94 protein-coding genes and 1 pseudogene (1 of these 95 only partly in view) are annotated in these 115,343 nt (G+C 66.3%); 50 read left to right on the top strand and 45 right to left on the bottom strand.

Annotation, left to right across the window (positions count from 1 at the left end):
• The 3 genes in view from LZC94_00230 to LZC94_00240 are tightly spaced (each overlapping or abutting the next) and all read right to left on the bottom strand, a layout consistent with a single transcriptional unit that may run on beyond the window.
• Positions 1-599, bottom strand: partial view of an SIS domain-containing protein gene (locus LZC94_00230; GenBank protein WXB15704.1) — the 5' portion only. 424 nt of this gene lie to the left of the window's left edge; 599 of the gene's 1,023 nt are visible here — the first part of the coding sequence; the start codon lies at positions 597-599; its stop codon lies beyond the left edge, outside the window.
• Positions 587-1,720, bottom strand: coding sequence for an N-acetylglucosamine-6-phosphate deacetylase (gene nagA, locus LZC94_00235; GenBank protein WXB15705.1), 1,134 nt, complete (start codon positions 1,718-1,720; stop codon positions 587-589). The genes LZC94_00230 and nagA overlap by 13 nt, the downstream gene beginning before the upstream one ends.
• Positions 1,717-2,487 carry a GntR family transcriptional regulator gene (locus tag LZC94_00240; GenBank protein ID WXB15706.1) on the bottom strand — a complete coding sequence of 257 codons (771 nt, stop codon included), beginning with the start codon at positions 2,485-2,487 and terminating at the stop codon, positions 1,717-1,719. The genes nagA and LZC94_00240 overlap by 4 nt, the downstream gene beginning before the upstream one ends.
• A gap of 528 nt (positions 2,488-3,015) precedes the next feature.
• On the opposite strand from LZC94_00240, the gene LZC94_00245 reads away from it, so the two are divergent.
• Complete coding sequence (locus LZC94_00245; protein ID WXB15707.1) at positions 3,016-4,422, top strand: carbohydrate porin; 1,407 nt, start codon at positions 3,016-3,018, stop codon at positions 4,420-4,422.
• 125 nt (positions 4,423-4,547) lie between these two features.
• Here the strand turns inward: LZC94_00245 and LZC94_00250 are convergent, their stop codons facing one another.
• On the bottom strand, positions 4,548-5,126 hold the full coding sequence (locus LZC94_00250) for a hypothetical protein (GenBank protein ID WXB15708.1): 579 nt from the start codon (positions 5,124-5,126) through the stop codon (positions 4,548-4,550).
• A gap of 356 nt (positions 5,127-5,482) precedes the next feature.
• Between LZC94_00250 and LZC94_00255 the strand changes: the two genes are divergently transcribed.
• The 3 genes from LZC94_00255 to LZC94_00265 all read left to right on the top strand — a co-directional run bounded on the left by LZC94_00255 (position 5,483) and on the right by LZC94_00265 (position 8,161).
• The gene (locus LZC94_00255; GenBank protein WXB15709.1) at positions 5,483-6,487 is read left to right on the top strand and encodes a chitinase; all 1,005 of its coding nucleotides are present in this window, start codon (positions 5,483-5,485) and stop codon (positions 6,485-6,487) included.
• Positions 6,488-6,842: 355 nt separating this feature from the next.
• Positions 6,843-7,472: a hypothetical protein gene (locus LZC94_00260; GenBank protein ID WXB15710.1), complete on the top strand. Its 630-nt coding sequence runs from the start codon at positions 6,843-6,845 to the stop codon at positions 7,470-7,472.
• A 5-nt stretch (positions 7,473-7,477) separates the two neighbouring features.
• Positions 7,478-8,161 carry a haloacid dehalogenase type II gene (locus tag LZC94_00265; protein WXB15711.1) on the top strand — a complete coding sequence of 228 codons (684 nt, stop codon included), beginning with the start codon at positions 7,478-7,480 and terminating at the stop codon, positions 8,159-8,161.
• Here the strand turns inward: LZC94_00265 and LZC94_00270 are convergent.
• The 6 genes from LZC94_00270 to LZC94_00295 all read right to left on the bottom strand — a co-directional run bounded on the left by LZC94_00270 (position 8,148) and on the right by LZC94_00295 (position 13,454).
• On the bottom strand, positions 8,148-9,095 hold the full coding sequence (locus tag LZC94_00270) for an MBL fold metallo-hydrolase (protein WXB15712.1): 948 nt from the start codon (positions 9,093-9,095) through the stop codon (positions 8,148-8,150). The genes LZC94_00265 and LZC94_00270 overlap by 14 nt on opposite strands.
• Positions 9,095-9,670, bottom strand: a complete 576-nt coding sequence (locus LZC94_00275) for a hypothetical protein (GenBank protein ID WXB15713.1) — start codon at positions 9,668-9,670, stop codon at positions 9,095-9,097. Before LZC94_00275 ends, LZC94_00270 begins: the two co-directional genes overlap by 1 nt.
• A gap of 74 nt (positions 9,671-9,744) precedes the next feature.
• Positions 9,745-9,909: a hypothetical protein gene (locus tag LZC94_00280; protein ID WXB15714.1), complete on the bottom strand. Its 165-nt coding sequence runs from the start codon at positions 9,907-9,909 to the stop codon at positions 9,745-9,747.
• Positions 9,910-10,136: 227 nt separating this feature from the next.
• The gene (locus tag LZC94_00285; GenBank protein WXB15715.1) at positions 10,137-10,289 is read right to left on the bottom strand and encodes a hypothetical protein; all 153 of its coding nucleotides are present in this window, start codon (positions 10,287-10,289) and stop codon (positions 10,137-10,139) included.
• A 1,085-nt stretch (positions 10,290-11,374) separates the two neighbouring features.
• Positions 11,375-12,436, bottom strand: coding sequence for a hypothetical protein (locus tag LZC94_00290; protein ID WXB15716.1), 1,062 nt, complete (start codon positions 12,434-12,436; stop codon positions 11,375-11,377).
• 25 nt (positions 12,437-12,461) lie between these two features.
• Complete coding sequence (locus LZC94_00295) at positions 12,462-13,454, bottom strand: hypothetical protein (GenBank protein ID WXB15717.1); 993 nt, start codon at positions 13,452-13,454, stop codon at positions 12,462-12,464.
• 333 nt (positions 13,455-13,787) lie between these two features.
• Here LZC94_00295 and LZC94_00300 point away from each other — a divergent pair, with 333 nt between their 5' ends.
• Complete coding sequence (locus LZC94_00300; GenBank protein ID WXB15718.1) at positions 13,788-15,593, top strand: protein kinase; 1,806 nt, start codon at positions 13,788-13,790, stop codon at positions 15,591-15,593.
• A 457-nt stretch (positions 15,594-16,050) separates the two neighbouring features.
• The gene (locus LZC94_00305) at positions 16,051-16,569 is read left to right on the top strand and encodes a hypothetical protein (protein WXB15719.1); all 519 of its coding nucleotides are present in this window, start codon (positions 16,051-16,053) and stop codon (positions 16,567-16,569) included.
• A 713-nt stretch (positions 16,570-17,282) separates the two neighbouring features.
• On the opposite strand, the gene LZC94_00310 is transcribed toward LZC94_00305, so the two are convergent.
• From LZC94_00310 to LZC94_00320, 3 genes are all read right to left on the bottom strand, one after another.
• Complete coding sequence (locus tag LZC94_00310; GenBank protein WXB15720.1) at positions 17,283-17,750, bottom strand: ferritin-like domain-containing protein; 468 nt, start codon at positions 17,748-17,750, stop codon at positions 17,283-17,285.
• A 124-nt stretch (positions 17,751-17,874) separates the two neighbouring features.
• A complete protein-coding gene (locus LZC94_00315; protein WXB15721.1) occupies positions 17,875-18,411 on the bottom strand; it encodes a hypothetical protein in 537 nt (178 codons plus the stop codon).
• A 254-nt stretch (positions 18,412-18,665) separates the two neighbouring features.
• Positions 18,666-20,768 (bottom strand): peptidylprolyl isomerase, encoded by a 2,103-nt coding sequence (locus LZC94_00320; GenBank protein ID WXB15722.1) that lies wholly within the window; start codon positions 20,766-20,768, stop codon positions 18,666-18,668.
• 161 nt (positions 20,769-20,929) lie between these two features.
• Between LZC94_00320 and LZC94_00325 the strand changes: the two genes are divergently transcribed.
• Positions 20,930-22,867, top strand: coding sequence for an ATP-binding protein (locus LZC94_00325; GenBank protein WXB15723.1), 1,938 nt, complete (start codon positions 20,930-20,932; stop codon positions 22,865-22,867).
• Here the strand turns inward: LZC94_00325 and LZC94_00330 are convergent.
• The 5 genes from LZC94_00330 to LZC94_00350 all read right to left on the bottom strand — a co-directional run bounded on the left by LZC94_00330 (position 22,857) and on the right by LZC94_00350 (position 29,455).
• Positions 22,857-24,086 (bottom strand): MFS transporter, encoded by a 1,230-nt coding sequence (locus tag LZC94_00330; protein ID WXB15724.1) that lies wholly within the window; start codon positions 24,084-24,086, stop codon positions 22,857-22,859. The two genes, LZC94_00325 and LZC94_00330, sit on opposite strands and share 11 nt — an antisense overlap.
• 101 nt (positions 24,087-24,187) lie before the next feature.
• Entirely contained in the window at positions 24,188-25,024 is an 837-nt protein-coding gene (locus LZC94_00335) for a siderophore-interacting protein (protein ID WXB15725.1), read from the bottom strand.
• Positions 25,025-25,165: 141 nt separating this feature from the next.
• Positions 25,166-26,326, bottom strand: coding sequence for a lytic transglycosylase domain-containing protein (locus tag LZC94_00340; protein ID WXB15726.1), 1,161 nt, complete (start codon positions 26,324-26,326; stop codon positions 25,166-25,168).
• Positions 26,327-26,588: 262 nt separating this feature from the next.
• Positions 26,589-29,003: a DUF6351 family protein gene (locus LZC94_00345; protein WXB15727.1), complete on the bottom strand. Its 2,415-nt coding sequence runs from the start codon at positions 29,001-29,003 to the stop codon at positions 26,589-26,591.
• Positions 29,004-29,152: 149 nt separating this feature from the next.
• Positions 29,153-29,455: a helix-turn-helix domain-containing protein gene (locus tag LZC94_00350; GenBank protein ID WXB15728.1), complete on the bottom strand. Its 303-nt coding sequence runs from the start codon at positions 29,453-29,455 to the stop codon at positions 29,153-29,155.
• Positions 29,456-29,498: 43 nt separating this feature from the next.
• On the opposite strand from LZC94_00350, the gene LZC94_00355 reads away from it, so the two are divergent.
• The 3 genes from LZC94_00355 (at position 29,499) to LZC94_00365 (ending at position 31,902) form a co-directional block, all read left to right on the top strand.
• Positions 29,499-30,440 carry a threonine/serine dehydratase gene (locus LZC94_00355; GenBank protein WXB15729.1) on the top strand — a complete coding sequence of 314 codons (942 nt, stop codon included), beginning with the start codon at positions 29,499-29,501 and terminating at the stop codon, positions 30,438-30,440.
• Positions 30,441-30,544: 104 nt separating this feature from the next.
• Positions 30,545-31,009 (top strand): RidA family protein, encoded by a 465-nt coding sequence (locus LZC94_00360; GenBank protein WXB15730.1) that lies wholly within the window; start codon positions 30,545-30,547, stop codon positions 31,007-31,009.
• 209 nt (positions 31,010-31,218) lie between these two features.
• Entirely contained in the window at positions 31,219-31,902 is a 684-nt protein-coding gene (locus LZC94_00365) for a GNAT family N-acetyltransferase (GenBank protein WXB15731.1), read from the top strand.
• On the opposite strand, the gene LZC94_00370 is transcribed toward LZC94_00365, so the two are convergent.
• Positions 31,899-32,834: a trypsin-like peptidase domain-containing protein gene (locus tag LZC94_00370; GenBank protein WXB15732.1), complete on the bottom strand. Its 936-nt coding sequence runs from the start codon at positions 32,832-32,834 to the stop codon at positions 31,899-31,901. The genes LZC94_00365 and LZC94_00370 overlap by 4 nt on opposite strands.
• A 311-nt stretch (positions 32,835-33,145) precedes the next feature.
• Here LZC94_00370 and LZC94_00375 point away from each other — a divergent pair, with 311 nt between their 5' ends.
• The 3 genes from LZC94_00375 to LZC94_00385 all read left to right on the top strand — a co-directional run bounded on the left by LZC94_00375 (position 33,146) and on the right by LZC94_00385 (position 39,899).
• The gene (locus tag LZC94_00375; GenBank protein ID WXB15733.1) at positions 33,146-34,918 is read left to right on the top strand and encodes a glycoside hydrolase family 3 protein; all 1,773 of its coding nucleotides are present in this window, start codon (positions 33,146-33,148) and stop codon (positions 34,916-34,918) included.
• Between the two features lie 75 nt (positions 34,919-34,993).
• Positions 34,994-35,683, top strand: a complete 690-nt coding sequence (locus LZC94_00380) for a Uma2 family endonuclease (GenBank protein WXB15734.1) — start codon at positions 34,994-34,996, stop codon at positions 35,681-35,683.
• Positions 35,684-36,047: 364 nt separating this feature from the next.
• On the top strand, positions 36,048-39,899 hold the full coding sequence (locus tag LZC94_00385) for a GH92 family glycosyl hydrolase (GenBank protein WXB15735.1): 3,852 nt from the start codon (positions 36,048-36,050) through the stop codon (positions 39,897-39,899).
• 34 nt (positions 39,900-39,933) lie between these two features.
• Here LZC94_00385 and LZC94_00390 read toward each other — a convergent pair whose 3' ends face one another.
• On the bottom strand, positions 39,934-40,590 hold the full coding sequence (locus tag LZC94_00390) for a carbonic anhydrase (GenBank protein ID WXB15736.1): 657 nt from the start codon (positions 40,588-40,590) through the stop codon (positions 39,934-39,936).
• 71 nt (positions 40,591-40,661) lie between these two features.
• On the bottom strand, positions 40,662-41,333 hold the full coding sequence (locus tag LZC94_00395) for a glutathione S-transferase N-terminal domain-containing protein (protein WXB15737.1): 672 nt from the start codon (positions 41,331-41,333) through the stop codon (positions 40,662-40,664).
• A gap of 36 nt (positions 41,334-41,369) precedes the next feature.
• Between LZC94_00395 and LZC94_00400 the strand changes: the two genes are divergently transcribed.
• From LZC94_00400 to LZC94_00415, 4 genes are all read left to right on the top strand, one after another.
• On the top strand, positions 41,370-42,353 hold the full coding sequence (locus LZC94_00400; GenBank protein WXB15738.1) for a LysR family transcriptional regulator: 984 nt from the start codon (positions 41,370-41,372) through the stop codon (positions 42,351-42,353).
• A 177-nt stretch (positions 42,354-42,530) separates the two neighbouring features.
• Positions 42,531-42,818, top strand: a complete 288-nt coding sequence (locus tag LZC94_00405) for a phosphopantetheine-binding protein (protein ID WXB15739.1) — start codon at positions 42,531-42,533, stop codon at positions 42,816-42,818.
• A 51-nt stretch (positions 42,819-42,869) separates the two neighbouring features.
• Positions 42,870-43,694: a thioesterase domain-containing protein gene (locus LZC94_00410; protein ID WXB15740.1), complete on the top strand. Its 825-nt coding sequence runs from the start codon at positions 42,870-42,872 to the stop codon at positions 43,692-43,694.
• 64 nt (positions 43,695-43,758) lie between these two features.
• Positions 43,759-44,148 (top strand): cupin domain-containing protein, encoded by a 390-nt coding sequence (locus LZC94_00415; protein WXB15741.1) that lies wholly within the window; start codon positions 43,759-43,761, stop codon positions 44,146-44,148.
• Here the strand turns inward: LZC94_00415 and LZC94_00420 are convergent.
• Both LZC94_00420 and LZC94_00425 read right to left on the bottom strand, forming a co-directional pair.
• Positions 44,145-44,597 (bottom strand): acyl-CoA thioesterase, encoded by a 453-nt coding sequence (locus LZC94_00420; GenBank protein ID WXB15742.1) that lies wholly within the window; start codon positions 44,595-44,597, stop codon positions 44,145-44,147. The two genes, LZC94_00415 and LZC94_00420, sit on opposite strands and share 4 nt — an antisense overlap.
• A gap of 808 nt (positions 44,598-45,405) precedes the next feature.
• Entirely contained in the window at positions 45,406-48,504 is a 3,099-nt protein-coding gene (locus LZC94_00425) for a GH92 family glycosyl hydrolase (protein WXB15743.1), read from the bottom strand.
• A 431-nt stretch (positions 48,505-48,935) separates the two neighbouring features.
• On the opposite strand from LZC94_00425, the gene LZC94_00430 reads away from it, so the two are divergent.
• The gene (locus LZC94_00430; GenBank protein ID WXB15744.1) at positions 48,936-49,400 is read left to right on the top strand and encodes an SRPBCC domain-containing protein; all 465 of its coding nucleotides are present in this window, start codon (positions 48,936-48,938) and stop codon (positions 49,398-49,400) included.
• Positions 49,401-49,402: 2 nt separating this feature from the next.
• Here the strand turns inward: LZC94_00430 and LZC94_00435 are convergent, their stop codons facing one another.
• Complete coding sequence (locus tag LZC94_00435) at positions 49,403-50,302, bottom strand: phosphatase PAP2 family protein (protein ID WXB15745.1); 900 nt, start codon at positions 50,300-50,302, stop codon at positions 49,403-49,405.
• Between the two features lie 225 nt (positions 50,303-50,527).
• Between LZC94_00435 and LZC94_00440 the strand changes: the two genes are divergently transcribed.
• Positions 50,528-51,427 (top strand): EamA family transporter, encoded by a 900-nt coding sequence (locus tag LZC94_00440; GenBank protein ID WXB15746.1) that lies wholly within the window; start codon positions 50,528-50,530, stop codon positions 51,425-51,427.
• A gap of 21 nt (positions 51,428-51,448) precedes the next feature.
• On the opposite strand, the gene LZC94_00445 is transcribed toward LZC94_00440, so the two are convergent.
• Both LZC94_00445 and pcaC read right to left on the bottom strand, forming a co-directional pair.
• The gene (locus LZC94_00445) at positions 51,449-52,834 is read right to left on the bottom strand and encodes an adenylosuccinate lyase family protein (GenBank protein ID WXB15747.1); all 1,386 of its coding nucleotides are present in this window, start codon (positions 52,832-52,834) and stop codon (positions 51,449-51,451) included.
• The gene (pcaC, locus tag LZC94_00450; GenBank protein ID WXB15748.1) at positions 52,831-53,976 is read right to left on the bottom strand and encodes a 4-carboxymuconolactone decarboxylase; all 1,146 of its coding nucleotides are present in this window, start codon (positions 53,974-53,976) and stop codon (positions 52,831-52,833) included. Before pcaC ends, LZC94_00445 begins: the two co-directional genes overlap by 4 nt.
• A 142-nt stretch (positions 53,977-54,118) precedes the next feature.
• Between pcaC and LZC94_00455 the strand changes: the two genes are divergently transcribed.
• On the top strand, positions 54,119-54,502 hold the full coding sequence (locus tag LZC94_00455; protein WXB15749.1) for a RidA family protein: 384 nt from the start codon (positions 54,119-54,121) through the stop codon (positions 54,500-54,502).
• Here the strand turns inward: LZC94_00455 and LZC94_00460 are convergent.
• The gene (locus LZC94_00460; protein ID WXB15750.1) at positions 54,496-55,098 is read right to left on the bottom strand and encodes a hypothetical protein; all 603 of its coding nucleotides are present in this window, start codon (positions 55,096-55,098) and stop codon (positions 54,496-54,498) included. The two genes, LZC94_00455 and LZC94_00460, sit on opposite strands and share 7 nt — an antisense overlap.
• Positions 55,099-56,232: 1,134 nt before the next feature.
• On the opposite strand from LZC94_00460, the gene LZC94_00465 reads away from it, so the two are divergent.
• A complete protein-coding gene (locus LZC94_00465) occupies positions 56,233-57,114 on the top strand; it encodes a hypothetical protein (protein WXB15751.1) in 882 nt (293 codons plus the stop codon).
• A 24-nt stretch (positions 57,115-57,138) separates the two neighbouring features.
• Entirely contained in the window at positions 57,139-58,611 is a 1,473-nt protein-coding gene (locus LZC94_00470) for a class I SAM-dependent methyltransferase (protein ID WXB15752.1), read from the top strand.
• A gap of 35 nt (positions 58,612-58,646) precedes the next feature.
• Here LZC94_00470 and LZC94_00475 read toward each other — a convergent pair whose 3' ends face one another.
• From LZC94_00475 to LZC94_00485, 3 genes are all read right to left on the bottom strand, one after another.
• The gene (locus tag LZC94_00475) at positions 58,647-59,084 is read right to left on the bottom strand and encodes an A24 family peptidase (protein WXB15753.1); all 438 of its coding nucleotides are present in this window, start codon (positions 59,082-59,084) and stop codon (positions 58,647-58,649) included.
• 927 nt (positions 59,085-60,011) lie between these two features.
• Positions 60,012-61,502: a M20/M25/M40 family metallo-hydrolase gene (locus LZC94_00480; protein WXB15754.1), complete on the bottom strand. Its 1,491-nt coding sequence runs from the start codon at positions 61,500-61,502 to the stop codon at positions 60,012-60,014.
• Positions 61,503-61,521: 19 nt separating this feature from the next.
• Positions 61,522-62,343, bottom strand: coding sequence for an NAD(P)-dependent oxidoreductase (locus tag LZC94_00485; protein WXB15755.1), 822 nt, complete (start codon positions 62,341-62,343; stop codon positions 61,522-61,524).
• A 92-nt stretch (positions 62,344-62,435) separates the two neighbouring features.
• Here LZC94_00485 and LZC94_00490 point away from each other — a divergent pair, with 92 nt between their 5' ends.
• The 7 genes from LZC94_00490 to LZC94_00520 all read left to right on the top strand — a co-directional run bounded on the left by LZC94_00490 (position 62,436) and on the right by LZC94_00520 (position 71,935).
• On the top strand, positions 62,436-63,137 hold the full coding sequence (locus tag LZC94_00490) for an SDR family NAD(P)-dependent oxidoreductase (GenBank protein WXB15756.1): 702 nt from the start codon (positions 62,436-62,438) through the stop codon (positions 63,135-63,137).
• 1,050 nt (positions 63,138-64,187) lie between these two features.
• Positions 64,188-66,488: a zinc-dependent metalloprotease gene (locus LZC94_00495; protein ID WXB15757.1), complete on the top strand. Its 2,301-nt coding sequence runs from the start codon at positions 64,188-64,190 to the stop codon at positions 66,486-66,488.
• Between the two features lie 634 nt (positions 66,489-67,122).
• Positions 67,123-67,503, top strand: a complete 381-nt coding sequence (locus LZC94_00500) for a DUF2335 domain-containing protein (GenBank protein ID WXB15758.1) — start codon at positions 67,123-67,125, stop codon at positions 67,501-67,503.
• A 113-nt stretch (positions 67,504-67,616) separates the two neighbouring features.
• Positions 67,617-69,212, top strand: a complete 1,596-nt coding sequence (locus LZC94_00505; GenBank protein ID WXB15759.1) for a TolC family protein — start codon at positions 67,617-67,619, stop codon at positions 69,210-69,212.
• Positions 69,209-70,339, top strand: coding sequence for an ABC transporter permease (locus LZC94_00510; GenBank protein ID WXB15760.1), 1,131 nt, complete (start codon positions 69,209-69,211; stop codon positions 70,337-70,339). The genes LZC94_00505 and LZC94_00510 overlap by 4 nt, the downstream gene beginning before the upstream one ends.
• A 4-nt stretch (positions 70,340-70,343) precedes the next feature.
• Positions 70,344-71,042 carry an ABC transporter ATP-binding protein gene (locus tag LZC94_00515; protein ID WXB15761.1) on the top strand — a complete coding sequence of 233 codons (699 nt, stop codon included), beginning with the start codon at positions 70,344-70,346 and terminating at the stop codon, positions 71,040-71,042.
• On the top strand, positions 71,039-71,935 hold the full coding sequence (locus tag LZC94_00520) for an HlyD family efflux transporter periplasmic adaptor subunit (protein WXB15762.1): 897 nt from the start codon (positions 71,039-71,041) through the stop codon (positions 71,933-71,935). The genes LZC94_00515 and LZC94_00520 overlap by 4 nt, the downstream gene beginning before the upstream one ends.
• 185 nt (positions 71,936-72,120) lie before the next feature.
• Here LZC94_00520 and LZC94_00525 read toward each other — a convergent pair whose 3' ends face one another.
• Together LZC94_00525 and LZC94_00530 are read right to left on the bottom strand one after the other, a co-directional pair.
• Positions 72,121-72,885, bottom strand: a complete 765-nt coding sequence (locus LZC94_00525; protein WXB15763.1) for a LytTR family DNA-binding domain-containing protein — start codon at positions 72,883-72,885, stop codon at positions 72,121-72,123.
• A gap of 45 nt (positions 72,886-72,930) precedes the next feature.
• On the bottom strand, positions 72,931-73,965 hold the full coding sequence (locus LZC94_00530; protein ID WXB15764.1) for a histidine kinase: 1,035 nt from the start codon (positions 73,963-73,965) through the stop codon (positions 72,931-72,933).
• A gap of 23 nt (positions 73,966-73,988) precedes the next feature.
• Here LZC94_00530 and LZC94_00535 point away from each other — a divergent pair, with 23 nt between their 5' ends.
• Positions 73,989-75,029 (top strand): MYXO-CTERM sorting domain-containing protein, encoded by a 1,041-nt coding sequence (locus tag LZC94_00535; GenBank protein WXB15765.1) that lies wholly within the window; start codon positions 73,989-73,991, stop codon positions 75,027-75,029.
• On the opposite strand, the gene LZC94_00540 is transcribed toward LZC94_00535, so the two are convergent.
• Positions 75,004-75,873: an alpha/beta hydrolase gene (locus LZC94_00540; protein ID WXB15766.1), complete on the bottom strand. Its 870-nt coding sequence runs from the start codon at positions 75,871-75,873 to the stop codon at positions 75,004-75,006. The genes LZC94_00535 and LZC94_00540 overlap by 26 nt on opposite strands.
• Positions 75,874-75,985: 112 nt before the next feature.
• Between LZC94_00540 and LZC94_00545 the strand changes: the two genes are divergently transcribed.
• Complete coding sequence (locus tag LZC94_00545) at positions 75,986-76,555, top strand: ABATE domain-containing protein (protein ID WXB15767.1); 570 nt, start codon at positions 75,986-75,988, stop codon at positions 76,553-76,555.
• Between the two features lie 4 nt (positions 76,556-76,559).
• On the opposite strand, the gene LZC94_00550 is transcribed toward LZC94_00545, so the two are convergent.
• The 3 genes from LZC94_00550 to LZC94_00560 all read right to left on the bottom strand — a co-directional run bounded on the left by LZC94_00550 (position 76,560) and on the right by LZC94_00560 (position 78,987).
• On the bottom strand, positions 76,560-76,928 hold the full coding sequence (locus LZC94_00550; protein WXB15768.1) for a nuclear transport factor 2 family protein: 369 nt from the start codon (positions 76,926-76,928) through the stop codon (positions 76,560-76,562).
• A 40-nt stretch (positions 76,929-76,968) separates the two neighbouring features.
• Complete coding sequence (locus tag LZC94_00555) at positions 76,969-77,784, bottom strand: SDR family oxidoreductase (protein WXB15769.1); 816 nt, start codon at positions 77,782-77,784, stop codon at positions 76,969-76,971.
• Between the two features lie 90 nt (positions 77,785-77,874).
• On the bottom strand, positions 77,875-78,987 hold the full coding sequence (locus LZC94_00560; protein ID WXB15770.1) for an alpha/beta hydrolase family protein: 1,113 nt from the start codon (positions 78,985-78,987) through the stop codon (positions 77,875-77,877).
• Between the two features lie 44 nt (positions 78,988-79,031).
• Between LZC94_00560 and LZC94_00565 the strand changes: the two genes are divergently transcribed.
• From LZC94_00565 to LZC94_00585, 5 genes are all read left to right on the top strand, one after another.
• The gene (locus tag LZC94_00565; protein ID WXB15771.1) at positions 79,032-79,733 is read left to right on the top strand and encodes a TetR/AcrR family transcriptional regulator; all 702 of its coding nucleotides are present in this window, start codon (positions 79,032-79,034) and stop codon (positions 79,731-79,733) included.
• A 95-nt stretch (positions 79,734-79,828) separates the two neighbouring features.
• Positions 79,829-80,845: a hypothetical protein gene (locus LZC94_00570; protein ID WXB15772.1), complete on the top strand. Its 1,017-nt coding sequence runs from the start codon at positions 79,829-79,831 to the stop codon at positions 80,843-80,845.
• Positions 80,846-80,910: 65 nt separating this feature from the next.
• On the top strand, positions 80,911-81,711 hold the full coding sequence (locus tag LZC94_00575; protein WXB15773.1) for a hypothetical protein: 801 nt from the start codon (positions 80,911-80,913) through the stop codon (positions 81,709-81,711).
• Between the two features lie 59 nt (positions 81,712-81,770).
• Positions 81,771-83,276 carry a M20/M25/M40 family metallo-hydrolase gene (locus LZC94_00580; GenBank protein ID WXB15774.1) on the top strand — a complete coding sequence of 502 codons (1,506 nt, stop codon included), beginning with the start codon at positions 81,771-81,773 and terminating at the stop codon, positions 83,274-83,276.
• Between the two features lie 65 nt (positions 83,277-83,341).
• The gene (locus tag LZC94_00585; protein WXB15775.1) at positions 83,342-84,811 is read left to right on the top strand and encodes a M20/M25/M40 family metallo-hydrolase; all 1,470 of its coding nucleotides are present in this window, start codon (positions 83,342-83,344) and stop codon (positions 84,809-84,811) included.
• 148 nt (positions 84,812-84,959) lie between these two features.
• Here LZC94_00585 and LZC94_00590 read toward each other — a convergent pair whose 3' ends face one another.
• A complete protein-coding gene (locus tag LZC94_00590) occupies positions 84,960-85,508 on the bottom strand; it encodes a hypothetical protein (GenBank protein WXB15776.1) in 549 nt (182 codons plus the stop codon).
• Between the two features lie 417 nt (positions 85,509-85,925).
• On the opposite strand from LZC94_00590, the gene LZC94_00595 reads away from it, so the two are divergent.
• Positions 85,926-87,989 (top strand): PQQ-dependent sugar dehydrogenase, encoded by a 2,064-nt coding sequence (locus tag LZC94_00595; GenBank protein ID WXB15777.1) that lies wholly within the window; start codon positions 85,926-85,928, stop codon positions 87,987-87,989.
• A 180-nt stretch (positions 87,990-88,169) separates the two neighbouring features.
• Here the strand turns inward: LZC94_00595 and LZC94_00600 are convergent, their stop codons facing one another.
• Positions 88,170-88,745: a carboxymuconolactone decarboxylase family protein gene (locus LZC94_00600; GenBank protein ID WXB15778.1), complete on the bottom strand. Its 576-nt coding sequence runs from the start codon at positions 88,743-88,745 to the stop codon at positions 88,170-88,172.
• A gap of 73 nt (positions 88,746-88,818) precedes the next feature.
• Between LZC94_00600 and LZC94_00605 the strand changes: the two genes are divergently transcribed.
• Entirely contained in the window at positions 88,819-89,172 is a 354-nt protein-coding gene (locus LZC94_00605) for a helix-turn-helix transcriptional regulator (GenBank protein ID WXB15779.1), read from the top strand.
• 31 nt (positions 89,173-89,203) lie between these two features.
• On the opposite strand, the gene LZC94_00610 is transcribed toward LZC94_00605, so the two are convergent.
• Positions 89,204-90,163: a glutathione S-transferase family protein gene (locus LZC94_00610; protein ID WXB15780.1), complete on the bottom strand. Its 960-nt coding sequence runs from the start codon at positions 90,161-90,163 to the stop codon at positions 89,204-89,206.
• A 212-nt stretch (positions 90,164-90,375) separates the two neighbouring features.
• Here LZC94_00610 and LZC94_00615 point away from each other — a divergent pair, with 212 nt between their 5' ends.
• The gene (locus LZC94_00615; GenBank protein ID WXB15781.1) at positions 90,376-91,146 is read left to right on the top strand and encodes a glutathione S-transferase N-terminal domain-containing protein; all 771 of its coding nucleotides are present in this window, start codon (positions 90,376-90,378) and stop codon (positions 91,144-91,146) included.
• 86 nt (positions 91,147-91,232) lie between these two features.
• Positions 91,233-94,283: a choice-of-anchor D domain-containing protein gene (locus LZC94_00620; protein WXB15782.1), complete on the top strand. Its 3,051-nt coding sequence runs from the start codon at positions 91,233-91,235 to the stop codon at positions 94,281-94,283.
• Here LZC94_00620 and LZC94_00625 read toward each other — a convergent pair.
• Positions 94,192-97,503 carry a DEAD/DEAH box helicase gene (locus tag LZC94_00625; protein WXB15783.1) on the bottom strand — a complete coding sequence of 1,104 codons (3,312 nt, stop codon included), beginning with the start codon at positions 97,501-97,503 and terminating at the stop codon, positions 94,192-94,194. The genes LZC94_00620 and LZC94_00625 overlap by 92 nt on opposite strands.
• 313 nt (positions 97,504-97,816) lie before the next feature.
• Here LZC94_00625 and LZC94_00630 point away from each other — a divergent pair, with 313 nt between their 5' ends.
• From LZC94_00630 to LZC94_00655, 6 genes are all read left to right on the top strand, one after another.
• Positions 97,817-100,024: an alpha/beta hydrolase gene (locus tag LZC94_00630; protein ID WXB15784.1), complete on the top strand. Its 2,208-nt coding sequence runs from the start codon at positions 97,817-97,819 to the stop codon at positions 100,022-100,024.
• Positions 100,025-100,324: 300 nt separating this feature from the next.
• Positions 100,325-100,666, top strand: coding sequence for a ribosome-binding factor A (locus LZC94_00635; protein WXB15785.1), 342 nt, complete (start codon positions 100,325-100,327; stop codon positions 100,664-100,666).
• Positions 100,663-101,850, top strand: a complete 1,188-nt coding sequence (locus LZC94_00640; GenBank protein ID WXB15786.1) for an RtcB family protein — start codon at positions 100,663-100,665, stop codon at positions 101,848-101,850. Before LZC94_00635 ends, LZC94_00640 begins: the two co-directional genes overlap by 4 nt.
• A 108-nt stretch (positions 101,851-101,958) precedes the next feature.
• Entirely contained in the window at positions 101,959-102,360 is a 402-nt protein-coding gene (locus LZC94_00645; GenBank protein ID WXB15787.1) for a hypothetical protein, read from the top strand.
• A gap of 267 nt (positions 102,361-102,627) precedes the next feature.
• Positions 102,628-105,615, top strand: a complete 2,988-nt coding sequence (locus LZC94_00650) for a carboxypeptidase regulatory-like domain-containing protein (GenBank protein WXB15788.1) — start codon at positions 102,628-102,630, stop codon at positions 105,613-105,615.
• Positions 105,616-105,728: 113 nt separating this feature from the next.
• Entirely contained in the window at positions 105,729-106,556 is an 828-nt protein-coding gene (locus tag LZC94_00655; protein WXB15789.1) for an aldo/keto reductase, read from the top strand.
• Between the two features lie 21 nt (positions 106,557-106,577).
• On the opposite strand, the gene LZC94_00660 is transcribed toward LZC94_00655, so the two are convergent.
• Both LZC94_00660 and LZC94_00665 read right to left on the bottom strand, forming a co-directional pair.
• On the bottom strand, positions 106,578-107,687 hold the full coding sequence (locus tag LZC94_00660) for a hypothetical protein (GenBank protein ID WXB15790.1): 1,110 nt from the start codon (positions 107,685-107,687) through the stop codon (positions 106,578-106,580).
• Positions 107,688-107,935: 248 nt separating this feature from the next.
• The gene (locus LZC94_00665; protein WXB15791.1) at positions 107,936-109,192 is read right to left on the bottom strand and encodes a hypothetical protein; all 1,257 of its coding nucleotides are present in this window, start codon (positions 109,190-109,192) and stop codon (positions 107,936-107,938) included.
• Positions 109,193-109,721: 529 nt separating this feature from the next.
• Here LZC94_00665 and LZC94_00670 point away from each other — a divergent pair.
• The 4 genes and pseudogenes from LZC94_00670 to LZC94_00685 all read left to right on the top strand — a co-directional run bounded on the left by LZC94_00670 (position 109,722) and on the right by LZC94_00685 (position 113,684).
• Positions 109,722-109,826: pseudogene (locus tag LZC94_00670) on the top strand (energy transducer TonB).
• A 746-nt stretch (positions 109,827-110,572) separates the two neighbouring features.
• On the top strand, positions 110,573-111,010 hold the full coding sequence (locus LZC94_00675) for an RNA polymerase sigma factor (protein ID WXB15792.1): 438 nt from the start codon (positions 110,573-110,575) through the stop codon (positions 111,008-111,010).
• The gene (locus LZC94_00680; GenBank protein ID WXB15793.1) at positions 111,007-111,999 is read left to right on the top strand and encodes a hypothetical protein; all 993 of its coding nucleotides are present in this window, start codon (positions 111,007-111,009) and stop codon (positions 111,997-111,999) included. Before LZC94_00675 ends, LZC94_00680 begins: the two co-directional genes overlap by 4 nt.
• Positions 112,000-112,829: 830 nt before the next feature.
• Entirely contained in the window at positions 112,830-113,684 is an 855-nt protein-coding gene (locus LZC94_00685; protein WXB15794.1) for a M57 family metalloprotease, read from the top strand.
• 116 nt (positions 113,685-113,800) lie between these two features.
• Here the strand turns inward: LZC94_00685 and LZC94_00690 are convergent, their stop codons facing one another.
• From LZC94_00690 to LZC94_00700, 3 genes are all read right to left on the bottom strand, one after another.
• The gene (locus LZC94_00690; GenBank protein ID WXB15795.1) at positions 113,801-114,184 is read right to left on the bottom strand and encodes a hypothetical protein; all 384 of its coding nucleotides are present in this window, start codon (positions 114,182-114,184) and stop codon (positions 113,801-113,803) included.
• 13 nt (positions 114,185-114,197) lie between these two features.
• Entirely contained in the window at positions 114,198-114,458 is a 261-nt protein-coding gene (locus tag LZC94_00695; GenBank protein ID WXB15796.1) for a hypothetical protein, read from the bottom strand.
• A 71-nt stretch (positions 114,459-114,529) separates the two neighbouring features.
• Positions 114,530-115,324, bottom strand: a complete 795-nt coding sequence (locus LZC94_00700; GenBank protein WXB15797.1) for a DUF4142 domain-containing protein — start codon at positions 115,322-115,324, stop codon at positions 114,530-114,532.
• Positions 115,325-115,343: the final 19 nt, after the last annotated feature.

The raw sequence follows: 115,343 nt of genomic DNA on the forward strand, positions 1-115,343 counted from the left end.
ACGGCCAATGCGTCGACCGCCGTGCCCCCATCGGATTGCGTCGCCTCCTCGAGCCGCGCGGGGAGGGTGCCGAGGGCCGCGAGCAGCTTGGGATCCTCGCGCCAATGGGCCACGAGCCGCGCGAGCGCGGAGAGCGCGCCGATGTAGCTCTTGGTCGCCGCCACGCTGCGCTCCGGTCCCGCGCTGAGCGGCACCGTCCACTGACAGGCCTCGGCCAGCGGTGATTCGGTGCGGTTCACGAAGGCGACGGTCGTCGCGCCCCGGGCCCGCAAGGTCGACATGGTCTCGACCAAATCGGGGCTCTGACCCGATTGCGATACGGAGATCGCGAGCTGCCCGTCCACGACCAAAGGCGCGTGGTTCAAGGTGACCAGCGACATGGGGAGCGACACCACCGGGACGCCGAGCTCGGACATCGTCAGATAGGCGAAATAGTTCGCCGCGTGATCGGAGCTCCCGCGCGCCACCGTGAGCGCCACGGACGGCGGCCGTTCGCGCAACGTGCGCGCGAGCGCCTGGATGCCTTGGTCGACCTCGCGACTTTGAGCACTCACGACCGAGGCCGACGCCAGGGCCTCTTGCAGCATCAACGAGCCCACAGGCACTCTCCTTCGCCGAAGACGGACAACACTTTGAGTTCGCGATCCACCACCACGATGTCGGACCACGCGCCGGTCTGCAGGCGCCCGCGATCCTTCAAGCTCAAATACTCCGCCGGATAGAACGACAGCCGGTTCGACGCGTCCTCCACCGACAATCCCACGGACTGCACCAGGTTGCGCAGCGCTTGATCCATGGTGAGCGCGCTGCCGGCGATGGTCCCGTCCGAGAGCCGCACGGCGCCGAGACACTTGGTGACGATGTTCGATCCCAAGCGGTATTCGCCGTCGGGCATCCCCGCGGCCGCCGTGGAGTCGGTGACCGCGAACAAGCGCGGGATGGTCCGAAATGCCGCGCGCATGGCCCCGGGGTGCACGTGCCGCAAATCCGGAATCAGCTCCGCGTACTCGGCGTGCGCCAGGGCGGCGCCCACGGCACCCGGCTCGCGGTGGTGCATGCCCGTCATGGCGTTGAACAAATGCGTGAAGCCGCTGGCGCCGCTCTCGAGCGCCGCCACGCTGTCCTCGTAGCTGCCCGCCGTGTGCCCCACCTGGACGCGGATGCCCCGGGCGGCGATGGCGCGGATGGACTCGAGGTGCCCCGTGACCTCGGGCGCCAACGTCATGACGAGGATGGGCGCCAGGGTGCAGTAGCGCTCGAGCTCCTGCGCCACCGCGATGCGCACGTAATTGGGCTGCGCGCCGAGCTTCCCCGAGTTGATGTACGGCCCTTCGAGGTGCACGCCCAGGACGCGCGCGCTCCCCGACGCGCGCCTTTCACAGTTCGGCGCCAGGGCGACGAGCGCCTTCTCGATCTCGATCGAGGGCGCCGTCATGGTGGTGGCCAGCATGGCCGTGGTGCCGTGGCGCGCGTGCATGCGGGCGATGGTGAGGGCCGCGTCGCCCCCTTCCATCACGTCACTCCCGCCGCCGCCGTGCACGTGCAGATCGATGAAGCCGGGCAGGATGTACGGATCCCGGTTGCTCACCGGATCGACGGGCCACTTTCCATCGACCAGCCCGATGCGCTGGCCGAAGACGATCTGGCCATGGACCCAGCCCGAGGGCGTGAGGACGTTGCCGGCGAGCGTGGTGCTCTTCTCGACCGCGGGCGCCGTCATCGCCGGAGCTCCGCCACGAAATCGTAGTAGTCGTTGCGGCAGTAGCTGTCGGTGACCTCGATGGCCACGTTGTTGGCCGTGAAGCCGATACGCGTGACCAAGAGCATGGCCTGCCCCGGCGTGACATTGGCGAGCCGCGCGATCTTCTTCGAGGCGTTCACCGCTCGAAAGTGCTGCAGCGCGCGCACGATGGGGTGCCCCAGCGCATCGAGGTGCGCGTAGAGCGACGTGCCCACGGCCCGCGGGTCGGGCAGGTAGGTGACGGGGATGGCCGTCATCTCGATGGCCATCACCACCCCGTCGGCGAGCCTCTGCCGTTCCAGGCGCGCGACCTGCGATGCGGGCGACAGACCCAATTTGAGGATCTCGTCGTGGTTGGGGGCGTCGATGCGGCGATCGAGCCACACCGTGGAGGGTTCGAACCCTTTTCGCTTCAGGGTCTCCGTGAAATGCGTCAGCCGGGAGAGCGAGTGCTCGAGGCGCGGGGCGATGAAGGTTCCCGACCCCTGGCGGCGGTGCACGAGCTGCTGTTCGACCAACACGTCGAGCGCTTTGCGCGCGGTGACGCGTGATACGCCCAGCTTCTCCGAGAGCACGCGCTCGGAGGGGAGGGCCTCCTCCGCCTGCCATTGACCCGAGTGGATCGCATCGGCAAGGTTGTGGGCAAGCTGCACATAGAGCGGTGTCGGGTCGTCCCCATTCGGTTTGAGCACGTTCCACCGCTTGTTCATGGGCAGGCCATTCAGCTTGGGCGCTCCGTTATCCACGTAGCGTGGGATAGTACCACTATAATACCATGTCAATACCAGCGGTACCAGACGGAAGCATGACGTTGATGTGTCACGCGGACAACGGGGTTCATGTTGGCCCGGGGTTTCGCGCAGTGCGTCAAATGTATTCCCGAAGAATGCAACGTCGTTCTGGTATTGACCTGGTCTTATACTGGTAGTATCTCCGGCTGACCTTGCATCAATCGTAAGGTATGACGTCGCTCACGTTTCCATCAGTAGCTTTCCGTCCGTCTTCATCCGCCACCGTTCGCACCTCCCTACTTCCCTACTCCGTTGGGATCGCGTCGATCCCAATCGATCCCGTCGAGGGGTGAGCGGTCATCTGTGTGCGCTCGGATCGAGCGTCGAATAGGACTGGAGACCCCCTCGAGCGTCGTCGACCCCTGACTCACCGTTCACCGTTCACCGTTCACGATTCAAGAGGGAGCAAGACGGATGATGCTATTGGGCCGGAGTATTCCATGGTTGCGTGCCGGGGCAACCCGGTGCACGGGTTCCTCGCGTGTGCGAAAGCGCGCCACGAAGCTCTGTATTGCAGCAGGGGTCGGGGCTCTTCTTTCGTTCGCACCGAAGTTGGCGTCCGCGGACATCACCTCGGACAAGGTCGAATTTTTTGGCTATGGCCGTATGGGCATCGGCTGGACGAAGAGCGGCCAGCAAATAGCCGGTTCATATATGAACCTGAACCCACGCCGCGCGCTCGGTGGCCGTCTCGAAGAAGGCGACTACCTCGAGCCGGGCATTCGATTCCACCTCAAAAAGGGTGAACAGGACACCGACATCAAGGTCGACCTGGTGACCAGCCTCGAGATGTACTCCACCAAGGCCGGCATCCTCAGCAGCCTCTCCAACTTCGACACCGATAGCCTCAAGATTTTTCCCGAGCAGGCCTACATCCAGGCGAAGAACGTCTTCACCCCCGGCCTCGAGATATGGTTGGGCTCTCGCCTCTATCGTAAGAACGATATTCACATCGCCGACTACTTCTACTTCAATAACCTCGTCGGTCAGGGCCTTGGCGCGATCTATACCAAGCCTGGGTTCGGCGAGATCGACGTCGCGATCCTGACGCAGACCTCGGGGGACAAGTTTTTCCGCACGGACATGGGGTCGCTCCCTCCCCAGTTCGGGACCGGAAATTCCGTGGTCACCCGCCAGCGCACGATGTTCGTCGCGCAGTACAAATACTCGTTCGGGCCGAAGACCAGCTTCGTGCAAGCGCTCGGTGAGTTCCACGTGGTCCCGCGGTCGGGCAAGCAAGACGTCGAGACGCCCAAGGCGACGAACCCGCCGGATTGGGGCGCGGTCGGCGGTCTGAAGCTCCACCTGGACTTCGGCGGCGACTCCTTCAACGACACCTCCATCCGTTACGGCGCCCGCGTCGCGAACGGCGCCGAGAGCGGCGGCTCGACCTACAACACCTTCGGTCTAACCGACACCGACGGCACCTACAAAGGCGCTTACGGTGTGGAGTTCGTCGATCACTTCGTGGTCGATGTCGAGAAGGTCGTCGGCATCAACGGCTACTTCACCGCGCACTACAGCCAAGGCTCCAGCGACGTGGCGCCGTCGGCGGAACCCCGCGGTCCGAACGCGCGCTCCGACTATGTATTCGGCGTCCGCCCGGTCGTCTATGTGACGGACAACTTCCACATGGTCACCGAGGCGACATTCCAGACCCGCAAAGACGACGGCTTGAAGCAGGGTATGGCCGTCAAGCTCTCGGTGGTTCCGACCATCGTGCCCACGGGTGGCCGCAGCGTCTGGACCCGCCCGCACATCCGCGGCATTTACACCTTGGGCATTTACAACCAGGCGGCCCAAGATCAATTGATGTCGCCGTTCCTCAAGACCGTGGGCCCGACGAAGCTCGCCCACTTCCTCGGCGCGCGCGCCGAGTGGTGGTTCTGACGTAGCTCCCTCACGTCGACCGAAGGTATTCCTGCCCGTACACGCACACCGCGTGTACGGGCAGAAACGTTTAATGGCACCGATGCGAGTCGTGGTTTGCGCCCATGCCCGGGGCCGGGAGGGAGCTACTTGACGGCCGTACCCGTCAGCTTGACGCTGCAGAAGATATTGGCGGTGCCGGCGCCGTTGACGGAGAGGACACCGTTCGAAGCGAGGGCCAGGGTCGCCGACGTGATCCGGACGTTGTAGCTCGTGCCTCCCTCGGTGAGGGTACAGCTGGTGGTGGCCTTGAGCTTCGCGTGCGTGGCGTCGGTTTCGACGAAGGGGATTTTGCATCCTTGAACGTTCGCCACGACCTCACCGGCGCTCGCTCCTGGGGTGATATCGGCCGATCGGGTATTGAGATCGATCGGCGTGGACAAACAGGGCGACGAGATCTGGCTCCCTGATTGGAAGTTCCACGTGCCGACGAACGGATCGGCGAGCAGAGAGGGGGCCGACGGATCTTCTTCGATTTCGTCGTCCGCGGCAAATGCAGTGTTGCCGACGGTCATTCCCAATGAAGCAACCGCGAGACCAACTACGACTGCAATACCCCATTTCTTGAACATGAGTCCCTCCACCAATGTTGGATCGTGTTGCGAAAGAAACTGCATGCCTTCGTTCGAGGGGACGAACGAGACGATGACGATGCTGCACGTCATCGAAGCTCGAATCAACGATGATCTCGCCGATCATGGATCTTCGTGCGCCGATCCGCCCGATCACCCGCCCGTCACCGCCATATAGCGATTTCGCCTCGTTCCATTCGGCGAAATGCCAAATTGTAGACGCGGCATGTCCGGTGCATAGGGCGCTGACAATGATTCTCCGGAAGAGAAATGATTGTCCCGAATTCCACGCTTGGGGCGCCGGCGAAAGCGCCAATCGGTGGTGGCTGTGTCCTGAAGTGGGATGGCAATTCTGCTCGACCGGTGAGCCGAAATGCGCGTTTCCAATTGGTCACGCGATCGTGACCGCACGTACAACGCTTTCGCTATTTGGAAAAGGGAGAGCTGACATGAAGACCATCTACCGCCGGTTCGTGGCCGTCGGCGCCATCGTGCGTGTATTTTGCATGTTTTTGATCGGCGTGGGGGTGACCCTCGCCGCCCCCGCGCGGGCGGACGAGGAGGCCGACGTGGGCCCGGCGCCGCCCGCGCCCATCCGCGTCGCGCCCTACATCGATATCACCATGAACGCGCCGACCTTGCCCCAGGTTGCGCGCGCGACGGGGCAGAAGTTCTTCACCTTGGCCTTCGTGCTCGGCAGCAGCACGGGGTGCGATCCGAAGTGGGGCGGGGTCATCGATTTGAACGAGCCGCGCATCGTGAACCAGATCAAGGAGCTCCGCGCCCTCGGCGGCGACGTGATCATCGCCAGCGGCGGGGCGCTCTCACCGTATCTCGAGAACCTGTGCAGCACCTCGGCCGCCCTGGCCGCCGCATACCGCAAGGTCCTCGACGCCACCGGCTCGAACCACTTGGACATCGATGTCGAGGCATCGATCCCGGTCGATCTCGTCAACAACGCCTTGAAGACCTTGCAGAGCGAGCGCGGTACCACCGTGAGCTACACGTTGCGCGTTCAGGGACAGGACTACGGCGTCGATCCTTTCTCGGTGCAAATCCTCAAGAGCGCGGCCCGCATCGGGGTCAACGTGATCGTGAACCCGATGCTGATGAACTTCGGCTTCAGCGGCGATTGGGGCGACGCCATGGTCTCCGCGGCCAACGCCACCTTGGCGCAGATGAAGCGCGACGTCTGGCCGAACAAGACCGACGCGGAGCTCCGCGCCATCTTCGGCGTGACCCCGATGATCGGGCGCAACGACACCGGGATGACCACCACGCAGGCGCACGCGCGGAAGCTCCTGGCGTGGTCGAAATCGAACAACATCGCCTTCATCGGCTTTTGGTCCGTGGGGCGCGACAATGGGGGCTGCCCCAACGGCAGGGTGTCGCCGACGTGCAGCGGAATTTCGCAGTCGCTGTACGAATTTACGAATATCTTCAAAGCATTTTAGCGCTCCTGCATTCGTGATGGGATGGGGCCGCCGGGCGCCACGATCTCCGCCGACGTGCGCGCGAGTGCATGTCGGAAAAGATGCCTTGGCGGCCCTTGGCCCTGGTGGTTTCCGCGCGGGCGGCGAAGGGTAAAGGGCGGATCGGGCGGGCCATGGTGTGCGCGAGTGCATGTCGGAAAAGATGCCTTGGCGGCCCTTGGCCCTGGTGGTTTCCGCGCGGGCGGCGAAGGATAAAGGGCGGATCGGGCGGGCCATGGTGTGCGCGAGTGCATGTCGGAAAAGATGCCTTGGCGGCCCTTGGCCCTGGTGGTTTCCGCGCGGGCGGCGAAGGGTAAAGGGGCGGATCGGGCGGGCCATGCTGCTCTCCCCGATGGAGGATGGATCGGGGCTCTTGCGTCCTGGCCGTGGCTCTCTTTTGCATTTTGTGCGCACCGTGGGCGCTAGGGCGGCCGATGGACTGTGCATGCTGCCCGGATGGACGAGACGGATCGCGCGCGCGGACGATGTCGCCCTGCATGTCTTGTACGTGAGCTCGGCATCGCCGCGTGAGCTCAACGGCATGCTGGTGCCGGGTCAATCGATCCTGGCGACCCCGCACTCCGTGGTGACCTTGGTCGACGAGCTGAAGCTCGGCAGCGAGCCCGATGTCTTTGCCTTCGTCGAGATGGTGGTCGACGCATGGCACGATGTTCGGGATCTGCGCGCCGGGCGCACGCCGCGGGCCGCGTATGCAGCCAGCGTGTTCGATCCGCTTTCCTTGTCGAGCTTGCGCGATGAAATCGGCTTCGAGCTCGCCGAGCCCGCGAACGATCTGGCGCGAACCGACTCCGTGGTGGCCACCTTGGAGGGGATCGTGGTCGGCTGTGATGGCGTGACCCTTCGCAGCGCGCGCGAGGTCCGCGCGCTCGCCCAGCGGCTCCTCGCGACATGGCGCGTGGTCGCGTATCTGCGGGCGTGCAGCGACGTGGCGGATGGCGCAGGATAGATGGCATGACCCGCGTGAAAGCTTACGTCTTCGACGCATACGGTACGGTGTTCGACATTCACTCGGCGGTTCGTGCCCATGCGCCGCGGTTGGGTGACCATGCCGATGCGATCTCGCGGCTCTGGAGGGCGAAGCAGCTGGAATATACGTGGGTTCGAAGCTTGATGCGGCAGCACGCGGATTTCGAAGCGGTCACCGCGGCGTCGCTCGACTTTGCCATGGCGAGCTTCGGCCTCGCCGATCGGGCGCTTCGAGCCGCCCTTCTCGATGCGTACCGCGTGCTGGAGGCGTACCCCGAGGTGCCGGGGGTGCTTCGGGCGCTGCGCCGCGCGGGGATCCCGACGGCGATCCTGTCCAATGGATCGCCGGCCATGCTGGAGCGCGTGGTGGCCTCGGCGGGGCTCGAGGGGCTGTTCGATGCGTTGATCTCGGTGGAGGAGGTGGGGATCTACAAACCCGATCCGCGCGTTTACCAGCTCGCGGTGGATCGGCTCGGTGTGGCGGCGGGGGACATCGGCTTTCACTCGTCGAACGCGTGGGACGTGGCCGGTGCGCGAGCGTTCGGGCTTCGGGTCGTGTGGGTCAATCGCACCGGGCAGCCCGACGAATATGGATTATCGTCGGCCAAGGTGGAGGTGCGCTCCTTGTCGGAGCTGCCGGAGCTCGCCGGTATGTCTATTTCGGAATGAGCACCCGCTGCTCACCGATGGCCAACACCGCCACGCGGTCGTCGCCCAGCCCGCGCTCCTGCATGTGTTGGCGCAAGAGCCTCGGGCAATCGCCCACGCGGTCGTCGGAGTTGATGAAGGTGTCGAAGTGCATGGGCACCATGCGCGCGGCGCCAAGGAGGGAAAAGGCGTCGAGGGCCTCGAGGGTGTCCATGTGCGTTCGTTTCATGAAGTCCCTGGGCTCGGTCGGGCAAATGGGCAATACGGCGAGCGTCAGCTGGGGAAAACGGGCGCGGGTAGCTTGGAAGAGCTCCGCGTCGAAGGCGGTGTCGCCGCCGAAGTAAACGGACAATCCATGGTACTCGAAGACGTAACCGGTGAAGGCGCGCGGCCTCCAGGCGGCGTCGAGCAGCCAGCGGCCACCGACATGCCGTACGGGCACGGCGGTGATCCGAACGCCGCCCGCTTCGTACGACTCCCATCGATCGAGCTCGCGGCTCTCGAACGCATAGCGCGGGATGCTGGCGCGCACACCGGGCGGCACGAGGACGATGTTCGTTTTGTGCTCGAGCATCGCCAACGAGTCGTACGAGAGATGGTCGAAGTGCATGTGCGAAACCACCACGGCCGCGAGCGGCGGTACGTTCACGGCGTCGATGCCCGGCTCCACCAGGCGAGGGGAGAGCCCGGCGACGTTCTGGGTGAACACCGGATCGGTGAGGACGAAGACGTCGTCCATTTGCACGAGCACGGTCGCGTGCCCGACCCACAGCACCGCCAAGCGTGCGTCGGGGCGGCGTGGCTCGCGGATCTTGTTCGGGATCTTCCGGGGTTCGCCCGACAAGGCGAGGTTTCGGGTGGTGACGCGGCCCATGAAGCCGCAGCTCGAGAGGGCGAGCGCCGTGGCGAGGAGGGCGAAGAGGAGGCGCATGGGCGCGGGGCGAGGAAATCGCATCAGAAGAAGCGAATCGTAAGGGCGTTGATGATCTCGCGCTGCGCGAGCGCCGGCGCGACGGTGATCGATAGGCCGAGGATGCCGTGAAAGACGTAGGCGCCGATTTCGGCGGCGGCGCCGTCACCTCCGCTGGCACGGTAGTACGAGCCGCCGATGGACCATGCGAGGGTCTCGCCGTTGGAGGCGATGGGCAAATAGAGGCGAGCTCCCGCGCGCGCGAGCCATCCGGTGCCATCGTTGGGGGCGCAGCACGCCCACTCGGGGGAGACGTAAAGCTCGACGGCGCCGGAGTGCCGCGCGACGGGCTCCACCACGAAGGCGCGCACGGGGTGGGCGGTGACGCCAAATGAGTAGACGAAGGGGGTGATCTGCCAGCGCACGCCCGCCCCCACGTGGCCCGTGCTCATGACGAAGAGGGGGCTGGGCACGAGCTGCACGACCGCCCAGAGGCCGGCGGCGACGGCCGGGCTCATGCCGATGGGCGGCGGTGACGAGGGCGGGGCGCGATCGCTCGCGCACGCGAGGTGCGTGGTGGTCGCGAGGGCGGTCGCGACGAGGAGGCACCCGTGCCGCATCGCACGGGTGCACGAGGGCGCTCGTGCGTCGAGCGGGGGCCATGCGCGCACCTGTTCGTGCCTCGAGGGGGTGACTAGAGGGTCGCCAGGTCCCAGATGGGCGCGGCTTTTCCGTCGCGTCCAGGGGCGCCATCGAGGCCTTTCCACTTCGGATCCGCTCCTGCGCCAACGGCGCCGCCGCCCTGTCCGGCGCCGGGTTCACCCTTGGTTCCGGCTTTGAGCTTGGTGTCGTCGCGCACGACCGGAACCTGGCCGATGTACCCGATCGCGAACGATACGCCACCCGTGCCCCCTGCGCCCCCGCCCGCCCCGACGCCCGCGCCGCCGGCGCCACCCGAATAGCCCCCTGATGTCCCTGTACCACCACCACCACCACCACCACCACCACCAGCAGATGCCGTGCCGCCGTTTCCTGCGGTGAAAGAGGTCAATTCGGAGCCCTCGATGGTCGTGGGGCGATTGGCGATCAGCAGCGCAATGCTGCCGCCTCCACCGGGACCACCGCGACCACCCGCGCCACCACAACCACCGCATCCCCCGCCGCCACCACCGGGGCCGGGGGTATCGCCGTTGGCTCCTTTTCCGCCGCCGCCGCCACCGCCGGCGCCGGGGTTGCCATCTTCGCCGTTGCCGCCCGCCGCCGGCAGCCATCCCGTGGCCGCCTCCGTCGTCGGGACGATTCTTCCGTAGTTTGCGGCGGTAGCTCCACCGGGGGCGTTTCCGTTGGCGTGGGGGCCGTCGACTCCTGGTGTGCCGGAGGCGCCGGCTGTGTCGCCTTTTCCGCCTGCGCTCGTGCGTCGGTCGATGATCGTCGGCATCGGCTCGGCCCCACCATTCGTTCCGTCCGCTCCTGGGTCGCTGGTCGAAGCATCCGCCCCGCGTCCCCCCGCACCGCCTCTGCTGCGGCGGCTGCCGCCACACTCGCAGACTTGGCCCGGCGCGGGCGACTGTCCTCCGTCCGTAGGAACACCGTCCAAGCCCTTGGGTCGGACCGCAGGATCCGGCGCGGGCGCCGGGTCGGCATTTATCCCTTTTCCAGCCTCGATCTTGACGCGCCTCCACGTCACGCGTCCCGACCCATCGCGCACCAGCGCGCCCACGCTCGACTCACCCGGTTTGCTCCCGTCGGCCGAGCGGATCTGGAGATCGGCAATCACGATCGACTCGCTCAGGCTGCGCACCTCGAGCGCTGCGCCCGTGGCGCTCGGAGCGAGGCGCGTTGCGGTGCCGGTTGGGCTCCATGTGCCGCACTCGAACCCTCCGTAGATGCTCAACGGTTTGTCGAGGACGACCCGCTCGTCGTATGTCCCCTCGCACACGTAGATGCGTGCCTTGCCCTGCGCTTTGCTCAGCGCGGCGGCGAAGGTCAGCACCGGGTGCTCCTTCGTGCCGTCGCCATCTGCGCGGCCGACGGGGGCCGGTGCGACGAATACGCCCACGGAGTTGGCCACGCACGCGGTGTTGTCCTTTGGATCCTTGTCGAGGGTGTCGCAGCCGGGGGGCAAGGTGGCGTCTTTTCCGCCGTCGAAGGGGGGATCGCAATTTCCGAACGAGCATGAGCTGGCGTTGTCGCAGGCGACGAATGCGGCCGCGGCGCCCGTGATGCCGACCAAGGATGCGATCAACCAAGCTTTCATGAAGTCCTCCGACCCCCGACGAAAAGCGATGAAGATGAATTCAAACGAAATACGAACGCGACGAGGCTCAGAAGCTCCCTCGAATACCCATTCCCGCGGCGTTCGGGGCTACGAGCGGATAGGCCTGAGCGCTCGGACCCTTCGCCGGCTTCGGCCAGAGAAAGAAGAGCAGCCCCGCGCCCACCAGCGAAGCTGCGCCCACCCCGGCCGATACCCGCGCCAAGGTCAGCTTCGAGCTGTGTTGGTCCTGCAGATCCGCGAGCTGCCCGCACTCCGCCGAGCCATTTCCATTGCACGAGCCCGCGCGGGCGCGGATGGCTTCCGCGTCGGTGGTCGCGCTGCTGGCCTGCGTTTGAAACACACCCAGCCCGACGAAGCCGGCGACGCCAAGGGTCGCGAGCCCCACGGTGAGACCGAGACATGCGCCCGAGTGCGTGCACCCCAACCCCGATTCCCGGCGATCGGCCGCCGGCGCAGTCTCCGGCGGCGGCGTTTGGACGGCAACGGGGGGCGCGGCGGGGAGTGGCACGGGCGCCGGCGGCGGAGGAGGCGCCGGAAACTCCACGATGACCTCCTTGCCCGCGGGCGCATCGACATCCCTTCGCTTGGTGCCCGTGGTGTACGCGACCTCCACGACGTGTTTGCCGGCGACGACGTCGACGGTCTCCTCGCGTTGCTCCTTGGACAGCGGGGCTGCGTCCAAGGTGACGGCCAGATCGCTCGGCGCGTGGATGCGGAGATGTCCGGTGCGCGCCATGGCTTCTTCGAAGTAGCCGCGTGTTTTATCGACTTCATCGGCGGAGATGCCCGGCGCGCTGCGATATTGTCGGAAGTGCCCGAGGGCATCGAGCGGCTTGTTCCCGCGCAGCTCCGCCAGCGCGAGGTTCAGCAGGTATTTCGATTTCGGATCGAGCTTGTACGCCTCCGAAAATGCGCGTGAGGCCCCGTCGAAATCGGATTGCTTGAACGCGCGCTTGCCCTCGTCGTTTCGGGCCTCGGCGCGTTTCTCGATCTTGCTGGATGCCGTCGACCTGGACTGCGCCGAAGCGGGGGCGGTGACCGCCGCGCCGGCTGCGAGGCTCGCGACGAACAACATGCGGTAGGTGGTTCGAAAGCGGATCGGGTTCATGGGGGATCGGACCAAACGAAAGAGCTCACTGCAGAAGTTCGGACCCAGGCGGTTCTACACGCGCCGGTTTCGGGGTGCGCGTTCGCGACGTCGACCCCGGCGCATGGTGCGTCGATGGCGGTGCGGCCGGCGCCGCGACCGACGCGCTAGGCTGCGCCGATGCGGATGGGGCCACCGCCGCGTTCGCGCTCGGCGTCCCCGGTGCGCTCGGCGCCGCGCCCGTCGCGACGGGCGCCGTCGCAACGGGCGCCGTCGCAATGGGCGCCGTCGTCCCCGGCGCTGCAGCCGCAGCCGCGGAAGGAGCATGCATCGGCGCGGACACAGGCTCCATGGGCGCACCGGCGGGCGCCGTGGCCGCGGAGTCGCCTTCGAGGTGGAGCAACGCCCATCCGCCCCCCGCGAGGGCGACGACGAGGACCGCCGCGATCCCCGCGATCATCCGCATCCGCGCCTGTTTGCGTTGCCGCCGCAGGCTCGGCAATGTGATTCGGTCGCCCTCGCCTTCCGCCGCGGGATCGTATGTGGGCGGATCCGGCTCGGTCAGGTCCTGCACGACGGGGCTTCGCGACGAGCGGATCGCCTCCGGTGAATCGGGCGGCGTGGAGTGCTGGCGCGGCGCGGCCGATGGGCGCTCCTCGTCGGGCCCCGCGGACCGCGATCGTCCGGGGGCTGCCGCGGGCGCGGGCCGGTGCACGGCCGGCTTTGCCTGGTGGAGCGCATCGACGAACACGTCGAGCGAGTCGCGGTGGGCCGGCTTGCGGAAGTCGGCCTCGAACTCCTCGGGGCTGCGCGAACGGCTTTTCTGGTAGGCGTCGACGATTCGTGCGGCCCGCGCGGCGGTCTCGGGATCGAGGTGCGAAAAATCGCGCGTCGCGGCGCCTGCCATCGGGGGGCGCGGCGGCAGGTTCACGCTCTCGGACTGCGGCGCGACGAAAGGCGGATCTCCCGGATCCGTCGCGGCAAGAGCCGGATCTGGTTCGGCGAAGCGAGGCACCGGCTCTTTCTTAGGCTCTTTCATGACCGGTTGGGATCCCGAATCGTGGCCCAAGTCGATACAAAGCGCTACCGTTTCGCCCCGTTCACCCGCCCGCGCTGGGATCGAACGCGCCGCTGGGACCTTGCACGTCGCGATGCGCATGGCGAAAAACGACGCCGCGCACCGCTTCGAGGTCATGTGAGCTTGACATCGGCAGCATTTCATCTCGCGCCCCTTCGCGCGGAAAAGATTTCACCTTTCACCAAGGGTCTTACGCGATACCCTCACGGCCCGCGTTTTTCGTCCATGCTCCCATCGCCGACCGTTCGGCCTTCGTGGACCACGCCTCAGCGCGAGCATATCGGAGTCTTCCTGATGCCCAGAGCGGTCGAGGTCGAAGTCGAATATATGCCGGGCGATATCCTTGCCGGCAAGTATCGCGTGGATCGACGCCTCGGCGGCGGGGCGATGGGGACCGTGTACGAGGTCACGCGGACGGAGCTCCAAAAGAAGTGCGCCGTCAAGGTGATGAAGCGATCGCTCGCGCAGCACCCGGAGCTCGTGGCGCGCTTTCGCTCGGAGGCTCAAACGCACTCGCTGCTCGAAGGCAATGGGCATATCTGCACCGTATTCGACTACGGCTCGCTCGATGACGGCGTGCCCTTTTACGCCATGACCTTGCTCTACGGACGGCCGCTGAGCGATCTGATTTATTACCACTACGTCACGAAGCAAAAACCATTTCCGCCGCAAGGTGCTCTGGCGATTGCCCACCAGATGTGCGAGGCCCTCGCGTTCGCGCACGAGAAGGGGATCATCCACCGCGATATCAAGCCGGAGAACTTGTTCGTCCACGTGGTGGGACCCGTGTGGTGGGTGGTGATTGTCGACTTCGGAATTGCCAAACGAAAAGAGGTCTCGGTGAACACCGGGGATCGGTTCATCGGCACGCCGCCGTACTCGCCGCGCGAGCAGGTGCTCGGGCGCGCGCCGACCCCCAAGGTCGACGTGTACGCGGCGGGGGTGGTGCTCTTCAAGATGCTCACGGGGCGCTCGCCGCTCGCGCACCTGGGCGAGAACGATATGGCGGCCCTCCTCTCCGCCTCGCCGCCCACGGCGCCGCTCTTGACCGAGTTCGGCAACTTTCCAGCGGAGCTCGCGTCGCTGGTCGCGCGGTGCTTGTCGCACGATCCCGAGGAGCGACCCGACGCCCGCTACCTGGCGCAGCGTTTTCAAACGCTGGAGCAGGAGTCGTGGAAAGGGGCCCCCATCAGCGTCAACGCGACCTACGAAGATATCCCACTTGCCTTGACCACCATGGAGGAAGCGGAGGCCGGCGCCAGGGCGCCGACGGAGAAGAACACCTCCGATACCGTCCGCAACGCCCCGCAGGCGTCCGTCTCCCTGACGTTTCCATCGCGCGGCGCCGAGACGACGGAGCGCGCGCACGACGCACGGCCCGAGCCGCGGCCAACATCGGTGAACGCACTGGCGGCGACGGAGCTCGACGGCATCGCCCGCGGAGGCGCCCCGGACGAGCGCGCGTACACGGCGAGCGGCACGGAGATCTTGCCGAAGAAGGCTCCCCGGCCGGCGCTGGCGGCGGGCGCGCGGGAAGGGGTCACGCCCGCCCAAACGCCGATGGCGATCAGCCGATGGCAGGAAGATCAAGAAAAGTGGAATCGCACGCAACGAAGGGCGCGCCTGCGAACACGTCTCCGCGTGATCGCTCTTCGCGGCTCCTTTGCGCTGGGCCTCGTCCTGGGCGTCTTCGCCCTCTGGCTCATTTTCCGCAGCGCCAAGCTGCGCGCCCCACCCACGCCGGCACCCGCCGCCGCCGCACCGGCGCTTCCGTCCGCGCCGGCTTCCCCGCTCGCCTCGGCGACATCACCGCCCGCGCCCCCGCCGCGGTCTGCGTCTTCATCGGCATCCCTGCCGATCGCGCCGCCCGCTCCTACGCTCTCCGTTGCAACGCCGACGATGGCGCTGGCCGACGCCCCATTGGCCAAAATCGCCGACGCCCCGCTACCAAAGCCGGCCGCCACCCCCCAGCCCAAAGCCACCGTGGCCCCTGCACGATCGAGCCCACGGGCGACCGTGCCCGTCCGAATACCGCCAAAGCCCTCATCCCCGGCGGCGCGCCCCGACCACGGTGGCGATCTCGAACGAAGCATCGACTGAGACGCCGTTCTCGCCCCGCGCCCCACGACGCAGGCGTCGCTCGACGTCGCGCCCCACGATGCAGGCGTCGCTCGCCCCGCGCCCCACGATGCAGGCGTCGCTCGACGTCGCGCCCCACGATGCAGGCGTCGCTCGAGCTCGATGCACAAAGCCCGATATGACGCGCACGCATACGCATACGGCGCGATAGCTCATTCGTAGCGCCCATGCGGTTGACGCACGACGGCCCAGTCGTGGCAGTTTTGCCGCAGCGCTCCTGCCGATGCCATCGCGACGCGCCACGAGGCTCAGGCCATGGACATCATCGAGATCCCTACGAATTGGCGCTCCCCATGAGTTGATGGCCCGAATCGTGCGAGCCATTGGGGGGGACGCGCCTCGCCAAGAAGAGCGGAGATCCCGTTCGATTGCGGCGGTGGCGCGCGCCGGGGGGCCAGCTCTGAACGGGAGACTCGCCATGGACCATCGAATCGTGACTCGTACGACCGGCACTGCGCTCGTGGCTGCGCTGGTTTCCTCGTTCGCTCTCGCGGCCTGCGAACGATCCCCGCGCGACGAGCAGGAGAGGATCGAAGCGACCCAGCGCGCCATCGAGCAAAAATCCAAGGACGTGCAGCGCGAGGCGACCACCCGGATCACGTCCGCGCAGGCGGAGGTCGATCAAAAGGTCGCCGAAGCCAATGCCAACTTCGTCAAGACGCGCGATGAGCTTCGAGCCCGGCTGACCCCCAAGCTCCAAGACATCGACAAGCAGATCCAAAAGCTCGATGCCAAGCAGCGCACGGCTGCGGGCAAAATGAAGGCTGCGCTCGATTCGGCGCTTCCCGAGATTCGTGCAAAGCGCGATGCGGTCCGCAAGGACGTCGACCAAATCGACTCCGCCAACATGGCCAATTGGGATGCGACAAAGAGTCAATTGGACAACGATCTGGATGGCCTCAAGGCGGCCCTCGATCAAGTTCCATCCGTCATGTGATCGGCACGCGACATCGGCGCGCGACATCGCCCCGGATCGGTCCATGCGACACAGCGTAGCGCTGCATAGCGTGACCCCCGCATGCAGCGCTGCGGGGCCTGCCCGCCTAACGCGCAGCGCTGCGAACGTGCCCGTATGTAGCGCCGGATGTGCGCCGCATAACGTGGAGCGCTGCGGGACGTGCTCGCCTAACGTGCCTGTATGTAGCGCTGCGGACGTGCCTGTATGTAGCGCTGCGGACGTGCCTGTATGTAGCGCTGCGGACGTGCCTGTATGTAGCGCTGCGGACGTGCCTGTATGTAGCGCTGCGGACATGCCTGTATGTAGCGCTGCGGACGTGCCCGCATACGTATAGCGCTGCGGGACGTGCCCATATGTAGTGCTGCGGGACGTGCTGCATGCAGCGCTGCGAGACGTGCCTGCATGCAGCGCTGCGAGACGTGCGACGCGTAGCGCTGCATGACGTACCCCGTATGCAGCGCTGCGAGACGTACGTCGCATAACGTGTAGCGCTGCGAGACGTGCCCCACATAACGTGTAGCGCTGCGGGACGTGCCCTGCATAACGCATAGCGCTGCACGACGTAACCCCCCGCACAAACGTGACCGTCACACATCCACGCATCGCAAAATGCTCGCAATGAGCAACGGCGGCAGAGCGCGCCCCGACGGGCGCGCTCTCGCACATTTGCGCGATGTTTAAAACGCTAGGGCTTAGGGATGCGCCGCGGTGTTCAGCACTTCCAGACGCTGCGCGAGCCACGCCCGATGGCGCCGCTCGTCGGTGAGCGAGCGCTCCAGCAGCGCGCGGAGATTGGGGGGCAGATCGTTTCGGGAGACCGCCCGCTCGTACGCGGTGTTGGTGTCGTTTTCGTTCGTCTTCATCGCGAGGAGCACAGTTCGGTCACCGACCAGGCCGCCCAAGATGACCTTTCCCTTGGTGAGCACCCGCTTCAAATCGGGGCCCGTCGCCGGAGAGGTGCCCATACCGACGATGACATCGCCGAGCTCCTTCACGTGCCGCTCGTGATCGCGCATGAACGAAGTGAGCCGCTCCTTGTCCGTGGTGTCGTGAAGCCGCTCGATGGCGGCTTTGTACGCTTCGATGGCGTCGTAATCGAGCTCGAGAAGCTGGTTCAGCAAGGACAATAGATCCTTCTGCGTTCCGACCATGGTTGCCATCGCAATCTCCTTTCATGAGGTCGTGGTGGTGTGGAACGCAGGGATCGGTGCACGTGATGTGCCCATGCCGAGAGGTGCGAGCGCTATTCTTGCGCTCGCAAACGCTCGACCCGACTGGGGCGCCTTATCGCTGCGCGCCGTCGTTGATCCATTTCTCGATCACCTCGACCTGCTCGTTGGGCATGGGCGGAGGCATGGGCGTGCCGAGCGGCATATGTTTCCCGCAGCGCGGGGTGTGCCCGCCCTCGGTCTTGACCTTGTCGTACAGGAGGCTCTCGTCGGCATTTCCCGGCCGGACGCGAAGGAGTCCCGCGTCACCCAGCGTCGCGCAGGCGCCTCCGGCCGCCTTGACGTTGACCAGTTCCCTGAAGGCAGCTTCCTCCGGCTTCAGCGCCAGCGCCCCGCGGGGGGTACCGGCGTCGGTTCCACGTTCACCATGGCAACCGGTGCAACTACCCTCGAGGATCGTATATACGGAATTGAATTTAACGACGCCGCCGTCTTGTGTGCTGGGATCGCGGCCGCTGTCCGGCTTGGGGTTGGTGGAGGCATCGGGGGTCGGATTGCCCGGTGAGCTATCGTCGCCGCTGCAGGCGATGACGAACGACGACGAAGCGATACTTACCGCTGCTAGGATGCCCAATAGCAGACGCGTCTTCATGGATGCCTCCGTGCAAGGCTCGAAGCCAATGCCTAATGGAAAGAGCCACCCATCAACCCATGAGTTAGGGGTGGTTCATTGGCCATCACAGTGGGGAGGCGAACCAGGGAGCATGCAAAAAAATGATCGGCTCGTAAGAAATCGATCCGACTGCCTCGGAGGGATCAAACTGCGCCGCTGGATGACATGAAGACGACGTTTCCGCCGTCTTCATAACATTCCGACTTGGAGCCAAACGGAGGTCGACCGAGCCGTTACAGGCCCGCGCCCGGAAGGACCCTGGCGCGCTTGATGGTGTCGCCCACCTCGAGCCGATCGGCCGCATCGAGGCCGAAGATGGTCTCGGCGAAGACCGTGTAGCGCCCGTCCAGGCTCACGTTCCAACCGTGGTTGAAGAAGAACTGCGAGGAGGCGGTGTCCTTCCCCTGCGTCGCCATTCCAACGGTGCCGCGGCGGTGGGGGACGCGGGCGATCTCCTCGCGCACCAAATCGTCCGAGCCGCCGAAGCCATCCCCGCGCGGATCGCCGCCCTGGGCCACGAAGTTGGGAACCACCCGGTGGAACGGCAATCCATCGTAAAAGCCACTACCGGCCAGTCGCACGAAGTTGGTTGCGCTCAGCGGCGCCTCGCGGAGCATGCGCAGCACGATGGGCCCGCGCGTGGTCTCCAGGAGAACGAGGGAGTCGAGCGCGCGCTCCACCTCGCGGTGCGACGGCGTCTTGGTGCGCACCACGCTGGCGCGGCGCACGCGGGCGCTCACGTCCACACCGGTGATGGCTTTGTACGCGTCGGCCGCCGTTTGCGACACGAGCTGCTCGTCGTCGGCGAGGCCGCGCTCGAAGAGCGGAACGTCGGCCGTGCTCCCCACCGTGCCCAGCGCCAGCAGCACGGCCATGCGCCCATTCAGGTTCGCCGGGCCGGGGAATGCGTCGTACAGACCGCGGAAGTCGTCGGCAAAGTCGGTCCACTTGTGCGCCACCACCGCGTCGGCGACGGCGGATATCGTCTCGAAGTCGGGATTCGCCAATACGCCGCGCAGCGTGGCCTTCATCTCCGGTGTCGCGCGCGACGGATCGAGCGTGGCGATCGCCTCGATGGCCGCGTACACCAGCCGCTTGTCCGCGCCCCCCGCGATGGAGACCAGCTTGGCGACATCGGCGTCCGTCCCCAGCACCGCCAAAGCCGGAATGGCCGTCAAGCGCACGGGCCACGCATCGGACAACCCTGCTTCCACCCGGCTGCGCGCCGCCCCTTTGTCGACGGCGACCAAGGTCGTCAGCACCGTGGAGCGCACCCAATCGGATCGCGAGCCATCGTAGAGCGCCGTCAGCGCCGGCGCGAGCCCCGAGGCGGCCGCGCCCAAGGTGCCGATGGCCGTGACCGCCGCCACCACCACCTCCGGCGAACGATCGCGGAGCGCCGACGACAGCGCGCCCAGCACCTCGGGGGTCGCCCCCACCCGCGCCAGATGGCCGCAAAGACCGGCGCGCGCATGCGGATCGCGATCGCGCGCGACCTCGCGCACCAGCGCCTGAATGGCAGCCGGCGTTTTCAGCACGGAGAGCGCCCGCCCCAAGTAGGCGCGCGCCGTGGGCGAGGGCGAGGACGCAAAGGCCGAAAGGAGCGCCGCCTCCGGCAGCGGGACTTTTTGCCCCGCCAGCCCCGAGAGCGCAAAGGCCGATGGGGTGGCGCGCTCGCTCGGATGGCTCCCCGCGTGCGCAAGAAGCCGCTCGACCGCGGCGTCGTTCTTTCCAAAGGCCACGCCGCTGCGGATCAAAAAGCCGAGCGCTTCCGCGGCGGCGCCTTGCACCTCCGCGTCGTCGTTTTGAACGATGGGCGCCGTGATCGCCGGCAGCGACGAGGCCGTTCCCTTGCGGCCCAGCGCCAGGAGCAGCTGCGCGCGCGCGCCCCGATCGCGCTCCTTCCCCAGCCGCGCGACGATGGCGCCCTCGACGCCGTCTCCGCCGAGCAAACCCAGCGCCAACGCGGCGGCCGCGCGCACGCGGGAGGAACGCGCATCGAGCAGCGCGAGCACGTGGGCCGTCAAGGTCGTATCGCCGATGCGTCCGGCGGCGGTGGCCGCGGCTTCGGCGACGCGGGGATTCGTACTTTGCAAAAATCTCCTGAGCTCTGCGCTCTCCAGGAGACGGTGATCTTCGATTTCACGGATGCGATCGAGCTCACCCCTCGCGGCTGCGGACTCGGCCGAAAGGGCCTCCTCCTGGGCTTCGGTGCTCCCGGGATCGAGCGATCCTCGATCGGAAGCGTCGCTGCAGGAGGCCAGCGCCATGGTGCCAAGAATGCCGAAGAGGCCAGATGCTACGCGGCGCGCTGAGCGCGATTGAAGTCGGTTCATGGTGGGATCCCTTGCAGGCCAGCTCTGCCGCTTATGGATCGCGAACGCAACAAAGGCAAGACCATCGCGAACTGATGCGGTGTGACGCTTGACCCTGCGATCCGAACAACCAGAATTCCAAGGCAATGACGACGAGAAGCATCGATGCGCCGTCTGCGTCCATGGAACTTTCCGATAGGCCACCACCCCTCATCGAAGACATGGCGCTGGGCGCGGTCGATGGACGCGTGCAGTTTCTCGGCCGGCCGTCGGCCTCGCATCACATCGTCCAATTTTACGAGCGTGATGAATTTCTATGCACCACCCTGGCGCATTTCCTCGGCGCAGGTTTGGCTGCCGGCGAATGCCTCATCGCCGTCGTGACCGACGAGCATCGCGAATTTCTCCAGCGCGAGCTGCAAGCAAATGGGTTCGACGTCGCGCGCATCCTGCAAACGGGGCAGCTCACCCTCTTCGACGCCCACGAGGCGCTCTCCGAAATCATCGTTGGCTCCCTCCCCGATCCCGCCCGTCTCGAAGCCTTCGCCGAACGCATCCTGACCCAAACCAAGAGCGCCGAAGGTCAGGGCCCCAAGCTTCGCATCCATGGCGAGGTGGTCGACTTGTTGTGCAAGGCGGGCAACACGGCGGCGGCGCTGCAGCTCGAGGCCTTCTGGCACGGCTTGGTGGAGGCGCACGGGTTCACGCTCCTCTGCAGCTACGCGCTCGCGAGCTTCGACGAAGTGGGCGACGCCCGCTCGTTCGAGCGCGTCTGCCGAACGCACTCGCATGTCTTTCCCACCGAATCGTACTCCGAGCTGCTCCACGCCGGCGCGCGTTTTCGTCAGATTGGGATCCTGCAGCAGCGCGCCCTGGCGCTCGCGCACGAGGTGGAGCGCCGCAACGAGCTGGAGACGAGGCTGCGCGAGGCGCTCGAGCGCGAGGTGGCGCACAGCCGCATGAAGGACGAGTTCCTCGCCATCGTTTCGCACGAGCTGCGCACGCCGCTCAACGCCATTTTGGGCTGGGCGGCCATGATGCGCATCGATCCCGAGCTCGACGTGAAGCACGCCATGGAGACCATCGAGCGCAACGCCCGATTTCAATCGCGCCTCATCGGCGATCTCCTCGATGTCTCCCGCATCATCACGGGAAAGCTGAAGATCGAGCGCCACCCCATCGATTTGGCCCATGTCCTTCAATCGGCGCTGGACGTGATTTCGCCGTCGGCCGAGGCCAAGGCCATCACCATCGACGTCCACATCGACCGAGAGCCCTGTCCATTCTACGGCGACGCCGATCGGCTCCAGCAGGTATTCTGGAATTTGCTCTCCAACGCCATCAAGTTCACGCCGAGGGATGGCCGCATCGACGTGCGCCTCCGGCGCGTGGCGTCCTCGATGGAGGTGCGCGTGGCCGACACCGGGCGCGGCATCGCCCCCGAGTTCCTGCCGCACGTCTTCGAGCGGTTCCGCCAGGCCGACCCGTCGATCACGCGCTCCGAGCGCGGTCTCGGTCTGGGCCTCGCCCTGGTGGGGCACCTGGTGGAGATGCACGGCGGCACCATCGACGTGGCGAGCGAGGGCCTCGGCCACGGCGCGACGGTGACCGTCACCTTGCCCATCCCCGCGGTGAGCGCGGAGCTCGCCCAGCCGAAGGATGCGCCCTCGACCGAGGCATCCCGGCCGAGCATCCCCGATCAGAGCCAGGCGCGCGCCGCCCCGACACGAGTGCTCGAGGCGCTTCGCGTGCTGGTGTGCGAGGACGACGAGGACGCGCGCGATCTCGTGGCCTACGTCCTCGAATCGGCGGGCGCCGAGGTCCTCCCCACGGCCACGGCCATGGAGGCGCTGGCCGCCCTCGAAGGCTTCCGGCCCGATGTGCTGGTGAGCGATATCGGTCTACCGAACCTCGACGGATATGCCTTCATGCGCCAGATCCGCGCGCTCCCCGAGGACAAAGGCGGCCGCACGCCGGCCATCGCCCTCACGGCCTACGCGCGCGGTCAAGATGCGCGCAAGGCGATCTTGGCTGGCTACCAGCTTCACCTCGCGAAGCCGGTCGAGCCGGGCGAGTTGATCGCCATGGTGGCCAACTTGGCCGGCCGCCTCACCGAGTAGCGCCCGCGCCCCGCTTGCTGGCGAGGGTGACCGTCCCGAAGACGACCAACGCGAGCACCCCCAGCGCGCCGCCGGCCAAGCACACGCCCGTCCACCCGCCGTGCGTCCACGCGTAGGAGCCGAGGAGCGAGCCGAGCGCGCCGCCCGCGAAGTACGTGGACATGTAGACGGTGTTGATGCGGTTGCGCAGGTTGGGATCGAGCGAAAAGATGCGCGCCTGATTCGATATCTGGTTCGCTTGCACGCCCACGTCGAGCAGCACCACGCCCAGGGCGACCCCGAGGAGCGAGTGCCCGAGCAAGCCGAAGACGGCAAACGAGAGCAGCACCGTCAGCATGCCCGCCGCGTTCACGATGCGCGGATCGCGGCGATCGGCGAAGCGCCCGGCCATCGGCGCGGCCAGCGCGCCCGCCACGCCCACGATGCTGAAGAGCCCTACTACCTCGCTCCCCAAATGATGCGGCGGGGCCGCCAGGTGAAACGAGAGCGTCGTCCAGAACAGGCTGAAGGTGGCGAAGGTGAGCGCGCCGATGACGCTATGGAGGCGCAGCACGGGCTGCGTGCGGATCACCGTTCCCAGCGATGTATACAGTGCCGCGACGGGCACCGGCTTCTCGGGCGCTTGGAGCGGCAACCGCGCCCGAAGAACGAGCATGAGCACCGCCATCATCGCGGCCGCCAAGCCATACATGGTGCGCCAGCCAAAGTGGGCCGCGACCACCCCGCTGAGCGCGCGCGAGAGGAGGATCCCCGTAATGAGCCCGCCCATCACCGTGCCGACCGCCCGCCCGCGAAGCGCGGCGGGCCCCGCGCCGGCGGCATAAGGCACGATGAGCTGCGGTGCCATCGACGCGACGCCGAGCGCCAAGCTGCCCACCGTGAGCCAAAAGAGGTTTGGAGCGCAGGCCACGCCGACCAGGGTCACGGCGGCCACGGCGGTCATCCCGACGATGAGCCGACTTCGCTCGAAGCGATCGCCGAGCGGCACGAGAAACAGCATCCCCAGCCCGTACCCGAGCTGGGTCAACGTGGGGATCGCTCCCACGGCGCCGGGCGAGACGTGGAACGATTGGGCCATGTCTGCCAGCAACGGCTGATTGTAATAAAGATTGGCGGCGATCAAACCTGCCGAGGCCGCAAGCAACGCGAACAGCGTGGGATCGTTGCGGGTGCTCTCGGCGGTGGCGGATGAAGCAGCGACGGAGACGGGGGAAGACACCCCGCGTACCTTAGGTAGAGTTTTCCGTGCGTCCAGTGGCCAATCCGGCCTCGGCCGCAGGTCGAGCGCTCCTCCCCTTCGTCAATCTCCTTCGGGCCTTTTCAATCCTTCTGCGGTCCCCGCTGCGCCTCGTCGTACGCGTCGTCCTCGCTCTTTCCGCGGTCCCAGTAGCCCACGCTCTTCAAGCGATCGCGATCGAGCCCGCGCACCTCGACGAAGTGGCGGCGTATCGCCTTGGCCACCGCGCCTTCGCACGCGATCCAGGCGGCCACGTGCCCCTCGGGCAAGGTCGAATCGCGCACGGCCTCGAGGAGCCGATCGCTCTCGCCCGGCGGGACACCCCGGCGGTGCACCCAAACGACGTCGACGTCGGCGGCGGTGACCAGGATTTGCTGCTCGCGCGCGTCCTCGACCTCGAGAAAGGCGCGCGCGTGTGCGCCGGCCGGGAGCCGCTCCAGAATGGCCAGCGCCGCCGGGATCCCCGTCTCATCGGCGACCAGCCAGAGGGCATCGAGCTCGGGATCCGGTTGGTACGCGCCGCGCGGACCCGCGAAGGTGATGCTGTCGCCGGGCTTGGCCTGGCTTGCCCAGCGCGAAGCCGGGCCCGCATCGCCGTGCAGCACGAAATCGATGTCGATCTCGCGCGCTGCCGGGCGGTGCTCTCGGATGGTGTACGTGCGCAAGGTGGGACGTCGTTCGCGCGGCAGGGACAAAAAGGTCTCCGCCGTGAAAGGTTCGGGGAGCTCCACCCCGGGCCTCGGGAAATAAAGCTTGATGTGCTGATCGTTGCCGTACGTCACCAGGCCGGCCAGCGCGTCGCCGCCGATGGTGATGCGGAGCATGTGCGGCGTCACCAAGTGGGTACGTAGGACGCGCGCGGTGCGAAATACGGCGGCGGGTCGGACGGGGGCCGCCACCTGGGACGAAGCTTGGGTCATGGCCGAAACGTGGCACGTCAAAATGAAATTGCAAATCATTTTCATCAAAACGATACGAAAACGGCGAGCACGACCATGGTCGCGGTCGTCTCGCCGTCTTCGTTCGGTCACGCGTCCGGAGCGTGCACGCGCACTGCGCGATTACTCCTCGGACGAAGCCCACCCGCCGTTGTGGAACTCGACGAAGTGACCGTCGCGCGCGCTCCAATTTCCAACGAAGTACACCTGGCCCTCTTTGGCCGTCTTCGGCAGCTCGGACGCTCGCTCCACGTGCTCGCCCTCGAAGCTCAGCTCCGGTGCCACCGCGCCCTCGGCCGGCTCGCCCGCGATCGATCGGACGCCCTCCCACGCGCGGTATCCATTGTAGCCGCCCACGAAGCGATCGATATGGTTGCCGGTGACGACCATATGCCATCGATTGGCGGTCGAGCTCCGCAGCGAGCCCGCATTGTAAGCGGCGGCCACCTTGGGCGGATCACGCTTGTGTTGATTGAGCTGGTACGAGCTCGCCATATAGCGAACGCCGACCTCGAACGAAAAGTCCGGGTTCGAGTGCATGCGCGATTTGCACGTGGCCTTGGAGAGCCCCGTGATCGACGCGCACGTCGACCCCGTCACCTGCATCGGTCCCGACGAGAGCCCATCGCCCGAGCCGGCGGGGTTGGTGCAATTCGACTCCGTGAGCGCGGTGGCGACCACGCTGCCGCGTGAAATTTTATACTTGTCTGCCCACTTTCGGATCGACGCCCCGTAGCGCGCCATGCAGTTCTTGGCCGCCGTCGTCTGCTCCGCCGGCGGGCTCGCCACATTCACCTTCTGCGATTGAACCGACCATTTGACGCCGCCGAAAATGTTGTGCGAGCCAAGGTTCGGATCGAGGTAGCCGCGATCGTCCGCCGCCGCGACGCCCTGGCCCGCGCCGTCGTTGCCCGCGCTTTGGGGAGGCTCCGGTACGACGGGCAGCGCGGAGACGACCTCGATGGTCTGCTCCGCGCGCACCGCGCCATTCGGTCCATCGTAGGTGGCGGTGAGCGTATGCGCTCCAGTCTCTTGAAAAACGGTGGCAAAGCGCCAGAGGCTTCCGCGGCGGCAATCGTCTTCGCGATCCGTCGCGTCGCACACGTCGAGCTCTTTGCCGTCGAGTGAAAAGCGAACACGTTGCACCTTCGGATCCCGCACCACCACGGCGAAGGTCATGGGCTCGTGGGCCGGAACGCGCCGATCGTCGAGCTCGCGCGCACCGCCCCAAGAAAGCGGCGCGCGCTCCTCGTCATCGACGTCTTGCGGACGTTCATCCGACATCCCCGAACATCCCGCCGCGAAGAACGGAATGATCAGGCAGGCAAATCCTAACCGACTGCGATTCGAAGAAGGGGTCATGCATCCTGCGCTCAGCACATTGCATACCGTTGCGAGCTGCTCGATGCTCCTCGCGAGCCGCACCGCGCGCGGCTCGAATTGCCGTTATCGTGATCGCGAATGCATTCGCGAGGCACCGCGCGATGCACCGCGAGTTCCCGGTGAGAGTTCCGCCATGGGACGGTGGCGATCCATTGCGATGGGATCAGCGCGCGCCCGTGGCCATGGGAAGAGAGCGCGCGACCCAATAGTCGAGCGGCGCCGGCTCATGCGGATTGGCACCTCCGATGGAAGGCCAAAGCATGCTTCGATCGACGGCCCCCGCCGCGGGCTTGGACCAATCGCAAACCCCGTCGGGGAAGATGCTCCGCAGCTCCGCGAACTGCGCGTCGGTCATGAATGCCTTGTAATCGCGCCGGTCCAGCGGCTTTAGCTGACATCGAATCACATCGTCGCTCATCGGCATTCCCGCCACCATACGCGGTGTGCGAGTAACCGGTAAGAGCGTGGAGCACGGGCCCAATCCGGAGTCGAAATCCTCCGGCACGTCCACCTTCAAGGGGATGACCAAATAAATGGGCGATAGACCCGGCAAGAGCGGCAGCTGAACCCCCAGAGGGCCAAAGAGGGTATTCGGAAGCTCCAGCCGCCCACCCAAGGTGGAAATCACGCAGCGATCCCCGGCCTCACGCGGCTTGGCCTCCCGAACCGCCTTCACCCGATCGGCGCCGTAGGGCAAATCGCGCAGGGTGGGAAACCATTTTTCCATGACCGGATATGCGTCCGGCTGCGTCAAGATCCCGCGCCAGATGCTCTGCGTCGCATCCTGTCCGGTGTTGGCGCGAAGCCGTGCGCGCACGGTGAATGGACGCACCGCCTCGTGGATATTGGCCAGCGGAATCAAATCCAGATAGGGCGCCAGATCCATGACCGGCGTCTCCGCCATCGCGCCGCGCCCCACCACCCCGCCGATGCGGTACGAGCGCGCTTCCACCTCCGGATCCATCTTCATGCGCTGCGGTGAAGGTTTGCCGTCGATGTCATAACCACCGATGTAGCGATTGAGGTCCAAAAACTCCGCCGCGCTGATCACGTAGTGGTTGAACGCATCGAGCCCGTACTGCACACCGGTGTTGTCGAGCGGCCTGCGCGCAAATCCCGTCTTGGGATCGCGCCCGAAGATGTTCACATTCGCATCTTGCAGGGTGCAGCGAACGCCGCCCGGGTTGGTCACCGGATCGTAGCGCAGCGCCTGGGGCACCGAGCCATCGCAGCCGTTCTTGGGATCGAGGGTGGGCAGGAAGGTCGAGGTCCAGCTCTGGCAAATGCTATTGAGCTGCGTACCGGAGAGCAGATTGTGCCCCTCCACCAAGGCGCGCTTGAGCGGATCCCAGTACCATCCGCGTCCATTGTAATAGTGCATCAACAGGCCGCAGTCGGCGACCGTCATGGCCGTCGAGAGGATATCCGAGAAGGTGGCCGCCGGCAGCGCCGCGCTGAGGAGCCCCGGCGCATTGTTGATCGCATTGTACTGCTGCAAGGCCCCGCCCGACGCTCCGGCGCCGACCATGTCGTCGATCAAACCGTAGGTCTCGTGGATGTGCTCCTTCACCATCGACGTGGTCTCGATGCTGATGAGCGGATTGCAATGCACCCCGTAGCTGCTCAAGGTGGAGTGAACGACCACGTCCCCTTTGGCGAGCCGCTGACCCAGCCCCAGCAGATCGCCGATGCCCCCGAGCACATCGCCCGGTCCATTGGTCCCTTGGTGATAGCCCGTTCCACACGAGGCGCCGAATGCATAATACACGCGATGGTTCCACCCCCGCGCATCGAAGGGCGCCTCGCGCCCGCGCGCACGGGGATCGTCGAGCACCGCGATGCGGGTGATGCCGCGGTTGATGGTGGCCGACTCCACCCGAACCACGAACGGCACCACCTTGCCGTCTTGGGTGACCGTGCGCATGGCATCGGCCGGGTAGGGCGCGTACGGATCGGCGAGCTTCTTGTACTCTTGCGTGAGCGCGGTGCGATAGAACCACTCGTAGCGCGTCGCCACGGAGCAGTTGGCGTCGATGGGCTCACCTAACCCCGCGGCCAAGGTCTGGCAAAGAAATGGCGATTGATGGGGACCTGAAACGACCGGTCCGGTGATGGGATGGTTGGTCACCGTGAGCACGGCACGCCGTGTGCCCGAAGGTCCGCGCGCGGTGGCGATCAGCTCATTGTCGCCGAGCTCCAATCCGGTCACCAAACCGCGCACCTCCCCCGTCGCAAGCCGCTGGAGCGACGCGGTGACATCCACGCCGTTGCGCGTGAGCGCATATCCATCGGCACCGGCGAGCCCGCGCAGCCCGATGAGCACATCGCCGCCGGTCACCGCGTTCGGCAGCGCCGACAACGTGATCAAATCGAACTCGCCCGCGCCGAGCGGAGGCGTTTTTCGTGTGTGGTAATCCGCGCGCACCAAATGGGTTTGCACCTTCGGTCCCGCGCTGGTTTCACCGGACCCGCTCAGGTTCGAGGGATCGTCCCCCGACGACTCGGTCGGTGCAGCACAATGAACCAGCGATACCAACAAAACGAGGAGCCAACCGTCGCTTCGGAAATGAGCCATCATTCACCCCCCAGGCTGATGGCCAGTCGCTTCCCGAATCGTCATGGGCGATTCCGTCGCGATGCTCGTAGCACCGATGACCTACACATTGGATGTAGGCCTGTCCCGTTTTCCTTTTTCCGGCCCCGCCACCGCGCGGGCACGCTCGCCGGCTACACGCTCTTTCGAATCGCCTCTTTGATCTTGGTGATCTGCGCCTCGTTTCGTTTGTAAAAGGTCCACTGCTTGATGCGCTTGGCGCGGACGAGGCCGGCGCGCGAGAGCACCTTCAAGTGCTCGCTCACGGTGGCGGGGCTCACCCCGAGCTTCTCGGCGATGAAGACGCCGCAGACCCCGTCCTTGACGCGATCGCCATCGACCTGGGGAGGGAAATGCGCCTCCGGATCTCGGAGCCACTCGAGGATTTTCAGCCTGCGCTCGTTAGCCAGCGCGCGGATAGCGAGGACGATCGTCACGTTGACAATTTGCCAAATCCCGAATTACTGTCAAGACACCGCCATGCAGGATCGACTCTCTCGCGAACGAATCCTTTCGGTCGAAAAACGCATCCGCCCTTACGTTCGCCGAACCCCGGTCGTCCACGTCGACGCCGCCGATTTCGGCCTTCCTTCCTTTCCGCTGACCATCAAGCTGGAGCTGCTCCAGCACGCGGGCTCCTTCAAGACGCGCGGCGCCTTCACGAACTTGCTCACGCGCGCGATCCCCCAGGCGGGCATCGCGGCCGCGTCCGGCGGCAACCATGGCGCGGCGGTGGCCTATGCCGCGCACAAGCTCGGCGCCCCGGCCAAGATCTTCGTCCCCAGCATCTCGTCGCCTGCCAAAGTGGAGCGCATTCGCAGCTACGGCGCCGATCTGGTGGTGGGCGGCGATCGCTACGCCGACGCGCTGGCGTCGTGCGAGGCGTTCATCGCGAAATCGGGCGCCCTCTCGGTGCACGCCTTCGATCAGGTCGAGACGTTGGAAGGCCAAGCCACCCTCGGCCTGGAGCTCGAAGAGCAGGCGCCCGAGCTCGACACGGTGCTCGCGGGGGTCGGCGGCGGGGGCCTCCTCGGTGGAATTTGCGCCTGGTACGCGGGCCGCACGCGGATCGTTGGCGTCGAGCCCGAGGGCGCGCCCACCCTGACCAAGGCGCTGGAAGCTGGAAAGCCCGTCGACGCCGAAATGGGGAGCATCGCCGCCGACTCGCTCGCCCCGCGGAGGGTGGGGGAGCTCATGTTCCCGCTCGCCCAACGATACGCCAGCGGCGTGCGCTTGGTCTCCGACGACCACATTCGCACCGCGCAGCGCGCCTTGTGGAGCGTGCTGCGCATCGTGGCCGAGCCAGGCGGCGTGGCCGCATTTGCCGCGATCCTCGCGCAGCGCTACGAGCCGAAGCCGGGCGAAAAGGTCGGTGTGGTCGTGAGCGGCGGAAACACCACCGCCGTGCACTTCGGGTCCTAGCCGCGCGCAAACGAGGAGCAAACGAGGCACGGGTGACGATCGGCGGTGGACGCCGATCGATGACGTAGGCTACGCAAACGAAAACGGAGAGAAAGGAACTGGCCATGGCTGGAAAAATCGAAACGCGTCTCGCCGAGCTGAAGATCGAGCTGCCCGCCGCCGCGGCGCCGGTCGCCAATTTCGTTCCGTGCGTGCAGTCCGGGAATCTGCTGTTCGTCTCCGGGCAGGTCACGTTCTGGAACGGCGAGCTGCGCTATGTCGGCAAAGTCGGCAAAGAGGTATCCGTCGAGGAGGCGCAGCAAGGCGCGAGGCTCTGCGCGCTCAACATCCTCGCCCAGGTCCGCGCGTTCCTCGGCGACTTGGATCGGGTCGTGCGCATTTGCCAGGTGCAAGGCTTCGTGAACGGGGTTCCGGAGTTCAAGGATCACCCCAAGGTGGTCAACGGCGCCTCCGACCTGTTCGTCGAGGTCTTCGGCGACGCCGGCAAGCACGCCCGCTTCGCCGTCGGCTCGGGATCGCTGCCCCTCGGCGTCTCGGTCGAAGTGGCGGCGACGTTGGAAGTGACGTGAACCGCCGAGCCCGCGCCCTCACGTGTTTGCCGGCGAGCGCCGCGAGGTGCCGGCCGGAGGGCGCGGGTTCCGACCACGATCGCATCCGCTGCGCAACCTTGGATCCTCGCGGACCTAGGTCCGGCACGGTGCTTCACCTGGCGCATTCGCCGGTCCAAAGCGTCTCCGTAGTTTCCGTACATGGCGAGATCGCCTAGAGTTCGCCGGGCATGGCCCGGCATACGGATGACCCCGCGCTGACCCCCGAGACCCGTTCGACCGGCGAAGGACTCGTCGTCAAGGTGCGCCGCATCCATCGCCGCGACTTGAACCGGGTCTGGGAATTTCTGAAGCTTTGCTTCCGCGACGTCAACCGCCAGACCGTCGAGTACCAAAGGCCGCGCTCGAAGAAGCGCTTCCTCGAGGTGTACGAGGAGGAGGGGGTCGAGCAGCTGCTCTTCGAGGTCACGGCCGAGGACGGCGACGCCATCGTGGGCTACACCGAGTGCACCTTCGAGATCCTCGGTGAGGACAATTGGATGAACGAGCGCTACTTCGCCAACCGCGACATGCGCCCGCTGTTCATCGAGGAGCTCGCCGTGCACCCCAACTACCAGGGGCAGGGCATCGGCGCGTTCATCATGGAGCAGCTCGAGCACCTCGCCAAAATCCGCGGGTGCACGCACCTCGTGCTGGAGGTGGCCGAGAACAACGAGTCCGCCCTCCATTTTTACCGCGCGCGCAGCTTCTACAAGCTCGACGCGGCCATCTTCATGGCCAAGCGCCTCGTGGTGGGCTCGGACCTCCTTCCCCCGCGCAAATTGAAGAAGTCCCGAGCCCCCTCGAAGAAGGGCGCCCCCAAGAGCAACAGCACGTCCAAAAAGGACAAAGACAAAGACGGCGAAGAGAACTAATTGATGATCGCCGACGCGGCCGCGATCTTCGACATGCGGACGCCGAAATTTCGGCCGCCGGTGGCGGTGCAGCCGCCGAGGGTGTGAACGCCCACGAGCTCGCCCGCGGCATTGAGGACGCCGGAGCCCGAGCTCCCGCCCTCGGTATCGATATCCCCGTAGGAGATGTAGTCCCCGCTGAGGCCCGCGAAATGACCGGCCTCGATCTGCTTCGGTTTGAGACCGGGATGCTGGATGATGGCCAGTATGGCGTTGGAGGTCGGATCGACTTTGTTGGTCTTGGTCACCCCAAAGGTGGCGCCTGGATTGCCTGCCAACCGCAGGATGGCGTAGTCGAGACCCCCGAGACCATCTTCGACGATCCCGGTGATCTTGAAGTGTTGTTGCGGCAGCACCTCGGTGGAGTTGGCCTTGCGCTCGTAGTTGAAGGCGACGTACTCCGTCTTGGTGCTGCTGTCGACGCAATGGCTGGCGGTGAGGAACAGATCGTTCGCGATCAAGGTGCCGGTGCAGAACTTGACGCTCGGCCCCTCGGAGATGCTCGTCTCGGAGACACCGACCGCGCCTTTGTACGTATTCACGTAGGCGACGCTGACCCCCAGGTTGCCCGTGTAGGAATTGACGTATTGTTTGTCGTCCGTTCCGCAAATGCTGAAGGGTTGAATCCCTTCTCCGCGATTGACCCTGTAGTGCTCGGGGTCTTTCTTCTTGCGAATGAAATCCGGATGGTCCTCGGGAGCCGCCGCCACCGTCGCGGCCTCGGATGTTCCTTCGTCTACTACGGGCGCTTGGCTGGGGGTGTCGTTGTTCTCGCTGCCCTTACCTGGGATCGGATCGTTCACCTCCGGGGACGTGGGTTGGTCGGTGCCGGTGCCGCTGCAACCGAATGCCAGAAAAACCGATGTTGCCGCCAAGGAAACGAGGATTTTCATGCGCGGGTTCATAACATATCGATGAAGTCGATATCACCGTACGATCGAAATAATGAATGAGTGACTCATTGCGTTGCTTGCGCCTACATCTGCGCGCATAGAAATGCTTATCGCCCGAGCGGGCAGTCGAAACGATCGTGTGACAGCGCCCGACGTTTTTCCTAGGATGAGAATTCGGTTCACTCCGATGGGAGGAACCCAGGAGGCTACCCATGCGCTGGATCCGTCCGCTCGTTCGTCTTTCTCGCCTTGATTCGTTTTCCTCGTCTCGTTCGTCGCGTCTCGCTTCGTTGTCCCGTCACGCGTGGCTCATGGGATTAGCGCTGTCCGTTGCAGGCTGTACATCCGACGCGGAGCCCGTGGCGGAGCCGCCGCAGGGGATGAGCGAACAAGAATTGAACCTATGGGTTTCGGCGACCATGCGGAGGATGTCGCTCGAGGACAAGGTCAGCCAGCTATTCGTCACCTACATCTACGGTCAATCGGCCGACGCGGTGGATCCCAAGAATCAGGAAGCCTTTAAAGAGGATACGCCCGCCAAGGTGGTCGAGCACTACCGTCCCGGTGGAATCATCTATTTCAACAATGATGTCCGGGACAACATCGACAATCCCAAACAAATCGCCGCCTTCTCCAACGGATTGCAGCGCGCGGCCCTGCGGACGGGGGTCCGTATTCCGCTCTTCATCGCCACGGATCAGGAGCAAGGTTTGGTCACCCGCATTGGCCCGCCGGCCACGGCATTTCCTGGCAACATGGCGGTATGTGCGAGCCGCAACGCGGATGACGCCAAGACCGCCGCGCGCATCACCGGAAATGAGCTTCGCGCCATGGGGGTGAACGTGGACTTCGCACCCGACGCCGATGTCAATTCCAACCCCGCGAATCCCGTGATTGGCGTTCGCTCCTTTTCGAGCGATCCCGCGCTGACCGCGCAGTTCGTCACCGCTCAGGTCGAAGGCTACCAGCGCTCGTGGAATGTCTTGCAAACGGTCTCCGCCACCGCCAAGCACTTCCCCGGGCATGGTGATACCTCCGAGGATAGCCACTCGACCCTCCCGAAGATCGAGCGCACCAAGGAGGAGTGGTCGCGTATCGAGGCCGTACCGTTCCGCGCGGCCGCCCAAGCGGGCATCGACGCCATCATGACGGCGCACATTCGCGTGCCCAAGATCGACCCCTCCGGCGAGCCCTCGACGTTGTCGCGCGCCATCGTCACGGGGCTTCTGCGCGACGACCTTGGCTACAAGGGCCTGATCATCACCGACTCGCTCGAAATGGAGGGCGTGCGCAAGATGCACCCCGACTCCGAAATTCCCGTGCTGGCGCTCGAGGCCGGCGTGGACCAGCTCCTGATGCCCAAGGATCTCCCCGGCGCCATTCGAAGCGTGCTCGCCGCGGTTCAATCGGGCAGGCTCACCGAGGCGCGCATCGAGCAGAGCGTCAAGCGCGTGCTCGAAGCCAAGTTCCGGCGCGGCATCGTGATCCGGCCGCTGGTGGATGAAGATGACGTCTTGGAGACGGTGGGCGCGCCCGATCACCTCGCCGACGCCGCGCGCATCACGGATCGCACGGTGACCGTCCTTCGCAACGAGGGCAACCTGCTCCCGTTCCGCGCGCCCCCGGCCAATGTCTTGGTCGCCGGCGCCAGCACCGTCGCCGTTCCAGCCCTCGCCGCATCGCTCCAGTCGCGCGGCTCGCGCGCCACGTCCAAGCCGACGGGCACCACGCCGAGCGATGCCGTCATCGCCGACGCGGTGAGCGCCGCGAACCAATCCGACGCCGTGATCGTGCTCACCAGCGGCATGAGCACGAACGCCGCACAACAGAAGCTCGTGCAGTCGCTCGTGGCCACGAACAAGCCGGTCGTCGCCGTGGCCGTGCGAAACCCGTACGATGCGGCCTACGTCGATCGAGCGCCCGCGTGGCTCGCCACGTATTCGAGCTCCACGGGCTCCATGGAGTCGACGGCCAAGGTGCTCTTGGGCGAGGTCGCGCCGGTCGGAAAGCTCCCGGTGTCGATCCCTGCGAGCAACGATCCGAACACGGAGCGGTATCCGCTGGGTCACGGGCTGACGTGGTGAGCTCGGCTCGCGTGGACATCGCGGAGCGCGTGCGGTAAAAGGGATGGCGGGGAAGCGGGAGAGAGGTTTCCACCGATGACCCAGAATCCGCTCCCGAAGCACCCCGATCTATCGCACGTGCGCCATGTTCGAGCGCCGGTCCCGTTGTATTTTCCAGACTTCATCGAGGTACCCGAGTCCTCGACCCATCTGGGGATACGCACGTTCCTCTCTGGAGTGCTGCGCTTCACGCTGGGTGATGGGCACTCGGTGCACTCCGGGAGATTCGTCTACTGGAATCCACGCAATCCAAAGTGCTGCGTGGCGCCCGACGTGCTCGTGCGACTCGACCAGCCGCAAGGCGATTTTCGGTCCTGGAAGACGTGGGAGTGCGGGGGCGTCCCTCAACTCGCGGTCGAAATCATCCGCTCGAACGACTTCGAATGGCTGGATTGGGACCAGAGGCTCGAGCGCTACCACGAGCTCGGCGTCCAGGAGTTGGTTTGTTTCGATCCGGAGAAACCCGAGGGGGCAAGGCTCCGCGTTTGGGACCTCATCGAGGAAGATCTCGTAGAACGGGAGATCGAAAACGACACGACGCCTTGCGCGACCTTGCAGCTCACATGGGTGGTCGCGCCGATCCCAGGGGCGCCGTTTGGTTTGCGCCTCGTCGACCTCGACGGAAACCTGGTGCCGAGCGAGCTCGAAGCAAAGGCAAAGGCGCTCGAAGCCGCCGAAGCCCGCGTGCGCGAGCTCGAAGAGCTGCTCCGTCAAAAGGGCGGCTGACTCCAGCACCCCCCGCAAAGGCGCTGCGCGTCATTCCAGCTTACGAAGCCCCACGTAAGAAGTCGTTTTTGCTGCGAATGACGTGCAGCGTCAATTTGCCCCAGAAGGGCCAAGCCTTTTAGCTCCCTCGGAGGGAGGCGCGCCTTGGAGGGAAGGAGGGCGCGCCTCGGGCGGCGAAGCGCCTCGGAGGGAGGCGCCATCGGTCGCATTTCATTAAGCTGCCTTTTTCGCTAGCGTAATGCCCCACTGGAGGCCCCAGATGAATTTTCGCCGACTTCGCCTCACCCTCGCCCCGCTTGTAGCTTTCATCGGCTGTTCCTCGAGCGATCCCGGATCGCAGCCCTCGGATCCCGAAACGGAATCGTTGACTGACAACGTTGTCACGGACGAAGGCGCAGCCTTTCGCCGCAAGACGGAGTTTTTCTCGTCCCTCGAAGCCAAAGACCCGCAACCCACGTGGACGAACACGGTGGAGACGGGACCTGGCGGCGCCAAAAAGGCTTTGGGCATCACGGGTCCCAAGCCCACGGGCATTCCCGGCAATGTGACCGACCAAGTCGTCGCCGTCACGGCCAGCAAAGAACACACGAGCGCGGGGGAGATCGCGGACAACCTGAGCGACGGCGACGTTCGATCGAAGTGGCTCGCCTTCGAGAGCACGGGTTGGGTCGCCTACAAGCTCGCGGCGCCCGTCGCGATCGTGCGCTACGCCTTGGCCTCGGCGAACGATGCCCCCGAGCGCGATCCCAAGGACTGGACATTTCAAGGCTCGCACGATGGTGACACGTGGGTCGATCTCGATCGGCGCACGGATCAAAGCTTCGGCGGGCGCTTCGAGACGCGTCAGTTCGAGTTCACGAACACCACCGCGTACCTTCATTATCGATTGAAGATCACCGCCAACCATAGCGGCAACATCGTGCAGCTGGCGGAGCTGCAAATCTCCAACGGAGACAATGTGCCGCCGCCCACCGACGAGATGCGCTCGGCCACGGGCAGGGGGCCCACCAGCTCGTACAACGCCAAGACGCGCGTGGGGTTCACGGGGGTGCGCGGGCTCGAGTACGGCGGCACGCACACGGGCAGCGGGCGCGTGTACTCGTACAACAAAGTCTTCGACGTGGACGTGGTGGTGACACCGCACACCGAGCTCTCGTACCTGATCTTCCCGAGCTTCGTGGAAGGCGATTTGACGTATGCGAGCACGTACGCGGCCGTCGATCTCGCGTTCTCGGACGGCACGTACCTCAGCCAGCTCGGCGCGTTGGATCAGCACGCGGCCGTCTTGAGCCCGCGCGCGCAAGGGGAGTCGAAGACCCTCTATACGAACGACTGGAACTACAAAGTATCGAAGATTGGCGAGGTCGCCGCGGGCAAGCGGATCAAGCGCATCCTGGTGGCGTACGACAACCCCAACGGCGCCCCCAACACGGCGTTTGGCGGCTACATCGACGATATCACCCTCGCGGGGCACCCGGCTTCGCCGCGGCACAGGAGGCCCTCGGACTGGGTGCTCACCACCCGCGGCACCAACTCGAGCGGCGGCTTCTCGCGCGGCAACAATTTCCCGGCCACGGCGGTGCCGCACGGGTTCAACTTCTGGACCCCGGTGACCAACGCCGGCTCCAACAGCTGGCTTTACAGCTACCACCGCAGCAACAACGCCGACAACCTGCCGGCGTTGCAGGCCCTGAGCCTCAGCCACGAGCCGAGCCCCTGGATGGGCGACCGACAGAGCTTCCAGGTGATGCCGTCGACCGCCAGCGGCGCGCCGGACGCGGACCGCAACGCGCGCAAGCTGCCGTTCCGGCACGAGAACGAGGTGGCGCGCGCGCACTATTACGGCGTGACATTCGAAAATGGGCTGCGGGCGGAGATCGCGCCCACCGATCACGCGGCGATGTTCCGTTTCACCTTCACCGGCGACGACGCGAACCTGATCTTCGACAACATCAACGACAGCGGCGGCCTCACGCTCGACGCGGGCAGCGGCACCGTGAGCGGCTATTCCGATCATCGAAGCGGGCTATCGACGGGCGCCACGCGCATGTTCGTGTATGCCACCTTCGACCGGCCGGTGATCGCCAGCGGGAAGCTGCCCGGCGGCGGCGGCGCGAACGTGACCGGCTATTTCCGATTTGGCGTGGAGGAGGGCAATCGGACGGTCACCATGCGGATCGCCACCTCGCTCATCAGCCTGGAGCAAGCCAAGCAGAACCTCCTGCAGGAGATCGGACCGAACGACACGTTCGATGCGATCAAGGAGCGCGCGCGGCGGCTCTGGGACGCGAAGCTCGGCGTGGTGGAGGTGGACGACGCCAGCCCCGATCAGCTCACCACCCTGTATTCGAACTTGTACCGGCTGTTTCTGTATCCGAACTCCGGATACGAAAAGACGGGCAAAGGCTCCAAGGGCGGATACCAATATGCGAGCCCGGTGGCGGCGCCTCCGAATGTCGATCCTCCGGCCGGGGCGCCCCCGACCGTCGTCGACGGCAAGGTGTACGTGAACAATGGGTTCTGGGATACGTACCGCTCCACGTGGGCCGCGTATGCGCTGCTCACGCCCTCGGACGCCGGCGAGATGATCGACGGGTTCGTGGAGCAGTACCGCCAGGGCGGCTGGATCGCGCGTTGGTCGTCGCCCGGCTATGCGGATTTGATGACCGGCACCAGCTCGGACGTGGCGTTCGCCGACGCCTACCTGCGCGGGGTGACCAACTTCGACGCCAAGGCGGCGTACGATGCGGCGCTGAGGAACGCCACGGTGGCGACGCCCGATCGGCACGTGGGGCGCAAAGGCAATGAGCGCTCGATCTTCCTCGGGTACACGCCCACGTCGACCGACGCGGGGCTCTCGTGGGCGATGGCCGGCTACCTCAACGACTTCGGCATCGCCAACATGGCCAAGGCGCTGAGCCGCGATCCCGGCGATCCGCGTCATCAGGAGTACGTGGAGAACGCCGAGTACTTCCTCAGCCGCGCGCAGAACTACGTGAACCTGTTCGATCCGAGCATCGGCTTCTTCCAAGGACGCTCGGCGAGCGGCGCCTGGCGCGTGCCCAAGGAGAGCTACGATCCGCGCGAGTGGGGCCATGACTACACGGAGACCAACGGGTGGAATACCACCTTCGATCCCGCCTACGACGGGCAAGGCCTCGCCAACCTCTACGGCGGGCGCGACAAGCTCGCCTCGAAGCTGGATGCGTTCTTCGCCACCCCGGAGACCGCGACCTTCCCCGGATCGTACGGCGGCACCATCCACGAGATGCTCGAGGCGCGCGATGTTCGCATGGGGCAGCTCGGCTTGAGCAACCAGCCGTCGTTTCACATCCCGTACATGTACGTGTACACGGGCCAGCCCTGGAAGACACAGGAGAAGGTGCGCGAGGCCATGGCGCGTCTCTTCGTCGGCAGCAACATCGGCCAGGGGTACTTGGGGGACGAGGACAATGGCGCGACCTCGTCGTGGGGCATCTTCAGCGCGCTCGGGTTCTACCCGCTGCAAGTGGGCAGCCCCACGTACGTGATCGGCTCCCCGCTGTTCACGCGGGCGACGGTTCAACTCGAGAACGGGCGGCGCATCGTCATCCGCGCGCGAAAGAACGGCCCCCAGAACGTGTACGTGCAGAGCCTGCGCGTGAACGGGGTGCCCTACACCAAGACGTATTTGCCGCACGCGCTCTTGGCCAAAGGCGCCGTTCTGGACTTCGAGATGGGCCCCCGCCCTTCGAGCTGGGGAACCGGTGAAGCGGACGTGCCGCCCTCCATCACCCGCGGCGACGAGGTCGCGCGCCCGCTCCACGACGTCAGCTCCGCGTGCACCGGGGGTACGAGCGCCGACGGAGGCGACGCCACCGACGTCGCCCGCCTCTTCGACGATAGCTCCGCCACCGCGCCGGTGGTCTTCGCCAGCGCCACCCCGTGGGTCCAGTGCAAGACGGCCGGCGGCGAGCGGGTCCGCTTCTACAGCTTGACCTCGAGCAAGGACGCGGCCGGCGGCGATCCCACCGATTGGGTCCTCGAGGGCTCGAGCGACGGCACCGCATGGACCCCGCTCGACCCGCGCACCGCGCAGACCTTCGCGTGGCGCTCGCAGACGCGCGCCTTCAAGGTCCCCGATACGGGTGCAACCTACACGTATTACCGGATCCGGATCACCAGGAGCACCGCCGCGACGACGGCGCTCGGTGAGGTGGAGCTCCTCGCGAACTAGGCGAGCGAGCGCGACTCGTCCTTGCAGGACGGGTTCACCGGGGTTTGGCGCCGCCTCCGTCGGGGTCGTCGGGGTCGGCCAGCACGGTGAACTCGTCCTGGTGCGGGTCGTAGTTGAAGACCTTGCCGGTCGCGAGCTCGAAGACCCAGCCCATGAGACGGAGCTTGCCCGCCTCCAGTCGCTCGGACACGAAGGGATAGGCGCGCAGGTGCTCGAGCTGCACGAGCACGTTCTCCTCCACCGCGGCGGTGAGCTTCGCCTCGGGCGCGAGGTGGCCGTAGCGGCCCTCGATCACCGTGCGGAGATCCGCGGCTTGGGCGAGCCACTTTCGCACGTACTGCAGCTTCTCCATGTTCTCGGGGTTGAGGAGGGCCGCGATCGCGCCGCACTGCGTGTGGCCGCACACGATGATGTTCTGGACCTCCAGCACCTCCACCGCGTACTGCAACGCGGCGGCGGTGCCCCCCGGCAGGTCGGGGCTCGGGATCACGTTTCCGATGTTGCGGACGATGAACAGATCGCCCGGCGCCGAGTTCGTGATGAGCGATGGAACGACCCGCGAGTCGGAGCAGGTCACGAACAAGGCTTCCGGTCTTTGGCCCTCGGTGGAGAGCTCTTCGAAGAGCCCCTGGTGCTTGGCGAAATAGCCTGTCTGAAACGAGTGGATCCCTTTGACGAGCTTCTCGATCATGGCGCTCGAAGGGTCGCATGGAGCGTTCACCCGCCGCAATGGCGGTGTAGCGGGCTGGGAGCGCGGGGCCGTCAGCCGGTCAAGCTGGTCCTTTCGCGCGCAAAGGCGCGCTGGGCAGCGGGGCGGGCCGCGACCGTGTGCGCGAGGCGCTCGAGCGAACGATAACCACCCATGGGCTCGCCGATGCGGTGCCCCCATCGGTAGAAGTTGGTGAGGTACGGGTCCACCGCGCTGTAGCTCTCGAGCGCGTACGGACGATCGCCGAGCTTCGCGTCGATCTCCGCGTAGTACGCGCGCACCGTGCGGCGTCCGGTCTCGGCGATGGTGGGGTGCGTGCCCGTATCGTCCGAGAAGCGCTCGCCGCGCCAGATCTGCGCGAACGCGATGTGCACGCTGCTGGCCAGCCACGAGAGCCACTCTTGAAAGCGGGCGCGTGCGAGGGTCCCGGGCGGCGGCGCCAGCTTGGCCGCGGGCTCGCGGTCGGCGAGGTAGCTCAAAATGGCGCCCAGCTCGGTGACCACCGCGCCCTCCGTGCGAAGGGCGGGCACGCGCGCGTGCGGGTTGATGGCGAGGTACTCCGGGCGCTTGTGCGCGCCCTCGTCGATGGGAACGGCGATGGTCTCGAAGGGCCGGCCAATCTCCTCCAGGGCCACGTGGGCAACGAAGGAACATGCGCCGGGCGAGTAATAGAGCGTGTCCATGCCGCACAAGGTGGCCCAAGACGATGCAGAAGGAAAACGCATTGTCAGCATACGGTGTATGAGCAATGATCATGCATCATGAACGCGCTCGACGTCCGCCACCTCCGCCTCGTTCAGACCGTCGCCGAGTGCGGCACCGTCACCGGCGCGGCCTCCGCGCTCCACCTCACGCAGTCGGCGGTGAGCCGTCAGCTGGTCGAGCTGGAGGCGCGGCTGGGGGTCGAGCTCTTCTCCCGCGCCAAGAAGCGCATGACCCCCACGAGCGCCGGACAGCGGATCCTCCGCACGGCCGGCCCCATGCTCGAAGAGCTCCGCGCGCTGGAGGAAGACGTGGCCCGCAACCCGCGCGAGGCCCCGGTGCTTCGCATCGCGACCGAGTGCTACACGTGCTACCGCTGGCTGCCCTCGGCCTTCCCCGAGCTGCACCGCGCGCAGCCGGAGCTCGAGGTGCGCATCGTCCTCGAGGCCACGCGAAGGCCGCTCGAAGCGCTGCTCCGCGATGAAATCGACGCCGCCTTCATCGCCGTCCCGACCCGCGATCGGCGCCTCGCCACCATTCCGCTGTTCGAGGACGAGCTGGTGTGCGTGATGCACCCTTCGCATCCGCTGGCGTCGCGCCCGCACCTGGAGCCGCGCCACTTCGCGGGCGAGACCCTGTTCACCTACGACCTACCGGCCGAACAGATCCTCATTCTGCGCCAGATCCTGGGCCCCGCAGGGGTGGAGCCACGCCGCACCCTGCGTGTCCCGCTCACCGAAGCCATTTTGGAGATGGTCGCGGCCAACTTGGGTATTTCGGTGTTTGCCCACTGGAGCGCAGCCCCGTACATCGCATCCGGTGCGATCGTGGCGCGGCGAATCACGCGCGCCGGGCTTCATCGCACATGGTCTTTGGCCCATGCGCGCAATCGAGCCATGTTGCCCGCCTTGCAAGCGCTCGCCCGCGTCCTGCGCCGCCACGATCCCGGCGCGGCTCGGCTCGGTAAACGGACATCGAAGCCCGCGGAAAAAATAGAAAAAATGGAAAAAGCGACACCTCAGGCGGAAATGGTTGTTGCGTAAACATCGAAAACGTTCCAGGGCAACACCCTTCCTCACGGATACGACATCCTGGACGTTATCGGGATATGCCGCTGTGCGTGGATGAGCGCATGTCATCAAAATTGGGGTTGCATCGGGGGCCGAGGAATAATCTATTTCTGGCTCCGTAGACGAACGTGACCTACGCCGATGCGAGCGATGACGATCGACAGAGGGCGTGACATGCTGGCGACCGGTGAATTTCCCAGCGGAGAGGACGTCGAGGCGGCCGTGTACGAGGGCTTTGCCAAGACGTTGGACCTTCGCCGGTTCTCGCGCGACGACGACTACTTCCAGCTGGGCGGAACGGAGGCCACCGGCGCCCGGCTGCTGGCCGATCTGGAGAGCCGCTTCGAGATCGAAATTCCCATTTCGGAGCTGCAGGCGAACCCCACCCCCAACGGCCTCGCGAAGCGACTGCGCGCGATGATGGGACGCCATGAGTAACTCCGCGGCCTCCGTAGCCGCAACAGCAGCACCTGGAAAGCGAGCTTGCCCATGAGCACGTCCTCCGAGCAACCCGCGTCGAGCCGTCGTTCGATCGTCACCTTTGGAAGCCTGGGCTCACCGGTGATGCGGCTCTTTTGTTTTCCCTTCGCGGGAGGGAGCTCGGTCTCGTTTAAGAACTGGTCGGAGTCCATCCCCCGCACGGCCATCTCGGCCATCGAGCTGCCCGGCCGCGGGAGGCTCTTTGGTGTCCCGCCGCTCCGGCGCCTGTCCCAAGTCGTGGATTATGCGGTCGACGCCATCGACGTCCGCATCGATATGCCCTTTGCGCTCTACGGGCACAACATGGGCGCGGTCGCCGCCCTCGAGGCCGCCCGCGCCCTCGCCCGCCGCGGCAAGCGCGCATCGTGCCTCATCGTGTCCGGGAGCGCCGCACCGCACGTGCCATCGCGCCGGCGCTGCCCCATGTACCTGCTCTCGCGCAACGAGCTGGTGGATGCGCTGCAGCAGCTCGATACCTTGCCCGACGGATTGGTGAGCAAACCCGATATCCTCGACGCCTTCCTACCGACCATCCGTGCCGATCTGGAGGCGCTGGAAACATGGGAGGGGGACATCACCGATATCCGAGTACCCATTCACGCCATCGGCGGCAAAGACGATCCCCACGTGTCGTGGGGCGATCTTCTGGAGTGGGGCCGCTACACGTCCACCTACTTCAACATCCGCCAAGTCGCCGGCGGGCACTCGTTCATCAAGTCGCACGAGGACTACTTCCTGGCGCTCCTGCGGGAGTGCCTCACCCAGCGCCCCATCCCCACCCCCGAATCGGGCCCGACCCGCCGCTACGTGCGCGGCAGCGGAATGCGTCCGTAGCCGGCGGGTGCACGCGGGCTTCCCAGATTGCCGGGGGCGGGGTTCGCCCCTAACGTGGTTCGCCATGGCCAAAGCTGTCTCGCTCAAAGAAGTCGCCGCCTCGCTCGTGGAACACTGGTCACCGCGCGTGGTAGGCGAGGTCGACGATGCGTACATCAAAGTCGCCAAGCTGCAGGGCTCCCTCACCTGGCATAGCCACGACAACGAAGACGAGTTGTTCCTGGTGCTGAAGGGTCACCTTCGCATCGAGCTGGAGCACGAGGCCGTCGAGCTGCGCGAAGGCGAAATGTACGTGGTCCCCAAGGGCGTCCGCCACAACCCGGTGGCCGACAGCGAGTGCCACATCCTCCTCATCGAACGCAAATCGACCCTGCACACGGGCGACGTCGTCACCGACAAAACCCGCTCCCTCGACGAGCAGCTGCGCCCGCTCGAAGCCGGCACCGAGCGTTAGTCGTTCGAGACCGCGCTCGTCGTGAGGGTCGCGAGCGCCCGTCGAATCGCATCGGGAATGGGGACGGGCTTTCGCGTGGCCCGGTCCACGAAGACGTGCACGAAGTGCCCATGCGCGCAAGCGGCGGCATCTTGCGCCGCACGCTCGCGAAAAATGCCGATGCCGTACGTGACGGATCGATTGCCGAGCTTGTCGACCCGCAGCCCCGCGCGAAGCGACTCCGGGTAGGCGACGGCCTCGCGGTAGTTGCAGTGCGATTCGACGACGACCCCGATGACGGGGCTCGCGGCGATATCGAGGCCGCCTTCGCGGATGAGAAACAGGTTCGCGGCGGTATCGAAATAACTGTAGTACGTGACGTTGTTGACGTGCCCGTACACGTCGTTATCCATCCAGCGCGTGGTGATGGGGCAGAACCAACGGTAGCGATCGGCGGTTTCGACGGGCATGGTCGGTTCACTATGGCAGCGATGGGCGCTGCCGGGCGTGGGGATTGAATCGTCAGGGCGCGGGATCGGACCACGGGGTGCGGGAGGAACACCGCCTGGGGCGGGATCGTCAGGGCGCGGGATTGGACCACGGGGTGCGGGAGGAACACCGCCGGGGGCGGGATCGTCAGGGCGCGGGATTGGACCACGGGGTGCGGGAGGAACACCGCCGGGGGCGGGATCGTCAGGGCGCGGGATCGGACCACGGGGTGCGGGAGGAACACCGCCGGGGGCGGGATCGTCAGGGCGCGGGATCGGACCACGGGGTGCGGGAGGAACACCGCCGGGGGCGGGATCGCCAGGGCGCGGGATCGGACCACGGGGTGCGGGAGTAAACCGCCTGGGGCGGGGTGGAATCGTCAGGGCGCGGGATGGGAGCGCGGCGGGTGCGGGAGGAACACCGCCTGGGGCGGGATCGTCAGGGCGCGGGATTGGACCGCGGGGTGCGGGAGTAAACCGCCTGGGGCGGGGTGGACTCGTCGCGGCCGGGATTGGACGGCGGCGGGGGTGCGGGAGTAAACCGCAAGGGCGCCAGGGGCGCTATCGAGGCTCGCTGAGGTGGGCATTTTTTGTTTTCTTCGACGGGGAAACCGTGAGGAAGAACAAAGAAATTTTCATAGCGACCCTCGGTAGCGCTCCTGGCGCCCTTGCGGTTAACCCTCTTACTGAGGCCGCCCGCGAACGCCCCGGCAGTAACCCGCTACGGCGTCCACGAACGCCCCGGCGGTAGCCCGCTACGGCGTCCGCGAACGCCTCGACGGCGAGGCCGTCAGTGTGGCAGCGCCCAGCGCTGGGCGTCGGTGTTGTTGCAGTCGTAGATTTGGAGCTGCGTACCGTTCGTCGTGGTGCTGTTGGGGACGTCCAGGCAACGTCCGGATTGCGGATTGCGCAAGGAGCCGTTGGGGCCCGCAACCCATTGTTGCGCGCCGGAAGCGTTGCAGTCCCACAATTGCACCTTGGTGCCGTTGGCGGTGCCGCTGGTGGCCACGTCGAGGCATTTGCCCACGGCTTGTAAGGTGCCGTTGCCGAGCAGGCTCCATTGTTGTGCGCCGGAGGTGTTGCAGTCCCACAATTGCACCTTGGTGCCGTTGGCGGGGTTGCCTTGGTTGACGTCGAGGCATTTGCCGGCGAGGCCCGTTACGGCGCCGGTTGGGAAGGTGCTTCCGTACACTTCGAGCTCGTAGATGCGGGCGGCGTTGCTGCCATTGTTGGCCGGCGTGGTGGCCGTCAGCTTGACATAGCGCGCTTGCCGGCTGGCGATGGGGTAGAAGGTGTGGCTCGAACGGTTGCCGCTCATGGTGGCGACCGTGGTCCAGTTGGAGTTGTCCAGGCTCGTCTGAATGGTGTACGCGCCCGTGTTCCAGCCCGTGGTCTCGCCGCCGAGGCCCGCGTGCTTGATCACGAACGACGAGACGTTTTGCGCCGAGCCCAGGTCCACCTGCAGGAACGCGTTGGCGACGGACGAGCACCATTTGCTGTTGCCGCGCAGGCTTCCGTCGAAGGCTTTGTCGGCCGACTCCGAGGCGGCGCACGGCGCGGAGCTGCTCGCGGACTTGCCGCGCGCCAGGTTCGGGCCGAGGTTGGGCGCGGCCGGCGGCGGGGTCCAGCCATCGTTGAAGGAGGGCGGAACGTCGCCCGCGCCGCGTCCCCAGCTGCTGCCGGGCGAGGTGCCCATCGTGAACGCGATGGTGCCGCCCGCGGCGACGTCCGGGTAGCGCAGGTAGCTCCGGCTCGTCGATGCGCCGTTGACCTGCACGCCTTGCACGTACGGCGAAGCGCCGCCGCCGGTGATGCGGATGTTGCCGGCCGCGCGCTGGATGAGGATCGAGTCGAACGACGAGCCATGCATCGCCAGCACGTCGGCGCCCGGGATCGCCGGGTACATGCCGAGCGCCGCCCAGATGTACCACGCCGAGGTCGCGCCCAGATCGTCGTTGCCCGGTAGCCCGCCCGGCCCCGTGTGGAACGCCTCGCTCATAACCCGCCGCACGGCCGAAGACGCTCCCGCCGGGAGGCGCGCGAAGTTGTACGCCCAGGGCACCCCGTGCTCGGGCTCGTTGCCAATCCAGAAATAGGGCGTGTTGTGCCCCTCGTTCACCCGCGTAAAGTGATGATCCAAGCGCTGCACGGCCGTCTCGGGCCCGCCCATCAGATCGATGAGCGACGCGAAGTTGTACGTGATCATCCACGTGTATTGGGCGGCGCTGCCCTCGGTGTAGTTGGAGTCGCTGCCGGGATCGAGCGGCAACGCCCAGCTCCGGTCGGAGTTGCGCGTGTTGATGTAGCTCGACTCGGTGCTGAACACGTTGGCCCACCACTGCGCGCGCGCGATGTGCGTATCGTATTTGGCCGTATCGCCCAGCGCCTTGGCGAACTGCGCCACCGCGAAGTCCGACGCGGAGTACTCCAGCGAGTCCGACGCGTTGCCGGGGATGAACCCGAGGCTCATCAGCTCGTTCTGCCGCCCGCGGATGGGGCTACCCTGCATGGTGCCGCCGTTCGAAGCTTTGGCCATGAGCGCGAGCGCGGCCGCCGTATCGAAATTGCGCACGCCGAACGCGTACGCGCTGGAGACGATGATCGGCCCCGGATCGCCGGTCATGATGAAGTCTTCCACCGTCTGGTTCGACCACTTGGGGAGCAATCCGCCTTGCTGCCCGTCGAGGACCATCGATTTGACGACGTCGGTCATCACGTCGGGCGCGACGAGCCCCATCAGCGCGGCCCAGGAGCGGTAAATGTCCCAGCCGGAGTAATTTTGATAAACGGTCATGCCGCTGGCGGTATGTGTCGCGTTGTCGAAGCCGCGGTATTGGCCATTGACGTCGCTGGAGACGCTGGGGCTCTGGAAGACGTGGTAGAGCGCCGTATAGAACTTTTGCAGATCGTCGTTCGAGCCGCCGCTCACCTGAATGCGGTTGAGCAGCTTGTTCCACGCGCTGTCGGCGTTCGCGCGCACGCCCGCGAAGTTCCAATCGGGGATCTCGGTCGTCAGGTTTTGCTGCGCGTTGGCCACGCTGACGAAGGAGATGGCCACCTTGAACTGCACGGTGCTCGCGCCGCCGCTCGTGTCGAAGGTGACATACGCGCCGGTGTTGGTGCCCGAGGTGCTGGCCGAGCCGTCGCTCACCGTGCCGCCGTTCCAGGTGCCGAAGCCGGCGGGGGCGCGATCGAACTGAATGGCGAAGTAGATGGGGAAGGTGTGGCCCGAGCCGCAGAAGTTGCCCGAGGTCACCTGCCCGGTGACTTGGTTGCCCGACACATTGACCGACCCATTGCGGCTGCCGGTGGCGCTGCGGCTGGTGTTGATCAGGATGCGCGCCGCGTTGGTCGCGGGGTAGACCAACCGGCCCATGCCCGTGCGGGTGGTGGCCGTTATTTCCACGTTGGTGGAGTATTTGTCCAAACGTGTTTTGTAATAACCCGGCGCGGCGGCCTCGTTGCTCTTGGTGTATCCGGACGCGTAGCTGGTCCAGCTGGTGCCGGGCGAGGTGGAGACGGCCCCGGTGATGGGCATGATTTGAATGTCTTGATTGTTGTCACAGCCGGCGCCCGCAAAATGGGTGAGGCTGAAGTCCTGAATGGACGTATCCGAATAGCGGTATCCGGTGGCCGATCCCACGCGCGTATCCGGGCTGAATTGCACCATGCCGAACGGCATCGCCGGGCCCGGATAGTCATTTCCCGTCGACTCGCCGGAGCTGGGCGGCAGCGGCGTGGTGCCGGGATCGGTGCCGATGAAGGGATTCACGTATTGGGTCAAAGGGATGTCCTCCGCGGCGGCGGACGACGCGGAGGACGCCGTTTCGACATTTGCTCCGTCGAAAGCGTCATCGCTCGCCGAACAGGCGGCGGTCGCGAGGGCCACGGCCAGAAAGCCCAACGAGGTGCGTGGCCGAAAAAGCCCGCGGGGGAATTCTGACAACGTTGTCGTTCTCAAGGGAAGATGCAGCATGGCTCGTCCTTTCCCAATCTCCGGCAAGTGTGAAGGCGTAGACAACGTTGTCATACATTGTCTTGCCCGTGCGCGATGCCCCGGAGGTCTAAAGGAGCGATACGTCGAATCGGAGCGCACGGCAAGCTCAGGCTGCATGCTGCGCGGCGTCAGACGATCGAAAGAATGTCGCGCGCCCGACCCTGGGAGCTTTTGGCCATGTGCGTGCAAAAGCCGACTGCAGCGGACGCCGGACGCCGGCGTTTGAAATTCAACCATTGGGTTGATTTTTGAAGCGCCGGTTCTAAGATCGTCTTCGGGGAGCGCGGGGGCGGCATGTCATCCATCGATGAAGGAGCAGCATCATGCTTGTTGCAGCAACGGGAATACGTATTTCCAAGCCGGTGAATGAGGTCTTCGAGGCGGTGGTCGATCCGCGGAAGATGTCGCAGTATTTCATTTCATTTGGCAGCGAGCGCCTTGCCACCGGGCGGGACGTGGTCTGGAAGTTCGAAGATTTCGGCGCGACCGAGCCTTTTTCGATTCGGGTGAAGGAGGTGGTGGATGGCCAATCCATCGCCCTCGTGTGGTCTCCGAGGGAGGGCGAGAACAACTCGGTGAAGCTGACCTTCGAGGCCACGGGGCCGAATCAAACGACGGTGAAGGTCGTCGAAGACGGCGGCTGGAAAGCCGATGCGCAGGGGATGCTCCGTTGGGCAGGGCAGATCGAGGGCTGGGTCAATTTCATGAACAACTTGAAGGCTTATGTGGAGTACGGCATCAGCCTGCATCGAAATGGGATCGTGCCGGGGTTGATGACCGCGGGCTGAGCTCAGAAGGTGCCGCGCACCGAGAAGCCTGCGCCGCTCGGCGCGAAGGTCGGCACCACCGCCCACGTCGCACCGGCGCGCGCCGGCGTCGGGGGGTCGCCGCCGAGGGGTTCGCTGCGCGGCGCGGGCTTGGTCGCAAAGGCTGGTAAGAATGCGATGGCGGCGGTGCCGAGCAGGAGACCTCCGCTGATGGCGGCCCACTCCGCGGGCTCGAGGGCGACGGCGGAGCGGTCGCTCATGTGCGCGCGTGGAACGAGGATGCCGATGCCCGTACCGACGGCGGCCCCCACGACGACGTCGGTGGGGAAGTGCTTGCCCGCGCGAACGCGGCCGGTCGCGGTGGCGCTGGCGAAGGCCATCTCGAGCCCCCAGATGAGCGCGCGCGATCCGGTGTTGGGGTTGCCGTACGCAAAGAGGTAGCTCCCGCTGACGGCGGCCGCGAACGCCGTGGTGGCGTGCCCGGAGTAGAAGGAGATGTAGGACTCGTTGCCCTCGCGCGCGGCGTAGCGCACGACGGATGGGTTCGTGCTGTAGGTGTACGGGCGCGGGCGCTGAACGGTGAACTTGGCGACGGCGTTGAGAAACGCACCGATGGCCATCGCCTCGCCGTAAACGACGCCTTTCGAGAGCCGATCGGCGTCTCCGCGTACGACCTCCGCGAGCACCGGGAGCGCGAGGGTGGACGTGATCATCCCGTTGCTGATGTCGGCGTGCGTACCGGAGGAAACCCCGCGCGTTCCGAGGTCGAAGGGGAGAAGCTCCTCGCGCCAGCGGCCCTTCGCGACCGGGAGCCGCGACATGGCCAAGGTGCCGAGCAGCGAGCCCACGATCACGGCGCCATCGGGCACCAGCGCCACGTCGATGCGGGGCGAGGATGAATCGGCATGGACAGGGTGTGCCACCGCGAGCATCGCACATGCCGCGGACAGGGCCATCGCGTGCGCGGCACGTCGTTTCGAGCGATCCCGGAGCGGCATTGTCCCAGACTAGAGGAACGAAATGGCACTTGAAGGATGGATCCGTTCGGCCCGAATGCGGATGCGTCCGCCTTCGCCGTTGGCGCGGCATGGCGCGCGCAAAGTTTTCGAACGAGGGCCCGTGGCTTCTGCGAGTAAGATCGCGCGGCGATGAGCGGTCGAAATCAAACCGCGACGGGGGTGCTCTTTGCGCTCTCGTCGATCGTCCTCGTGCAACTCGGCTCCGCCGTCTCCATGCCGATCTTCGATCAGATCGGCCCAGCGGGAACGGCGTGGCTCAGGCTGTGCTGGTCCGGCGTGATCTTCGTGGCCATCGCCCGACCGCGGCCTTGGACGATGCCGCGCGCCGATCTGGTGGCCGCCGTTGCTCTCGGCTTGGTGACCGCAGGGATGACCGTGCTGTTCGGCGAAGCCATCGCCCGCATCCCCCTCGCGACCGCCGTGTCCATCGAATTTTTGGGCCCGCTCACGGTGGCCGTGCTCCGTCGAACGGGGCGGTGGGGGCTCGCATGGCCTCCGCTGGCCCTCGCCGGTATCGCGCTCGTCACGCAGCCGTGGGGCGGTGTCACCAATGTGTCGGGCGTCGTGTTGGCGCTCGGCGCGGGGACATGCTGGGGCGCGTACATTCTGCTCACGCAGCGGGTGGGGGATCGCTTGCACGGGGTCACCGGGCTCGCGATCTCGATGCCGGTGGCTGCGCTCATCGCCACGCCCGTGGGCCTCGCGCAAGCGCTCCCGCAGTTGGATGCCTTCGTGATCTTCAAGTGCGCGGGGCTGGCGTTGCTGTCGCCGGCGATCCCGTATGTGCTGGAGATGTTCGCGTTGCGAAAGCTCGCGGCGGCCACCTTCGGCACCTTGATGAGCGTGGAGCCGGCGGCGGCGCTGGTGGTGGGCCTGGTGATTCTCCGGCAAATTCCCGGTATCGGGCCCATGTTCGGCATCCTGTTCGTCACCGTCGCCGCCATCGGCGCCGCCCGCACCGACCATCGCTCCAAGCCGGACGAGGCGATCGCGCCCTTCTCCAATCGCCCCGATGGCGCCGAGGTCTAGCGTCGTTGGGCCTGCACCTCGTCACGCCATCCGCAGCGCGTGCGCCTGCGCGAGGACGCGATCGATGAACGTACCGGCGCTGCCGAGGTACCGGCTTGGATCGGTCGCCCTCGCGATGGCGGCATCGTCGAGCTGCGCCCTCGTCTCGGGCGTGCGCCGCAGGGCCTCGGCCAGATCGATCCGCTCGCTCTCCGCGCGCTTGCACACCTCTTGAACGAGGTGGTGCGCGGCGCTGCGGCCCACGCGCGGCGCGAGCTCCATCATCACCGCCTCGGCCATCAGCAGACCCCCGCCGGCGCCCGTGTTGCGGAGCATCCTCGCCGGGTCGGGCTGCATGCCCTCTACGATGCGCCGCGTGTGCTCGAGGGCGCCGTGCGCGAGAACGAACGCCTGCGGGAGGGCCAGCGCCTCCGACTGCCATGGCCCGCTCGCGCGCTCGTGGTCCTGCACCATCGCACCTTGCATCAGAGGAACCAACGCGTGCACCGCGCGCGCGGCCGCGATCACGTACTCCGAGGCGATGGGGTTGCGCTTTTGCGGCATGGTCGAGGAGCCACCGCGGCCGTCTTCGTAAGGCTCGAACAGCTCGCCCACCTCGGTTTGACCCAATAGGATCACGTCGGTCGCGATCTTGGCCAGGCTGCCGCAGAGGAGCCCGAGAAAGGCGACCGCCTCGGCGAAGCCATCGCGCGCCACGTGCCAGGGCACGGGCGGGCTCGCGAGCCCCAGCTCCGCGGCGAGGGCGTCCATCACCGCGGTGCCGCGATCGCCGAGCGAGGCCAAGGTGCCCGCGGCGCCGCCCAGCTCCACCCGCTCCACCCGAGGCCGCAGCTGATCGAGCCGCTCGACGTGTGCCACCAAGGGCGCGAGCCACACCGCGCACTTCAGCCCGAAGGAGATCGGCGCGGCCTGCTGCAGGTGCGTGCGCCCCACCATGGTCGTGGCGCGATGCCGATCCGCCTGCCGCGCGAGCGCGCCGATGGTCTCGATCAAGGTCTGGCGCACCCGAGCGAGGCCGTCGCGGATCTGCAGCACCACCGCGGTGTCGAGGATGTCCTGCGTGGTCGCGCCCCAGTGCGTCCAGCGGCCCGCGTCCTCGCCGGCGGCGCGGGAGAGGGCGCGCACCACGGCCACCACCGGATAGCCGACGTGCTGCACGCTCGTCGCGAGCTCCTTCGCGTCGAGCGCGTCGAGCGCGTCGAGGCAATCGAGGTTCGCCGCGCGCGAAATGGCGTCGGCCGCCTCGGCCGGGATGATGCCGAGCCGCCCCTGACAGCGCGCCAGCGCGGCCTCCACGTCGAGCATGCGCGCAAAGAGCGCGCGCTCGGCGAAGATGGCCCGCATGGCATCGGTGCCGAACAAGGTGCCGAAGATGGCGCTGTCGGCCGGGTGAATGGACGCGTTCACGCCCGCTCCTTCTTCAGCACCTTCTTGACGATCCGCATGGCCGCGTTGGCCGCCGGGATCCCCGCGTAGATGGCCAAGTGTTGGATCACCTCGGCGACATCGCCCGGGGTCGCGCCCGTGTTTCGCGTCGCGCGCACGTGCGTCTCGAGCTCCTCGTGGTGCCCCAGCGCGCCGAGGAGCGCTATCGTCAAAAGGCTTCGCGTCCGGCGGTCCAACCCGGGCCTCGCCCACACGCTGCCCCACGCCGTTCGCGTGAGGAACGCCTGAAAGTCGCGATCGAGCTCCGTGATGGCCCCGAGGGCCTCGTCCACGTACGCCTCGCCCAGCACCTCTTTGCGAAGGACCAAACCTGCCTCGTAGAGATCGGCGGCAGGCTCGTGCAGAAAGCTCACGAGGGTCGCGGTCACCGCGTCGGCCTTCTCCAAGGTTGGAATGTGCGCGGCGCCCTCGAGGACCACCAGATCTCCATCGAGCGCCTCGCACACGGCCTCGGCCTGCGCGACGGTGGTCGAGATATCTTCTTTGCCCACCACCACCAACGCGGGGATGCGCTGCGCATGGCGTTTGCCGGTAAAATCAGCCGTGGTGAGCGCCTCCGCCGCGGAGGCATAGCCCTCCGCCGGTGTGCGGAGCAGCATCGCGCGCAGCCCTTGCGCCTCCGGCGAGCCGAGAAACCCCGGGGTCACCCAACGGCTCAAAATGCTCTCGGCGATCGATGCCACCCCTTGCCGGCGCACAGTGGCCGCCCGATCGAGCCAGAACTCCGGCGGCGGCACGGCGAGCGCCGTATCGCACAGCACGAGCGAGCGCACGCGCTCCGGCGCCATGTGCGCGACCGCTTGCGCGATCATGCCCCCGATCGACACCCCGCCGAGGTGCGCGGAGCGGATCTCCAGCGCATCGAGCAGCGCCAGGAGGTCGCGCGCGAGCAAATCCATGGTGTACGGGCCGCGCGTCACCTCGCTGAGGCCATGGCCGCGCATGTCGGGGCGGATGACCCGAAAGGAGCGCGCGAGCACGGCGGCCTGCGGATCCCAGACGCGAAGATCGGTGCCCAGCGAGTGCAGGAGCAAGAGAGGGGGCGCACCCGGAGGGCCCTCGATCGTGACATGCGTCATCAGGGTCTTGGTGGCGAGAAACATGGGGATTCACCTCGGTTCGAGCGTCGTTGCCGCAGTGTCGTACGTTCGATGCGGCGCTCGCAACGGCCTTTGTCGCGGCCGACCGACCGGGGCTCGTCGTTTGCGCTGGTCCTACGAGGGGGCCGGTCCTATGAAGGCGCGCATGAGTGAACGCCGATTGATTTCTCAGGGTTCGGTCTTCGAGGAGCTCATTGGTTACTCGCGCGCCGTCGTGGATGGCGATTTCATCTTCGTCTCGGGCACCACGGGCTTCGACTATGCGGCGAAGACCATCTCGGACGATGTCGTCGAACAGTGTGAGCAGTGCTTCCGAAACATCGAGTGGGCCCTACGCGAGGCGAACGCATCCCTCGCGGACGTCGTACGGGTCACCTACATCGTGCCCCACGTCCCGGACTTCGAGCCGTGTTTTCCGGTCCTCAAGAAGTACCTGGGCTCCGTCCGTCCCGCCGCAACGATGTTCTCCGCCAACCTCGCCGATCCGCGGATGAAAATCGAGATTCAAGTGACGGCGCGCCGTCACTGACCGTTGCCGTATTGCGCACGGGTGAGCGCCATGTTCCGTGCGACGATCACGTCGAGCGCTTGCGAAAGTGCAAATCCCGAGAGCACCACCGGGCGTGAGGTCTCGCGCCGGACGGTCGTTCCGTCGGAAAGACACCGGCGCTGTGCGCTCGACAACTTACCGACTTGACGGCACGTGGGACAGTACGTGAGCTCGAGGCTCGCGGTCAGCCGTGCATGCGGGGGGGCGAGCGGTACACCGGTGAGGAGCACGATCCAATCGAGGTCGCCCATTTTGGCCGCGAGCACCGCGGAGCGAACCTGCTCCACGAGCTCGAGCGGCAACGTCGCGTACGTGTCCTCCATCTTCGCGCGACACTGCGAGCACGCTTCGCCGTACGCCGTGTACACGAGGCCGGCGCCGAGGAAGACGGAGAGCGCGCCCGCGCCGAGCGACACGAGATCCCCAGGTGGCGCGAACAAGAGCGGATAGGAGAGCACGCCGCCGCCGCCGCCGAGGAGCCCGAGACCGAAGACGAATGGGAGCCGTCGAAAGTGCCCCTTCAGGGCGCGTATCGGCTCCGATGCACCATGCATCGAGTGAAAGGAGTGTTGCATGTTTTCTCACGGTAGTTCGATGGATGAAGTGACGTCGACCCTGCCCGAAACATTCGTGAGGGCGTGAGGGCGTGAGGGAATGCGGCATGCGCCCGTGCGAGACAGCGCGGACACCTGCCGCGCCGCTAGCGTGCAAATCTCATTACGTTTCGAATCATCGAAGCAATGGCGCGAGATGCCAATGAAAATTCGTAACGCGGCGATGGCAACCTCGAATGAAGGTGGACCAATGTGTTACCCTCCCGACCTCCTCGGCGACCTACCGCCGCGAGCGCGGAATCACGCAATCAAAATAGCAGCACATCCGAGCTCGTTGATCGGAAAAGATCGTACCTCGCCCATTCTTTCCATCCTTTCGCTTGGACGATGTTCCAATGAACTGGAGGACATACTTGGGAATTGGCCTGCAATCTCGTTTTCGTTCACGATTCCATCGACTTCGTACGAGCGCGAGTACGAACATCCGCGAACACAGGACGATGTCGCCGAGCAATCACCGACACGAATGTGGACAGCTTGAAAAAAGAAAAATCGATTCTCATTCGGATGGTCGATTTGGACCAAGCGTCGCCCTGTGTATGGTGGTCAGAATGACTGCGAGCGGATCGACGTCATGTCGCGCCACCCGGTAGAGGCGTAAGCGACGACGGCGCGATTTCTGTCGGCGCGAGAGCGCGAACCGCCAGGACGCGAGGATCGTCGAGCTTACCCAAGTTACGAGGTTTAGCAGGCTTACCGAGTGCGGTCGTGCGTTTCGAGCTCGTTCCGTTTTTGCGATCCTGGCGTCCTGGAGGTTGATTCGGTCGTCGCGCGAACATGTCGCAGCCCGAGTACCGCAAGGCCGGCGGCGACAGGCAACCGCCGCGCGATCGCACGGGATGCGCATCGTGAGGGCTGGCGCGAGGTGACGAGCCCACGACGACATATGGAACGCGGCGAATTGCCACGCACCGTGCGAGACGCTATGAGGTGACAACCACCACGAGGCAAACGCCGAGGTGACAGGCACCACGACGGACGCGGCGAAGGAGCATCCTGCTCTATCCTGACAGAACGCTGTCATCTACCGGGAGCATCATGGGCGTCATGATGCCTGCTCAACAGCGCGAGCCGCGGAATTCGAAGCTTAACGTGGTGTCAGGGGAGCTCCTGGTGCAGGCGCCGTCGGACTTTGCCCACACGATCAGCTTCATGTGTAATTTTGCACCCATGTCCGGGGAGCAGCGCCTTGGGCCGCACGCGATCGCGCGGGCGATGATGGTCGATGGGCGTGTGGTCGTGTTCGAGCTATCGGCCATGGAGCATCCCGAGCGCCTCGCCTACCGGCTTCACTCCGAGGTGCCTCTCTCGTTCGACGCGCGTATCCGCTTGCTGCGCCGGGTGCGCTTTCAGTTCGGGCTCGACGACGATCTGGTCCCGTTCTACGCGCGCGCCGACGACGATCCTGCGTTCTCGCGCGTGGTGTTGCAGCTGTACGGCATGCGCCACGTCAAGTTTCCGAGCGCCTTCGAGATCGCCTGTTGGGCGGTGCTCATGCAGCGCACCCCAATGGCCCGCGCGCGTCAGGTGAAACGCGCCATGGTCGCGCGCTTCGGCCGCTCGCTCGAGGTGGAAGGGCATACGTTCGCCGCCTTTCCGGAGGCGGGTGCTCTGGCCGAGGCATCACCTTCGGCGATCGCCGAGGTGGTCCGTCACCCGCAAAAAGCGACGGCCATCTATACGGTCGCCCGCGCCTTCGCCGAGATGCCCGAGGACGGTCTTCGCACCCTCCCGTACGACGAAGCCGACACATGGTTGCGCGCGCTGCCGATGATTGGCGACTTCTCGTCGAACTTCATTTTGTTCCGCGGCCTCGGGCGGTTGGAGCGGTTCGCATCGCAGAGCGAGCACCTCGTGTCGGCCATCCGACGTGTGTATCATGCACCTGAGTTGTCCGATCGGGAGGCGCTCGCGCTGGGTGAGCGGTACGGGGAGTGGAAGGGGTATTGGGCCCTCTACCTCCGCGCTTCGGCCTGACGTGCTAACGATCGCCCGCGGAGCATGCCCGACGATCCCTACGACCGCCTCCCCTATACGGATCACGCGTACGCCGAATCGCACCCGAACCGGCTCGCGGCCGTGGCGCATTTGTCGGGGTGGGCTCCGCCCGAGCTGACCCGCGCGCGCATCCTGGAGATCGGCTGCGCGCGCGGCGGCAACCTGTTACCCATGGCCGCCAGCCTTCCGGGGGCGAGCCTGCTCGGCATCGATCGCTCGGAGCGGCAGATCGAGGAGGCTGCGCGCGTCGTAGAGGCGACCGGTCTCGCGAACACGGTCTTTCGCCGCGCGAGCTTCGAGGAGGTGGAGCTTCCGCCGGCGTCGTTCGACTTCATCGTGTGCCACGGTCTGTACTCGTGGATCCCGGTGGCCGCGCGCCAGGTGCTGCTCGCGTCGCTGGCGCGATGGCTTGCGCCTGCGGGGATCGCGTACGTGAGCTTCAACACGTTACCGGGCTGGTACGAACGCCTTCCGGCCAGGGATTGGCTGCAGCACGAGGCCGGCGATCCGGCGTCCCTCGCGTGGCTTCGCGAGCAGATTTCACCGGAGCTCGGGGCCTATCGGCAGGGCATCGAGCGGGTCCTCGCGCGTCTGGCGGAGACGGATCGCGCGTACTTGGTGCACGAGTACCTGTCGGAGGAGCATCACCCCGAGTACGCGGGCGCGTTTCTTCGCGAGGCCGAGGGCGCGGGGCTCACGTATCTGGGCGACGCCATCCCCGCGCATACCGCGCTCGAGCTTCTGCCGGACGCCGTCGAAGCCAAGGCGCGCGGACGCAGCGCGGCCGAGGTGCAGTCGATCGTCGACTTCGTTCGGTGCACCTCGTTTCGCCGCGCGCTCCTGGTGCGCGCGGATACCTGCGCGGCGCGCGGCTGGCGCTTTCCGCACCGGCTCGATCCGCAGGCGCTGGTCGAGCTGCGCATCGCGAGCCGGCTTCGCTCGAACGGCGACGGCTTTTTCCGCGGGGCCCGCGAGAGCGTGCAGGTCCCCGATCCCGCGGCGCATGCTGCCTTGTGCGAGCTCGAGCGGGTCGCGCCGCGCTCGGTGCCGTTTCGTGAGCTCTTGGCTCGCGTGGACGGTGCGGGCGGTTCGCGCGACGTGGCCCGCGCGGGCCAGGAAAATACGCTCATTTCGGAGCTGTTCGACCTATGGCTCGCCACGGGCGAGCTCGATCTTTACGTGCACGAGCCAGCCGCGCTCACGGTCGCCGGCGAGTCTGCCAAGGCGCTCGAGCTCGCGCGCTGGCAGGTGCAGCATGCTGGCGCCATCACCAACCTTTGGCACCAAGAGGTGCGGCTGCCCGATCCGCTGGTGCGATTCGTCCTTTCGCGCCTCGATGGTACGCGATCCCTGCACGCCCTCGCGGACGAGGCGAGGAGCGCCGGCCTCTTGGGCCATGTTTCCCGGGCCGACGGGCTCGAGCTGGTGCGTGGTAGCGTCCACGTTTTGGCGCGCTCGGCGCTACTCGTCACGTAAACGCGGTCGAGGTTCGCCTTTTTGCGGTCACGGCGTCACGGCAGAAAACGATCGGCCAGCAGCGCCACGATGCAGGCGCCCACCACGAAGGGGCTTCCGACGATCCAGTCGGCGCGTTTTCGAACGTGAAAGTGGCCGAGGACGAACGCGGCCACGGGGAACGCCAAGGCGACGGCGGCCATGAGCACCGGGGTCAGCTGGATGCCGAGAAAGCCGGAAACGGCGGCCATGAGCTTGAGCAAACCTCCGCCCACCGCCTCCCTGCTGTACGCGATGATCCCGACGATGATCCCCGCGAGGAGGCCGAACGCATGATCGGCCCATGCGCCATCGACGATGCCGAGCAAGCCCGCGAGCGGGATGGCTGGCAGAACGAGCAGGTTGGGTATGCGCTTCGTGCGAAGCTCGAACGCCGCCGCGAGGAGCGCGAGGCCCAGCGCAGCGATGGCCGCGGACATGGAGATATGGACCATGCGAGTGCGCCCTAAACTAGCACCATTGCGTCCCCGTCGAGCCGGGAGTGCCATGGTCCAGATACATCCATATGCTCAGCAGTAACCAAGTCGGCAATCTTCGATGCCACTTGCACACGCGCACGCATACGCCGTTATCGTGCCGAATCGAAACGTTTCGGAAACGGGGCCGTTACTTCGCGAGATTCAGCGTAAGATCGTGATCGTGTCGAATCGAAACGGCGCGATGCTTCGCGATATTTGGCGTGAGATCGTGATCGTGTCGAATCGAAGCGGGGCGTTGCTTCGCGAGATTCGGCGTGAGATCGTGATCGTGTCGAATCGAAACGGCTCGAAAACGGCGCGATGCTTCGGGAGATTCGGCGTGAGATCGTGATCGTGTCGAATCGAAACGGCGCGATGCTTCGCGAGATTCGGCGTGAAAGCGTGCTCGTGTCGAATCGAAACGGGGGCGTTGCCTCGGGAGATTCAGCGTGAGATCGTGATCGTGTCGAATCGAAGCGGGGCGATGCTTCGGGAGATTCAGCGTGAGATCGTGATCGTGTCGAATCGAAGCGGGGCGATGCTTCGGGAGATTCAGCGTGAGATCGTGTCGAATCGAAATGGCTCGAAAACGGGGCGATGCTTCGGGAGATCCAACGCCATCGTGCCGAATCGAAACGGCTCGAAAAACGGAGTGTTGCTTCGGGAGATCCAACGCGATCGTGTCGAATTTAAACGGGGGCGTTGCCTCGGGAGCTCCAACGCGATCGTGTCGAATCGAAACGGGGGGCGTTGCCTCGGGAGCTCCAACGCGATCGTGTCGAATCGAAACGGGGGGCGTTGCTTCGCGAGATCCGCCGCGATCGTGTCGAATCGAGCGAGGGCGTTGCTTCAAGAGCCCCAACGCGATCCTGTCGAGTCGAAACGGCTTGGAAACGGGGCCGTTTACTTCGCGAGATCCAGCGTGAGATCGTGCAAGTAGCGTGCGCCGTCGGCGAGCCACTTCGTTGGGCGGCGTTCGTCGGGGCCGTGGGCGCCGTGGCCGGAGAGGGATTCTTTTTTCGATATCGGACTTACGCTCACGCCATAAGCCGCAATGCCGATGGCGCGCAGATGGCGCGAGTCGGTCGCGCCCGTGCCCATGGCGGCGCCTACGGGGGCCTCGGGCCAAATTTGGGGCGCGATTCGCTTGATGGTCGAGGGCACGATTCCATAGGGCGCCGAATAAGGGCCGTAGCCATAATCGGCTTTTGGCGTAATTTCGATGGCCGGATCGCCCGCGATCTTCTTCAACGTCTCCAAGAGCTGCTCCCGCGTCTCATCGGGCAACAGCCGGCAGTTGACGTTGGCCTCCGCGGTGGTCGGGAGCACGTTGTCCTGGGGCGCGCCCGAGAGCTGGGTAACGACGCAGGTGGTGCGGATCAAGGCATTGTAGAATGTATCTTTGGAGAGCACCCGCTCGTCCTCCGGCGCCAGCCGGCCCGTCGAGCCCACCCGCTTGAGCACATCGGAGAACGGCTTCGGCGCCAGCGCCGCCTCGTTCGCGAATTGCTCTTTGGTGACCGGAAGAATGCGCGCCGGAAATCGGTATTGCGAGAGCTTCACCAGCGCCCGCGAGAGCGCGAGCACCGGATCGGAGTCGACGGGCGGCAGCGAGGAGTGCCCGCCCTTGCCCCGCGCGACCACCTGGTACGTTTGAAATGTCTTCTCCGCGACCCCGGTGGTCACCAAAAGGACCTTCTCCTGATCGTCGGACAGCCGGATGGTCCCCAGCTCGTTGAGCGCGATCTCGGCGTCGATGAGATTTTGGTGGTTCTGCGCGAGCCATTTGGCGCCCGCGAGCCCTCCCGTCTCTTCGCCGGCCGTGAGGGCGAAGATCACGTCACGCGAGAGCGCCGGCTTTTCGTGCGCGAGCTCCAGCGCGATGGCCACGATGGCGGCCGCCATGGCCTTGTCGTCGTTGATGCCGCGGCCCCAGAGAAACCCCTCTTTCTCGGTGACCTGAAACGGCGGAACGGTCCAAGGTTGCCCCTCGACCGGCACCACGTCCACGTGCGCGATGAGAAGCAGTGGCTTCTTCGACCCATTGCCCTTGTAGCGCGCCACCAAGTTGCCCCGTCCCGGCGCGCTCTCCAGAAGCTCCACCGGCAGCCCCGCCGCCCGCAGCCGCTCCGCTACGGGACGAAGCGCGTCCGTCTCGTGGCCATGGCTCGTATCGACGGCGACCAGCTGATCGAGCACGGCGCGCGTCTCCTCGGCCAGCGGGCGAAGCGGCTGCTCCGCGGGCGTCGCCGGCGGAAGCGGGGTGATGGGCGCGCCCGCGCGGGTCGAGGATGTGGAGGACGATGCCTGGGCGTTGGGCGAGGTCGGGGGCGGGACGGTCGGGCTCGCGCAGCCGAGGAGCGGAAGGAGCAGCAGCGGAACGTGGCGTCGCATGGCGCCCGCCAGCGTACACTCAGACGAAGAAGTCGGGAATGAGCGTGGCGCCCGGGGTGACCGAGTACTTGGAGAGATCGGTGACCCCCACCGACGCGAGCACCTCGTCGTCGATGCAGAAGTGTCCCGTGAACTCGCGGCTCGGTTTGGTGAGGATCGCGTAGGCCGCATCGGCCATGATCTCGGGGGTGCGGCTGCCTTGGATGGTCGCGTCGCCGCCCAGCAGGTTTTGCACGGCGGCCGTGGCGATGACCGTGCGCGGCCAAAGGGCGTTGACGGCGATGCCTTGCGGTTTGAGCTCTTCGGCCATGCCCAGCACGCACATGCTCATTCCAAACTTGGCCATGGTGTACGCCACGTGCGGCGCGAACCACTTGGCCTCCATGTTGAGCGGGGGCGAGAGGTTGAGGATGTGCGGGTTCTGCGACTTCGCGAGATAGGGAATGCACGCCTGCGAACAGGCGAAGGTGCCGCGCGTGTTGATCTGATGCATCAAGTCGAAGCGCTTCATCGGCGTGCCCACGGTGGGCGTGAGGCTGATGGCGCTCGCATTGTTGACCAGGACGTCGATCCCGCCGAACGTCTCCACCGCCTTCTTCACCGCGTCGGCGATCTGATCTTCGGAGCGCACGTCCACCATCAAAGGCAGCGCGCGCCCGCCCGCCTTCTCGATCTCCTCCGCCGCCGAAAAGATGGTACCCGGCAGCTTCGGATGCGGTTCCGACGTCTTGGCGGCGATGACGACGTTGGCGCCGTCTTGCGCAGCCCTCAGCCCGATGGCTTTGCCGATGCCCCGGCTTGCACCGGTGATGAAGAGCGTTTTGCCTTGGAGTGTGGCCATGCGCGACAAGGTACCGCGCTTCTTTCGTGTACTAAAGAGTTTGTTCGAGCCGAACCCTTGACCCCGTCCCGTTGCGCTCGCATAAGCGTCGGATGGGAAAACCAGTCTGCGTGGTGGTGGGCATCGGACCGGGAAATGGCGCCGCCTTCGCGCGCCGCTTTGCCAAAGAGGGCTACGCCGTCGCGCTGCTCTCGCGCACGACGGATCTGTCGGGCGAGATCGCCAGCACCTTGCCCGGCGCGCGGGCCTACGCATGCGACGCGAGCGATCCTGCCGCCATCGAGGCCGCGTTCGACCAGGTAGCGCGCGAGCTCGGCGAGGTGTCGGCGCTCGTCTACAACGCAGGCTCCGGGGTGTGGGGCACCGCCGAAGAAATCAGCGCCAAGGACTTCGAGGCCTCATGGCGCGTGAACGCGCTGGGGCTCTTCGTGGCATCGCAAAAGGTCATTCCGGCCATGAAGCGCGCGGGGCGCGGGAACATCGTGGTCATCGGCGCCACCGCATCCCGCCGCGGGGGAGCGCGCGCAGCGGCCTTTGCACCGGCCAAGGCCGCCCAGAAAAGCCTCACCGAGTCGCTCGCCCGCCATCTGGGCCCCGCGGGCATCCACGTCTCGCTGGTGGTGGTCGACGGCACCATCGACACCCCGCGCGCACGCACGCGCATGCCCGAGCATCCCGACGACTTCTTCCTTCGCCCGGACGACATCGCCGACGCCGTCTACCACCTAACGGCGCAGCCCAAGTCGGCTTGGACCTTCGAGCTCGAAGTGCGTCCCTTCGGCGAAAAGTGGTAACCGCCGCAGGCGGTTTTTTCGCCGCAAAGTGAATCACGGACGGGCTGCACCCGGCGATGCGCGTCTTGCGTTCCGGCGTCCGGCGCCACGGCGGTGGGCTTGCGTCTGGCGATGGCGTTTTGAGTGTTCCGGCGTCTGGGGACAGCGGCCTTTCGTCGAGCGATGGCGTTCCGGCGTCTGGCGTTCGGGCGACAGCAGCCTTGCGTCTGGCGGTGCCGTTTTGAGTTCCGGCGTCCGGCGGTGGAGTTTTTGAGTGTTCCGGCGTCCGGGGATGGCGATTTGAGATCCGGCGTCCGGGGGATGGAGCGATTGCGTCTGGCGTTCGGGCGACAGCAGCCTTGCGTGTGGCGTTGGGCGGTGCCGTTTTGAGTACCGGCGTCCGGCGGTGGCGTTTTTGAGTGTTCCGGCGTCCGGCGGTGGCGATTTGAGATCCGGCGTCCGGGGGATGGAGCGATTGCGTCTGGCGTTCGGGCGACAGCAGCCTTGCGTGTGGCGTTGGGCGGTGCCGTTTTGAGTACCGGCGTCCGAGTACCGGCGTTCGGCGGTGGCGGCCTTGCGTCGAGCGATGGCGTTCCGGCGGCTGGTGTTCCGCGATCGTAGCCTTGCGTCTGGCGCTCGCGATTGCGTCTCGGCGGCTGGCATCGGGCGATGAAGCCTTGCGTCCCGCATACGGCGATTGAAGCCTTGCGTTCCGGCGCCGGCGACAGTGGCCTTGCGTTTGGCGATGGAGTTTCCGGCGTTGGGCGTCAGGCGATAGCAGCCTTGACGTATCGGCGTTGGGCGACTGTGCGAGGCCGAACGACATTTGCCCTGCCTGGACGTTCGAGCGTTCGTTCGCGCGAAATGTTCGTGCGAGTGAGGCACCTTCCGGAAAAGTCGGACCCCGCCTGATAATTCGGGCGCTCCAAACGCACTACCTTTGTCACTCGGACAACTTTTGAAAGTTCGTGCTGGCGCGCGAGGAAGCCTCGTGTAAGGGTCTGTTCGCAATTGTGAGTGTCTGTGTGTAAATGTTGCCCAAGTGGGTGACGGGTCTGGGAGGACCATTCGATGCTGAACGTGAAACTGGGAACCATCGTCTTTCCGATCCTGATCGCCGCGGTAGGTTGCGCCTCGGAGAGCGCGCCCTCCCCGGGCGAGGCGTCCGACGTGCTCCAGCACGAGCAGGCGTTCGTCCCCATCTCGCGCACCCTCTCGCGCGACCTATCGGTGCGCGCGAATGCACTGTCGGGGCTCGGCACGCAGGCCGTTCCCAGCGCGAACGCCAAGGAGTCGTTTTATCTCGCCATCAACAAGAAAGAGTTGAATCGCCGGTACTTCCTCTCGGCGTACATGAAGCAGGCCTACCCGGGCTCCGTGGGCGCGGGCGCCGCCGCCTCGCTCGGGACCCGCGTGGTCACCTTCCGCGAGCAAAACGGGAAGCTCTTCGTCTTCGACGCGCAAGACGGCCGCGCCTCCAGCGACACCTTCGATCCGGCGTTGATCATCGAGGCGTATCCGGTGGTCGATCACTACAGCCCCTTCCTGGGCTTGGCCGGCCACGACGATTATGTGCTCTTCGATCCGGCCGCGGGCCTCAACCGCTTCGGCGTGGTCTCGGATCTCTACGCGCACGGCGATCTCTCCTCGATTTATGGCGCAGGGAGCCAGCCCCTCCACTTCCAAGTCGATCTCTCGTATTTGCAGAATTTCCGTCGCATCAACGACGGCAGCACCTTCGAGCAAGTCTTCACGGGCGCGGTGAACGAGCCGGTGCCCGAGAACCAAGCGGCGCCCTCGAACCCCGCGAACCCGTTCACGGCATCGGGCACCCTCGGCATCGCGCTGCGCCGCTACTCGGAGGGGGAGGGCTTTACGCTCTTCGACGCCAACAGCACCTCGCAGGAGTATTACTTCCGCGCGGACCCGCTGCTCGAGAAGAACACGGGCGGAACCCTCAGCCGCGCCACCAAGTGGAACATCCGCCCGGGGATGAAGCCCATCAAGTGGGTCATCTCGGAGCAGTTCGTCGAGGTCGGCAGGCAAAATCCCAAATACGACATCGTCGGCGCCATCAAGGCCGGTATCGAAAATTGGAACGCCGTCTTCGGCTTCAAGGCCTTCGAAGCGCAGATCGCCACCGCGCAAGACTCCTACGCCGACGACGACAAGAACTACTTCATCTACGACGGCGACCCGACCTACAGCTACGCCTTCGCCAACTGGCGCCTCAACCCGAACACCGGTGAAATCCGCGGCGCCAGCGTGTACTTCAACGCGATCTGGCTGCAAGCCGCCATCGACGAGTTCGATCCCCAGGCGAGCAGTGCGGCGCGTACCTCGAAGCCGCAAACCCGTGCACCGGTCTCCCGCATCACGTGGGCCGGCCTCCGCGGCACCCCGCTGTGCACCTTGTTCGCGCCGAACGCGGGCGCCTCGCACGACGATTTGGAGCGCTCGAGCACGCACGCGCGCGCCGTGAACGGCGTCCAACAGGTGGAGCAGTTCATCACGCACGTGGCCGTTCACGAGGTGGGGCACACCCTGGGCCTGCGCCACAATTTCAAGGGCTCGCTCCTGCCGCTCCCGCAACAGAGCTCCGTCATGGAGTACATCCTCGATCCGGACGCGGTCGAGGCGAACCGCAACCTCCCCGGCCCCTACGACTACGACGCCATCCGTCTCCTCTACGGTCTGCAGACGAACGAGCCGTCGCAGCCCTTCTGCACCGACGAGGCGACCGAGCTCGATCCGGCGTGCGCCACCTTCGATCGCACCGAGGACCCGTTGGCCAAGTTCTACGGCAGCGGGTACAACGCGCGCCTCAATTTGATTCTGCGCAATCAGGATCCCACGGGCGCTTATTTCAACAGCATCAACCGCCGCTACCTCAATGGCACCGCCGCCTACCTGCGAGCGGGCACCGCCGCGGATCAGGGCCGCGCATGGTCCGAGCTCGACAAGCTCCTGGCCTTGGGCCGCGACCACACCGCGGACAACGCGCAATACCCCGGCTACACGGACCGCCTGAGCGACTTCCAAAACTACGTGCTCAACCGCCTCTTCTTGGATCCGGCCCACCTCCGCGGCGACATCACCAAAGATCCGTCCCTGACCGGCACCACGCTCACCACCCTCACCACCACGTTGCAGGGCGTGATCACCAACAGCGACACCTACCGCGGCTGGAACACACGCCGCACCGCCGTCGACGTGCTCAAGAAGCTCCAGGCGCAGCCCGCCTACCAGGCATTGCTCAACGCGCGCGCCACCCTCGCCAACGCGACGTTGCCCCCCGGCAGCACCGAGGCCGCCCTCCGCGACGACCTCGTGGCCCGCATCGACAGCGCCACCCACCCGTACTTCAAGTAGCTCTTCGTCGAGTCTCGGTCAATGTTCGAAAGAGAACCCGCGTGGGGAAATGCTCCGCGCGGGGGTTCTTCGGCAGGCAGTATGAGAGCGCGCCATCCTCGGTAGCCATGGCACCCGTGAACACGACGCGTCGATGAAGCGGATTGGCGAGGTGGTTCGGACATCTATCGCGAACGGCTGCGTTTGAGTATGGCGCCCTGGGCGCGAGAAAGTATCTGTTCGAGCAGTCGAATGATACGTGTCAATCCTTGGCAGGGTCTAGCACGAGGACTTATCCTACAGCTATGACTCGGAAGGCCAGGATCGAAGCCCTCATAGAGGGCGTAGGGCTCATCGTGGACCTGGCGGCTACCTCGTATGAGGCCCCCCAATTTCGCGGCCGGAGTTCGCCAGAAGACGATGCGCGAAAGCTCCGCGACGACTTCGAGCGTGTCGCAAGCGACTTTACCCGAGTCCTCGAACACGAGAAGCAGCGCCGGTGAGCAAGCCCAGGGGGGGCGGCGAAAGCTCAAAGGCTATCAGTCAGCCGCAGGACGTAAGTGCTCAGGTAACTCCCGGGGAACAGCTTCCCCTCGCGCGAATCTCTGGAGTGTCGTTGTCGAGCAGCTTTGCAGGCCCGCTGCCACCGCCGGCGATGTTGGCCGACTACGAGCGAGCCATCGCTGGTTCCGGCGAGCGGATTCTCCGTACATTCGAAGCGGAGGCTGCGCATCGCCACGCCATCGAGCGCGCCGAGATGGCTACGGTCACCGAAGGGGTACGCGCTAAGTACCAGCTTCAAGGGTGGGGCATGGCATGCGGCTTCATTGTCGCCATGTCGGGCATAGGCGGATCGATATACCTCATTGCCACAGGTCACGATGCGGCAGGTGCGACGGTTTTTAGCGTCGATCTCGGTGGCATGGTGGCCGCGTTCATCTACGGCCGACGATCGTCGGCCGCGCCCGCGGCGAGCCAGCCGAACGTCGAGCGTGCCGAGGAAAGCACGAGATCGAGCCGCCGCCCCAGTCAGTAAGCTTCGTCCTGGGTAACCTCCCCTCGTCCGCGAGACGCGGCGACTCGTAGAGCGCGAGCTGCGACTCGTCGGAATTTTCAGCGCGGGCGCCGGCGATGGACAAGGGTGGACCCATGGTCGGTCTTTTTGCGGGCGTCGCGCTGCTCGCAACCCTTTCCCTCGAGGACGCTCGCGGCATCGCGCAGCAGAACCTCGAGGTTCAAGTCGCTGCGCTGCGCGTGCGCCAGGCCGAGGAGCAGCGCCGCTTGGCGCGTTCGGCGGTGCTTCCGCAGGTCACGATGCGCGCAGGCGCCGCCGCGCAGTGGGTTGGGCCGCAGCGGTATTCGTCGACATTTCAGGTGGGCGAAACCGATCCCTCCGGCGCCGGAGGCGGCAGCTATGAGCGCACCTCCGTCGATGTGCCGTCGTACCATCAGGGCGTCTTCGAGCTGGGGGTCGGTATCTCGCAGCTGCTCTACGATGGCGGCCGCTTCTGGAACGATTTGGCGCGCACCCGCGCCCTGGTCGACGCCGAAAAAGGTCGCCTTTCGGAGCAGCGCCTCTCGGTCGCCCTCGAGACGGACCGCCTTTACCTCGACGTATGGCGGGTGGAACGCAGCCGCGAAGTCCTCGACCGCGCCGTGGAGCACGCGAGCGATCAGCGAAAGCGCGCCGAGGCGCAGTTCAAATACGGCCGCGCGCAGCGCCGCGATGTGATCGACGCCGAGCTGAATCAATCCAACGACGATCTCCGGCGCGCCCGGCAAGAAGCGCTCATCGCCAACGCGCGCAGCGCCCTGGCCGCATGGCTCGTCCTCCCCGACGACCAATTTGCATTGGCGCCCCTCGCAGCCGTCACCGATGCGCCCGCGCGCGCCGATGCGCCCGCGCCCGCGCGCGCCGATGCGCCCGCGCCTGCGCGCGCCGATGCGCCCGCGCCCGCGCCTGCGCGCGCCGATGCGCCCGCGCCTGCGCGCGCCGATGCGCCCGCGCCTGCGCGCGCCGATGCGCCCGCGCCCGCGCGCGCCGATGCGCCCGCGCCCGCGCGCGCCGATGCGCCCGCGCCCGCGCGCGCCGATGCGCCCGCGCGCGCCGATGCGCCCGCCCTCGCCGACCCACGCTCCGCCGCGAGCGCCCATGCGCCATCTCCCGCGCTCCCGCGCCTCTTGGCCCAAGCCCGCACCCGCCGCCCGCTGCTGGCGGCGCTCATCCGCGAACGCGAAGCCGCCGAAAACCAAATCGTCATGGCGCGCTCCACCCTGCTCCCCCGGGTGACCGCCGAGGTCAGCTACCTGCGACAAGGCAACAGCGCCAACCCCTTCTTCACCGATCCCGGAAAACAAAACGCCCTCCAAGGCGGAATCGTCCTCACGTGGAACATCTTCGACGGATTCGCCACCTCGGCGGCCGTCGCCAGCGCCAAGCTCAATCTCGAGCAGATCAAGCTCGAATCCCGCCGCGCCGAGCTGCGGATTGAAATGGAGATTCGCCAGGCGCTCGCCCTGCATCAATCGAGCTGGAACGCGTACCGCATCGCCGAGCGAAGCCGCTCCCTCGCCGCGCAGGACTTGAAGCTCGCCGAGGAGCGCTTCGACGCCGGCACCGGCAGCACCTTGGAGATCCGCGACGCCCAGATCAAATGGCTGCAAGCGGAGCTGAATGCCATCGAAGCCGAGGTGGACGTGCGCCTCGCCCGCTCGACCCTCACCCGCGTCGTGGGGGGCGAATGATCTCGCTCGCGCGCGCGACCTTGATCCACGAGTGGCGCCGCTTCGTGCCGGCCGTGTTTGCCGTGGCCTTTTCGGGGGTGCTCGTGCTCGTGCAGGTGGCGCTCTTGGTGGGCGCGTTTGCCAATGTCAGCGTCTATATCGATGAATCGCGCGCCGATTTGTGGGTTGGATTCCGGGATGCACCGTCGGTCGACATGGGACGAAACATCCCCGAACGGGTCATGGTCTCCCTTTGGATGCACCCCGAGGTGACCAAGGTCGAAGCGTTCAACTGGGCCGGCGGCGACTTTCGCCGCCCCGACGGCGCGCCCATCAGCGGATATCTGGTCGGCGTCGACACGCGCCCGGACGCGCTCACCTTCGGCCGGCTCTTGACCCCCGAGCAGCGGCGCGCGCTCGACGAGCCGGATGGTGTGCTGATCGACGAGGCGGACGAGGAGAAGCTCGGGGTCAGGGTGGGCGATCACGCCGAGCTCAATGGACGCCATGTGAAGGTCGTGGGCACCGTGCGCGGCATTCGGGCCGTGGCGGGCGCCAACATCGTCTCCTCGCTCGCCACCGCCCGGCGCATCGATCCCTCGCTGCTGCACACCGAGGAGGTGGCCTACTACCTCGTCAAGCTTCGCGAGCCCGAGCGCGCGGAGGCCGTGCGCGACGCGCTGCAGCCCACGGGAACGTACCGCCCTTTTACCGTGTGGACCGCGGACGAGTTCGCGCGCCAGTCGGAGATGTATTGGGTCATGGAGTCCGGCTCCGGATCGGGCTTCGCGTTCTCGTCGCTGCTCGGGGTGGCGGTCGGCGTCGTCATCACCAGCCAGACCTTGATGGCCGCCATCGTGGCCTCGCTGCGCGAATATGCCACCTTGCGCGCGCTGGGGGTCTCGCTCGGCGCCCTTCGCCGGGTCGTCCTCGAGCAATCGCTCTGGGTGGGGCTCATCGGGCTCGGCATCACCTTGGTGACCACCTTTGCGCTTCAGGCCGCGGCCGATCGCTTGGCGGTGACAATGCGCGTCCCCGTCGCGGCCGTGGTGGCCACCGCGGTGCTCGTGCTGGCCATCTCCGCGCTCTCGGGCCTCTTTGCCGTACGTCAGCTCGCGCGCGCCGAGCCGGCGTCGCTCCTTCGGTGAGCCCATGACCCGCGTCCCCCACACCATCTCCGCCTTCGAGCTGTATCGCTCGTTCACCAGCGGCAAGACCACCACCGACGTGCTGCGCGGAATCGACGTGGCCGTGCAGCCGGCCGAGCTCACCTTGATCATCGGCCCCTCGGGCTCCGGAAAGAGCACCTTGCTCGCCATCCTGAGCGGCCTCCTGCGCCCCGATCGTGGCTCCGTGCACGTGCTGGGCGAAGATCTCTGGCGCCTCTCGCCCGCGCAGCTCGACGCGTTTCGGCTGGCGCACATGGGCTTCATCTTTCAAGGCTTCAACCTCTTTCCGGCCCTCACCTCGCTGGAGCAGCTGCTCTTGCCCTTGAAGTACCAAGGGATCACGGGAAAGCCGGCCATGTCGCGGGCCGAGCGCGCCCTCGACGAGGTGGGGCTCTCGGGCCGCGCCAAATCGAGGCCCGCGGAGCTGTCCGGCGGGGAAAAACAGCGGGTCGCCATCGCACGGGCGCTCGTGAAGAACCCCGAGCTCCTCTTCGCCGACGAGCCCACGAGCGCGCTCGATAGCAAAAATGGACAAGTCGTGATTGAACTGCTCCACAGAATCGCACGCGAACATCGAACGACGGTGCTGGGGGTCACCCACGATGGCCGCCTCCTGAAGCACGCCGATCGCGTCATCAAAGTCGAAGATGGGCTCCTCGTGAGCGACGAGCGCAAATCATGATTCTACGAACCGTTTTTCGTCTCGCGCCCCTCGCCATTGCGTGGGCGCTGGCCGCCCCGGCCCTGCTCTCGTGCTCGAAGCCGAAGGAGGAACCGAAGGTCGAAACCACCCCTTGGGTCGCGGTGGCCAAAGGCAAAGTGGATATCGAGGGCGGCGTCATCAAATTGGCGGCCAGCCGCGATGGCTTGATCAAACAGGTATTCGTGGAGGAGGGCGCCAAGGTGAAGGCCGGCGCACCCCTCGCGCAGCTCGACGATCAACAGGCGGTGCTCTCGGCCACCGTGGCCAATCGGGAGGTCGCCCAAGCGCGGGCGGCGTTGGCCTCCCTGGAGGTTCGGCAGCGGGCGGCCGAGCGCGAGGTGCGCCGCCTCGAGGGGCTCATGGCCTCCAGCGCCGCGCCGCGCGGCGAGCTCGATCGCGCCCGCGACGAGCAGGCGCTGGTGGTCACCGATCGGGCGATCGCGCGCGCCAACATCGAGGTCGCCCGCGCGCGCCAGGCGCTGGCCACGTACGAGGTGAGCCTGCGCACCGTGCGCGCGCCGCTCGACGGCCAAGTCATAAGAAGGTTTGCGCGGCCGGGCGACGGCATCAGCACCCTCAACGTGACCCCGCTGTTTCTCTTCGCCCCCGACGCCAAACGCATCATCCGCGCCGAGCTGGTCGACCGATTCGTGCCGCGCGTCTCGCCGGGCATGCGCGCCGAGGTGGTGGTCGAATCGGACGAATCGCAGACGTACCCCGCGCAGGTGCTGCGCGTGGGCCGCGTCTTCGGGCTCAAACAGCCCAGCGACGATCCGGCCGAAAAGGTCGACCAGCGCGTGGTCGAGTGCGTCCTCGGCATCGACTCCGAGGAGGTCCGCATCGGACAGCGCGTGCTCGTGCGCATCTTCTGACGACGGCCGGCGTCCACGCATGACGCGCCCCAGGTGCGCGAGCGCGTCCCAGGTGCGCGAGCGCGTCCCAGGTGCGCGGGCGCGCCCCAGGTGCGCGGGCGCGCCCCAGGTGCCGACACGTCCGAGGTACCCGGCGCGCCCGCCCGCGCCGTACGCTCCGCCCGCGCCCTACGCCCCGCCCGCGCCTACGTTCCGCCGCGCCGCACGCCGACGGCGTTCGCAAAGAGCGCATCTTTCACGGCCTGCGCCCGATCGCGCGAGACGGGCACCAGGCAAGCCCGCTCGCCGAGCTGCACCGAGAGCTCCGCCATCTCCTTGTCGTAGCGCCGCACGAACGCCGGTTGAATGAGCCAATTGCGGTGCACGCGAAGAAAGGTGCCCTCGAAGGTGGTCTCGAGCGCCGACAGCGACAGATCGACGGAGAAGCGCCCGCCCGCGCAGTGCGCAAAGCAAAGCCGCGAAGAGGCTTCGAAGGCGAGGATCTCCTCCAGCGGCACGAACACCAAGGTCGACCCATCGCGCGCGACGATGCGGCGCGGAAAGGGCGCGACCTCCGGCGCGGGCCGCCGTTTGGCGATCAGGCGCTCCACGCACTGGATCACGCGCGGCGCCGTGAACGGCTTGAGCAGGTAATCGGCCACCCCCAAATCGAACGCGTGCAGCGCATGATCCGGCAGCGCCGTGGCGAGCACGAACAGGAGCGGATGCCGCCCCGAGACCTCCTTGATCCATCGAAGACCGGAGGTGTCCCCCATCGTCCCCGTGAGCATGATGTCGACGAACACGCTGTCGATGCCCAGGCAGGCGTTGTCCAAGGCCTGCGTCGCTTCGTCGAGGGTGGCCACCGCGGCAACGATGTCCACCTGCGACGTTCGCTGGAGGAGCTCGACCAAGTAGTTGCGCGCCGGCCACTCGTCCTCGACGACCAACGTGCGAAGGGGGAGACTCATGGGCCGCGGTGAATCTACAACGCGCGACCTCGGTGCGCCTATGCTCTACGCGAAGGTGAGCGTGGCGCGCGTTCCGCCATGGGTGCTCTCGAGCTGCAAGGTGGCGTCCGGGGACTCCAGCGCCAGGCGCCTTCGAACCATTTCGAGGCCTCGCGCGCCATCGCGTGGTGCCTCGCTCGGCAAGCCCGGCCCATTGTCCTCGATGGTGACGACGAGCTGTTCCTTTTCCGACCGCGCCGAGAGCCGGATTCGGCCGTTGGAGCGCCGCCGGAGCGCCCCGTGCTGCACGGCGTTTTCGACGAGCGGCTGCAAAACGAGCGCGGGCACCCGATGGGCGCGAAGCGCAGGGTCGACGTCCCACTCGAAGGCGAGCCGCCCCGGGTGGCGCGTCTCGAGGATGGCCGTGTAGCGCTCCAACCACTCGAGCTCTTCCCCCAGGGTGCGCTCCCGATCATCCGATTTGCGCACCAGATCCCGCAGCAAGGTTCCGAGATCGCCCACCAGCTGCCGCGCGGTTTCGGGCTCTTCCGTCATGACCCCGCTGATGGCGTTGAGCGTATTGAGCACGAAGTGCGGCTCGAGTGTGGTGCGAAGTCGGTAAAGCTCCATCTCACGCCGCAGGTGGCGCGCCTCCGATGCGCGCTCGAACGCCTCGCGAAGGGCGGTCGGGTAGAGAAACGCCAAGGTCCAAAGGGCGAGAACGAGACCGGAATCGACGAACCCCGTCACGAACGAGTACATGGCGGTGTCGGGTTCGCCCGCATCGGGTGGTAGGAGCCCCCACGATGGGAATCGATGGCGAATGGCCACATAGATGGCATCACCCATGGCGCTCATCGCGCCCGCCACCAAGAGGCCAATCAGCGCGGCCCGCTTGGGCCCGTGGCCGCGCCGCATGCTCTGATTGAATGCCACCGTGAGCACCACCATCTCGCCGGAGAGCCAAATCGATCCAATGAGGAAATCGGCCAGGGTGGGCAGCGCGTTTGGAACGCCAAATGCGGCGCGTGTCAAGTCGCGCACGTAAAGAACGGAGAGCGCGGCGAGAAGCCCCAAGAGAATCGATTTCGGCTTTGCCACGCGGATGAGGATATCATTGCCGAATGAGTTTGCGCACTTGGACGCCCCTCGCGTCGGCCGCTGCGTTCGCGCTCGCTTTTCTCCACCTCGAAGCCTCTGCCCGGGCCACGAGCTGCGTGGAGGATCGCGACTGTCCCTCCGCCACCCCCGCCTGCAACGCCGGGCTCTGCGCGGAGTGCACCCCCACGAACACCGCGCGATGCACGGCGCGCTCCCCCCGCTGCCTCATGCCCTTTGGCATCTGCGGCTGTGAGAGCTCCGAGCAGTGCGGACCTGGTCTGCTCTGCACGCGCCCCGCGCCCGCCTCGGGCTCACCTCCCTATTGCACGGGAGGGTGCACCGGGACGGGGCAGGGGACGTGCCCATCCGGCTACCAATGCAACGCCCAAGGCCAGTGCGACCTTCGTTGCGTCCCCCTAACGCCCAATCAGTGCCCGTTCGCGCCGCGCAACATCTGCCCGGTCCTGCCCTTGATCACCTGCGTGGAGTGCGTGACCAACGGCGACTGCGCCGGAAAAACCGGCGCCGAGGTGTGCGACTTCGCCAACGACTGCGTCCAGTGCGAGAGGGACACGGATTGCACGCGCGCCCCCGCCAGCCCGCACGGCCCGAGGTGCATCGGCAGCGGGAAGCAACGCAGTTGCGGATGCAACGCCGATACCGACTGCGGCCCCGGCCGCATCTGCGACGAGACCGTGCAGGCGTGCATCGAGGGCTGCCGGTTGCCCGATGGCGGCAAGTGCCCGCCGGGCACCCAGTGCCGCATGGCCGACGCCGGCGGCGAACGATGCGTGGCCATCCCCGACGCCGGCCCCCCGCCCGACTCCGGTCCCCGAAGGGACGCCGGCGGATCCTCCGGCGATGGCGGCAGCGACGGCGGAAGGAGCGACGCAGGCTCCCGCGGCGACGGTGATATCGCAGCTTCGCTCGAGGGCGGAGGCTGCTCGTGCACGTTATCGCCGGCCGAAGATGCGCTCCCCCTCGGCGGCCTCGCCGCGCTCGGCGGTCTGTTGGCGCTGTTCGGGCGGCGCCGCCGCGTCAAAGAAACGCGCGGATCTGCGTGAGCACCTCGGCGGGGCGCTCCTCGGGCAAAAAGTGTCCGCACTCGGGGACCATTTGGCCGCGCACGTCGGTGGCGTAGGCGCTCCAAATGTCGAGAACGGGAATCTTTTGCAAGAAGCTCTCCGAGCCCCACAAGAGCAAGAGCGGCATCTTCAAACGAACGCCCGCGGCGGACGACGCATCGTCATCGTTCAAATCCGTGGGGAACGAAGCGCGGTAATCCGAAAACCCCGCCCGCAGCGCCCCGGGGGCCGAGAAGGCGCGCACGTACTCCTCGATGGCGGAGGCGGGCAGGCCGTGGCGGTTGTACGTCCATTTCTCGAAGAAATACCCGAGGTAGCCCGCGACATCGTTGCCCACGAGGCGCTCGGGGAGATCCGGCTGGAGGTGGAACCACCAGTGCCAATAACCGGTGGTCACCGCGAAATCGATATGCCGGAGCACCTCGCGCGTGGGCAGAATATCCATCAGCACCAGGCGTTCGACTTGATCGGGCCGGTCGAGCGCCCAGCGATGGGCCACGCGCGCGCCCCGGTCGTGCCCGATGACGATGACCTTTTCGAACCCCAATTTCTCGACCAGCTGCGCGATGTCCGCCGCCATGGTGCGCTTGTCGTAGCCGGTGGCCGGCTTGTCCGTACGCCCGTAGCCGCGCAGATCGGGTGCGACCACCGTGTGGGTGCGCGCCAGCTCCGGAATCACATGGCGCCAGCAATGGCTCGTTTGCGGCCAACCGTGTAGAAGCACGATCAAAGGGCCCTTCCCCGCGCGCAAATAATGCAACCGCAGACTGCTTCCATTGACATTTACATTTGCAACTTCACCCGCAATTTCACCTTGAGACATGGCTCGCTCCTCTCACCCCTGCCGTTCTTCGAGGGGCGCCGTCGTGACTAACCGTCTGATATGGTTATAACTGTAAGCGAGGAAGCCCCAGTGCGCAAGGGAGGGCGGCGCTATGCGTAAAACAGACCCGAAAGACTGGATTTGGGACGGTGGAAGACCGTCGATCGACCTGCTCAACACGCTGCGCGACCGCAAGCTCGTCCCGCGCGAGCTCCTGGTCGAGCCCAGCGATCTGGCGGAGTGGCTGGTGACGGCCGGGCTGGTTCAGGCGCCGCCGGAGGTCACTGCGCGTCACGTGACGCGTGCGCGCGCGCTGCGCGAGGCCATCGATCGGCTGGCGCTGGCGGTCCCGGACGGCCCCATCGACGCGGCCGACGTGGCCATGCTCAACGACGCGGCGAAGGTGCGCGCCTCGGCGCCGGAGCTGGCCGTCGGAAAAAATGGCCGCTTGGAGGTGCGCGCGCCGCGCGAGAGCGATCCGGTGGCCGTCGCGCTGGGCCGCATCGCGGCCGACGCCGTGGACCTGGTCACCTCGGAGGGGGCGACCTTCCGCGTCTGCGCATCCGACACGTGCGGACTACGCTTCGAGGATCGGTCGCCCGCGCGCAATCGCCAATGGTGCTCGATGAAGCGGTGCGGAAATCGCGAGAAGGCGAGGCAGCACTACCTCCGCCAAAAATAGGCGCTCAGCGCTGGCCGAGCTCTTTGCCCACGGCGGCCGCAAGCGCTTGCGCGGCCGAGAGCGGACGGACGAACACCGTCAGGTGGGTTACCAGGTCGGTGGACGGATCGACGGTGCCGAGGTCGATGCCTTCGAGCTCGAGGTCGCCCACCTTGGCGCGAAACACCAGCGCCGTGTCGGCGTCGCCGTGGAGCTCCCCGGTGTAGCGAAAATCTTCGAAGACGCGGATGACGGCGCGCAGCACCGCGCCCACCGCGGCGCGGCCGACATAGGGGTGGAAGCGCACGGGGCTATGAAACACGATGTCCGGTGCCAAGGACTGCTCGAGGGCTTCCACATCGCGGGCTTCGACGGCTTTGCGAAATCGATTCATGAATGCATGTCTCCAAGGCTCGTACGGTGTTTCGTTCGGTTCATCCGCCGCCCATCGGCAAGGTGCCGAAGCCGGCGATCGCGTGGCCGCCGTCGACGGGAATGACGGCGCCATGGATGTACGCGGCCGCGGGGCTCACCAGGAAGAGCACCACCTCGGCCAGCTCGGCGCAGGTCGTAAAGCGCTTCAGCGGCACCGTCTCCGCCCCCTTCTTTCGACTCTCCTCGGAGCCGCCGGAGAGGCGCCGCATGCCCTCCGTGTCCTCGACCCCGCCGGGCGCGATGGCGTTGACCCGAACGCCGGCCGGGCCCCACTCGAGGGCGAGCACGCGGGTGAGCATTTCGACCCCGGCCTTGGCCGAGCAAGCATGGACTTGCGCCAGGGTCGGCACGCTGCCTTGCGTGGCCGAGATGGAGAGCACGTTCGCGCCCGGCTTGCGAAGGTGCTCGAAGGCCGCGCGGCACGCGTTGAACGTCCCGAGCAGGTCGATGTCGACGACCGCCTTGAACCCGTTGGCGGAGATGCCCACGGCGGGGGCGGGAAAATTGCCCGCGGCGCCGTTGATGAGGATATCGATCGGCCCGTGCTTCTCGACGCTCGTTCGAATGGCCGCGTCGAGCGCCGCGTAGTCGCGCACGTCGGCGGTGAGCGCCAAGACGTCGGGGCCGAATTTTCGGACCTCGTCGGCGGCGCGCTGCGCCTTCTCCGGGTTGCGGCCCAAAATGGTGACGCGCGCGCCCGCTTGGGCGAAGCGGCACGCGATGCCGAGGTTGATCCCGCTGGTGCCGCCCGTAATGAAGGCCGACTTGCCTGCCAGGAGCCCGTCGCGCAACACGGATGGATTGGAGGTCGTCATGATGGTTTACCTTTCTGATCGCTCGCCGCTCCTCGAGGGTCGCGGTACGAAGTGGCTTATCATTTCCAGTCGGTCACGGTACGAAGTGGCTTATCGACGTGGGGACGGTCGCGGTACGAAGTAGCTCATCGCTCTCGGGCGGATGCGGTGTCGAGGCTCCTGGCCCCGAAGCCGCGCGAACGCGTCGCGGACGGCGGCGCGGAGCGCGTGGCGCTCCGTGAAGAGCGCCGAGATATGCCCGGCGTTCACCCAGCGAAGCTCGCTCGATGCCCAATGCGCATGCAAGGCGAGCGTCTCGGTGCGCGGAACGTACCCATCGCGGCGGCAGGCCAAGAGAATGGCGCTGCGCGCGTGCAGGGGCGCCGGAAAGTGCGTGAGGCGCGCGCGATCGAAGAGGGACGCGAGGCGACGCCGCGCGGCCTCCGCCCCGGCCGCAGAGCCTCCGAGATCGGTGAAGTCGATGGAGTGCGCGAGCAGCCCGCGCGTGAACACCGGCGCGGGGGACGCGCCCGCGGCGAGCGCCGCCACCGCCAGCGGCTCGCGCGTCAACGAGGCCGCGAGCCCGGCCATGAAGCCGCCCATGCTGTAGCCGGTGACGCCGATTTGCTCGTAGCCACCTTCGCGCAAGGTCGCGAGCAGCGACCGCGCCTCGTCCACGATGGCGAGGTTCATGAGCACGTGCTCGGCGACCGTGCCCAAGCTCGCCCCGCGCTGGCCCGGCGGCCGCCGCAATCCATAATAAGGATTCTCGAGCAGGTACAAATCGATCCCCTCGCGCGCCAGCGGCCCGAAGATGCCTTGGCGCAGCGCGAACCCCTCCTCGCGCGATCCCGCCAGCACCACGCACGCGGTGCGCGGTCCCCCGCGCGGCCTCGCCGATCGCAACCGCTGCACGTGCCCCGCGCGCACCGGCTCCGGCAGCGCCGTGTTGGGTGAGACGAATCGCCCCGCGGTGCGCTCCACGCCCCGCGCGACGTGCGGGCGATCCCAGGCGATGGCCACCGCCGCCGGGGAGGACTGAAACGGCTCCGTGTCGAGGACGCTCGCGAGCACCCGCTCGTCCCCCCAGCCGTTCACGAACAGGCGCGAGCGGCCGTTCAAGTAACCGATCAGCCGGTCCAACGGGTGCCACGGACCAAATAGAGAGATGACGTTGTCATCCACCGAAATGTCCGGTAAATTGCTTGTGTCACCGAACGACATGCTCCTCATTCTAGCGATCCAGTAGACACTGTCAACAGGCCGTCATGACCCAACGATCCAAACGCCGCACCGTCACGTCCAGCGCCACCTCCAGCGACCCCAGCTCCGAGGGCACCCGCGCCGCCCTCCTTCGCGCGGCCATCGCCATCGCCGAGGAAGACGGCGTCGGCGCCATCGGCTTGCGCGAGGCGGCCCGGCGCGCGGGGCTCACCCACGGCGCACCGTATCGCCACTTCGAGAGCCGCGAGGCGCTGGTGGTGGCGGTGGCCGAAGACGGATTTCGCGCGCTCCTCACCATGTGCATCGACGCGCAGACGGCGGCCGGGAGCGATCCGCTCGCGCGCTTTCAGGCGCTCGGCGTCACGTACATCACCTTTGCGCTCGCGCGCCCCGGTCAGTTTCGGGTGATGTTCGGGGCGGAGGCGGCCGCGCAGGGGGACTCCGTTCGTTCGGCGGAGGCGGCGGTCTTTTCACTGGCCGTCAACGCGATCGCCAGCGCGCAGCGCGAGGGCCTGGTCGACGATGGCGACCCGCAAGAGCTCGCGATGCTGGCGTGGTCCTCCGCCCACGGCCTCGCCGTTCTGATCCACGATGGCCTCGCCCAATGGGTCGGCTTCGATACCGCGTCGCCCGAGCGGCTCGCGCGCCGGTTCACCGCGCGCCTATTCGAAGGATTGCGAACGCGCAAGGGCAACGTAGGGGAGGAGCGCAAATTCGAAGCTCCGCCCATCCGAAAACGTGCATGAGTCTTCACCCTCGCGACACGTAGTCTCTTTAGCACCGAGTGCGCCTTCGAAACGCTGCCCTCGCGGCCCACGTACACCTGAAAAAGGAGCCTCTCATGAGACGAAACACCCTTCGCGCCACATGTGTCGCTGCAGTTCTCGGGTCCCTCTCCGCATGCACCGCCAATACCGACGAGAGCATCGGCTCCACGAGCGCAGAGCTCTCCGCCCAGAGTGCCGCCGATCGCGCCGATCTGGCGTTGCATTGGGCACCCATTCATTATCAAGACGTCGATCAAACGGGGGGCCATGCGCTCGGTGGTGCGGCCGACTACATCACCCGCTACGACTTCGATGGCGATCTAGATGGGCGCAACAATTGGGACCACGCTGGAAGTGCCAATTACCCGCTGGCCGCTCACGCTTATTTCTCGGTGGCGGAGACGAGCACCCACTGGTTCATCGTGTACATGTTCTTTCATCCTCGCGACTGGTCGGATTCTTTCTTCGACACCGAGCACGAGAACGACTCCGAAGGTTTGCTGATCACGGTGGCGCGCGATGGCTCGACGTATGGTGCGTTGAAGTCCGCGGTTACCGTCGCCCACAAAGACTTCTTCTCCTTCGTTCCCGCCGGGGGCGATTGGTCGTCAGGGGCCGAGAACGTGGATGGCACACTCTCGCTCGCGAGCTACGGCGGAAGCCTGCACCCCGTTACGGCGCAAGAGGCCAAAGGCCACGGTTTGAAAGCGCGACCGTATTACGACATCGTGGGTGACGGTGTCGTGTACTACCCGTCTCTCACCAACGCCGAGGTCCCCTCGGGACCGGACGATCGGAACGTCCTCTACAAACTCGTCGATATTTTCGAGAACAACGGTTTGTGGGCCAATCGCAACAACGCATCGCTCTTCGCCAGCTATGGGTCATTTGCGGGCGATAAGAGCGGCGGTTGCGGCGCTGGATCCATCGGGTGCGACACGAATGCCGCAAACACTCCATGGTCGTGGGATGATGGCAACGACGCGCCGCCCGGTGGCGCCCTCGCCACGGATCCGGCAGGGTTGGTGAGGAACTATTTCAAGATTCCGGAAGCGGTCAGCACGACGTACACGTTCAATCCGTATCGTTGAAAGCCCTCTAGGGTAAGATGCGCCCCATGGCCGGTTCCTGGGGTCGTTGCGGTCTTTGTCATGCGATGAAGAACGTCGCGTACAACTCCGTCGTGGACGTCGACATCTGCTCGGCGTGCTACCGGCGCGAGCTGCAGCCGCGCGAGCCCTGCTCCCGATGCGGGACGGTCGCCCCCATGCGCGCCCGTCCCGACGGGGTGAATGGCTATTGCAACCGCTGCTACCTTCGCGAGCTCCACATCGGCCGCTGCTCCGTGTGCCGCGTGCGGAAACCGATCGCGATCCGGGACCGCGGACATCCCGTGTGCCCCGGCTGCTACCGAAGGCAGTTTGCGAGCCGCGAAGCGTGCGTGGTGTGCACCAACGTGTCCCATGTCGCGGCCCGCACGGAGCGCGGTGGCGCCATCTGCCCTTATTGTTATGGCGATCGCTACCGGCCTCGTGAGCGCTGCTCGCGTTGCGGTGAGATGGATGTCGTTCAAACCAGGAATCGCCAGGGCAATCCCATTTGCGCGACGTGTTATCGCAAGACCATGCAGATCGCGCGCTGCACCCATTGCGCGCGCATTTCGCGGGTGATGACGCGGACCCGAAGCGGCAAACCCGTATGCGCAACGTGTTATGGGCGCCATCACGCACCGCGTGAAACCTGCGCGATATGCGGTGAGTTCGAGAAGGTCAAACGGCGCCTGACCAGCGGCCGCGCGGCGTGCAACCGCTGCTACCAGCGCGAGCTGAAACCGCGTCCCAAGTGCATGCTCTGCGGACAATACCGTCTTGCGGCAAAGCACATTGGCGGCCAGCCCATCTGCGGTTCGTGCTTGCGCCGAAAAGGCGTGGGGCAACGCATGCTCACCGCCCGTTGAGTGGCACCGTCGCGCACGCCGACTTAGTATGCGCGCGCGTTCTCCAAAGGAGGAACACCATGGTCCGTTTTCGAGGGCACCTGGCGGCGACCAGCGCCGCGTTGCTGCTTCTTCTTCCATTCGTCTTGGACTGCGGGGAGGAGAGTCTCCAGGGCGATCGCGACATCGATCCGTCTGCTTCCACCCGCTCGCCAATCTCAGAAAATGCGCGCGCCGCGCAAACTTCGCAGGACTCGCAGGACTCGCAGGACTCGCGAGCCGCGGAGCTCGGCGCGGACCGCGTGCCGCGCGAGGTGCGGCAAATGCTGCGCGAGATGAACGAGGACAACGTCGAGCGCACCATACGCAAGCTGGTGTCGTTCGGCACCCGAAACACCTTGTCGGTTCAAGACAATCCAACGCGCGGCGTGGGGGCGGCGCGCGACTGGCTCAAGTCGCAGCTCGATGCCATTGCGGCCACATCCGGCGGACGCATGACCGTCGAGCTCCAGAGCTACCTCCAGCCGCCCGCACCGCGCGTGCCGGTGCCGACCGTGATCACCAATGTCGTCGCCACCTTGCGCGGCGTCCAACCGCAATCGCAGGGCCGAACGTATGTCGTGAGCGGCCACTACGATTCACGCGCCTCCGACGTGCTCGATGCGACCATCGACGCACCCGGCGCGAACGACGATGCCTCGGGGGTCGCCGCCGTGCTGGAGATGGCGCGGGTCATGGCCACGCGCACCTTCGACGCCACCATCGTCTTCATGGCGGTGGCCGGCGAAGAGCAGGGGCTCCTCGGCGCCAACCACTTTGCCACCACGGCCAAGGCGGCCGGGCGCGACATCGCGGCGATGTTCACCAACGACATCGTCGGCAGCTCGCGGGCCGACAACGGCGCGCGCCATCCGCGCGAGGTGCGCCTCTTCGCCGAGGGCGTGCCCACCGCCGAGACGCCGGCCGAGGCCAACACCCGCCGCTCCGTCGGCGGCGAGAACGACTCTCCGGCGCGCCAGCTCGCGCGCTTCATCAAAGACGCCAGCGAGAACAGCGCCACCGGGATGCGGATCAACGTCATCTACCGGCGCGATCGGTATTTGCGCGGCGGCGACCATATCCCATTTTTGGAGCAGGGATACGCGGCCGTGCGCTTCACCGAGCCCAACGAAAATTACGCGCACCAACACCAAACCGTGCGCGTGGAGAACGGCGTGCAGTTCGGCGATCTGCCCGAGTTCGTCGACTTCGCGTACACCACCCGGGTCGCGCGGGTGAACGCCGCCGCCTTGGCCGCGCTGGCGCGGGCGCCGGCCTCGCCCAAGAACACCCGCATCATCACCGCGCAACTGACGAACGATACGTCGCTGGCGTGGGACGCGAACGTCGAGCCGGATCTCGCGGGCTACGAGATCGTCTTCCGGGACACGACCGAGGCGTTCTGGACGGACAGCATCCCGGTCGGCAATGTCACCTCGTTCACCGTGAAGAACATGTCCAAGGACAATGTCTTCTTTGGCGTGCGGGCGGTGGACCGCGAAGGGCACCGCAGCCCGGTCAGCTTTCCGCGCCCGTCGGCCCAATGAAGCGCATCGCGAGCGCCTCTTCGTCGCCATCCAACACCAACCTTCCACCGAGAACGAGATATACGATGGACCGCTTTCCAGGGCACCTTGCGGCCGGCAGCGCCGCGTTGTTGTTGCTCCTCCCGTTCGTTTTGGACTGCGGGGAGGAGAGTCTGAAAGACAATCGCGGCGCCGAGCCGTCGAGCCTTGCATCCACGACTGTCTCCAGCTCCAGCACGACCGCGACCTCGTCCTCGGAGCTGGGCGCGGGGCGCGTTCGAGACGACGTGCGCCGCATGCTCCGCGAGATGGACGAGGACAACGTCGAGCACACGATTCGAAAATTGGTCTCGTTCGGAACGCGCAATACCCTGTCCGCGCAGGACAACCCCACGCGCGGCGTGGGGGCGGCGCGCGACTGGCTCAAGGCGCAATTCGACGCGATCGCCGCCACGTCGGGCGGGCGTATGAACGTGGAGCTTCTGAGCTACGTTCAGCCGCCGGCCTCGCGCATCCCGGTCCCCACCACCATCACCGACGTGGTCGCCACCTTGCGCGGCACCCAAGCCGAGTCGCAGGGCCGAACCTATGTCGTGAGCGGCCACTACGACTCCATGTGCACCGATCCCACCAACGCCACCTGCGACGCGCCCGGCGCCGACGACGACGCCTCGGGGGTCGCCGCCGTGCTGGAAATGGCGCGGGTCATGGCCACGCGCACCTTCGACGCCACCATCGTCTTCATGGCGGTGGCCGGCGAAGAGCAGGGGCTCTACGGGTCGAATTTCTTCGCCACCACGGCCAAGGCGGCCGGCCGCGACATCGCCGGGATGTTCACGAACGACATCGTCGGCAGCTCGCGGGCCGACAACGGCGAGCGCGATCCGCGCGTGGTCCGCGTCTTCGCGGAGGGGGTGCCCACCGCCGAGACCCCGGCCGAGGCCAACGTCCGCCGCTCGGTGGGCGGCGAGAACGACTCCCCGTCGCGCCAGCTCGCGCGCTTCATCAAAGAGGCCGGCGAGAACAGCGCCACCGGCATGCGCGTCCATATCATGTACCGGCGTGATCGGTATTTGCGCGGCGGCGACCATATCCCCTTTTTGCAACAGGGATATGCGGCCGTTCGCTTCACCGAGCCGCACGAGGATTATGCGCACCAACACCAGAACGTGCGCGTCGAAGACGGCAAGCAGTTCGGCGACCTGCCCGAGTTCGTCGACTTCGCCTACACCACCCGGGTCGCGCGGGTGAACGCGGCCGCCCTCACCGCGCTGGCGCGCGCGCCGGCCGCGCCGAAGGGCGTGCAGATCGTGACCGCGCGGCTGACGAACGACACGGAGCTCCGATGGGAGCCGAACGTCGAGCCGGATCTGGCCGGCTACGAGATCGTCTTCCGCGAGACCACCGAGCCCCTCTGGACCGACACCATCGAGGTCGGAAAGGAGACCTCGTTCACCGTGAAAAACATGTCGAAGGACAACGTCTTCTTCGGCGTGCGCGCCGTCGATCGCGAAGGCCACCGCAGCCCCGTGACCTTCCCGCGTCCTTCGCAATAGCCCGCGGCGCCGCCCTCCTAGAAACCGGCGATGGGCCACGGGAAACGCCGCTCTTCCCGTGGCCTGCCGCCCACCGTACCGTTCTCCACCACGAGCACCGTCACGTCGGCGAGCGCCGTCATCTGCGCCGCGCTCGGCGAGCAGCCCGTCAGCGCCCCACCGGAAGCCCCTTCATCTCCGCGATGGCCTCCTCGAGCGGCTTCGTATCGAGCGTGGCGCCCACCTCTTGCTCCACTTCGCCCAAGGTCCCGCCGCGCGCGATGGCGCCGTAAAAAACAGCGTCCCGTAGACCGATGGCGATCTCGTCGTCCTCGCCGAGCCCCTGCGAGGCGACGGAGACGATTTGCTCGAGCATCATCTTGCGATTCGAGCTCGTCTCGTTCTTCAAGCGGTCGATCTTGGCCAAGATCACCACCCGCCGGTGCTGGCCGATTTTGCCCGTTTCGACCACCATCTTCAATTGCTCGGGTGGAATCCGTCCGCCCGCCGTGAGCTCCCGATCCACGCGGGCCGCCACCGCGCGCGCCGTCTCGTCGGCGGCCACGATGCGCTCGGAGGCATCGAGCTTGCGGTTCATTTCTTGAAATGCTGCCCGCTTCGGATCGGGCGGCGGCTCGGATTTGCGGCATCCCGCGCCCGAGGCCATGGCCATCGATGCGACGGCGGCCGCGAGAAGGACAGAGAGACTTCGGTTCACCACCTTCATGTGCGGCCGGCAGTGTACCGCGTCCCACCCTGTGGAACTACCCACCGGTTCGTGGCAAGGCGCTCGCATGGCGAAGGGGGTGAGACTGATGATACCGGTGTCATTTGCAAAATGTCAGACGAATTGGACAGATTGTGCGTACAAATTGGTAAGGCCAATTGACCAGCGCCGCCCCTTGAGCCGCCGCACACCCGACGATTGTTCGCGCGCGTCACCGGAGGTCCTTGCAGGCCCAAACCGCGCGATGTATACCGGTGTCACTATTAATTAGGAAGGTTTACTAATAAATTGGAACCTCCCTGGAAACGCATCGTGGGGTGGTTCGGGAGGAGGTGGGTCGTTACCCGGCCTCGTTGAGATCCCAGCTTCCGGTCTTCGGACCTTGCTTCCTATTCAAGGAGGAAACGAATGATGCACCGTACGTGTTTTGCCGCGCAGGCAGCGTTGTGGGTGGGGGCGATCGGCGCGCTCGGATGCTCGAGCGCGAGCACCGCCGAGGGCGATGGCAACCTTGGCAACTCGGGCTCGGAGCTCCTCGCCGGCACCGATTACGAGGCGGAGGATGGTGTCTGCCAGGGCACCGTCGACTCCAATCACACGGGATACTCGGGCCGGGGGTTCTGCAATACGAACAACGCGGTCGGCGCCTACGTCGAATGGACGGTCAGCGCGGCCGCCGCGGGCCCCTCGTCGCTCGCCATTCGCTATGCCAATGGCACGACCACCGATCGGCCCGCGACCATTTCGGTCAATGGCGCCGTGGTCGCGAACGCGCAGCCCTTCCCGGGGACGGGCGCGTGGACGACGTGGGAGCTTCAAACCATCAACGCCAACCTCGTCGCCGGCAGCAACAAGATCCGCGTGGCCTCCAATACGGCCAACGGCACGGCCAACCTCGACAAGCTCACGGTGGACGCCCCGCGTGATACCCAAGCGCCCACCACGCCTCAGAATTTGCGCGCCACCGACGTGACGAGCAACACCATCGCCCTGGCGTGGAACGCGTCGACCGACAACGTCGGCGTGGTGGCCTACGATATTTACCACGACGGCAACAAGATCAGCGAGGCGGCGGGCAACGCCACCACCAAGACCTTGACCGGCCTTCAGCCCAAAACGGAATATCGATTGACGGTCTTCGCGCGCGACGCGGCGGGCAACGTGTCGGCCACCAGCAACTCGGTGCCCGTGACCACGTCGCCCACGAGCGACACCGAGCCGCCCACGGCGCCGGGCAATTTGAAGGCGAGCGACGTCACCAACAACAGCGTCAAGCTGGCGTGGACGGCGTCGACGGACAACGTGGGTGTCACGGGCTACGACGTGTACTCGGGCGGCGGCGTCATCGTGACGAACGTGCAGGGCACCCAGGCGACCATCACCGGGCTGGCGGCCAACACCGACTACAGCTTCACGGTGAAGGCCAAGGACGCGGGGAACAACGTCTCTGGCGCGAGCAACGCGGTGAGCGTTCGCACGGGCAACGTACCGCCCGGCGGCGGGGTGCCGAAGACCATCACCCAGCTGTCCAGCGGATGGACCATCCCGTGGGGGCTCGCGTGGCTGCCGGATGGATCGGCCATCATCACGGAGCGCGAGTCGTTCAACGTCTACACGCTCACCCCGAGCGGCACCAAGAAGCAAGTCGGCAAGGTGCCGAACGCCGTGGGCACCACCGGTGAGGGCGGGCTGATGGGCATCGCCGTGGACCCGAACTGGAGCTCGAACCACCACATTTACGTGATGCACTCGGCGTCGGAGGGAAATCGCATTGCGCGAATGACCTTCGACGGCAATGCGCTCTCCGATTACAAAGTCCTCATTCAGGGGATCAAGAAGAGCAAATACCACAATGGCGGTCGCTTGAAGTTCGGCCCCGACGGGTACCTGTATGCCACCGCCGGCGACGCGCAGACCCAGAGCCTCGCGCAGGACAAGAACTCGCCCAACGGCAAGATCCTGCGCTTCAAGACCGACGGCACCCCGGCGCCGGGCAATCCCTTCGGCACCCTCGTGTACAGCTATGGGCACCGCAACCCGCAAGGCCTCGCATGGGACTCGGCGGGGCGGCTCTGGGAGTCGGAGCTCGGCGATGGTTCGCAGGACGAGCTCAATCTCATCACGGCGGGCGCCAACTACGGATGGCCCACGTGCGAGGGCAACTGCAACGTTTCGGGGATGACCAATCCGAAGAAGACCTGGTCGACGGGCGAAGCGTCGCCCAGCGGTCTGGCGATCGTCAACGATGTAGCGTACATGGCCGCGCTCAAGGGCAAGCGCCTCTGGCGCATTCCGCTGAGCGGCACCAGCGCGGGGACGCCCACGGCCTACTACGTGAACACCTATGGACGTCTGCGCACGGTGGAGAAGGTGCCCGGTCAGAGCTTGCTCTGGCTCAGCACCACCAACTCCGACTTCAACGGCAAAGAGCCGGCCGGTTCGGACAAGATTTTCAAGATCACCATCGAATGATGCCGTAAGCTGATTTGCGGATCATGCGCGTTGGCGCCCCAGGCGTCGTGGCGGTTGCTCTCTCGCTTCTCCCAGGGATAGCGACCACCACGACGCCCGGGGCGCCAACGGTGTTTCATGGCAACGCCATTTCCCGTACACGTACCCGAAGACAATTGGAAACGTGTACGGACGGATGGCCTACGCCGTCGACGAGGGAGCCGGGAACGTCGCGGCCCACGGTTCGTGCTCGATGCGGGCGGCGTTCACGATGAACGAAATGGTGTGGTAGAAGCCGACGACCGCGAGCATCTCGAGCAGCGCGTTCGCATCGAAGTGCGCGGCGAGGCTGGACCATGTGCGCTCGCTCACGGTGTGCGTATCGTGAAGCTCGTCGGCAAAGCGTTGGACCAGATCGTCGGCGCTCTCCGTTTCGGCCAGGTCGGCCGGGGAGCGCTGCGCGGTGCCGGCGACGATTTCATCCGAAAGGCCGGCCGCCGCCGCGAAGGCGCTGACGTGCACGCCCCACTCGTACTCGGCGCCGCAGCGCGCGCAGGTGCGCAAAATGAGCAGCTCGCGCACGCGCAGGGGGAGCGTGCCACGGCCGAGCAAGGCGCCGCCCAGGCCGCGCATGCGGGCGCTCAAGTGCTCGTGGCGGGCGATGGTTCGAAAGATCTTCAGCGGCTGGACGCCGCTTCCCGGTGGCATCCACTTGGCGAGCGAAGCTTGCACCTCGGCGCTGTAGGGCGGACCGAGGGGCACGATACGAGGAGCCATGGGCTCACCTCCTTTGCTACGGAATATGTAGCATGTGACCCCGCGCGCAAGGGCGTGCTATCATTTTTGTAGCATGGCACGCGCACCCACGAAGAGAGCTCTTCCCGGCCACCCCGTACGCGGCTCGCGCACCGGCCGGCCCATCATGGCCGCGCTCGATCTCCTCGGCCGGCGGTGGACCCTGCGCGTGCTGTGGGAGCTGCGCGCGGGCCCCGCCACCTTTCGCGAGCTGCGCGAGCGCTGCGACGACGTCTCGCCCACCGTGCTCAACGCCCGCCTCAAAGAGCTGCGCGAGGCGGGCGTCGTGGAGCACGCCTCGGAGTCCGAGGAGGCCGGCTACCGCACCACCGACGCGGGCAGCGCCCTTTTGCGGGCGCTCGCCCCGCTCAACCAGTGGGCCGAAGCGTGGGCCCGCGGCCTGCCTTGAAAGACCGCGGCGCGCTCACGCCATCCTGCCCTCAGGCCACGGCGGCGACCCGGGAATCGATGCGCGGAAAGTGCACGATCACGGTGCCTGCCCGCTCGTCGTGGCGCTGGATGGCCACCTCGAGGGTCGACGCGTGCACCAAGGTGCCCTCGACCGCGTCGACGCCATAATCGGTGGCGCTGACGGTCACCCGCTGACCGATCTGCGCCCGTTCGAGTTGGACCGGGGTGCCCAGGAAGGGCGGGCTCCCCTGGTTCTCGCCGCGCTCGCCGGTTTCGCTGCTCTCGCGCGCGATGGCCAGCGCGTCCGCGGACGAGAGCTCGGACGGTGTCCCGTGGCCCAGCCCCGCCATGCGCTCCATCCACGCGGCGACATGGGCGAAGGGTCGAAGACAGCCCGCGACCCCCGGGTTTCGGGCGATGAACCAAATGGGGTGATAGGTGACGAAGTCGGCCAACGTCGGCTCTTTGCCGAGGAGGAAGGGGTGTCCCGCGAGCTGGCGGTCGACCGCGCCGACCAAAGGCAGAAAGTGCGCCTCGGCAAAGTCGTGGCTCGGCCTCCGCGCCGAGCCGCCCTTGAAAAGCTCGGCCCGATCTTTGATGAACTGCTCGAACGCCTCCAGCCCGATGTGCTGAACGAGGATCTGGGCGCCCGCGGGTTGAAACGCCGTGCCCATGGCCGCAGCAAACAACGTAGGCTCCAGGAGAGCGAACGCAGCGCAGCTCGCCTCGAGCGCCGCCGGGAGGATCGCCGGAGCGGGACGCAGCCGCTCCAGCACATGGACGATGAGGCGCGAGTCGCAATAAACATCGCGACCAATCTGCAGGACCGGTGTCTTTCGATAGCCGCCCGTGAGGGGTATCAGATCGGGCTTCGGGAGGATCATCGGCGCGAGGACCGACCTCCACGCGAGCTTTTTGAAGCCGAGGATCGCGCGTACTTTCTCCGAATAGGGAGAGAGCTCGTAGTGATGCAGGATAATGTCGCTCATCGGGTGAATTCCTCGCTGAAGGGAGACATGAAAACTCGGCCGGCCGGGAGGGAATGTCGAAACACGTTTTGCCGTTTTTGCCGTTTTTGATCCTGGCGTCGAACTTTTTCGATCGACACGATCCCGGCCGCCGTCTCCGGCCCTGAAAATGCGCCCCTGTCGAGTCGAGCTCGGTGGTCCGGCTGCAGCGCGTCGGCTACACTTTTGCCGCCATGCCCAATGCGTTTCTCCATCAGGTCGAAGTGGCGCGGTCGCTCTTGGCCTCGTCGATCACCCTCGGTCGCGGTGTCTTGGCGGTGGCGCCCGGGCGACAGCCGGCGCGCTTGTTTCGACTCTACGATTTCGAAGCATGCCTCTATTGTAGAAATGTACGCGAAGCGCTCACCGCGCTTCACCTCGACGCGGAGATTTTTCCGTGTCCCAAAGGCGGAACGCGTTTTCGATCCGAGGCGCTGCGCATCGGGGGCAAAATGCTGTTTCCGCTTCTGGTCGATCCCAACAACGATACCGTTATGTACGAATCTGCCGACATCGTGGCCTATCTTTTTCGTACCTACGGCGACCGCGATGTACCATTGAGCTACCGCGCCACCCCCGTTCAACCGGCATTTGGCGCGCTCGCGAGCGGGGTGCGCGGGCTGCGCGGCGTGCGTGCTCGACCGTCGCGCGAACCGCGCGAGCAGCTGCATTTGTGGAGCTTCGAGGGGAGCCCGTATTCGCGGCTGGTGCGGGAGCGGCTGTCGGAGCTCGAGATCCCTTATGTGCTGCACAACCTCGGAAAGGAGCGGTGGGGCGAGATAGGCCCTCCCCATTTCCGCATCGAGGGCGGCCCCTACGTGCCGGAGGCGGGCGGCAAGCGCGAGGCATTTTTTCAAGCGCACGGCCGCGTGCAGGTGCCGTATCTGGAAGATCCGAACACCGACACCAAAATGTTCGAGTCGGCTCGAATCATCGAATATCTCGAGCGTACGTACGCTGCCTAAAGCGATTTCGCGCAGGCAGAGGGCGAAGGCTTACGAGGGCTTGCGCGGGCGACACGCGGGCTCGACGTGGGCCATCGGAACGATTTGTGAAAGCCCTCTTGCTTGCGCTGTTGACGTGGACGGCGCTGCTCACGTGCGCCGCGTGCAGCAGCAGCCCCAGCACGAGCGACGGCCAGGATAGCCAAACGAACGAGAACATCGGGAGCACGTCGCTCGCCTACAGCACCGCGTATCAAGTCACGTGGAGCGGCAATGCGACGATCCCCACGGGTTGCCCCGCCTCATGCTCCGGGGGTACGTGCATTTGTGGAACGCAGACCAGCGCGTGCATCGGCGGCCCGGGGTGGGGCGATCGGAACTTCACCGATACCTCCCCGCCCAACGCCGTCATCACGTCGGTTCATCTGGATATCCAGGAAATCGGCTGTGCCGCCGGCACGGTCACCGCGTTCCTCAACGGTGTGCGCATCGGCGCCTACCAGCCCACGGCGACGTGCGCGTGCAACGCGTGCGATCCGCCGCAGGCCGTGCAGTCGCAGCGCTACGAGCGCGGTTTCCCCAGCTACAACTATGGAGGCGTCAATACCCTGAGCCTCGTGGCCTCGTCGGGATCGCCCTGCCTCGCCAAGGTGGATATCCGGGTCGATGGCACCACCGCGCGCTTGGGCATCACGCCCGCCACCTACACGTTTGGGAGCCAGCGGGTCGGCACCACCAGCGCCGCGCAGACGTTCTCGGTGCAAAATCAGGGAACGGAAGACCTCTCGGTGACGTCGTTCGGCACGACCGGGAGCTTCGCCATCCAGAGCGCGCCGGGGACCCCGTTCGTCTTGGCCGCCGGACAAGCGGCCGCCGTCGCCATCGCCTTTGCGCCCACCGCATCGGGGCCCGCCAGCGGATCGCTCACGGTCACGAGCACCGATGCGCGCCCGCCCGTGGTGGTGCCGCTGGCCGGAACCGGGGTGGCGCCCGCGGTGGCGGCGTCGCCCAATCCAAAGGACTTCGGCCCGCTCCCCATTGGCTCCAATGTCAATGGGATCGTGACCATCACCAACACGGGCAACGATACGCTCAGCGTCTCCGACATCGCCGTGCGCGGGCCGGAGGCGAGCGAGTTCACCTTGGTCGCGCCGCCCATCGCGCCGCGGATCCCGGCGGGGCAATCGGTGCCGCTCACCGTGCGCTTTGCGCCCTCGGGGCACGGGTTTCGGTCGGCTGAAATCGTCATCGTGAGCGACGCCGCCAACGAGCCCACCTTGCGCTCGGCCCTCGGCGGGATCGGGCAAGGGCCGGCCATGGAGGTGGCGCCGCTCTCCGTCGACTTCGGCGGCGCCAACGTGAACACCAACGCGGCGCCGCGCGCGGTGGAGGTGCGGAACGTGGGCGAAACCCCGCTGCGCATCGCATCGGCGAGCTTCTCCAATGGCGACTTCGGTACGCAGGCGGCGTTTCCGCTCGACGTGGCGCCGGGCGGTCGCGCGGAGCTGGCGCTCACCTTCCGGCCCTCGGCGGTGGGGCAGCGAACGGCGAGGGTCACCCTCACCTCGAACGATCCGCTGAGGCCCACGGCGGAGATCGAGCTCGCGGGGGAGGGCACCTCGCCGACGGTGAGCGTCACCCCGCCCTCGGTCGACTTTGGCGACGTCCGCGTCGGCTCCCCGCCGCTCGCGAAGTCCGTCACCATCGCGAACACGGGGACGGGACCGCTGGTCATCACCCGCGCCGTGGTCAATGGCCCCAACGCGGCGCAGTTCCCTCTCTCGCCCGTGACCCTCCCGCTCACCATCGCGCCGGGCCAGGAGAGCACGCTCACCGTGACATACGGACCCACCGCCGTCGGCGCGAGCACCGCGACTCTGTCGCTGGACTCCAACGATCCGGCCAGCGCCACGGTGGCGGTGCCGCTCGCGGGCAAGGGGGTCTCGTCGGTCATCGCGCTGCAGCCCAGCATGCTCGACTTCGGAGCGCAGCTCGTCTCGCGCACCTCGGCCGCGCGCACGGCCGAGATCACGAACACGGGGACGGCGTCGCTCAACATCACGGCGCTCACCTTGGGCGGCGCGCAGCTCGACATGTTCGCGATCGCGAACGCGCCGGACTTGCCCGCGACCGTGGCGCCGGGCGCCAAGCTCGCGCTCTCGCTCACCTTCAAGCCCACGGCCATCGGCGCGGCGGCGGGCGAGCTGGCGATCGTGAGCGACGATCCCACCATGCCCCGCGCGGTGCTCACCCTCAAAGGGAGCGCCGTCTCGCAGCTGCTCTCGGTCACGCCCACGTCGCTCGACTTCGGGGTGCTCAAGGTGGGCGCCAAGGCGGCCGCCAAGCCGGTGACCATCACCAACACGGGCGGCGATCCCATCGCGCTGACCGACGGTGTGCTCGAGGGTGCGGGCGCGTCATCCTTCGAGGTGACCCGCCTCACGGGCTCGCTCGATCCCGGAAAAACGGCGACCGTCAATGTGACCTACACCGCGCGCGCGGCCGGCGACGCCGTCGCCACCTTGAAGCTCGGCGCCACCGACACCGCCATCCCCAAGGCCCAAATTGCGCTTCGCGGCCGCGGCGTCTCGTCGCTCCTGGTGGCCGACGCGACCGCGCTCGACTTCGGCCGGATCAACGTGGGCGAGAAGGCGCAGCCGAAGGAGATCACCCTCAAGAACCAATCGAGCGGCGCGCTGGAGATCGGGAGCATCGCCATCGACAACGAGCAATTCGCGGTCGATGGAAGCGTCGCGCAGCTCGCGGCCGGCGCGAGCGGCAAATTCACGGTCGTGTACCAGCCGACGAAGCCCGGCGACGCCAAAGGGACGGTGCACGTGATCCTCAAGGGCGCGAGCGCCGACGAGGTCACCGTTCCGGTCAGCGGAAACGCCGTGGGGCCCGCGAAGGACGATCCCAACAAAGACGACCCCGACGGAAGCTCGGGCAGCGGCGGCAGCTCCATCTACGGGGGTGGGTGCGGGTGCCGATCGGCGGGGGACGCACCGGCCGGCGGCGCGCCCGCCGCGTTCAGCGTCGCCGTCGGGTTGGCGCTGCTCGGTTTGCTCAGGCGCCTTCATCCCCGAGGAGGACGCGCAAGTCTTCCTCGGTCAGCCCCGAGAGCGCGCTCGCCCCGTCGTCGATCACGGCGCGCGTGAGGTCGCGCTTCTTGGCCTTCAGCGCGAGGATCTTCTCCTCGATGGTGCCGCGCGCCACCAGCCGCACCACCGTCACCGGTTTGTCCTGGCCGATGCGGTACGCGCGATCGGTGGCTTGATCCTCCACCGCGGGGTTCCACCACGGATCGCAGTGAATGACCGTATCGGCCGCCGTCAAGTTGAGCCCCGCGCCGCCGGCCTTGAGCGAAATGAGGAACAGCGGCGCCGTCCCCTGCTGAAAGCGCGCGACCACCTCGCCGCGCTTGGTGGTCGAGCCATCCAGGTACTCGTAGAGGATACCCTCCTTGTCGAGATCCCGGCGCCACAAGTCGAAGAGCTGCACGAACTGCGAAAAGACGAGCGCGCGCCGGCCCTCCGAGACGAGCTCGCGCACCAGCTCCAGGAACGTCTCGCGCTTGGCGCTGGGCTTCTCCGAGAACTGCGCGTCGATGAGCCGCGGATCGCAGGCCATCTGCCGCAGGCGCACCAGCCCGGCGAACACGGTCATGGCCACCGGGCGCTTCTCGATCTCGATCTTGCGCTTCAGGCTCAATCGCAAGGTGTGTGCAAGTGCATCATACATGCGTTTGTCCTCCGTGGTCAGCGAGACGAAGCGGTCGATCTCGGTCTTCGGCGGGAGCTCGCGCAAGACGTCGTTCTTCGTGCGGCGGAGGAGGAACGGCCGCACGATGGAGCGCAGCTCGGCGGCCACGGGGCTCTCGCGCTCGGCGGCCATCACGCTGGAGCGATTGGCCACGATGGGGCGCTCGAAGCGCTTCTCGAACGACGGCGCCGATCCGAGGATGCCGGGGTTCACCAGCGACATGATGGACCAGAGATCGCGCAGGCGGTTCTCCATGGGGGTGCCCGTGAGCGCGAGGCGCATGGCCGCGTCGATCCCGGCGGCCGCTTTGCGGGTGGCGCTGTCGGCGTTCTTGACGTTCTGCGCCTCGTCGAGGACCAGGCCGCGAAATCGAACGGCGGCCAGGGCGTCGAGATCGCGCCGCAGGAGTCCATACGTGGTAATGACGATATCCGTCTCGGCGATGATCTCGGGCGAGAGGATACGCTCTTCGCGCGAGAGGCCATGGAGCAGCCGCACCCGCAAATCGGGCGTGAAGCGCTCGCTCTCGCTCATCCAATTGGTGGCGACCGAGGTGGGGCACACGACCAACGACGGCGCGGGCCCCTCCGCCTCTTTTCGCCGTAGCAGGAACGCCAAGGTGGTAATCGTTTTTCCAAGCCCCATATCGTCGGCGAGGATCCCGCCGGCGCCCAGGGACTGGAGGAATTGCAGCCACGACAGGCCGAGCAATTGATACGGGCGCAACGTGGCTCGGAGCCCCGAGGGCAGATCGGGGTTCTCGGCCACGGCCAGCGCGCGCAGGCGCTGCCGGAGCGCCTCCACCGCCGCGTCCATTTGGCCGTCGTTCTCCTCGAGCCATCGATCGAGGCGGCCGAGCTGGTGCGGGGGAAGGGACGCCTCCGCCCGTCCGGCCATGATTTCGGCGGCTTCGTCGGCGACGGTCTCGATGGTGGCCGAGATGCGCGCGAGGGTGCCGTCGCTCAAGGAGACCCAGCGCTGCTTTCGCTCCAACGCCGATTGAATGGTCATGAGCTCGACGGGGAGATCGTCGGTGCGAAACTCGAGGCGCGTCTTGAGCCAATCGCCTTCGAGCGCGATGTGCACCCGCCCCGCGATGGGCGATCCCACGCGCACCTGCGCCAGACGTCGCGCGAGCTCCACCTCGATGGGCGGGCGGTCGCTGGCGCGGAGCGCGACCAGCCCGTGCTGCCAGAACGTCACCGCCGCCTCGCCGCGCGCGAGCAGCATCCCATCGGCGCGCCAGTCGAGGCCCTCCTCCTCGTCTTTTTCGGGATCGCGCGCGACCAGGCCGCACCGCAGTACGGCGTCGCGCGCGCGAGATTCGCTCTCGCGGTCGCGGCCCTCGTCCACCTCGCAGAGGCCGTCTTGGGAGAAGAGCGAGATCTCGCGTTTGCGGTAGACCGCCATGAGCACCCCCTCGATGGCGAGGGGCTCGCCCGACAGCCGCAGCACCAGCCGCGGGGTCTCCACGGGCGGAAGACCGAAGGCCTCGGTGGCGGGCAGCTCGATCCCGCGGCCGCGCGCGGCCCGATGAAGGCGGGAGCCCGCGTCCTTCATTTTTCCCTCGGGCACCACCAACTTCGGCGCGCGGACGAACTCCTCGGCCAGATCGAGATCGACCCCGTCCGCCACGCGAAAGATGGCGCCCGTCTTGGTCCACACGAACGGAAAAGGGCCGCTGAAGAAGGCCGCGTCCTCGGCGGGGATGCGTTTGCTGCGTTGAAAGTCGGGCGGGGCGAGCGGCGCGCCGTCGTCCTCGCGAATCCAGAACGCCTCGAGCACATTGGCCTCGCCCAGCTCGATGCGCGGCTTCACGCGCGGCGTGCGAAAGTCGAGCAAGCCCTTGTAGCCCGCGGCAAAGATCCCACCGTGCGCGCGCATCGCCTCGATGGTGAGCGACGCATCGACCCCGCGCACCTGCACCACCTTGCGCGCGAGACCGTGGTCGCGCACGTATTGAAGGACGCGGCGGTCGCGGCTCTGAAAGTTCGAGAGGGTCGCCAGCTCCCGCGGCGCCAGCAATTTCCGCTCGCCTGCGGGGCGAACGAAGATGCTGAGCGTGGCGCCGCGCTGGGGATCGCTGCGATCGCCATAGGCGCGCCCCTCGGTGCGTTTGGGGGCATCGAACGGGGTGGCCGAAATTTCGATGGCGAGCTCGCCGGCGGCCGGCGCGAGCCACGCGCGCAACCCTCGCTCGAAGGCGCGATCGCGTTCGAGCGCCCGCCGCGTGGCGAGGGCCCCTGCCGCGGCCTCGCGGGTATCGGCACCTTCGCGCAGCGCCTCGCGAAGGGCCGCCGAAGACGCAAGATCGACGGCCAGCACCGTCGCATGGATGCAGGGGCCAAATGTCGACGAGCAGCGCGAGCAGCGGGCGAGCGGTAGGTTTGCGTCCTCCTCGGACTCGGGCATGCGCAGCTCGGCGCGCGACCCATCGTCGAGGGTGGCCGTGACCGCATCGCCGGCGATGGCCGGGGGGACCGTGTAATCGAGGCTGCTGGTCAGCGCGAGATCGAGGGTACGGCGACCCGCGAACCGGGTCAGCATGTAGAGCTCGAGGCTTTCGAGCCACTGCCCGACGGGAATCACGGCCGCGGAGGTTAGCTCAAACGTCACGATTCGTCGTGCTGACTCACGCGGGCACGATGGCCGATCGCGGGGTGCGGCATGTTTTCCGCGGTCAAGTCGGGCACGGCCATGGGCTGCCGGACCGGCGAGGGCTCGCATGCCACGCATCGGCTCGCTATCTCGCCAGGCGAGCCTCTTACCTCCGCGCAATCGCAACTTCTCGAACCGCTCGATGGTCATCCAACCGGGCGACTGGCGTCACCCGATCGCGCGCCATACCGATGCCGCTAGGAGGTCTTCCTTATACCCGATTGGCGAGGAGATCGAGATTCGACGCGGAGAGCGGAAGAGGAGGTACAGGATGCCATCGCGGAACCTGCGGCAGTGGAAGTTCGTGTTTGTGGGGTTGTTGTCGTTCGCACTTGTAGCGCTATTGGAGCGGGCCGCGCGTGCGGATATCACGGTTACCAAAGCCCGTATTGGTTGCCTGGACATTCAGCTCGATGGGAACCTCACTGGGCTCGTCGCGCAAGCGTGCAATCACCGGACGGAGTGCTCCTACAAGGCACCCACCGAAGAGCAGTACCGGCGTGCGGGGGTACGAGCGGCGACGCGCTCGTTCTGTACGCAGGGGATGGAGATTATCTATAGCTGCGGCAATCAGGGTGACGCAAAGCGAGTCCAGGTCCCGGGCGACGCTTGGAATCAGCCTCCGGCGCGCCTCGCGTGCGACGGAATGACCGTTGCGACTAACATCGAGCGCGTGAGCAACCTGTCCGACGAGTCGTGCGATGCTCGGTGGCCGAGCAGCGACTACTTCTTGGCGCCTGCCGAGATGCTCGACTGGACGCCGCTCGCGGCCGATACGTTCCCTGTTCTGAACCACCCACCGCCGCCGGCGACTCGCGATATGTACCATACGACGAGCTCACGCCCCGGCTCCCCGGCCAGCACGATTGGCTCCAATGAAGGACGCCTCATCGATTATTTGCGCAAGCTCGCCGCCCGTCGTGATGCGACCACCGCGCTGTGCGAAGCGGCCAAGGCCTACGCGGGCAACAGCGCTGGCGGCATCGCGGGCAATCGGCCGACCGGTGAAAATTTCGGCAATGCCATGGCCGAGCTCGCGGTCACCGGCCGAAACGCCTTTGCGACTTTCCGCAGCGCGAACCCGACGCTCGATTCGATGAAGCGCGCGTGCGCGGGGGTGCCCGACGCACACCTGAATCGGGCGCTCGACCGTGCCTATGCGGTCGCCAACGTGCTCCGAGTGCGGAGCACGCACGCGACGCCCACCGCCGTGCGCCGCTTCCTCGGCTGGCTCGGTGTATCGGGGGAGGACGACAAGCCTTATCGCCCGGTCAACGTTCCCACGGCACCGTTTCCGCAGTTCGACGTGTCCGTCGATGTTCGCGGGCTCGCCGGTTCGCTCGGCGCCATCCAGACGCGGTACATGATCGCGCACGCCCGGCCGCCGCTGTTTCGGCAGGGGCCTTCGCTCGCGAAGGGTGGCGCACGCGAGGTCTTCGGCGATCTCGAGCCGGCGATTGCGCCCGATGCGCATGTCCTCATCTTCATCCATGGGATGGACTCGCGCGCCGAAGAGGCGTTGAAGCTCACCAAAGCGATGCACGCGCTGGCACGCGAGCCCGGCGGGAAGAATTGGACCGTCATCGCCTTCGATATGCCATCGAGCGGCTACGCCGAGAGCATCGATCACGACCTGTTCGGCAACGCGGGCGATGTAACGTGCCACCGCACGCCGATGCTCGACTTCCTCGAGAGCTACGTCGTGAAGCTCGTCGACGCGATCGATGCCCAGGTGGGCGGCCAGTTGAAGCCGCGCATCCGCGCGGTGGTCGGCGGGAGCCTCGGTGGCAACATGTCCCTTCGCCTCGGCCGCCGCGCGGCTCTCGGCACGCAGCCCGCAGCGCCTTGGTTGCGCAATATCGTGCCTTGGTCGCCGGCATCGATCTGGTCTCCCATGACGAACCGCAGCGGCGTGCTTGCCGGTTGCGACGCGGGATGGGACGCGAAGAACGACTTTGCGGTTGGCTGGCCGCGCGGCATGGCCGAGAAGCCCGAGTCGCCAAACGATCGTCGAAACCTCTTTTACGGCGTCTTCGACTTCGCCCCTCCTGGCGACCGCCCGCAGGCGCAGCACTGGTGGCGCGACGATTGGTCGTGCAAGAGCGCCGTGACCACCGCCTCGCGCGTCGAGCGCCAAGAGACGTATGACGCGCTCTTTCGCCGCTACCGTTGGCGGCTCGCGGCCGAGCAGCTCGCGTTCAGCCACCGTCAGAATCGAGGGCCCGATGCCACCCGGCCGTCGCTGGCCGATCCGCTCTTCCTCTACAATGGGACCCGCACGTTGCTCCTCGCGGGCGAGCTCGACGCGGGAGCGAGGCTTGGGTACTGGGCGAACGAAACCGCGCCGCGCATGACGAACACGCCGGGACTCTTTCGCTTTCTCGCACGCACGGGTCACTCCCTGCACGACGAGCGACCGGCGTGGCTCGCCAGAGAGATCGTGAGCTTCCTGAACGGCGATCCCAACCCGCCACGTTGAGCCCGGAGCACCCTCGTTGGCACTTGACGACGGCCCCGGTTGCCTTCATGTTGCCGCTGCCGCGTACCAGTGGCGAAAGGAGGTGCATCGTGGACGATCTTGCAAACATCCGACTCCAAGGCATCTCCGCAGAGCGTCCGTAACGTCTCCGTCTGCCGTATCCGCCGTTGCATTCGTATCGCACGGCACGGCTCGGCTCGAGGTAAAGCGCGCTTCGCGGGGCGTGATGTTTTACCTTTGGTTTTGGGGCCGAGTGGCATGCGACGCGAAGACGAAAGCACTGGATTCCGACATATTCGTTTGCAGGATTTGATTTTGGAGGAGCTCCGCGGGCTCCTTCGTGACGACATTTCCGATCCCACGCTTCAAGGCGTGTGGATTACCGCCCTGGTGTTGTCGGTCGACTACCGACACGCTCGGGTTCACTTTGCGCTGCGCACGACAGAAGAAGACGCTCGCGCGAGGCGCATCTCCGTCGAGCGCGCGCTCGCACGGGCCATCCCATTTTTGCGCGCCCGGCTCGCCGACGCCATCGACATCAAGCGCGTACCCGATCTGCGCTTCGTGTTCGATGCGGCGGCGATTCCTCCGGACGAGGAAAAAGACGGAAAAGAAGAAAAAGAAGGACGCGACGAACCGTGAGCCGCATCGTCTTCGAACCGGAACGGGGCCAACGCGTCCCGGTCCGGATCTGGGCGCGCGCGCTCGGCGAGGCCACATTGCGGCAGCTTCAGCACATCGCCTCGCAACCGTATGTGGTGGAGCACGTGGCCGCCATGGCCGACGCGCACGTGGCCGAAGGGGTGGCGGTGGGGACCGTCTTTGCGACGGAGCACACCGTCGTTCCGAGGGCGCTCGGCGGCGACTTGGGGTGCGGCATGTCCGCCGTTCGCCTGGGCGCGCGCTCCGATTCGCTCGACCGGCGCGCCCTCGAGCGGGTCATAACCCAGCTTGGAAAAGCCATTCCAACCGGCGATTCCACCCACCGCGGGCGCGGAGTTCCCGTCCCCGATCCGCTCCTCGCCGAGCCGCTCTCGACGCGCGCACTGGAGCACACCCGCGAGGCGCTCACCCGCCGCCACCTCGGCACCTTGGGCGGCGGCAATCATTTTCTCGAGCTGGAACGCGATCCGGAGGGATACCTCTGGGTGCTCGTGCACTCCGGATCGCGCGGTCTGGGTGCAGCCATCGCGGCGCACCACGCCCGCGCCGCCGAAGCCGTTCCACCTGCCACGGACGAGGCCTCCGCACGGGGCGCCCTCGCCGGTCTCGACACGCGAACGGAGCACGGCGCGGCGTACCTTCGCGATCTCACGTGGGCCCTCGCCTTTGCGCGCGCCAATCGCGCCGCGCTCCTCGCGAGGGCGCTCGACGTCCTCTCCGATACGAGCCACGCCTCGCACGGCGCCGGCGAGCCGCTCGTCGACATTCACCACAACTTCGTCGCGCGCGAGCGATGGTTCGGTCGCGAACTCCTCGTTCATCGAAAGGGCGCCGTTTCCGTTCCATCCGGCACGATGGCGCTCATCCCCGGATCGATGGGGACGGCGAGCTACATCGTGGAGGGCCTGGGGCACGAGGCCGCCTTTGGATCGTGCTCCCATGGCGCCGGGCGCGTCATGAGCCGCAAGGAAGCACGGGCGCGCATTCGTGCACCTGCGTTTGCGCGATCCATGCGGCGCGTCGTGTACCCGAAGCACCTCGAAGCTGGCTTGGTCGAGGAAGCGCCTGCGGCGTACCGCGATATCGTTGAAGTATTGGACGATCAGGGCGATTTGGTGCGCCGCGTCCTGAGGCTCGAACCGGTCGCCGTTCTCAAAGGATGAACGGCCTAGGTGGGTTGCCGAAGGAAGAATTTGGCAACCGGGCCGTACGAGGGGTCGATGTCGTCGATGTCGATGAGAAGTCAAAGGACGGCCCCCCGAGGTGCGCTTATGAGCTCATGCGTCGAATTGTTTCACCTCGTAAGCCCGTTGGTGGATTTCCCCCATGTTTTCCTGACCGAAGACTTGGGGGAGGCCCCTCGCGTGCGCGAAGCCATCGAGCGGGCTTTTCCAGATGTGCATTGGTTGGGGGAGCGCGGCCTCGTGGTCGACGATCCCACGGGAACGACGGCGGAGATTATCCTTTGGCGGGATGGTGTAGGTGCAGTGGATACGGGGGTGGTCGACCGAATCGCCGTGGCCATCCACGACGGCGGCGATCCCATGTCCATCGTCGCGCCGTTGTGCCTGATCCATGGGTGGACCGCGTGCGACAGCACCTTGCAACTCATCGACTCCGAGAGCGGCGTTCGGCGCATCTGGAGCTCGGAGCGTCTGCGCAACACCATCTAGCGCAGTCCAGCGCCATCGTTCGCCGGAGCTTCCGGTTCCTTAACGCGATTTCACGATAAGCGATTTCACGCTTCGAGGCCCGCGCTGCATCGCGCGGGCCGCGGTTCGGCAAGCGGTATGCAAGTGCTCATGGCGCGGTGCCGGCTCGTCCGAAATCGGTGGCCGCGGTGAGCTCTTTGAGACAACGTGGAGTCATTCGACCTCCCGATGGGATCCTGCATGCGACACCCAAAGGAATAGAATGACCCTCGACAGGTTGTCAGCGCCATGAAGTCCCGCAAATTCGCTTGGGGAATTTGGCTCGGGTTGATCGGCATTCTGGCCACGTTCGCGGTGCTGCGCCTCCGCCGCGGAGACACCGATCAGCGAGCTGGAGAGCAAGATGCGCCCGCGGCCACGGGCAACGAGACGCCCTCCGCGAGCGAAGCCATCGACGATAGCGTGCTGCCTCGCGCCACCCTCGCAGGTCGCGTGACCGATCCCGCGAAGCGACCCATCGCTGGCGCCTCCGTGTGCGCCTTCGCCGCGTCCGAGAGGTTGGCGACGGCCGAGACGCGCCAACCGCGATGTGTCGTGGCCGATCCCGAGGGGCGCTATCGGGTCAGCGATCTCTTTGCGGCGAAGTACCGGGTGAGCGCCTCGGCGCCGCAGCATCAACCCGCCTTTTGGTACGATGCCGCCGCGGGCAAGGGCGATTTGGAGTTGAAGCCCGGCGAGGCCCGCGAGAACGTCGATATCGTGCTCGACGCGGGCGGCGTGCAGGTGCGCGGCCGGGTCAAAGACATCAGCGGCGGCACCATCCACGCTGCGATTGTCACCGTATCCTCGTCGGGGGGCGGCAACGCGGTGGCCGAGAGCAACGCGGAGGGCGAGTGGCAGGTTTGGGTCGCGCCGGGCAATCTCCAAGCGGCCGCGATGGCCAATGGATATGCAGATGGAACGAAAGAGGGAATCGCGCCCGGGCAGTTCATCGAAATCGTGCTCACGCCGGAGTCGGTCCTTCAAGGAAAGGTCGTCGAAGCAGGGACCGAAACGCCCGTCGCCGGTGCGCGCGTTTCGGCCGGTGCTGGCGCGGGCGAGGGCTTTTTCCCGATGGCCGCCATGCCGTTTGGCGGTCCGGGCATGCAGGATGGCGCCACGGCGGTCACCGACGCCGAGGGGCGCTTTCGCATCGCGCGGCTCTCGCCCGGTCGCTACAAACCGCAAGCGACGGGCGCGCATCGCTGGGGCACCGCGCGTGAGAGCGTCCTGCTCGGCGTGGGCGAGACCTCGTCCGAGCTCGTCATCGAAGCGCACCCCGCCCTGTCGGTGAGCGGGAAGGTCGCGCTCTCGGAGAAGCAGGCGTGCTCCGAAGGCGTGGTGAGCTTGGCGGATAAAACGTCGCTCGAACGTCGGGTGGGCGCCATCGAGCGCGATGGGCAGGTGCGCATGGAGGGCGTGCTGCCCGGAAAATACGAGGTGGACGTCCGATGCTCCGAGGGCGCATCGGAGGACAAATACGAGCCGGTCGCGGTCGCCGACAAAGACGTCTCGGGGCTGGTGTGGAAGGTGGCCGCGGGTGGCGCGGTGCGCGGCGTGGTCGTCGACTCGGGCGGCCAACCCGTGGCGTCCGCGCACGTGCTCGCGCGGCCCAAAGGCGGCGATCCGCGCGCGCGCACGAACTGGGGAAGCGCCGCGACGGACAAGGACGGCACATTTCGGATGCGCGGGCTGACGGCCGGCACGTACGCCTTGGAGGTGCGCCACCCCGCGTACCCTTCGCCCAAGGAGCCCATCGAGGTGAAGGTCGACCGCGACGTGGACGGCCTGCGCATCACGTTGCCCGCCGGGGGCATCATCGAGGGCACGGTGATGGACAACGGCGGCGCGCCCGTCGCGGGGATGAACGTGCGGGCGCAGGGAAAGAGCTTCGAGTGGAACCGCACCACCACCCGCGACGACGGCACCTTCGTCCTCAAGGGTTTGTCCGCCGGGGAGTACCGCGTCTGGGCGGAGCAGGGCTTCGGCGAGCGTGTGCGCGCACCCGGAACGAGAGACGAAGACGCGCAAGGCACCCCGGCCACCGTGCGCCCCGGCGAGACCGCGCGCGTGAAGCTGGTGGTCGAGAGCCGAAAAGGCCGGATCCGAGGGCGCGTGGTGGGCGAGGCCAACGAGCCCCTGTCCGACGTGTTCGTCGACGCCGAGCGCGAGTCGGAGGACCCGAGCAGCGCCGAGGGCAGCGCGCGCCGCAAAATGCAATGGGGCCGGCGCGCTACCACGGTCCTCGCGGAGCTCGATGGGAGCTTTACCATCGACAAGCTGGCGCCGGGTACGTACACGGTCCGCGCGTACCGAAAGGGCGGCGGCGAGTCGGTGCTCGAGAAGGTGCGCGTCGGGAGCGAGGTCACCCTCACGATCCGCACGGCCGCGTCGATCGCCGGCACGGTGGTGGGCGCCGGAGGAAAATCGCCCGAGCGCTTTACGGTGTCGGCGCGGGACATCAAAACGGGATTTGCCCGTCAGGAGAGCTTCTTTCGCACCCATGGCGCCTTCGCGCTTCGCGAGCTGGCGGCCGGCAAATACCAAGTATCGGCCGAAGCCTCCGAGGGGCGCGCGCTGGCGGAGATCACCTTGGCGCAAAGTGAGAAACGGCAGGGCGTGCGCTTGGAGTTCGAATCCAACGCCCGCGTGCGCGGTCAGGTGATCTCGCTGGAGTCCGGGGAGCCTTTGGCGGGCATGTACGTCTCCGCATCGCCCACCAAGGGAGGTCCGAGCGGCATGGCCATGATGGGCGATTCGGATCGAAAGAACATCACCGACACCAATGGTCGATTCGAGATCGAGAACTGTCCGGCCGGGCGCGTCTTCATTTTTGCATCTCCGAAGGATTACCGATCGTCCGAATACGCGTTTGCCAGCGTGCCCGCGACCATCGAGGCGGGAAGAACCAACGAGATCCCACCCGTGCGCGTCCCGCGCCGCCGGACGAAGGGCTTCGAGGTGGGAGGCGATTTGGGCTTTTCGATCCAGCAGAGCGCGCCCGGCTCGGACATGGAGCAAGCGCGCGTGACGGTGAGCGTGGTGCGCCCCAATGGGCCCGCGGCCAAGGCGGGGCTGGTGGCAGGGGACGAGATCGTGTCCGTGGACGGCTACAGCGTCGCTCCGCCGAACATGGGCTTGTATCATGCTTTGAGCCGGGTCGCGGAGGGAACGCGTGTGACATTCGGGTTGGCCCGCGGCGGCTCCGTGGTCGTCCAAGCGGAGAAGCCTCTGTAGGCGCTGTCACCCGCCGCGCCCCTGCGCCCCCTGTGCCCTAGAAAAAAGCGCAAAAATTACGGCGCCGGTCCAAACCGCTTGCGATGGATACGGGGCGGTTTACTCATGGAGGGATGAACCAGGATGTGTCGACTGCGACGTTGAACCTCCGATCGGGCGGGGCCATTCCGCAGATCGGGCTCGGTGTGTGGCAGATGTCGCCACACGTCACGCGAGGTGCCGTCCTCAACGCGCTTCACGCCGGCTATCGTCACATCGACACCGCACGCATCTACGGCAATGAGGCCGAGGTCGGCGCCGCCGTGCGCGAAAGCGGAATACCCCGCGAAGAAATCTTCGTTACCACCAAGCTCTGGAACGAAGACCAGGGGTACGAGTCCGCGCGCCGCGCCTTCGATACGAGCCTTCGCAAGCTCGGCCTCGACTACGTGGATCTTTATCTCATTCACTGGCCCGTCAAAGAAAAGCGGCGCGAGTCCTGGCGCGCGCTGGAGAAGATCCACGCCGACGGCCTCGCGCGCAGCATCGGCGTCAGCAACTTCCTGGTCAACCACCTCGAAGAGCTCTTGGGCGACGCCAAAGAGCGCCCGGAGGTGAATCAGATCGAGATCCACCCCTTCTTGCAGCAGCGCGACACGCGCGCGCTCTGCGCCAAATACGGCATCGTGGTCGAAGCCTACAGCCCCCTGGTCCGCGGAAAACGCCACGACAACCCTGTGCTCCGCCGGGCCGCCAAGCGCGTTGGCAAGACGCCCGCCCAGGTCCTCCTTCGATGGGGGATCCAGCACGGGCTGGTGATCATCCCCAAATCGGCCGACCCCGGGCGTCAAAAGCAGAACGCCGAGCTATTCGACTTTTCCCTCGACGCCGAGGCCATGTCCGCCATCGACGCCCTCGAGCAAGGCCAAGCCACCGGCTGGGATCCGCGCGATCAGCCGTAGCGCGCTCTCGTTCGTTCGCCGTTATTTCTCGGCGCGACAGAGCGCGCCCTCGGCGGTGTCGAGCCAGTAAATGTATTTGTCGTCGACGGTGAGCCCTTTGGCGTATTGGTCGCGCAGGACGGTGACGGTGGGGCCGCCGGCTTTGGGGACGCGGTAGATGCCATTGTCGGGCGCGTCGCGGTCGATGAAGAACACCGACTCGTTGTCGAGCACCAAGCCGGTGGGCGATGAAAATCCGGTGGCGAGCGTCTCGGGGGCGCCGCCGCCGATCGAGACGCGGCGGATGGTCGCCAAGTTTTTCCCGCCGCCATCGGCCCAATAGAGGTAGGTCCCATCGCTGACGGCCGAGAGCGCGCTCACGGCGCGCGCGATTTCGACGGGGGCGCCGCCGCCGGCGATCGACAATTTCATCAATCTTCCCGACTCGGGGTAGTAGACGTTGCGCGCGTCGGCCGCGACGAACAGCACGCGCGCGGGATACGCCGACGCGAGCCGGGCCGGCTTGCCGCCCGCGAACGGCATACGCATCACGTCGAGCATCGCTTTGTCGTCGCTCGGCGCGAGGAACAAGAGGTTCGTCCCGTCGCTCGCGACCGCAGGCTCGGCGGAGCCGATCACCTTGGGCGCGATGGGCAGAGGCGGCGGCCAGCTGGTGGCCACGCCCTGCGGCGAACCGAGCTTCACCAGGCGATCGATCGGGCCGTCGCCCGGCGACACCAGGAAGAGATCGCCCCGCACCACCAGCGGCCCCCCGCTCATCCGCTGCTTGCTGGCGATGCGCACGCGCTCACCCGCATTCCAAAGTGGAACGCGCAGAACATCGAGCTGCTCGTCTTGCTCGCGCGAGCCCGAGACCGCATCGACCACGTACGCCGAGGTGCCATCGATGGCCAGCGCGCGCGGCTTCTTGAAGCGCGCGATCACCGTGCGCTGGGCCGGCTTCGGCGCCACCGATTCGGGCAGCGCGGCCAGCGCGCTGTTCGCACCGAGGTTGGTCGTCGCCTTGGTTCGCTCGAGGAGACGATCCAATCGCTCTTGGTCATCGCAACCGAGACCGAGGCTGCAGATCGCGCCCATCACGAACAAAACGCACACGTTCCCCGCGTGCCGAGGGATTTGCACGTCCATCACGCCGCTCCTTCTCGTTACGTTTTCGGCAGGATCGGCAGGGGGCTCGTTAGGTCGATCGCTCGCGATCCCTTGCCCGACAATTGGCTAATGGCCGCTTCGCGGCGACGCTTTCATGGAAAAAATCCGCCGGCGCACGAGCCGCGCCGGGCACGACCGCGCCGATTCATGTATGCGACATGTATTCGAAGCCCATCGCGCGCATCTCGCGCGCGCGCGCAATCACGAACACCCGAACACCCGAACACCCGTCAGCGAAGGACGCTCCCTTGCCCCTCGAAAATGCCGAGCTGCTTCGCGTCGTGATCGCCCCAGCAGCGAATGCGCTGATTCTTGAGACGCGCGCAGGTGTGCCGGGTCCCCGCGGCGATCTCCACGGCGTCGCGTGAGATGACCTCGACCGGCGGCCAGCTGTGATCGTCGCGTCGGTAGTTGCCCCAGCAATAGACCGCGCCCCGATCGGAGAGCGCGCAGGTGTGCCCTTCGCCCGCCGTCACGGCCACCATGCCCGGCGGCAACTTCTCGACCTGCTGCGGGCGCATATGGGATTTCTCGTCGACCGTCCCCAGCCCGAGCTGCCCCTGGTTGTTGCGTCCCCAGCAGCGAACCGTCCCGGAGACGATGGCGCACGTGTGGTCGCTGCCCGCGGTGACGGTGCTGACATTCGCGTCCAGCCCCGAGACCCCGACCGGCTCGCTGGAGTTGGCGTTCGTGCCGTCGCCGAGCTGCCCGTACACATTGGCCCCCCAGCATTTGAGCTCGTCGCTGGTGGTGATCGCGCACGCGAAGTACCCGCCCTGCGCCGCGGCCACCGCGCGGGCCGGCCTCGCTCTCTTTGGCGCGTCCCGCTTGCCGAAGGGGATCGTCGTGGGCTCGGCGGTCTGGCCCACCGTGTTGGAGCCCGAGCACTTGGTGTTTTGCTCCGCGGTGACGGCGCACTGAAAATACGTGCCCATCGCGATGCTGAGCGCCTCGGAGAACTCGGCCACCCTCCCGGGCTCGTAGCGGATGCCGTACGGAACGATGTTGCCGCCGGTGTTATCGAACTCGCTGTGACCCCAGCAGACCGCCGAGCGATCCTTCTTCAAGGCGCAGTGCGCAAACCCACCGCCGAAGATGGCGTCAATCCCGATGTCGAGGCCCCGGACCTGCAGGGGCTCGGCCGACGTCGCGATCTTGGCGTCCCCGATCCCGAGCTGTCCGTGACCGTTATCTCCCCAACAGAGCACCTGGCCCTTTTCGGTGAGCACGCATGTGCTGGTCGACCCCGCGGCCAGCCGGTTCGGCCCGAACCCAAACAGCGGCGTGGGGTTGGGTTCCGGGTTGGAGCCGGGACCGCCATCGGCGCCCGCGCCCGTGTCGAGCGGGATGGGCGGCGGCTCTCCGGCACCGCCTGCGCCCGGCGCGCCTTCCTTCGCATCATGGAATTTGCCCACTTCGGAGTTCGTGATGCACGCCCCGAGAGCAAATGCGAAAACGGCGAACAAAGAGGATTGCGTGTTGCTCACGGCACGAGTGAGGATCCCGCCCGAAGGAATCTTTCAGTGAAACCCCGCCTCCGTTGACACGAAGCCTAACATGGAACGGCTTCGTTACGTATTTGACGTCGAGATCCGAACGCCCATTTGTGTCCGTTTGGCCTTTTTGTTCGCTCTTTGTGCGCTGATGCACACACGGCCCGCCAGCGCGCAGGGCACACACGGGCGGACTTCGTCCCTTAGTTGGGTGCGTCTGCAAGGGGCGGAAGGTTGCATTGCCACCAACGCGCTCGCCCAGGCGGTCGAGAGCCGCCTCAGACGAAAGGTGTTCGTCTCCCCGTCGCAGGCCGACGTGTCGGTCGAGGGGCACGTTCTGCAGTCGAAGTCGGGTAATCCCCCCGAGTGGCGCGCCGTCCTCACCGTTCGCGACAACCGGGGAAACCTCATTGGAACCCGGGAGATCGAGGCGGCCGGAAGCTCCTGTTCGGCCCTCGACGACTCCCTCGTCCTCGTCGTCTCGATTTTGATCGACCCCGAGGCCCAGCTCCGTCCGGGGACCCCGCCCCCCGAGCCCGCGCCGCCGCCGCCGTCGTCTCCTCCTCCCCCTCCTCAAGTGATCGTGCGCCAGGAGAGGGTGCTGGTTCCCATCCCCCCGCCCAATCCCTGGCGATTCGGCGCCAATGTCGGTGGTGCGTTTTCGGTTGGATTGCTGCCGAGCGTGGGGGTGGGGGTCACGGGCGCGGTCTTGATCGAGCCGCCCGGTTTTTGGGGCATTCAAATCTCGGGCACCTCGTGGCGCAGTGCGTCGGTGGATATTGCAAACGGCGCGCGGGCGCAGGTGCAGCTCGCTTACGGAGGTGTTGCGCTTTGCCCGCTACGTCTGGAGGTCGGACGATTTGCATATCGGGCGTGCGTGGGGGCACAATTTGGATCACTGCAGAGCCGGGGGCAGTCCTCGGACGCGAACAAGTTCCAGCAGTTTTCCGATGAGAAATTGGCCGTCCATGCATTTTTACCGAGTCGCTTTGATTTCCGGCTGGCGGGGCCCATGGTTGCCAGCCTCGGCCTCTCCTTAATCGTGCCCATCGTGCGAACGCGACTCAGCTATGAAGACAGCCGAGGCATGGATCAGACCATTTTTCAGCCGGCTCCGGTGGCAGGTGCGACCGATTTGAGTATTGCCCTGACCTTTCCCTGATAAAAACCGATGGCGTGGCGCACCAAAACATTGGACCGACGTCATGGCTGTCTACGCAGCAACGGGAGCCCGGGTAGTTTGGTTAGTTTGGTCAGCGCCAGAGGAGTGTTTTGACCCCGCCCTCCGGTACGTCTTCGGCCGCAGCGGCCGACGTGGAGCGACTATTTCGCGAACACGGTCCATTCGTGTGGAGGTCTCTGCGTCGGTTGGGGTTGAACGACTCCGACGCGGACGATCTTTGCCAAGAGGTTTTCGTGATCGTCTTTCGCAAGATTCAAGATTTCGAACAAAAGTCGTCGCTGCGGACCTGGCTCTATGGGATCGCAGTCCGTGTGGCGCTCGCCCACCGGAGGAAGGCGCAGACGCAACGTGAGCTTCCGACCGCAACGCTCCCCGAGGTCGAGACCAACGACGGCCCCCACGATCGATTCGCCGAGCGCGAAGCCCGCAAGTGGCTCGACATGGCGCTCGACACCCTCGACGAAAAAAAACGCGCCGTCTTCGTCCTGTATGAGATCGAGCAGCTGTCCATGAACGAGGTGGCGCAAGCGCTGGAGTGTCCGCTCCAGACGGCTTATTCGCGCCTGCACGCCGCACGCGAACAGGTCGAAGCTTTCTTTCGACAGACGACGAAAGGACAAGTCGAGTGAAGTCCGATCGTGATCCGCCCCAACGCCTCGCGAACTCGACCGAGCTACCCGCGCTCCGCCGCGCGCTCGATGCTGCCCGCGCCGACGTTCCCGGCAAGGAACGCATGGGGATCATGGAGGTGGGGCTCGCCGCGAAGCTGACGGCGCTCGGCACCGGTCTTACTGGAGGAGGCCACGGTTCGCAGGGCGGAGGCGATGGCGGCGCGACCGGATCGGGCGCAGGCGCCGGAGGTGGAAGCAGCGGTGGTGGAAGCGCTGGCGGCGGGGTCGCTGGAGGCGGAATCGCTGGAGGCGGAGCCGCGACGGGTGCCGCAAGCGGCGCATCGCTCGCGGGCGGTGGCGTCACGACCACGGCGACGGCCACGGGGGGATCCCTCGCGGTGAAGGCACTCGCCATCAAGACGCTCAGCGCCGTAGTGGTTGCCACCGGTGTCGCGACGAGCGGTTGGTACGCGGCGCACCGAAGCACGCCGGCATCGCCTCCCGTCGCCATGAGCATCGCGCCTCCGCGCGCTCCCGCGCCGCCCGCAGCATCGGCGCCGCTCTCCGAAGCGCCCATCGCGGAGCCGCCCGCGATCGCCAAGCCCGTCGAGCGCGCGCCCTCCGCACCGAAAGCTTCCGCGCACGCGGTGAACGGGGCAAACGCGGCAAACGCGGCAAACGCGATAGGCGCCACGGGCCCGGCGGGCGGCGCGCACGCGGTGAACGCATCGAGCGTGACGGAGATCCCGAACGAGTCGGAGTCGGCGATGCTCGGGCGCGCGCAAGATGCGCTCGCGGGCGATCCGAAGAAGACGTTGGGCTTGTGCGATCTTCACAAGGAGCGCTTCGCCAATGGTGCATTGGCGCAAGAGCGCGAGGTGTTGGCGATCGATGCTCTGGTGCGTATGGGCCGTCGCGACGATGCCGAGGCGCGCGCGGGGCGATTCGATCGGTCGTATCCGGGATCGGCGTACCGCAGTCGCATTGCATCGATATTGACGCGATGAGTCGCTGATACGTGCGGATGCACCGTTTACATAGCGGCCTATGGTCGTCGTAGATCGCTTGGAAACGAGGAACGAAATGGGTGCATCGATATCGACCGATGAGTCGCTGATGCGTGCGGAAGCCCCGTTTACATAGCGGCCTATGATCGTCGTGGATCGCTTGGGAGCGAGAAACGAAATCGTGCATCGATATTGACGCGATGAGTCGCTGATGCGTGCGGATGCACCGGTTACATAGCGGTCTATGGCCGTCGTGGATCGCTTGGGAACGAGAAACGAAATGGGTGCATCGATATCGACCGATGAGTCGCCGATGTGTGCGGAAGCCCCGTGTACATAGCGGCCTATGATCGTCGTGGATCGCTTGGGAGCGAGAAACGAAATCGTGCATCGATATTGACGCGATGAGTCGCTGATGCGTGCGGAAGCACCGTTTACATAGTGGCCTATAGTCGTCTTGATCGCTTGGGAACGAGAAACGAAATGGGTCGATCGGTATCGACCGATGAGTCGCTGATGCGTCCTTTCGCGTTCTCGGCCGCACGGCTTGCGGATGCACCGTTACATAGCGGTCTATGATCGTCGTGGATCGCTTGGAAACGAGAAACGAAATGGGTGCATCGATATCGACGCGATGAGTCGCTGATACGTTCGGGTGCATCGGTTACATAACCGCCTATGGTCGTTGTGGGTCGCTTGGAAACGAGAAGCGAAATCGTTTCATAAAGTGTGAAAGGGAGCTGCACTCAAGGAAGCCCTCTGGACGACTTGCGTGCCCGCCGCGGTGTCCGAGGAGCGTGTCTCTCACCTCCACGTCAAGAGGTTTACCCATGCGTATCAAGCACCGTATCGTTCGCGGCATCCCCGTCCTCTCCGGCGCATTGTTGTTCGGCGTCTTCGCCGTTTCGTCCGCGGGTTGCGCAGCGGAGGGCTCGTCCGGCGACTCGGAGGCTACGGCCAGCACGGCCAGCTCGTTCGAGGCCTGGGAGAAGACCGTGTATCGCGAGGCCGATACCGGCATCTGGATCGTCAATGGCGATACACCGATCAACGACGCGGGCGAGCTGCGCGCGTTCTACGAGCAGCACGTGCAAAAAGGCGCGCTGATTGTCGACTACCGCAACGGCAAAGACTCCGCGTGGAGCGCCACGCGCAAGCTCAATCTCACCTATTGCGTGAGCAAGTCGTCCTTCGGCAACAATTACGATCGCGTCGTCAAGGCCATGGCGGCCGCGGGCGCCGCCTGGACCGCGGTGGCCAACGTGAAGTTCGTGCACGTCTCTGGGCAAGACGGCAATTGTACGTCGAGCAACAACAATGTGCTCTTCAACGTGCGCGTGGGCGGCTCGGGTTTCTCGGGGCGCGCCTTCTTCCCCAACTACGGGCGCCGCGATCGCGAGGTGCTCGTTGGACCCACGGCGGCCGGCGGTACCAACCCGGGAAGGCCGGAGACCCTGACGGGGCTCCTTCGCCACGAGCTCGGTCACACGCTCGGCTTCCGTCACGAGCAGACGCGGCCCGAGGCTGGGACCTGCTTCGAGGACAACAACTGGCGCGAGCTGACGGATTACGACTCCGCCTCGGTCATGCACTATCCGTGGTGCAACGGGACCAACCAGGGCGATCTCGATATCACCGACCTCGACGCCCAAGGCGCCGCAGCCCTCTACGGCTCCCCGCGCTGACATGGCGCGTCCCGCGCTCGGGACATCCGATGCAGTGATACCACGTGTCTTGAACATCACGCGCCGTGATAACCCCCTATGAACATCACGCGCCGTGATAAACGGCGTTCGCAACATCACGCACAGTGATAACACACGCCTGCGGCGCGTAACAAAAGCGATGAGGTGAAGGAGAGGACCTTCACCTCATCGTCGATCCGGCGCACGCGAGCGAGCTCCAAGCCTTCATCGACGCTGGGCATCACGGGCAGTGATAACGCAAGCCTGCGGCGCTTAAGAAAACGAATCCAGCGCACGCAAGCGAGCTCCAGGCCTTCATCGACGCTGGGCATCACGGGCAGTGATAACGCAGGTCTGCGGCGCTTAAGAAAACGAATCCAGCGCACGCAAGCGAGCTCCAGGCCTTCATCGACGCTGGGCATCACGGGCAGTGATAACGCAGGTCTGCGGCGCTTAAGAAAACGAATCCAGCGCATGCAAGCGAGCTCCAGGTCCTTCATCGACGCTTGGGCATCACGGGCAGTGATACGCAAGCCTTCGGTGCGTAAAAAAAAGGATCCAGCGCCCGCGAGCGAGCTCCAGGTCTTTCATCGACGCTTGGGCATCACGGGCAGTGATACGCAAGCCTTCGGTGCGTAAAAAAACGGATCCAGCGCCCGCGAGCGAGCTCCAGGCCTTCATCGACGCTTGGGCATCACGGGCAGTGATAACGCAAGCCTGCGGTGCGTAAAAAAAGCGGATCCGGCGCCCGCGAGCGAGCTCCAGTCCCTTCATCGACGCTCGATTTCATGGCTGTGTGACGAATCCGCTCGTCGTGGCCGATGTGCGGAGGGGGAACGAACGCGCTAGTGCGTCGGGTGCGGCGACGACGGTTGGGGTGTCGGGGGCGCCGGTGGCTGCTGCGGCGGTAGCGGGTTTCCTGCGTCGTCGCAGCCTGGCTCATTTCCCGTGATGGAGCCGCCACACGAGCCAACCAGCTTGGCTTGGATATCGAGGATCATCTTCAGATGGTGGCGAACGGTCGTGCGCGTCTCTTTGACGAACGCCTTGAGCTCGGCGTGCTCGTGCGTGTGCAACAGCCCCTCGAGGATCCCGAGCGCGCGAATGTGCCCCAGGACCTGCCGGTTCACGTAGTGGGATTGTATTTCGGTCGCGGAGAGCGTGGCCGACGCAGCCACGTCACGCTCCGAGTCCTTGGTGAGCTCCTTCGAAATACCGTTGGTGACGATGCTGATGTTTAGCTTGGCGACCAAAGCCTTGAGCGCGTCGCGATGCGCTCCGTGGTCTTTCACCATGAGGCGCGCGAACTCGCGGACTTTGGCGTCGATCGATGCATCCACCACGAGGGTGGACTCGTTCACCTCCCCCATGTCGAGCGCGTCCAAAATGGCGGCCGCTTGGCCCTCGGAGCAGATGGTGGGTGGGGTGACCGTTCCTCCATCCTGACCGCATCCGCTCTTCCCATCTTCATCGTGCGGACACGCGGATTCGGAGCCACCCGCGACGGGATTGTCGGCCGAAGGGTTGTCGCCTTCCAGCGGGGTTTGATCGCTGCCGCTCGCCCCCTGTGACGAGCAAGCGACGAGCGCGGCGACCAAGAGGGATGCTCCAACACCAAAGTTACGCAACGAGTGCATCATGAGTACCTCCTAGGCGCGC

The sequence above is a fragment of the Sorangiineae bacterium MSr11954 genome (genome assembly GCA_037157815.1).
Taxonomy (GTDB): Bacteria; Myxococcota_A; Polyangia; order Polyangiales; family Polyangiaceae; genus Pendulispora; species Pendulispora albinea.

What these genes read in the sequence shown, in the direction of transcription:
- nagA (WXB15705.1), bottom strand. Translation starts at nt 1,720, where the DNA reads ATGACGGCGCCCGCGGTCGAGAAGAGCACCACGCTCGCCGGCAACGTC.
- LZC94_00250 (WXB15708.1), bottom strand. Translation starts at nt 5,126, where the DNA reads ATGACGTGCAGCATCGTCATCGTCTCGTTCGTCCCCTCGAACGAAGGC.
- LZC94_00255 (WXB15709.1), top strand. Translation starts at nt 5,483, where the DNA reads ATGAAGACCATCTACCGCCGGTTCGTGGCCGTCGGCGCCATCGTGCGT.
- LZC94_00260 (WXB15710.1), top strand. Translation starts at nt 6,843, where the DNA reads ATGCTGCTCTCCCCGATGGAGGATGGATCGGGGCTCTTGCGTCCTGGC.
- LZC94_00265 (WXB15711.1), top strand. Translation starts at nt 7,478, where the DNA reads ATGACCCGCGTGAAAGCTTACGTCTTCGACGCATACGGTACGGTGTTC.
- LZC94_00270 (WXB15712.1), bottom strand. Translation starts at nt 9,095, where the DNA reads ATGCGATTTCCTCGCCCCGCGCCCATGCGCCTCCTCTTCGCCCTCCTC.
- LZC94_00275 (WXB15713.1), bottom strand. Translation starts at nt 9,670, where the DNA reads ATGCGGCACGGGTGCCTCCTCGTCGCGACCGCCCTCGCGACCACCACG.
- LZC94_00285 (WXB15715.1), bottom strand. Translation starts at nt 10,289, where the DNA reads ATGGCAACCCCGGCGCCGGCGGTGGCGGCGGCGGCGGAAAAGGAGCCA.
- LZC94_00290 (WXB15716.1), bottom strand. Translation starts at nt 12,436, where the DNA reads ATGAACCCGATCCGCTTTCGAACCACCTACCGCATGTTGTTCGTCGCG.
- LZC94_00295 (WXB15717.1), bottom strand. Translation starts at nt 13,454, where the DNA reads ATGAAAGAGCCTAAGAAAGAGCCGGTGCCTCGCTTCGCCGAACCAGAT.
- LZC94_00300 (WXB15718.1), top strand. Translation starts at nt 13,788, where the DNA reads ATGCCCAGAGCGGTCGAGGTCGAAGTCGAATATATGCCGGGCGATATC.
- LZC94_00305 (WXB15719.1), top strand. Translation starts at nt 16,051, where the DNA reads ATGGACCATCGAATCGTGACTCGTACGACCGGCACTGCGCTCGTGGCT.
- LZC94_00310 (WXB15720.1), bottom strand. Translation starts at nt 17,750, where the DNA reads ATGGCAACCATGGTCGGAACGCAGAAGGATCTATTGTCCTTGCTGAAC.
- LZC94_00315 (WXB15721.1), bottom strand. Translation starts at nt 18,411, where the DNA reads ATGAAGACGCGTCTGCTATTGGGCATCCTAGCAGCGGTAAGTATCGCT.
- LZC94_00320 (WXB15722.1), bottom strand. Translation starts at nt 20,768, where the DNA reads ATGAACCGACTTCAATCGCGCTCAGCGCGCCGCGTAGCATCTGGCCTC.
- LZC94_00325 (WXB15723.1), top strand. Translation starts at nt 20,930, where the DNA reads ATGGAACTTTCCGATAGGCCACCACCCCTCATCGAAGACATGGCGCTG.
- LZC94_00335 (WXB15725.1), bottom strand. Translation starts at nt 25,024, where the DNA reads ATGACCCAAGCTTCGTCCCAGGTGGCGGCCCCCGTCCGACCCGCCGCC.
- LZC94_00340 (WXB15726.1), bottom strand. Translation starts at nt 26,326, where the DNA reads ATGTCGGATGAACGTCCGCAAGACGTCGATGACGAGGAGCGCGCGCCG.
- LZC94_00345 (WXB15727.1), bottom strand. Translation starts at nt 29,003, where the DNA reads ATGATGGCTCATTTCCGAAGCGACGGTTGGCTCCTCGTTTTGTTGGTA.
- LZC94_00355 (WXB15729.1), top strand. Translation starts at nt 29,499, where the DNA reads ATGCAGGATCGACTCTCTCGCGAACGAATCCTTTCGGTCGAAAAACGC.
- LZC94_00360 (WXB15730.1), top strand. Translation starts at nt 30,545, where the DNA reads ATGGCTGGAAAAATCGAAACGCGTCTCGCCGAGCTGAAGATCGAGCTG.
- LZC94_00365 (WXB15731.1), top strand. Translation starts at nt 31,219, where the DNA reads ATGGCCCGGCATACGGATGACCCCGCGCTGACCCCCGAGACCCGTTCG.
- LZC94_00370 (WXB15732.1), bottom strand. Translation starts at nt 32,834, where the DNA reads ATGAAAATCCTCGTTTCCTTGGCGGCAACATCGGTTTTTCTGGCATTC.
- LZC94_00375 (WXB15733.1), top strand. Translation starts at nt 33,146, where the DNA reads ATGGGATTAGCGCTGTCCGTTGCAGGCTGTACATCCGACGCGGAGCCC.
- LZC94_00380 (WXB15734.1), top strand. Translation starts at nt 34,994, where the DNA reads ATGACCCAGAATCCGCTCCCGAAGCACCCCGATCTATCGCACGTGCGC.
- LZC94_00390 (WXB15736.1), bottom strand. Translation starts at nt 40,590, where the DNA reads ATGATCGAGAAGCTCGTCAAAGGGATCCACTCGTTTCAGACAGGCTAT.
- LZC94_00395 (WXB15737.1), bottom strand. Translation starts at nt 41,333, where the DNA reads ATGCGTTTTCCTTCTGCATCGTCTTGGGCCACCTTGTGCGGCATGGAC.
- LZC94_00400 (WXB15738.1), top strand. Translation starts at nt 41,370, where the DNA reads ATGAACGCGCTCGACGTCCGCCACCTCCGCCTCGTTCAGACCGTCGCC.
- LZC94_00405 (WXB15739.1), top strand. Translation starts at nt 42,531, where the DNA reads ATGACGATCGACAGAGGGCGTGACATGCTGGCGACCGGTGAATTTCCC.
- LZC94_00410 (WXB15740.1), top strand. Translation starts at nt 42,870, where the DNA reads ATGAGCACGTCCTCCGAGCAACCCGCGTCGAGCCGTCGTTCGATCGTC.
- LZC94_00415 (WXB15741.1), top strand. Translation starts at nt 43,759, where the DNA reads ATGGCCAAAGCTGTCTCGCTCAAAGAAGTCGCCGCCTCGCTCGTGGAA.
- LZC94_00420 (WXB15742.1), bottom strand. Translation starts at nt 44,597, where the DNA reads ATGCCCGTCGAAACCGCCGATCGCTACCGTTGGTTCTGCCCCATCACC.
- LZC94_00430 (WXB15744.1), top strand. Translation starts at nt 48,936, where the DNA reads ATGCTTGTTGCAGCAACGGGAATACGTATTTCCAAGCCGGTGAATGAG.
- LZC94_00440 (WXB15746.1), top strand. Translation starts at nt 50,528, where the DNA reads ATGAGCGGTCGAAATCAAACCGCGACGGGGGTGCTCTTTGCGCTCTCG.
- pcaC (WXB15748.1), bottom strand. Translation starts at nt 53,976, where the DNA reads ATGTTTCTCGCCACCAAGACCCTGATGACGCATGTCACGATCGAGGGC.
- LZC94_00455 (WXB15749.1), top strand. Translation starts at nt 54,119, where the DNA reads ATGAGTGAACGCCGATTGATTTCTCAGGGTTCGGTCTTCGAGGAGCTC.
- LZC94_00460 (WXB15750.1), bottom strand. Translation starts at nt 55,098, where the DNA reads ATGCAACACTCCTTTCACTCGATGCATGGTGCATCGGAGCCGATACGC.
- LZC94_00470 (WXB15752.1), top strand. Translation starts at nt 57,139, where the DNA reads ATGCCCGACGATCCCTACGACCGCCTCCCCTATACGGATCACGCGTAC.
- LZC94_00475 (WXB15753.1), bottom strand. Translation starts at nt 59,084, where the DNA reads ATGGTCCATATCTCCATGTCCGCGGCCATCGCTGCGCTGGGCCTCGCG.
- LZC94_00480 (WXB15754.1), bottom strand. Translation starts at nt 61,502, where the DNA reads ATGCGACGCCACGTTCCGCTGCTGCTCCTTCCGCTCCTCGGCTGCGCG.
- LZC94_00485 (WXB15755.1), bottom strand. Translation starts at nt 62,343, where the DNA reads ATGGCCACACTCCAAGGCAAAACGCTCTTCATCACCGGTGCAAGCCGG.
- LZC94_00490 (WXB15756.1), top strand. Translation starts at nt 62,436, where the DNA reads ATGGGAAAACCAGTCTGCGTGGTGGTGGGCATCGGACCGGGAAATGGC.
- LZC94_00495 (WXB15757.1), top strand. Translation starts at nt 64,188, where the DNA reads ATGCTGAACGTGAAACTGGGAACCATCGTCTTTCCGATCCTGATCGCC.
- LZC94_00500 (WXB15758.1), top strand. Translation starts at nt 67,123, where the DNA reads ATGTTGGCCGACTACGAGCGAGCCATCGCTGGTTCCGGCGAGCGGATT.
- LZC94_00505 (WXB15759.1), top strand. Translation starts at nt 67,617, where the DNA reads ATGGTCGGTCTTTTTGCGGGCGTCGCGCTGCTCGCAACCCTTTCCCTC.
- LZC94_00510 (WXB15760.1), top strand. Translation starts at nt 69,209, where the DNA reads ATGATCTCGCTCGCGCGCGCGACCTTGATCCACGAGTGGCGCCGCTTC.
- LZC94_00515 (WXB15761.1), top strand. Translation starts at nt 70,344, where the DNA reads ATGACCCGCGTCCCCCACACCATCTCCGCCTTCGAGCTGTATCGCTCG.
- LZC94_00520 (WXB15762.1), top strand. Translation starts at nt 71,039, where the DNA reads ATGATTCTACGAACCGTTTTTCGTCTCGCGCCCCTCGCCATTGCGTGG.
- LZC94_00525 (WXB15763.1), bottom strand. Translation starts at nt 72,885, where the DNA reads ATGAGTCTCCCCCTTCGCACGTTGGTCGTCGAGGACGAGTGGCCGGCG.
- LZC94_00535 (WXB15765.1), top strand. Translation starts at nt 73,989, where the DNA reads ATGAGTTTGCGCACTTGGACGCCCCTCGCGTCGGCCGCTGCGTTCGCG.
- LZC94_00540 (WXB15766.1), bottom strand. Translation starts at nt 75,873, where the DNA reads ATGTCTCAAGGTGAAATTGCGGGTGAAGTTGCAAATGTAAATGTCAAT.
- LZC94_00545 (WXB15767.1), top strand. Translation starts at nt 75,986, where the DNA reads ATGCGTAAAACAGACCCGAAAGACTGGATTTGGGACGGTGGAAGACCG.
- LZC94_00550 (WXB15768.1), bottom strand. Translation starts at nt 76,928, where the DNA reads ATGAATCGATTTCGCAAAGCCGTCGAAGCCCGCGATGTGGAAGCCCTC.
- LZC94_00555 (WXB15769.1), bottom strand. Translation starts at nt 77,784, where the DNA reads ATGACGACCTCCAATCCATCCGTGTTGCGCGACGGGCTCCTGGCAGGC.
- LZC94_00560 (WXB15770.1), bottom strand. Translation starts at nt 78,987, where the DNA reads ATGTCGTTCGGTGACACAAGCAATTTACCGGACATTTCGGTGGATGAC.
- LZC94_00565 (WXB15771.1), top strand. Translation starts at nt 79,032, where the DNA reads ATGACCCAACGATCCAAACGCCGCACCGTCACGTCCAGCGCCACCTCC.
- LZC94_00570 (WXB15772.1), top strand. Translation starts at nt 79,829, where the DNA reads ATGAGACGAAACACCCTTCGCGCCACATGTGTCGCTGCAGTTCTCGGG.
- LZC94_00575 (WXB15773.1), top strand. Translation starts at nt 80,911, where the DNA reads ATGAAGAACGTCGCGTACAACTCCGTCGTGGACGTCGACATCTGCTCG.
- LZC94_00580 (WXB15774.1), top strand. Translation starts at nt 81,771, where the DNA reads ATGGTCCGTTTTCGAGGGCACCTGGCGGCGACCAGCGCCGCGTTGCTG.
- LZC94_00585 (WXB15775.1), top strand. Translation starts at nt 83,342, where the DNA reads ATGGACCGCTTTCCAGGGCACCTTGCGGCCGGCAGCGCCGCGTTGTTG.
- LZC94_00595 (WXB15777.1), top strand. Translation starts at nt 85,926, where the DNA reads ATGATGCACCGTACGTGTTTTGCCGCGCAGGCAGCGTTGTGGGTGGGG.
- LZC94_00600 (WXB15778.1), bottom strand. Translation starts at nt 88,745, where the DNA reads ATGGCTCCTCGTATCGTGCCCCTCGGTCCGCCCTACAGCGCCGAGGTG.
- LZC94_00605 (WXB15779.1), top strand. Translation starts at nt 88,819, where the DNA reads ATGGCACGCGCACCCACGAAGAGAGCTCTTCCCGGCCACCCCGTACGC.
- LZC94_00610 (WXB15780.1), bottom strand. Translation starts at nt 90,163, where the DNA reads ATGAGCGACATTATCCTGCATCACTACGAGCTCTCTCCCTATTCGGAG.
- LZC94_00615 (WXB15781.1), top strand. Translation starts at nt 90,376, where the DNA reads ATGCCCAATGCGTTTCTCCATCAGGTCGAAGTGGCGCGGTCGCTCTTG.
- LZC94_00630 (WXB15784.1), top strand. Translation starts at nt 97,817, where the DNA reads ATGCCATCGCGGAACCTGCGGCAGTGGAAGTTCGTGTTTGTGGGGTTG.
- LZC94_00645 (WXB15787.1), top strand. Translation starts at nt 101,959, where the DNA reads ATGAGCTCATGCGTCGAATTGTTTCACCTCGTAAGCCCGTTGGTGGAT.
- LZC94_00650 (WXB15788.1), top strand. Translation starts at nt 102,628, where the DNA reads ATGAAGTCCCGCAAATTCGCTTGGGGAATTTGGCTCGGGTTGATCGGC.
- LZC94_00655 (WXB15789.1), top strand. Translation starts at nt 105,729, where the DNA reads ATGAACCAGGATGTGTCGACTGCGACGTTGAACCTCCGATCGGGCGGG.
- LZC94_00685 (WXB15794.1), top strand. Translation starts at nt 112,830, where the DNA reads ATGCGTATCAAGCACCGTATCGTTCGCGGCATCCCCGTCCTCTCCGGC.
- LZC94_00690 (WXB15795.1), bottom strand. Translation starts at nt 114,184, where the DNA reads ATGAAGGACCTGGAGCTCGCTTGCATGCGCTGGATTCGTTTTCTTAAG.
- LZC94_00695 (WXB15796.1), bottom strand. Translation starts at nt 114,458, where the DNA reads ATGAAGGGACTGGAGCTCGCTCGCGGGCGCCGGATCCGCTTTTTTTAC.
- LZC94_00700 (WXB15797.1), bottom strand. Translation starts at nt 115,324, where the DNA reads ATGATGCACTCGTTGCGTAACTTTGGTGTTGGAGCATCCCTCTTGGTC.